Source organism: Buchananella sp. 14KM1171, assembly GCF_041380365.1.
GTDB classification, from domain to species: domain Bacteria; phylum Actinomycetota; class Actinomycetes; order Actinomycetales; family Actinomycetaceae; genus Buchananella; species Buchananella felis.
This window is the reverse complement of sequence record NZ_CP159981.1, coordinates 2,247,753-2,363,095: the sequence shown is the minus strand read 5'-3', so window position 1 is coordinate 2,363,095 and position 115,343 is coordinate 2,247,753. Positions and strand designations below refer to the sequence as shown.

Annotated in this window: 86 protein-coding genes, 1 tRNA gene, 3 rRNA genes and 1 other RNA gene (1 of these 91 only partly in view); 25 read left to right on the top strand and 66 right to left on the bottom strand. The window is 67.5% G+C overall.

What is annotated here, in order from left to right; genetic code table 11:
* Positions 1 to 138: 138 nt before the first annotated feature.
* From ABYF38_RS09195 to ABYF38_RS09175, 5 genes are all read left to right on the top strand, one after another.
* The gene (locus tag ABYF38_RS09195; RefSeq protein WP_371152082.1) at positions 139 to 1,176 is read left to right on the top strand and encodes a lipoyl synthase; all 1,038 of its coding nucleotides are present in this window, start codon (positions 139 to 141) and stop codon (positions 1,174 to 1,176) included.
* A gap of 9 nt (positions 1,177 to 1,185) precedes the next feature.
* Positions 1,186 to 1,896, top strand: a complete 711-nt coding sequence (locus tag ABYF38_RS09190) for a DUF4191 domain-containing protein (RefSeq protein WP_371152081.1) — start codon at positions 1,186 to 1,188, stop codon at positions 1,894 to 1,896.
* A 258-nt stretch (positions 1,897 to 2,154) separates the two neighbouring features.
* Positions 2,155 to 3,069, top strand: a complete 915-nt coding sequence (locus ABYF38_RS09185) for an ABC transporter substrate-binding protein (RefSeq protein ID WP_371152080.1) — start codon at positions 2,155 to 2,157, stop codon at positions 3,067 to 3,069.
* Entirely contained in the window at positions 3,066 to 4,019 is a 954-nt protein-coding gene (locus ABYF38_RS09180) for an amino acid ABC transporter permease (protein WP_371152079.1), read from the top strand. The genes ABYF38_RS09185 and ABYF38_RS09180 overlap by 4 nt, the downstream gene beginning before the upstream one ends.
* A 77-nt stretch (positions 4,020 to 4,096) precedes the next feature.
* Positions 4,097 to 4,852 (top strand): amino acid ABC transporter ATP-binding protein, encoded by a 756-nt coding sequence (locus ABYF38_RS09175; protein WP_371153030.1) that lies wholly within the window; start codon positions 4,097 to 4,099, stop codon positions 4,850 to 4,852.
* Positions 4,853 to 4,913: 61 nt separating this feature from the next.
* Here the strand turns inward: ABYF38_RS09175 and ABYF38_RS09170 are convergent, their stop codons facing one another.
* Positions 4,914 to 5,063, bottom strand: coding sequence for a hypothetical protein (locus ABYF38_RS09170; protein ID WP_371152078.1), 150 nt, complete (start codon positions 5,061 to 5,063; stop codon positions 4,914 to 4,916).
* Between the two features lie 684 nt (positions 5,064 to 5,747).
* Between ABYF38_RS09170 and ABYF38_RS09165 the strand changes: the two genes are divergently transcribed.
* Together ABYF38_RS09165 and ABYF38_RS09160 are read left to right on the top strand one after the other, a co-directional pair.
* Complete coding sequence (locus tag ABYF38_RS09165) at positions 5,748 to 6,503, top strand: TIR domain-containing protein (RefSeq protein ID WP_371152077.1); 756 nt, start codon at positions 5,748 to 5,750, stop codon at positions 6,501 to 6,503.
* A gap of 17 nt (positions 6,504 to 6,520) precedes the next feature.
* Positions 6,521 to 10,060: a hypothetical protein gene (locus tag ABYF38_RS09160; protein WP_371152076.1), complete on the top strand. Its 3,540-nt coding sequence runs from the start codon at positions 6,521 to 6,523 to the stop codon at positions 10,058 to 10,060.
* A 98-nt stretch (positions 10,061 to 10,158) separates the two neighbouring features.
* On the opposite strand, the gene ABYF38_RS09155 is transcribed toward ABYF38_RS09160, so the two are convergent.
* From ABYF38_RS09155 to glgA, 9 genes are all read right to left on the bottom strand, one after another.
* Positions 10,159 to 11,052, bottom strand: a complete 894-nt coding sequence (locus ABYF38_RS09155; protein WP_371153029.1) for an NgoMIV family type II restriction endonuclease — start codon at positions 11,050 to 11,052, stop codon at positions 10,159 to 10,161.
* Between the two features lie 42 nt (positions 11,053 to 11,094).
* Positions 11,095 to 12,069, bottom strand: a complete 975-nt coding sequence (locus tag ABYF38_RS09150) for a DNA cytosine methyltransferase (RefSeq protein WP_371152075.1) — start codon at positions 12,067 to 12,069, stop codon at positions 11,095 to 11,097.
* Between the two features lie 61 nt (positions 12,070 to 12,130).
* Entirely contained in the window at positions 12,131 to 15,229 is a 3,099-nt protein-coding gene (locus ABYF38_RS09145; protein WP_371152074.1) for a bifunctional [glutamine synthetase] adenylyltransferase/[glutamine synthetase]-adenylyl-L-tyrosine phosphorylase, read from the bottom strand.
* Positions 15,229 to 16,563 (bottom strand): glutamine synthetase family protein, encoded by a 1,335-nt coding sequence (locus ABYF38_RS09140; RefSeq protein WP_371152073.1) that lies wholly within the window; start codon positions 16,561 to 16,563, stop codon positions 15,229 to 15,231. The genes ABYF38_RS09145 and ABYF38_RS09140 overlap by 1 nt, the downstream gene beginning before the upstream one ends.
* Before the next feature lie 251 nt (positions 16,564 to 16,814).
* Entirely contained in the window at positions 16,815 to 17,594 is a 780-nt protein-coding gene (locus tag ABYF38_RS09135) for a YdcF family protein (protein ID WP_371152072.1), read from the bottom strand.
* A gap of 161 nt (positions 17,595 to 17,755) precedes the next feature.
* Entirely contained in the window at positions 17,756 to 18,976 is a 1,221-nt protein-coding gene (locus ABYF38_RS09130) for an SPFH domain-containing protein (RefSeq protein WP_371152071.1), read from the bottom strand.
* A 42-nt stretch (positions 18,977 to 19,018) separates the two neighbouring features.
* Positions 19,019 to 19,450, bottom strand: coding sequence for an NfeD family protein (locus tag ABYF38_RS09125; protein ID WP_371152070.1), 432 nt, complete (start codon positions 19,448 to 19,450; stop codon positions 19,019 to 19,021).
* Positions 19,451 to 19,464: 14 nt separating this feature from the next.
* Positions 19,465 to 20,334, bottom strand: coding sequence for an ABC transporter ATP-binding protein (locus ABYF38_RS09120; RefSeq protein ID WP_371152069.1), 870 nt, complete (start codon positions 20,332 to 20,334; stop codon positions 19,465 to 19,467).
* Positions 20,335 to 20,413: 79 nt separating this feature from the next.
* Positions 20,414 to 21,625 (bottom strand): glycogen synthase, encoded by a 1,212-nt coding sequence (glgA, locus tag ABYF38_RS09115; protein WP_371152068.1) that lies wholly within the window; start codon positions 21,623 to 21,625, stop codon positions 20,414 to 20,416.
* A 122-nt stretch (positions 21,626 to 21,747) separates the two neighbouring features.
* Here glgA and glgC point away from each other — a divergent pair, with 122 nt between their 5' ends.
* Complete coding sequence (gene glgC / locus ABYF38_RS09110; RefSeq protein WP_371152067.1) at positions 21,748 to 22,992, top strand: glucose-1-phosphate adenylyltransferase; 1,245 nt, start codon at positions 21,748 to 21,750, stop codon at positions 22,990 to 22,992.
* On the top strand, positions 22,989 to 24,104 hold the full coding sequence (serB, locus tag ABYF38_RS09105; protein ID WP_371152066.1) for a phosphoserine phosphatase SerB: 1,116 nt from the start codon (positions 22,989 to 22,991) through the stop codon (positions 24,102 to 24,104). Before glgC ends, serB begins: the two co-directional genes overlap by 4 nt.
* 43 nt (positions 24,105 to 24,147) lie before the next feature.
* Here the strand turns inward: serB and ABYF38_RS09100 are convergent, their stop codons facing one another.
* The 4 genes from ABYF38_RS09100 to ABYF38_RS09085 form a co-directional block, all read right to left on the bottom strand.
* Positions 24,148 to 24,636, bottom strand: coding sequence for a SixA phosphatase family protein (locus ABYF38_RS09100; protein WP_371152065.1), 489 nt, complete (start codon positions 24,634 to 24,636; stop codon positions 24,148 to 24,150).
* A 133-nt stretch (positions 24,637 to 24,769) separates the two neighbouring features.
* Positions 24,770 to 25,537 carry an enoyl-ACP reductase FabI gene (gene fabI, locus ABYF38_RS09095; protein ID WP_371152064.1) on the bottom strand — a complete coding sequence of 256 codons (768 nt, stop codon included), beginning with the start codon at positions 25,535 to 25,537 and terminating at the stop codon, positions 24,770 to 24,772.
* Between the two features lie 24 nt (positions 25,538 to 25,561).
* Complete coding sequence (gene fabG / locus ABYF38_RS09090) at positions 25,562 to 26,275, bottom strand: 3-oxoacyl-ACP reductase FabG (protein ID WP_371152063.1); 714 nt, start codon at positions 26,273 to 26,275, stop codon at positions 25,562 to 25,564.
* A gap of 198 nt (positions 26,276 to 26,473) precedes the next feature.
* Positions 26,474 to 28,108, bottom strand: coding sequence for an ABC-F family ATP-binding cassette domain-containing protein (locus ABYF38_RS09085; RefSeq protein ID WP_371152062.1), 1,635 nt, complete (start codon positions 28,106 to 28,108; stop codon positions 26,474 to 26,476).
* A gap of 247 nt (positions 28,109 to 28,355) precedes the next feature.
* Between ABYF38_RS09085 and ABYF38_RS09080 the strand changes: the two genes are divergently transcribed.
* Both ABYF38_RS09080 and ABYF38_RS09075 read left to right on the top strand, forming a co-directional pair.
* Positions 28,356 to 28,832, top strand: coding sequence for a DUF2975 domain-containing protein (locus tag ABYF38_RS09080; protein ID WP_371152061.1), 477 nt, complete (start codon positions 28,356 to 28,358; stop codon positions 28,830 to 28,832).
* Positions 28,832 to 29,059 carry a helix-turn-helix domain-containing protein gene (locus ABYF38_RS09075; RefSeq protein ID WP_371152060.1) on the top strand — a complete coding sequence of 76 codons (228 nt, stop codon included), beginning with the start codon at positions 28,832 to 28,834 and terminating at the stop codon, positions 29,057 to 29,059. Before ABYF38_RS09080 ends, ABYF38_RS09075 begins: the two co-directional genes overlap by 1 nt.
* A 733-nt stretch (positions 29,060 to 29,792) precedes the next feature.
* Here ABYF38_RS09075 and ABYF38_RS09070 read toward each other — a convergent pair.
* Genes ABYF38_RS09070 through ABYF38_RS09035 form a run of 8 tightly spaced genes read right to left on the bottom strand, consistent with a single transcriptional unit; the run spans position 29,793 to position 36,409 of the window.
* A complete protein-coding gene (locus ABYF38_RS09070) occupies positions 29,793 to 30,230 on the bottom strand; it encodes a metal-sulfur cluster assembly factor (RefSeq protein ID WP_371152059.1) in 438 nt (145 codons plus the stop codon).
* Positions 30,223 to 30,687: a Fe-S cluster assembly sulfur transfer protein SufU gene (sufU, locus tag ABYF38_RS09065; protein WP_371152058.1), complete on the bottom strand. Its 465-nt coding sequence runs from the start codon at positions 30,685 to 30,687 to the stop codon at positions 30,223 to 30,225. Before sufU ends, ABYF38_RS09070 begins: the two co-directional genes overlap by 8 nt.
* On the bottom strand, positions 30,687 to 31,952 hold the full coding sequence (locus ABYF38_RS09060) for an aminotransferase class V-fold PLP-dependent enzyme (protein ID WP_371152057.1): 1,266 nt from the start codon (positions 31,950 to 31,952) through the stop codon (positions 30,687 to 30,689). The genes sufU and ABYF38_RS09060 overlap by 1 nt, the downstream gene beginning before the upstream one ends.
* Positions 31,952 to 32,701, bottom strand: coding sequence for a Fe-S cluster assembly ATPase SufC (gene sufC / locus ABYF38_RS09055; protein ID WP_371152055.1), 750 nt, complete (start codon positions 32,699 to 32,701; stop codon positions 31,952 to 31,954). Before sufC ends, ABYF38_RS09060 begins: the two co-directional genes overlap by 1 nt.
* A 13-nt stretch (positions 32,702 to 32,714) precedes the next feature.
* A complete protein-coding gene (locus ABYF38_RS09050) occupies positions 32,715 to 33,041 on the bottom strand; it encodes a Rieske (2Fe-2S) protein (RefSeq protein WP_371152054.1) in 327 nt (108 codons plus the stop codon).
* Complete coding sequence (gene sufD / locus ABYF38_RS09045) at positions 33,038 to 34,237, bottom strand: Fe-S cluster assembly protein SufD (RefSeq protein ID WP_371153028.1); 1,200 nt, start codon at positions 34,235 to 34,237, stop codon at positions 33,038 to 33,040. Before sufD ends, ABYF38_RS09050 begins: the two co-directional genes overlap by 4 nt.
* Before the next feature lie 19 nt (positions 34,238 to 34,256).
* The gene (gene sufB, locus ABYF38_RS09040) at positions 34,257 to 35,690 is read right to left on the bottom strand and encodes a Fe-S cluster assembly protein SufB (RefSeq protein ID WP_371152053.1); all 1,434 of its coding nucleotides are present in this window, start codon (positions 35,688 to 35,690) and stop codon (positions 34,257 to 34,259) included.
* A gap of 14 nt (positions 35,691 to 35,704) precedes the next feature.
* Positions 35,705 to 36,409: a helix-turn-helix transcriptional regulator gene (locus ABYF38_RS09035; protein ID WP_371152052.1), complete on the bottom strand. Its 705-nt coding sequence runs from the start codon at positions 36,407 to 36,409 to the stop codon at positions 35,705 to 35,707.
* Positions 36,410 to 36,583: 174 nt separating this feature from the next.
* Between ABYF38_RS09035 and ABYF38_RS09030 the strand changes: the two genes are divergently transcribed.
* On the top strand, positions 36,584 to 38,086 hold the full coding sequence (locus ABYF38_RS09030; RefSeq protein WP_371152051.1) for an Hsp70 family protein: 1,503 nt from the start codon (positions 36,584 to 36,586) through the stop codon (positions 38,084 to 38,086).
* A 57-nt stretch (positions 38,087 to 38,143) separates the two neighbouring features.
* On the opposite strand, the gene ABYF38_RS09025 is transcribed toward ABYF38_RS09030, so the two are convergent.
* The 9 genes from ABYF38_RS09025 to ABYF38_RS08985 form a co-directional block, all read right to left on the bottom strand.
* Entirely contained in the window at positions 38,144 to 38,791 is a 648-nt protein-coding gene (locus tag ABYF38_RS09025) for an NUDIX domain-containing protein (RefSeq protein ID WP_371153027.1), read from the bottom strand.
* A 58-nt stretch (positions 38,792 to 38,849) separates the two neighbouring features.
* Positions 38,850 to 39,932 carry a copper transporter gene (locus tag ABYF38_RS09020; RefSeq protein WP_371152049.1) on the bottom strand — a complete coding sequence of 361 codons (1,083 nt, stop codon included), beginning with the start codon at positions 39,930 to 39,932 and terminating at the stop codon, positions 38,850 to 38,852.
* Positions 39,929 to 41,041 carry a putative cytokinetic ring protein SteA gene (gene steA / locus ABYF38_RS09015; protein WP_371152048.1) on the bottom strand — a complete coding sequence of 371 codons (1,113 nt, stop codon included), beginning with the start codon at positions 41,039 to 41,041 and terminating at the stop codon, positions 39,929 to 39,931. The genes ABYF38_RS09020 and steA overlap by 4 nt, the downstream gene beginning before the upstream one ends.
* 38 nt (positions 41,042 to 41,079) lie before the next feature.
* Positions 41,080 to 42,780: a DNA repair protein RecN gene (recN, locus tag ABYF38_RS09010; protein WP_371152047.1), complete on the bottom strand. Its 1,701-nt coding sequence runs from the start codon at positions 42,778 to 42,780 to the stop codon at positions 41,080 to 41,082.
* 11 nt (positions 42,781 to 42,791) lie between these two features.
* Positions 42,792 to 43,622 carry an NAD kinase gene (locus ABYF38_RS09005; protein WP_371152046.1) on the bottom strand — a complete coding sequence of 277 codons (831 nt, stop codon included), beginning with the start codon at positions 43,620 to 43,622 and terminating at the stop codon, positions 42,792 to 42,794.
* Positions 43,623 to 43,734: 112 nt separating this feature from the next.
* Positions 43,735 to 44,571 (bottom strand): TlyA family RNA methyltransferase, encoded by an 837-nt coding sequence (locus ABYF38_RS09000; RefSeq protein ID WP_371152045.1) that lies wholly within the window; start codon positions 44,569 to 44,571, stop codon positions 43,735 to 43,737.
* Between the two features lie 31 nt (positions 44,572 to 44,602).
* The gene (locus tag ABYF38_RS08995) at positions 44,603 to 45,646 is read right to left on the bottom strand and encodes an HAD-IIA family hydrolase (RefSeq protein WP_371152044.1); all 1,044 of its coding nucleotides are present in this window, start codon (positions 45,644 to 45,646) and stop codon (positions 44,603 to 44,605) included.
* Positions 45,643 to 47,766: a hypothetical protein gene (locus tag ABYF38_RS08990; RefSeq protein ID WP_371152043.1), complete on the bottom strand. Its 2,124-nt coding sequence runs from the start codon at positions 47,764 to 47,766 to the stop codon at positions 45,643 to 45,645. Before ABYF38_RS08990 ends, ABYF38_RS08995 begins: the two co-directional genes overlap by 4 nt.
* Before the next feature lie 97 nt (positions 47,767 to 47,863).
* The gene (locus ABYF38_RS08985; protein ID WP_371152042.1) at positions 47,864 to 51,163 is read right to left on the bottom strand and encodes a cell wall-binding repeat-containing protein; all 3,300 of its coding nucleotides are present in this window, start codon (positions 51,161 to 51,163) and stop codon (positions 47,864 to 47,866) included.
* Between the two features lie 510 nt (positions 51,164 to 51,673).
* On the opposite strand from ABYF38_RS08985, the gene ABYF38_RS08980 reads away from it, so the two are divergent.
* Positions 51,674 to 56,059, top strand: coding sequence for a ZmpA/ZmpB/ZmpC family metallo-endopeptidase (locus tag ABYF38_RS08980; protein WP_371152041.1), 4,386 nt, complete (start codon positions 51,674 to 51,676; stop codon positions 56,057 to 56,059).
* A 1,533-nt stretch (positions 56,060 to 57,592) separates the two neighbouring features.
* Here ABYF38_RS08980 and rrf read toward each other — a convergent pair.
* The 12 genes from rrf to ABYF38_RS08920 form a co-directional block, all read right to left on the bottom strand.
* Positions 57,593 to 57,709 (bottom strand): 5S ribosomal RNA (rrf, locus tag ABYF38_RS08975).
* A gap of 91 nt (positions 57,710 to 57,800) precedes the next feature.
* Positions 57,801 to 60,923 (bottom strand): 23S ribosomal RNA (locus ABYF38_RS08970).
* Between the two features lie 425 nt (positions 60,924 to 61,348).
* Positions 61,349 to 62,890, bottom strand: a 16S ribosomal RNA gene (locus tag ABYF38_RS08965).
* The 16S, 23S and 5S rRNA genes sit together here, the layout of an rRNA operon.
* Positions 62,891 to 63,458: 568 nt before the next feature.
* Entirely contained in the window at positions 63,459 to 64,727 is a 1,269-nt protein-coding gene (gene tyrS / locus ABYF38_RS08960) for a tyrosine--tRNA ligase (RefSeq protein ID WP_371152040.1), read from the bottom strand.
* A gap of 213 nt (positions 64,728 to 64,940) precedes the next feature.
* A complete protein-coding gene (locus ABYF38_RS08955) occupies positions 64,941 to 65,618 on the bottom strand; it encodes an N-acetylmannosamine-6-phosphate 2-epimerase (protein ID WP_371153026.1) in 678 nt (225 codons plus the stop codon).
* 60 nt (positions 65,619 to 65,678) lie between these two features.
* Positions 65,679 to 66,662, bottom strand: a complete 984-nt coding sequence (locus ABYF38_RS08950; protein WP_371152039.1) for an ROK family protein — start codon at positions 66,660 to 66,662, stop codon at positions 65,679 to 65,681.
* 5 nt (positions 66,663 to 66,667) lie between these two features.
* The gene (locus ABYF38_RS08945; protein WP_371152038.1) at positions 66,668 to 67,567 is read right to left on the bottom strand and encodes a DUF4862 family protein; all 900 of its coding nucleotides are present in this window, start codon (positions 67,565 to 67,567) and stop codon (positions 66,668 to 66,670) included.
* Between the two features lie 3 nt (positions 67,568 to 67,570).
* On the bottom strand, positions 67,571 to 68,488 hold the full coding sequence (locus ABYF38_RS08940; protein ID WP_371152037.1) for a dihydrodipicolinate synthase family protein: 918 nt from the start codon (positions 68,486 to 68,488) through the stop codon (positions 67,571 to 67,573).
* An 18-nt stretch (positions 68,489 to 68,506) separates the two neighbouring features.
* Positions 68,507 to 69,313, bottom strand: a complete 807-nt coding sequence (locus ABYF38_RS08935) for an ABC transporter ATP-binding protein (protein ID WP_371152036.1) — start codon at positions 69,311 to 69,313, stop codon at positions 68,507 to 68,509.
* Between the two features lie 2 nt (positions 69,314 to 69,315).
* Positions 69,316 to 71,352 carry a dipeptide/oligopeptide/nickel ABC transporter permease/ATP-binding protein gene (locus ABYF38_RS08930; protein ID WP_371152035.1) on the bottom strand — a complete coding sequence of 679 codons (2,037 nt, stop codon included), beginning with the start codon at positions 71,350 to 71,352 and terminating at the stop codon, positions 69,316 to 69,318.
* Positions 71,353 to 71,354: 2 nt separating this feature from the next.
* Complete coding sequence (locus ABYF38_RS08925) at positions 71,355 to 72,302, bottom strand: ABC transporter permease (protein WP_371152034.1); 948 nt, start codon at positions 72,300 to 72,302, stop codon at positions 71,355 to 71,357.
* A 109-nt stretch (positions 72,303 to 72,411) separates the two neighbouring features.
* Complete coding sequence (locus ABYF38_RS08920; RefSeq protein WP_371152033.1) at positions 72,412 to 73,965, bottom strand: ABC transporter substrate-binding protein; 1,554 nt, start codon at positions 73,963 to 73,965, stop codon at positions 72,412 to 72,414.
* Between the two features lie 176 nt (positions 73,966 to 74,141).
* Between ABYF38_RS08920 and ABYF38_RS08915 the strand changes: the two genes are divergently transcribed.
* Both ABYF38_RS08915 and ABYF38_RS08910 read left to right on the top strand, forming a co-directional pair.
* On the top strand, positions 74,142 to 74,801 hold the full coding sequence (locus ABYF38_RS08915; protein WP_371152032.1) for a FadR/GntR family transcriptional regulator: 660 nt from the start codon (positions 74,142 to 74,144) through the stop codon (positions 74,799 to 74,801).
* A 166-nt stretch (positions 74,802 to 74,967) separates the two neighbouring features.
* Positions 74,968 to 77,691 (top strand): DEAD/DEAH box helicase family protein, encoded by a 2,724-nt coding sequence (locus tag ABYF38_RS08910; RefSeq protein WP_371152031.1) that lies wholly within the window; start codon positions 74,968 to 74,970, stop codon positions 77,689 to 77,691.
* Between the two features lie 72 nt (positions 77,692 to 77,763).
* On the opposite strand, the gene argH is transcribed toward ABYF38_RS08910, so the two are convergent.
* From argH to pheS, 10 genes are all read right to left on the bottom strand, one after another.
* Positions 77,764 to 79,161: an argininosuccinate lyase gene (gene argH, locus ABYF38_RS08905; protein WP_371152030.1), complete on the bottom strand. Its 1,398-nt coding sequence runs from the start codon at positions 79,159 to 79,161 to the stop codon at positions 77,764 to 77,766.
* Entirely contained in the window at positions 79,161 to 80,399 is a 1,239-nt protein-coding gene (locus ABYF38_RS08900) for an argininosuccinate synthase (protein WP_371152029.1), read from the bottom strand. Before ABYF38_RS08900 ends, argH begins: the two co-directional genes overlap by 1 nt.
* 98 nt (positions 80,400 to 80,497) lie before the next feature.
* Entirely contained in the window at positions 80,498 to 81,070 is a 573-nt protein-coding gene (locus ABYF38_RS08895) for an arginine repressor (RefSeq protein WP_371152028.1), read from the bottom strand.
* Positions 81,067 to 82,410 (bottom strand): acetylornithine transaminase, encoded by a 1,344-nt coding sequence (locus ABYF38_RS08890; RefSeq protein ID WP_371152027.1) that lies wholly within the window; start codon positions 82,408 to 82,410, stop codon positions 81,067 to 81,069. Before ABYF38_RS08890 ends, ABYF38_RS08895 begins: the two co-directional genes overlap by 4 nt.
* Positions 82,410 to 83,315: an acetylglutamate kinase gene (gene argB, locus ABYF38_RS08885; RefSeq protein WP_371152026.1), complete on the bottom strand. Its 906-nt coding sequence runs from the start codon at positions 83,313 to 83,315 to the stop codon at positions 82,410 to 82,412. The genes ABYF38_RS08890 and argB overlap by 1 nt, the downstream gene beginning before the upstream one ends.
* Positions 83,312 to 84,475 carry a bifunctional glutamate N-acetyltransferase/amino-acid acetyltransferase ArgJ gene (argJ, locus tag ABYF38_RS08880; protein ID WP_371152025.1) on the bottom strand — a complete coding sequence of 388 codons (1,164 nt, stop codon included), beginning with the start codon at positions 84,473 to 84,475 and terminating at the stop codon, positions 83,312 to 83,314. The genes argB and argJ overlap by 4 nt, the downstream gene beginning before the upstream one ends.
* The gene (gene argC / locus ABYF38_RS08875) at positions 84,472 to 85,521 is read right to left on the bottom strand and encodes an N-acetyl-gamma-glutamyl-phosphate reductase (protein WP_371152024.1); all 1,050 of its coding nucleotides are present in this window, start codon (positions 85,519 to 85,521) and stop codon (positions 84,472 to 84,474) included. Before argC ends, argJ begins: the two co-directional genes overlap by 4 nt.
* A 180-nt stretch (positions 85,522 to 85,701) precedes the next feature.
* A complete protein-coding gene (locus tag ABYF38_RS08870; RefSeq protein ID WP_371152023.1) occupies positions 85,702 to 86,217 on the bottom strand; it encodes a flavodoxin domain-containing protein in 516 nt (171 codons plus the stop codon).
* 196 nt (positions 86,218 to 86,413) lie between these two features.
* Positions 86,414 to 89,026 (bottom strand): phenylalanine--tRNA ligase subunit beta, encoded by a 2,613-nt coding sequence (locus ABYF38_RS08865; protein WP_371152022.1) that lies wholly within the window; start codon positions 89,024 to 89,026, stop codon positions 86,414 to 86,416.
* On the bottom strand, positions 89,027 to 90,226 hold the full coding sequence (gene pheS, locus ABYF38_RS08860; protein WP_371152021.1) for a phenylalanine--tRNA ligase subunit alpha: 1,200 nt from the start codon (positions 90,224 to 90,226) through the stop codon (positions 89,027 to 89,029).
* 147 nt (positions 90,227 to 90,373) lie between these two features.
* On the opposite strand from pheS, the gene nadE reads away from it, so the two are divergent.
* From nadE to ABYF38_RS08835, 5 genes are read left to right on the top strand one after another with little or no spacing between them, the layout of a single operon-like run.
* A complete protein-coding gene (gene nadE, locus ABYF38_RS08855; protein ID WP_371152020.1) occupies positions 90,374 to 91,843 on the top strand; it encodes an NAD(+) synthase in 1,470 nt (489 codons plus the stop codon).
* Between the two features lie 28 nt (positions 91,844 to 91,871).
* Complete coding sequence (gene panB, locus ABYF38_RS08850; RefSeq protein ID WP_371152019.1) at positions 91,872 to 92,711, top strand: 3-methyl-2-oxobutanoate hydroxymethyltransferase; 840 nt, start codon at positions 91,872 to 91,874, stop codon at positions 92,709 to 92,711.
* Positions 92,712 to 92,735: 24 nt separating this feature from the next.
* Positions 92,736 to 93,617 (top strand): type I methionyl aminopeptidase, encoded by an 882-nt coding sequence (gene map / locus ABYF38_RS08845; RefSeq protein ID WP_371152018.1) that lies wholly within the window; start codon positions 92,736 to 92,738, stop codon positions 93,615 to 93,617.
* A gap of 34 nt (positions 93,618 to 93,651) precedes the next feature.
* Entirely contained in the window at positions 93,652 to 94,401 is a 750-nt protein-coding gene (gene ppgK / locus ABYF38_RS08840) for a polyphosphate--glucose phosphotransferase (RefSeq protein WP_371152017.1), read from the top strand.
* A 9-nt stretch (positions 94,402 to 94,410) separates the two neighbouring features.
* Positions 94,411 to 95,436 (top strand): CPBP family intramembrane glutamic endopeptidase, encoded by a 1,026-nt coding sequence (locus tag ABYF38_RS08835; RefSeq protein WP_371152016.1) that lies wholly within the window; start codon positions 94,411 to 94,413, stop codon positions 95,434 to 95,436.
* Positions 95,437 to 95,554: 118 nt separating this feature from the next.
* Here the strand turns inward: ABYF38_RS08835 and rnpB are convergent.
* Positions 95,555 to 95,922, bottom strand: an RNA gene (rnpB, locus tag ABYF38_RS08830) — RNase P RNA component class A.
* Positions 95,923 to 95,961: 39 nt separating this feature from the next.
* Here rnpB and ABYF38_RS08825 point away from each other — a divergent pair.
* Positions 95,962 to 96,732, top strand: a complete 771-nt coding sequence (locus ABYF38_RS08825; protein ID WP_371152015.1) for a YaaA family protein — start codon at positions 95,962 to 95,964, stop codon at positions 96,730 to 96,732.
* 40 nt (positions 96,733 to 96,772) lie between these two features.
* On the opposite strand, the gene ABYF38_RS08820 is transcribed toward ABYF38_RS08825, so the two are convergent.
* From ABYF38_RS08820 to ABYF38_RS08800, 5 genes are all read right to left on the bottom strand, one after another.
* Positions 96,773 to 97,153 carry a DUF6508 domain-containing protein gene (locus ABYF38_RS08820; protein WP_371152014.1) on the bottom strand — a complete coding sequence of 127 codons (381 nt, stop codon included), beginning with the start codon at positions 97,151 to 97,153 and terminating at the stop codon, positions 96,773 to 96,775.
* A 123-nt stretch (positions 97,154 to 97,276) separates the two neighbouring features.
* The gene (locus ABYF38_RS08815) at positions 97,277 to 98,164 is read right to left on the bottom strand and encodes a DUF3800 domain-containing protein (protein WP_371153025.1); all 888 of its coding nucleotides are present in this window, start codon (positions 98,162 to 98,164) and stop codon (positions 97,277 to 97,279) included.
* 169 nt (positions 98,165 to 98,333) lie between these two features.
* Positions 98,334 to 99,701, bottom strand: a complete 1,368-nt coding sequence (locus tag ABYF38_RS08810; RefSeq protein WP_371152013.1) for a bifunctional RNase H/acid phosphatase — start codon at positions 99,699 to 99,701, stop codon at positions 98,334 to 98,336.
* On the bottom strand, positions 99,698 to 100,432 hold the full coding sequence (locus ABYF38_RS08805) for a zinc ribbon domain-containing protein (protein ID WP_371152012.1): 735 nt from the start codon (positions 100,430 to 100,432) through the stop codon (positions 99,698 to 99,700). Before ABYF38_RS08805 ends, ABYF38_RS08810 begins: the two co-directional genes overlap by 4 nt.
* A gap of 242 nt (positions 100,433 to 100,674) precedes the next feature.
* Entirely contained in the window at positions 100,675 to 101,502 is an 828-nt protein-coding gene (locus ABYF38_RS08800) for a Nif3-like dinuclear metal center hexameric protein (protein ID WP_371152011.1), read from the bottom strand.
* A gap of 104 nt (positions 101,503 to 101,606) precedes the next feature.
* Here ABYF38_RS08800 and ABYF38_RS08795 point away from each other — a divergent pair, with 104 nt between their 5' ends.
* Positions 101,607 to 102,161: a methylated-DNA--[protein]-cysteine S-methyltransferase gene (locus tag ABYF38_RS08795; RefSeq protein ID WP_371152010.1), complete on the top strand. Its 555-nt coding sequence runs from the start codon at positions 101,607 to 101,609 to the stop codon at positions 102,159 to 102,161.
* A gap of 95 nt (positions 102,162 to 102,256) precedes the next feature.
* Here the strand turns inward: ABYF38_RS08795 and ABYF38_RS08790 are convergent, their stop codons facing one another.
* The 4 genes from ABYF38_RS08790 to ABYF38_RS08775 form a co-directional block, all read right to left on the bottom strand.
* Complete coding sequence (locus tag ABYF38_RS08790; RefSeq protein ID WP_371152009.1) at positions 102,257 to 102,976, bottom strand: YggS family pyridoxal phosphate-dependent enzyme; 720 nt, start codon at positions 102,974 to 102,976, stop codon at positions 102,257 to 102,259.
* Between the two features lie 1,367 nt (positions 102,977 to 104,343).
* Positions 104,344 to 104,420: transfer RNA gene (locus ABYF38_RS08785), tRNA-Val, on the bottom strand.
* 140 nt (positions 104,421 to 104,560) lie between these two features.
* On the bottom strand, positions 104,561 to 105,568 hold the full coding sequence (locus ABYF38_RS08780) for a LacI family DNA-binding transcriptional regulator (RefSeq protein ID WP_371152008.1): 1,008 nt from the start codon (positions 105,566 to 105,568) through the stop codon (positions 104,561 to 104,563).
* Positions 105,569 to 105,748: 180 nt separating this feature from the next.
* A complete protein-coding gene (locus ABYF38_RS08775; RefSeq protein ID WP_371152007.1) occupies positions 105,749 to 106,162 on the bottom strand; it encodes a DUF3052 domain-containing protein in 414 nt (137 codons plus the stop codon).
* A 179-nt stretch (positions 106,163 to 106,341) separates the two neighbouring features.
* Here ABYF38_RS08775 and aceE point away from each other — a divergent pair, with 179 nt between their 5' ends.
* Positions 106,342 to 109,083, top strand: a complete 2,742-nt coding sequence (gene aceE / locus ABYF38_RS08770) for a pyruvate dehydrogenase (acetyl-transferring), homodimeric type (RefSeq protein WP_371152006.1) — start codon at positions 106,342 to 106,344, stop codon at positions 109,081 to 109,083.
* Positions 109,084 to 109,340: 257 nt separating this feature from the next.
* Here the strand turns inward: aceE and ABYF38_RS08765 are convergent, their stop codons facing one another.
* The 3 genes from ABYF38_RS08765 to aspA all read right to left on the bottom strand — a co-directional run bounded on the left by ABYF38_RS08765 (position 109,341) and on the right by aspA (position 113,226).
* Positions 109,341 to 110,264 (bottom strand): LCP family protein, encoded by a 924-nt coding sequence (locus tag ABYF38_RS08765; protein WP_371152005.1) that lies wholly within the window; start codon positions 110,262 to 110,264, stop codon positions 109,341 to 109,343.
* Positions 110,265 to 110,436: 172 nt separating this feature from the next.
* Complete coding sequence (locus ABYF38_RS08760) at positions 110,437 to 111,402, bottom strand: LPXTG cell wall anchor domain-containing protein (RefSeq protein ID WP_371152004.1); 966 nt, start codon at positions 111,400 to 111,402, stop codon at positions 110,437 to 110,439.
* A 171-nt stretch (positions 111,403 to 111,573) separates the two neighbouring features.
* Positions 111,574 to 113,226 carry an aspartate ammonia-lyase gene (gene aspA, locus ABYF38_RS08755; protein ID WP_371152003.1) on the bottom strand — a complete coding sequence of 551 codons (1,653 nt, stop codon included), beginning with the start codon at positions 113,224 to 113,226 and terminating at the stop codon, positions 111,574 to 111,576.
* A gap of 184 nt (positions 113,227 to 113,410) precedes the next feature.
* On the opposite strand from aspA, the gene ABYF38_RS08750 reads away from it, so the two are divergent.
* Together ABYF38_RS08750 and ABYF38_RS08745 are read left to right on the top strand one after the other, a co-directional pair.
* Positions 113,411 to 114,559, top strand: coding sequence for a PucR family transcriptional regulator (locus ABYF38_RS08750; RefSeq protein ID WP_371152002.1), 1,149 nt, complete (start codon positions 113,411 to 113,413; stop codon positions 114,557 to 114,559).
* Positions 114,560 to 114,655: 96 nt separating this feature from the next.
* Positions 114,656 to 115,343, top strand: the 5' portion of a protein-coding gene (locus tag ABYF38_RS08745) for an ACP S-malonyltransferase (RefSeq protein ID WP_371152001.1). The gene runs 236 nt beyond the window's last position; 688 of the gene's 924 nt are visible here — the first part of the coding sequence; its start codon is at positions 114,656 to 114,658; the stop codon falls past the right edge of the window.

Here is a 115,343-nt window from a genome sequence, read left to right as displayed (position 1 = left end):
ACCCGCCCCGGCCCCGCGCGTTTACCCACCAATCGCGCTCCTTTGTGGCGCACCTCCCGGGCCGGCGGGGGCTTTCGGCGCGGCGCCGCTAGGACCACGGGCCTAGACTTGCGCCTAGCGCTGTAAGGAGAAAACGACATGGCACTGGCTCCAGAGGGCCGCAAACTGCTTCGGGTTGAGGCCCGCAACGCCGAGACCCCGATCGAGAAGAAACCCGCCTGGATCCGCACCCGGGCGGTCACCGGCCCTGGCTACGCCAACACCCGCGACCTGGCGCGCGGCGCCAAGCTCCACACCGTGTGTGAGGAGGCCGGCTGCCCCAACATCTACGAGTGCTGGGAGGACCGCGAGGCCACCTTCCTGATCGGCGGCAACGAGTGCACCCGGCGCTGCGACTTCTGCCAGATCGCCACCGGCAAGCCGCAGGGCTACGACACCGACGAGCCGCGCCGCGTGGCCGAGTCCGTGGCGGAGATGGGGCTGCGGTACGCCACCGTCACCGGCGTGGCGCGCGACGACGTGCCCGACGGGGCCGCGTGGCTGTATGCGGAGACGGCCCGCCAGATTCACGCTCTGTCCCCCGGCACCGGCGTCGAGCTGCTGGTGCCCGACTTCCGGGGTAAGCCGGAATCCCTGGCTGAGGTCTTCAGCTCCCGCCCCGAGGTGTTCGGGCACAACCTGGAGACCGTGCCGCGCATCTTCAAGCGGATCCGCCCCGCTTTCTCCTACCAGCGCTCCCTGGACGTGCTCACCGCCGCCAGCGAGGCCGGTCTGGTCACCAAGTCCAACCTGATCCTGGGCATGGGCGAGACCAAGGAGGAGGTGCTGGAGGCGATGGCCGCCCTGCACGCCGCCAAGTGCGACCTGCTCACGATCACGCAGTACCTGCGGCCCTCCGCGCTGCACCACCCGATCGACCGGTGGGTCAAGCCGCAGGAGTTCATCGAGTTGCGCGACCTGGCCCTGGAGATGGGCTTTGCCGGCGTCATGGCCGGGCCGCTGGTGCGCTCCTCCTACCGCGCCGGCCACCTGTGGGGTCAGGCCATGAAGAACAAGGGCTGGGAGGTGCCCGCCCACCTGGAGCACCTCACCGCCCCGGTCACGATGCGCCAGGAGGCGGCCGCTTTGGTGGACGCCGGCCTGGGCAGCACCGAAGCTCCCGCTCTGCCCCGTTAGGATTAGCGCATGTCCAACTCTCAGCCTGCACCGGGTGCTAAGCGCCGCTGGTATCACAACCTCAAGGACGCGTTCACCATCACGCGTCGATCCTACCCGTTCATCACGTGGCTGCTGCCGCTCCTGTTCGTCGGCATCGCGGTGCTGATGGGCTTCCTGGGTTGGTTCTTCACACACCGCACCTCCTACACGATCTACTGGAGCATCCTCGGTGTGCTCACCGGCGGTGTGGCCGCACTCGGCGTGCTCTCCTGGCTCACCCGCAAGGCTTCCTACTCCCAGATCGAGGGGATGCCCGGCGCGGCCGGTGCCGTGCTGCAGCAGATCTCGCGCGGCTGGACCATCGAGGAGCGCCCGGCGATGATCACTCGCCAGCAGGACATCGTCTGGCGTCTGGTGGGCCGCCCCGGCGTGGTGCTGGTCAGCGAGGGCCCCGCCCAACGGGTGGAGAAGCTGCTGGAGGACGAGCGCAAGAAGGTCAACCGTGTTGCCCCGAACGTGCCCGTCTACCTGTTCCAGTGCGGCCCCGAGACCGGCCAGGTGCCGCTCGGCAAGCTGCAGTGGCAGGTCTCGCGGCTGAAGAACCAGCTCACCGCCGCTGAGGTCCCGGCGGTGGCCAAGCGCCTGACCGCGTTGCAGGCCAAGACCGGCATGCCGATCCCGCGCGGTATCGACCCGTCCAAGGCCCGCCCGGACCGCAAGGGCATGCGCGGCCGCTGAGGCCTTCGCGCACCTAGCCGGGCCGCCTCCCTTCACATTGGGAGGCGGCCTCCTTTTTGTTGCGAGCCACCCGGGCCCCTGGCAGTGCGGCTCTGCTCGCGGCGGGGTTCGTACCGCTCTGGCGCCAACAAGTATGCACCGCAGCCGAAATAGTGACGCATAGAACACCTTAGAAATATGGCCAATTCGCTGCATATTTATAGCTGCGCACGCATATGCACGTATATGATGGCGGCATCTGATCTCCAGGAGGAATCCATGAACCGCAAGTTCGCGCTGCCCGCCGCAGCTGCCGCAATTGCCCTGTTGGTCTCTGGCTGCGCCAGCTCTGAGACCCCCGCCGCTGATTCGGGTGCCTCCGGCACCAGCGCCACCGGGGACGTTCGATTCGATGTCTCTACCGTCAAGGCCGTGCCCGAGCTAGCCGAACTGGTGCCACCTGCGGTCAAGGAGGCCGGAGTGCTTCGCGTTGGCGCCTCTACCGACTACGCCCCTGCAGAGTTCCGCGCAGAGGACGGGCAGACCCCGGTTGGATACGACGTCGAGCTCGCGGGCGCGCTCGCCGCTGTGCTCGGATTGAAGGTGGAAGTCACCCACGCCCAGTTCGACTCCATCATCCCGGCCATCGGCACCAAGTTCGACGCCGGAATTTCCTCTTTCACCATTACTGATGAGCGCACCGACGTCACCAACATGATCGCTTACATCAACGTTGGGTCCTCCTACGCGGTGCAGACAGGCAACCCCAAGTCCTTTGACCCGACTAACGTGTGCGGCTCGCGCATCGGCGTGCTCACCGGCTCTTACCAGCAGGAATACCTGGAGAAGTTGAACCAGAACGAGTGCAAGGCCAAGGTCATTGACGTGGCTGCCTTCGACCAGCAGACGGAGGCCACCACCAACCTGGCATCTGGTCTGGTCGACGCGTTCCTGGCAGACTCCACCGTTTCCGGTTATGCAGTTACCCTGACGGACGGTGCGCTTGAGGTTGTTGGGGACGTGATTGAGGCGGAGCCGCAGGGCATCATCGTCGCTCAGGACGACGCAGCCCTTACTGAGGCGCTTGCTAAGGCGATGCAGCACCTGATGGACGATGGCACCTGGACCAAGATTCTCACCGCTTGGGGATCTGGCGATGCTGCCCTATCCACTGCTGAGGTCTTCTCCAAGTGAGAAAGCCTGAGGTTCGGGACGGCGTCGAGCTTATCGACGCCGTCCCTGTGCCGCGTCCGTCGCGTTGGGTGAGCGCCGCCGTCGTGGCGGTGCTGGCCGCGATGGTGATTAACTCGCTCTTCACCAACCCGCAGTTTCGTTGGGACGAGGTGTGGAAGTACCTGTTCTCCGCGCAGATCATCTCCGGGGTGCAGTGGACCTTGATATTGACGGTGGCGGCAATGGTGATCGGCATTGTCCTGGCGATCACCGCCGCGATCATGCGCGAGTCCACCAATCCGGTGCTGCGCTCGGTGAGCTGGGTGTATATCTGGTTCTTCCGCGGCACGCCTATCTACACGCAGTTGATCTTCTGGGGTTTGCTGGGGGCGCTTTACCCGAAGCTGTCGCTCGGCATTCCATTTGGGCCGGAGTTCTTCACGTTCAAGACGACCGAGGTAGTCACGGCGGTGTGGGCCGCGATCCTGGGGCTGGGCCTGAATGAGGGGGCGTATCTGGCAGAGATTGTTCGCGCCGGGTTGAACAGCGTGGACAAGGGGCAGGCAGAGGCTGCGCGCGCTTTGGGCATGAGCCGGGGACTTATCCTGCGGCGGGTGATCTTGCCGCAGGCGATGCGCGTGATCGTGCCGCCCACGGGCAACGAGACAATCTCCATGCTCAAGACCACGTCATTGGTGGTGGCGGTGCCGTTCACGCTGGAGTTGCAGTACGCCGCACGCACGATCGGTAACCGGACCTTCCTGCCGATCCCGGCGCTGATTGTGGCGGCCTTGTGGTACTTGGCTATTACTTCGATCCTGATGGTGGGCCAGCACTACCTGGAGCGCCACTTCGGCAAGGGATTTGAGGGGCGGGACCTAACCAAGGTCAAGGGCAAGCCTGGCACGCAGGCTGCCATTGCCGCCTCGCAGACCACCCACGCCAGCCCCTTCTTGGATGTGACGCCATGACGAACGTAGTTTCTTCTCCTTCCCCGGCTTCTCCCCCGGTGGACGACGCTGCCGCGCAACCTGCGCAGGGTGCACCGATGGTGCGCCTACAGGGCGTGCACAAGTTCTTTGGGGACCTGCACGTGCTGCGGGGCGTGGACTTAGAGGTGCGCCAGGGGGAGGTGTGCGTGTTGCTGGGCCCGTCGGGATCGGGCAAGTCGACCCTGCTGCGTTGTATCAACCAGTTGGAGACTATTGAGGCCGGCCGCATCGAGATTGAGGGCGAGCTGCAGGGCTACATTGAGCGGCCGGGCAAGCGCCTGCAGGTGCGAAAGGACAAGGACATCGCTAGGCAGCGCTCGCGCCTAGGCATGGTGTTTCAGCGTTTCAACCTTTTTCCGCACCTAACTGCGCTGGAAAACGTGATCGAAGCACCGGTTCGGGTGCGCGGGATCAAGAAGGCGGAGGCTATTGAGCGGGCCCGGCAGTTGTTGGACCAGGTGGGCTTGGCCGACCGCGCAGACCACTACCCCGCAGAACTCTCCGGTGGGCAGCAGCAGCGTGTGGCCATTGCCCGGGCGTTGGCGATGGATCCGGAGATCATGCTGTTCGATGAGCCCACTTCCGCTTTGGACCCGGAGCTGGTGGGTGAGGTGCTCACTGTCATGAAGGACTTGGCACAGGCGGGCATGACGATGATGGTTGTGACGCACGAGATCGGCTTTGCCCGGGAGGTCGGGGACACGGTGGTGTTCATGGACGAGGGCGTGATCGTGGAGGCGGGCAACCCGCGCCAGGTGCTTTCCAGCCCCTCCAGCCCGAGGTTCAGGGACTTCTTGCAGCATGTCCTGTAACCGGGGGTGCACGGGGCCGGCGGTTCAATGAACCGCCGGCCCTCTTGCGTATGCGCCGCGCCTAGGGCTCCGCGCGGGTCCGGGTGAGGAACTGCGCCTCGTACACCACCCGCGCGCGTCGGGCGTCGCGCAGGTAGTCCTCCACGGCCGCTTGGCCGGCCCCGGGCTCGTAGCCGACCAGCCGGGCCAGCACGGCCAACTCGTGGACCACCTATTCTATCACTTGAGCGTGAAACCTACACTCCACACCCAGAACAAGACACAAATCACCGACTTCAAAGAACAAACTCACCTCGCGACCGCATCAATCGCGGTGCACAATATCAGGTGCACATACATGAACACTTCCACAACCGACAAAACAGGTTTAGCGCCAGGCACTTTCGCGAAGAATAGTACCATCAACTACCCCGCCCCACCGCTTCTTTTAATCGATACGAATCCAGACTCAGCCATTTGCCGCAATTCAGCGGGGCGCAATGAAGCACTTCCGACCCTTATCATGTTCGCCCAAGTGCGATTGTATTGAGCGCCCTTATCTCTATTATCTGTAAAACTTAAAGACCGGGAACCTCTGAACTCAGCGAATGAACTGCTTCCTCCGACGCAGGAGTTCTCGGGATGCCTGCCGTCTTCGCAGCTTCAGCCAGTTCAAACACAGACACCGGCTCCCCCCTACCCCACATCGCTCATAGCTTTAGACGAATACATTCGTGGATTACGCCACGTGGCGATAGGGGAAGTAAAACGAGCCACACATTCCAGCCAGTCCCCGACTAGAGAATCTACAGCCGAATCTCCCACGACACCCACCCCGAGACCACCAACAGTGATAGAATCTGGCTGGTAGCTCGCCAACACCCCAAGCATCACGCAGAGGCAGCAGGAGAACTCATTGACTCAGCTTTTCAGAATCTTCATCAGCTGGAGCGGCGACGAGACTATTGCACTCGCAAAGGTAGTACACGACCTCTTTGAAAAGGTCTCGGATTCGTTTCAACCGTGGTACTCCGAGGAGGGCCTTCGCATCGGCTCATTCGACCAGCACAAACAGATTCTCGACAAGATCAGTGCATCTGATGCTGTCATTCTCGTCGTTACGAGGGATAATCACAGAGCCCCTTGGCTAAACTACGAAGCCGGAGCAGGGTCTGTTAACTGCAAAGCTCAAACGAAGCCCGTTATTCCACTCTTAGCCAATCTTTCAGTGTCCGAAGTGTCTAAACCCATAGGCCAGTACCAATCAAAACTTGCGCCGACAAAGGATGACTTCTGGACACTCATAAAGAACTTCGCATCACTTGCAAACCTTGAAATCTCCCGAGTGCAATCCCGCTTTGAAGATGCGTGGCCAAAGACGCAAGATCAGCTAAAAGCCGCACTCGAAAAGATTGGATTGGCGCACAAGACCACAATAGCACATCAGAAAAAATTGAACCACGAACGCACGCCAGACCGCATGGTCACCAGGGAGCTTCGGACAAGACAGAACCGAATCGCAAAAGGAATAAACAAGCTAAGAGATAGATTAGCGCCGGAGGACTGCGAACAACTCTCGCAGGTCCTGAGTGATATTTCATACATAATTAAACACCATCGCCAGGCCGATGATGACATCGCATCATTTCTCGTACCCGAATTCGACTGCTAGGATAGGAAGTTCCTAAGATGGAGAATGAAAGCCAAACGAGACTTGTGGCCCCTTCTACGCACGAACCTCTGGCTCACCCAGCAATAAACGGCGCCGAGGTCGAGACTAAATCAATTCTCGCAGTAGCCAAAGGTGCACAGATTATAACCGGCATGGACAGCCAAGTCGGCGAACATTCCATGTGGCTCCTACTTAGCGAGGAATACGCTCCTGAAACACTACGCTTTGATCAGGATAGCCTGATTCAGGCATACATTAACTCTGCTAAGCAGATTACGAGCTTGAGTCCAACAGTCAGCCCGGTCGCGTTACAAACCATCACCGCACAGGACTTGACGCCACTCCCCTTCGTCTGTTACAAGCTTGATCCCAACTTCGTGCCGATTTCAGAAGTAATCCTACGCGCAGACAACAATCTGCGTCCGAAACACCTAGCAAGCATGCTGAGCTCATTTCTCAGAATTATCGATGCAAGCAGTGCCCGCATGCTTGACCCGGAGTGTCTCAACTCCTCAAATATTTTCATTAGCAAGACCTTCGCCGATGCACACGGCTACAATTGTCCATCTAAGCTCGGCGTCATCAAATTCATTGACCGGCGGGATAGCGATTCATCATTGCTTGTCCGGTCGGTCCTGCAGGCGTTTGAACCTGTGATTAACCACATCCGTCGCTTACGTACTACTGTTCTGACGGACCATGAGTGCAGCATCCTGACTCGGATAGAGTCACTTGTAAATGCCCTCCTCCAAATCGGACCGTCCATGCGATACCCCTCGATATCCGAAATACGTAGACGTTTGGAACGAACCACACATTATGATCGCGAAGACCGATTGCCGTTCGCGTCATCCTCCGACATTCGTGACAATACAAATGCAATTACACTCAACCCACAAGATCAATGCAGATACTTCCAGGATACAAATCCTTCAACACGTTTAGAAACCCTTTCCCGAATCCCTCAGTTCATATATGGAAAGCGAGGCTGCGGCAAAACAACGCTCATCCAAACACTGACCTGGCAATATGAAGCCGGCCTTGTTTACGTAAATCAGTCGGAACTCTCTTCCACAGCGCATCAGAATCACGACCGTCTCGGACTGTTTGCGAGCGTAGTGCGACTGACTAGAAACACCGACCCAACCGCAAACGAACTTCTGCACTTGGTATTTCTACAGTATGTCACCCAGCTAGTCCAAGCAGCAGATTATTACACAGAATTAGAAACCGAGGCTGATGCCGACTTCTGCGTTGACATTACACCAATTGTAAGGTCCCTGACTGAATCATACGGAGAGAATGTTGGGTTCGCCCAATGTGTGACATCTGAGTCTCTCCAGAATGTTCTGCAGTACCTAATTGCAAGGATCAATGCGCGAACTTTCATCGTCGAGCATCTTCCACAACCGAGTTTCGAGAGACTCGTCGCGCTCGGAAGACAAATCTACAAACCTTGGAGAAATACCTATTTCTTTTTCCTGTTGGACGATATATCAACACGCAATACACGGTTCGACACCATCCGAGATGCAGTGTCGTACTTGCTCACAGGTTCTCCAAACTACGCCTTCAAGTTTTGCGCCGAAGCCAATATCGGGCTTCGAGAGCTGTTTGCATCACTTCCAGTTAACCAAGGGCGCGACTATACAGTTATAGATTTAGACAGCGCCTTCACAAACAACCGTCAGTTTTCTAAACATCTTTGCCAGATAATCAACACTAGGTACGGATATCCTCAAGGCTATGGTATCGAACGCAGGCTCGGAGACGTCAGATATACTCGAATTGCAGAGTGTATTGCCCGAGATGCCAGTCTTGACACAGCGCCCTCTACCCGGTCACCGTGTTACTACGGAACTAGCACGCTCGCAGCAGTAGCTAATGGAAACGTTGGTGACGCCCTTTACATATACCAGGAAATGTTGCGCCAGGCTAAGAACTCGATCTCCATCGAGCCCAAGATCCAGCATCAGTCATTTATGAACGTTTCTCAGCGGGCATTGAACGAGTTTACCAGACAGGAACAGACATTGTTACTGTCGCACATTCGGGCCTTCTCGATTGCTTCACATCTGGAACTCGTGTCGAGTTATAGGAATTCGCCCAACAAGCGAGGTACCTTGCGATCGCATCTTCGCGTTGATATTCCCATGGAGTCCTACCTTGAGAATCAAGCAAAAGGTGCTGACACTCTAATTACTAAGCACGTATTTGACTTGGGGCAGCCAGTCGAACGGACGAAGGACGTCACGCAACCGCAGAAGTTGATGATCTCACTTGAGTTCCGTCCTCTGCTGGGACTGTCATATCGTATTCCGCTGGCTAAACGGCACCGATTTGAACTTAAGCACAGTGAAGTGGCCGAATGGCTCGCAAGGCCCACTTATGCTCAGCTGACCAAGGTGAAAAAGACTGTCTCCAATGTAAGCGAAGACCTTCCGTCAAGTCGCTATCGGATCCTGGATCCACATGCCACTAGCGTCGAATCTGCTTGGGCTGAGGACACCAATGACTCGCACTACACACCATCGATCACGCTCCGCGACGTCGACGACCCTGCTGATACTATTACCCAATTGGACTTGACGTCGTCCGTGCTCGTCACAGGTGACGGCTTCGAGGATAGGTCTCCAGCCTTTGTTAATTTTGTAAGGAAGCACGGGTCAAGCAAGTTCAAGCGCATTCACGTTATTGCCTATAAAGTACCTGGAAAGGGTTTTGGCGAGATTGATGCCGTCGGTGCTAGTATCTGCCGCCATCCCGACTCACCTAGAGTACAGCCTAGGACTGCACACGAAATTGTTTCCTCTCTGTCTAGCGAAACTCTCTATATTGACGTTTCCGCACTATCAAAGCCCTGGATTTATTCGCTTATGAGAGAAGCTTGCTCGTCGCGAAAGTCAATCTATATTGTCCACACTTCTGCCCAATTCTATCACCCGACCGACCAGGACCTCGCACCACTGGCAAAGCTGATTGAACAAGGCGACAGGCAAGCACTAGTCACCCTCAACCGTCTTACAGAAGGCGAGGGAAAGGAGTTCAAGGTCGTTCAGCTGCAGCATAGTGGGGAAACGCCTGGGTTAGGAAATGTCATTCTACCAATTTCACTGAACTATGCGAGACTTGACTCCATTTTATCCCTTCAGTTTACCGGATATCATTTCATTCTTCCGGTTCACGATGGTGAAAACTGGTCTCAGAAAAACCGAATACTTAACTTTATCGCCCAACAGGTGTTCACACAACAGAATGATCGCGTACTCACCGCCACAGCCTTCAAGTTCGAGGAAGCATACAAGACACTGCAAATGCTTGATTCAGAATTGGGAAATGACCCGTTGGACGGTATTCATTTTGCGTTGACCGGAACGAAAATGCATACGCTCGCGATGGGAGCTTTTGCTGCCGATCACCGGGTGGCTGCCGTCTGGTATCCTCGTCCTACAAAACGCAAAATCGATAGGTTTACTTCAGGAGTAGGCCAAATTCGGCTATTTAGAGTGTCATACAATGACATTCTCTCCTCGTATCGGGATTCAGAACTCTTTTAAGCAACACGCCCCTGATGAATATCCGCCTAGATCCGACCCGTACGCACACCTATTCAAAAGTTAAACCTATTGCCTCTAGTGCGAGAATCTGCGATATTTCAAACACAAAGATCTAGGGGCAAGTCTGCAATATCGCGAAGCCGTTGTCCACTGACAAGATGCGCGAGCCGTTCCTTTGCGTCATCATCTCCGAGCAACTCCACTGCATCAATTAGCTCGGGCAGCGCAAAGTGGTACACCATGTCAATGTCACCAGTTCCCAGAGCCAAAGAGGAGATTCTTCGCAAGTCCGGCTCTCCTGTCACCACAACGATGTGCGGTGCACGTCCCTTGCGATTGCGCAATGCAGAAAGTGCTTCTGCGCGCGCGTTCTGTGCTCGGTCTGACCTAAGGGTCCACTTGCATGAAACGATAGCATGCAAAATAGGTGATACCTGGTTACAACGTCTAATTATGGAACGTCGCCCAACGCTTGGATCCACCAACCTCAAGCGGTCATTGATCTCTACATCAAGTAGCGGTTCACGGTAAACGACCACGTCCGGACTAATGGAATATGAGTTGCCCAAGACCGCGAGGATACGAGGATCTGTCTCAACCGCATTCTTAAGCGCGGCGAGGTGTCGGTATGGCTCGAACATGGAGATATGGTCGGTGTTTCGCACGCTCCCAACGTTTGACACTTCCCATTTGCCTGGGTGAAGAAGGTTGTACAGCGGGAGGCAGTCCGTGAGGAATTGCCTGACCGCATGTTCAAAGCTCGCGCCAGACCGCTGCCCAGACACCCGCTGGCCAGGTTCCGCTCCCAAGAGTGCTGCCACCTCGTTACCGATGGAAACCGACATGCGGTTGCTCTTATCACAGTTCGTCGCCATTCCTGCAGCGTCAAAGAAGAGCACATCTCTCAGTAGAGCTGCGTGAAAAACGGACCGTGCGTGAGACAGCAGGGATTTCGATAGCTCATACTCTCCGCCAGCTGTGGCACAGTCCATCACGTACTCCTCACCCATATTTGCAAACCAAGACAGTCGCTATCACGATGCCTTGCGGCTTACTCCAACTTCAATGCGATCCGCGTTAGCCAACGTGGCGAAAATCTTCCTTCCAACCGCAGCAGCGACAGGTGGTGGAAACGCATTGCCGATCTGACGATATTGCGCTGTCTTGCCACCAGAGAACACCCAGTCGTCGTCAAACCCTTGAATCCGAGCGGCCATCCGGTTTGTCAGCCGCGGTAGTCCCTCAAAGCCTACCGGCGGTGCGCTGTCTGCAATTCCCTTGCCGTCTACACCTAGGGCCTCCCATGCTCGCTTAGCGCGGGTGGGGCCAAGGTCAGCGCCTCCATGCTTCTTAGAGCCGCCAACAAGAGTAGGGGCAACGCTGTCAGCCTTCGCCGCCCAGTCGCCAGCCCCCTCCCAGCCGTTTTCTGCCATTAAGTCTCTCAAGGTCTGCCCGACCGTAGGAGGTGCGCAGTCTGCGGGATGGGGAAACTCGAAACCGGTTCCCAGGTCCTCCCTGACACCTATGAATACCACACGCGGGCGCAGTTGCGGTACTCCAAAGTCTGAGGCGTTAAGCAGACGCCACCCAACGTTGTACCCCAATGCACGTAGCCGTCGTTCAACGGACGCACGGTAGTCATCAAATGCTGTATCGAGCAGTCCGCGCACGTTTTCGAGCATGACGGCACGCGGTTGGATCTCACCGACCAAGCGGATCGCGTGGGGAAAGAGGTCACGCTCGTCGTCGGCCCCGAGTTGTCGCCCGGCCTTAGAAAAGGGCGGGCATGGCACGCCTCCCGCCAACAGGTCCACCTTCCCAGAGAATTCGTGCCCCTCCCATGTGGTGAGGTCTGCCTCGATCGGGTTCCACTCTGGCCGGTTAAGACGCAGAGTTTGGCAGGCGTGTTTGTCTATCTCCACTGCAGCAAGGTGTTTAAAACCAGCCAGTTCCAGACCTCGTGCTTGCCCGCCTGCACCAGCACAGATCTCTACCGATGTATAGGTCACGGCTCCTCACTTCCTGCCCGCTCTCATGTCTGGCCTCACTCTAGCGAGCCTGACCAACATTTCATGTTTGCAGCACGCGGGTGAGGAACTGCGCCTCGTACACCACCCGCGCGCGTCGGGCGTCGCGCAGGTAGTCCTCCACGGCCGCTTGGCCGGCCCCGGGCTCGTAGCCGAGCAGCCGGGCCAGCACGGCCAACTCATGGGCGGTTTCGGGCAGCACGTCCAGTTTGATCCCGGAGGTGCGCCCGGTACCAAGTACCCGGGCGGCCCGCACCCGCGTAGCGTGTTGCCAGGCGGTGACCAACACTTCGGCGTCTGCCTGACTAAGTAGGCCCGCCGATTGCGCTGCTCGCAGGGCGGGCAGGGTGGAGGTGGTGCGCAGGCCCGGCACCCGGGCGGCGTAATCGAGCTGCAGCAGCTGGGCGGTCCACTCCACGTCGCTGAGGCCTCCCGGCCCCAGCTTGACGTGCCGGGGCGGGCGCACGGCTCGCGGCAGGCGTTCGGAGTCCATCCGTGCCTTGAGGCGCTTGATGGAGACGCGGGCGGGCTCCGGTGGCCCGCCCGGTGGGTAACGCAACGGCTCCACTAGCTCCACGAATTGTTGACCTAGCTGCTGTTCCCCTGCCACCGGCCGGGCCCGCAGCAGGGCCTGAAACTCCCAGGGCTCTGCCCATGCCTCGTAGTATTCGCGATAGCTGCCCAAGGAGCGCGCAAGTGGCCCGTTCTTCCCCTCTGGTCGTAACGCAGCGTCCAACACCACAACAGGCTCGCCCACCGGCAAGGCCAAGAGTTCGCGCATCCTGGTGGCCAAGGCGATCGCCTCGCGGCCCGCCTCCTCCTCGCTAGCGCCGGGCAGGGCGTCGTACACGTGGCAGACGTCAGCGTCGCTGGCGTAACCGGACTCGTTGCCGCCAAAGCGGCCCAGCGCTATCACCGCGTGGCGGGCCACAGGTTCTTCGATCTCCCGCAGCGCGATCGCGTATGCGCCCCGCACCACTGCATCCAGCGCAGGCGTGATGATCGTGGCCGCGCGCTCGGGTTCTATGCCCTGCAGGACGTCTATCAGGGCGGCGCGGGTCAGCTCACGGCGGCGGATCCCCCGCACAGTCGTGATGGCCTTGTCGGGGTCGTCGTGGTGGCGCACTGCAGCGGCCACCTCCTCGTCCAACTGCGCCGGGCTGCGCACGGACAAATGCTCCTCGTCCAACCATTGCACGGCCTCGGGCAGGCGAGGCAGGGCGTCTGCGACGTAGGGAGAGGTGCCCAGCACCTTACATAGCCGCTCAGCCGCCACGGAGGAATCTCGCAACAGGCGCAGGTACCAGGGTTGCGCGCCAGCGGCCTCGCTCAGGCGGCGAAATGCTAACAGCCCCTGGTCGGGGTCCACGCAGGAGCCGAACCAGCCGAGCATCACGGGGATCAGCTGGCGTTGGATTACGGCCCGGCGGGAATAGCCTTCGGTAAGGGCGCGTATGTGCCCCATCGCCCCGCGTGGGTCGCGATAGCCGATGGCGGCCAGGCGCGCCTGAGCGGCACTTGCCTCCAGGGAGAGGTCGGCGGCACTGAGCTGGGCGGTTGCCGGCAGGAGTGGACGATAGAAGATCTCCTGGTGGAGCTTGCGCACCCGCGCCCGGGTGGCGGCCCACAGCTCCTCCACGGAGCTAGCGCCCCATTTCAGGTCGATTCCGCGCGCTACCCGGCGCAGCTCGGCCTCTTTTTCTGGCAGCAGGTGGGTGCGGCGCAACCGCATAAGTTGGGTGCGGTGCTCCAGTAGGCGCAGCATGCGGTAGTGGGCACCCATTTCCGCGGCTGGGGCGCGGCCAATGTACCCGTGCTCAGCCAGTGCAGTCAGGGCCCCCAGCGTGTCGGGCTGCCGGACGCGTTCGTCGCTGCGCCCATGCACCAACTGCAGCAGTTGCACGGTGAACTCGACATCCCGCAAACCGCCCGGTGCAAGCTTCAACTCCCGTTGGGCCTGCTTGGCGGGCAGCAGTGATTCGACGCGTGTCCGCATTGCCCGCGCCGACTCCACGAATCCCTCCCGCCCGGCGGCCTCCCACACCAGTGGTTGGGTCAGGGCCAGGAACTCCTCCCCCAGTTGCGTGTCTCCGGCCACCGGCCTGGCCTTTAGGAGGGCTTGGAATTCCCAGGATTGCGCCCATTTGCGGTAGTAGCGCGCGTAGGAGTCGATGGTGCGCACCAGTACCCCGTCTTTGCCCTCCGGCCGCAGATTGGCGTCCACGGTCCACAGTTCGGGTTCTGGCCCTGCTGCCCCGCAGATTCGCGCCACCAAAGCCGCGATCTGGGAACCGAGTTCTGTGTGCTCCTGGGTCATCGCCCCATCGCGTGGGGCTACTACGTACATGACGTCCACGTCTGAGACGTAGTTGAGTTCCTGCGCGCCTGCCTTGCCGAAGGCGAGGATGGCAATGCGCAGGGAGCCGGTGGGGTCTAGGTGCCTTCGAGCTATGTTGAGGGCGCCCACCAGCGCGGCGTCCGCTAAGTGGGTGAGCATGTCGGCGATTTTGGGCAGGGCGGCATCCGGCTGGGGGCAGGTGAGGTCTTCTGCCACCACGGCTAGGAGCGCGCGGCGGTATGACCGTCTCAACGCGCCGGTCTGTGCCGCCACCCATTCCTCGCCGGTCGCCCCCTGCGGTGCCTGTAGGGACGACGCCGCACTCGAACCGCCCTCCGTCCCGCTCTGCTCCCCTTGCGGCCCCTGTAGGGACGACGCCGCACTCGAACCGCCCTCCGTCCCGCTCTGCTCCCCTTGCGGCCCCTGTAGGGACGACGCCGCACCAGCCGCCGCGATTGACGCGGCCAGCGTGGTGAAGTCGGGGGCCCCGTCGCGAAGCAGGGCGGTATCGCCCGGGTGGCGCAGGAGCTGGTCAGTGAGGGCGCTGGAGGCGCCTAGGACGCGCAGGAGCAGCCCGGCCTGGCTCAGTGGCGGCAGGTGGCAGCGGGCGTCTGCGTCGGCGGCCAGCCGCACAAGAGCGAGCAGGGCTTGGTCGGGATCCGGGCTTAGCGCCAAGAGATCGATCAGCTGGTCCTGGTCCCACGCCAGTTCGGTCAGGGCCGCATCCTGTAGCAGCATGGCAGCCCGGGTGGTGTTGGTGAATCCGGCGGCCAGCAGTGCGCCGGTTCGGCTCGGAGCGCGCATCAGAGTGGGAGGAACTGGCGACGCTCGTAGTCGGTGATCTCGTGCCTGTACTCGCTCCATTCTTTTTCTTTGTTGCGAAGCACGAACTCGAATACTTCCTCGCCCAGTACTTCGGCGGCCAGCTCGGAGTGGCGCATCCGGTCCAGCGCTGCGTGGAGGGAGGTGGGCAGAGCCTCGATTCCCATTGCCTTTCGTTCGGCGTCGGAGAGCGACCACACGTCGTCCTCGGTTTCCGGCGGGAGGCTAAGGCCTTCTTCGATCCCTGCCAGACCGGCGCGCAGCAGCATGGCCAGGCATAGGTATGGGTTGGTGGCGGTGTCGGGGGCGCGGTATTCCACTCGGGTGGAGGATTCCTTGCCGGGCTTGTAGACGGGTACTCGCAGTAGCGCTGAACGGTTGTGGCGTCCCCAGCAGACGTAGGAGGGGGCCTCACCGCCTCCCCACAGGCGTTTGTATGAGTTGACGTGTTGGTTGACGACCAGGGAGATATCTGAGGCGTACTTGAGCAGGCCGGCCATGAACTGGCGACCGGTGCGGGAGAGCCCGTAGGGGTCGGACTGATCGGTAAATGCGTTGCGATCGCCCTCGAAGAGGGACAGGTGCAGGTGCATACCGTTGCCGGGTTGGTCTGCGAAGGGTTTGGGCATGAATGTGGCTAGTGAGCCCTCGCGCAGCGCTAGTTCGGAGACTACGGCTTGGAAGGACATGATGTTGTCTGCCGTGGTCAGGGCGTCGGCGTGGCGCAGGTCGATTTCGTTTTGCCCCGGGCCGCCTTCGTGGTGGGAGAACTCTACGGGGATGCCGAACTGCTCCAGGTGGAGGATCGCTTTGCGCCGGAAGTCTGAGTGCTGGGCGCGCGGAACGTGGTCAAAGTAGCCCCCGTTGTCGATGGGCGCTAGAGGGGCGGTGGGGTGGTCGGGCGCGTTGAGGAGGTAGAACTCGATTTCGGGGTGGACGTGGAGGGTAAAGCCGGCGCTGGCGGCGTAGTCGACGGCACGTTTTAGCACGCTGCGGGGATCTGATGGTGCGACGGCGCCGTCGGGGGTGTGGATGGTGCAAAACATTCGCCCGACGCCCTCGCCAGCTTCCCGCCACGGCACCAGCGCCCAGGTGGAGGCGTCGGGGCGCAGCAGCAGGTCGGATTCGTAGATGCGGCTCATGCCTTGGATGGCCGAGCCGTCGAAGCCGATTCCTTCTACCAGCGCGGTCTCCAGCTCGCTGCCGGCGATGGCGATGGACTTGAGCTTGCCGGTGACGTCCGTGAACCAGAGCCGCACGAACTCGATGCCGCGTTCGTGCGCGATGCGCAGTACGTGCTCCTGTTGCTGATCCATGGGGCCTCCTTTGGCGCGCCGGGCGTTGCCGCCCAGTTTAGTGGTGGCCAGCGGCCTGCCGGCTGTCCTGTTTGTTGGGCCGCTGTGCCACCGGCCGCTCTGCTGCCTCCGCACCCTGTTTGGTTTGGCCGACGTCCCGCCGGCCGCCTTGTTTCGTTTGGCCGACGTCCCGCCGGCCGCCTTGTTTGGTTTGGCCGACGTCCCGCCGGCCGCCTTGTTTCGTTTGGCCGACGTCCCGCCGGTCGAATCTACTACTTGGTCGGCGCGTTTTGGTACCGACGCCGACCCCAGGCTGCACCTGCGGCCAGGGTTGCCCCCAGGCCAGTAGCGGCTAGGGCGATTGCGCGCGAGCGCGGGTCTTGGGTGACCAGGGCGGCGGCCTCGCGGGCGGTGGCGTAGGGCAGGTACCACCAGGTGGTGCGCGCTCCTTGCACGCGAGCACCGGGCCAGATCCGCTCCGCTAAGCGGGAGGTTCGCAGGGTGTGGAAGTTGTTGGTGACCACTGCCGGGCGGCTGCGGCCTTGCGGCTGAAGCAGAGCGCGGGAGAGGTGAAGGTTTTCGATTGTGGTGGTGGCTTGGTCTTCCTGGATGATGAACTGGGCGGGCACTCCCTTTGCGCGCAGGTAACGCTCCATCGCTTCTGCCTCAGGAATCACCTCGTCCGGGCCCTGCCCACCGGAGACGACGATCGGGATGTCCGGGCGCTGGCGCCACAGCTCGGTGGCCCTGTCCAGGCGGTAGGCCAGGGCGCGGCTGGGGCGCTCGCCCACCAGGCCGGCGCCCAGCACCACGATGGAGTCCGCCTGCGGCGCCAGGGGCTGGCCGGTGGTGGGCACGGTGACTGCCAGGAGGGCCAGGTAGCAGCTGAACGCGCCCAGGCCGGCGCCGAAGAAGGCGGCCTGGGCGGGCTTGCCCTGCCTGATCGCCCTCGGGAGCGCCACCGCTCCCCACGCGCTGGCCGCGATCGTCCCGGCGGCCACGCCCATCGATACGGCGAACTGGATCATCACGTTGCTGCTGGCGCGGCTCATTACCTCACCTCTCCGGTCAGTGCGGGTTGCTCATAGTGGGGGTGGGCGGGAAGGGGCTGCGCCCCTTCCCGCCCACCCCGGACCAGGTTTGGCAAAACCTGTGGCGTCTGCTGCGGTGCCTGCCTTGGCTCGGACCTGTTGCGGCTCAGCGCCGGTGCGGCTCAGCCCTGGGGCGGCACGTAGCCCTGGGGCGGCGCGAAGCCCGGCGGAGGCAGCTGGGTGGGCAGCTGGTTGATGCCCTGCGGCGGGACCTGGCCTGCGGGGCCGCCCTGACCCTGCGGCGAGTCAGCCGGCGCGGCGGGCCGGGCCTGCTCTGCGGGGTTCTCCCCGCCCACCTCGTCCACGGCCTGCGTAACCTGCTGGACTGCGGCGGCGGCCTCGGCGACGGCCTTGGCCGGGTCCTCCAGCTCCACCGCCAGGCCACCGGAGAGCTCCTCGGGACGGAACTCAACGCGCGGGGCCTCGGCGTCGCCGGAGACCACCGGGGCGTTTTGCGGCTGCCCGCCCAGAGCGGCCGTGACGGAGGAAAGGGCCGCCGTGAACTCGGTGGGGACCACCCACATCTTCGAGGCGGTGCCGTTGGCGATCTGGGTGAGGGTCTGCAGGTACTGGTAGGCCAGCAGCTTGGGGTCCGCGTTGCCGCGGTGAATCGCGTCGAACACGGACAGGATGGCGCGGGAGTCACCCTGGGCGCGCAGCACGGCGGCCTGGGCCTGACCCTCCGCCCGCAGGATCGCGGACTGCTTCTCACCCTCGGCGGTGAGGATCTGGGACTGCTTGACGCCCTCTGCCGTCAGGATGGTGGCGCGGCGGTCGCGCTCTGCGCGCATCTGCGCCTCCATGGCGCCCTGCAGGGTGGGCGGCGGGTCGATCGCCTTCAGCTCGACGCGGTTGACGCGGATACCCCAGCGGGAGGTGGCCTCGTCCAGCACGCCGCGCAGCTGGGCGTTGATCTGGTCGCGGCTGGTCAGTGTCTGCTCCAGGTCCATCGTGCCGATCACGTTACGCAGGGTGGTGACGGTGAGCTGCTCGATGGCGGAGATGAAGTTGGCGATCTCGTAGGTGGCCGCCCGGGGGTCGTTGACCTGGTAGTAGATCACTGAGTCGATGGAGACCATCAGGTTCTCCGCCGTGATCACCTGCTGCGGCGGGAAGGAGACCACCTGCTCTCGCAGGTCGACCGCGGTGCGCACGCGGTCGATGAACGGAATGAGCACGTGGAAGCCTGCGTGCATCTCCGCCTGGAACTTACCCAGGCGCTCCACGATCAGGGCAACGCCCTGCGGCACGATCTGGACGGCGCGCAAGATCGCCGTCAACACGAACACAACAACCAGACCCAGCGCGATCAGCGCGATCCAGTTACCTGGCGAGTCGAACATCTATCTCCTTTGTAATGATTTCGGGGAAGTCCTGGCCCGCCCCTAGTTGGCTGGGTTGACCACCGCGTAGGCGCCGTCGATCGCCTCTACTACCAGCTTGGTGCCCGCCGGGACGGGGCCCGCAGCACGGGTGGAGAGCTTGGCGCTCCACTCCTCGCCCTCGAGCTTCACGCGACCGTTCTCATACGTGATGGTGGACAGCGCCACCGCTGGCTTGCCGAGCAGCCCGGCGGCGTTGGTGCGGATGTTCGGCACTGAGCTGAGGATCAGGTTGCGTGCCCAGGGACGCACCAGGAACAAGAGCAGCGTCGAGACGACGGCGAACACGCCCACCTGGATGGACAGGCTGTCCGTAAAGAAGGACACGCCCATGGCGGCCAGGGCGCCGCCGGCGAACATCAAGAACGTCAGGTCCACCACCAGGATCTCGATCAACCCGAGCAGCAAAGCCGCGATCACCCAAATCAACCACATGGCTTTTCCCTCCCTTACTCGCTTCGCGCGGGCTGCCCCGCCCCACCTTGGTCCCTTGCCTCCCCTGTCTTGCCGGCGGCGTGCCGTCCGCCCGGGCGCGCCTGCGCGGCCACGGCGAGGAAGCGGCCTCGGCGTTCCTCCACCAGCAGCGGGATCCCGAATGCGGTGGAAAGGTGCTCGGAGGTCAGCACCTGCGCCACCGGACCGGAGGCGGCCACGCGCCCCTCGCGCAGCAGGAGCGCGTGGGTGGTGCCCGGCGGGATCTCTTCCACGTGGTGGGTGACGATCACCATCGCCGGGGCGCCGGCGAAGGAGGCCAGCTCGTTCAGGGCGCTCAGCAGCTGCTCGCGCCCGCCCAGGTCCAGGCCGGTGGCCGGCTCGTCGAGCACCAGCAGCTCCGGGTCGGGCATGAGAGCCCGGGCGATGCACACCCGCTGCTTCTCCCCCGTGGAGAGCGTGAAGAAGGCGCGCTCGGCCAGCGCGGAGATGCCCAGTACCTCCAGCAGGTCGCGGGCCCGGTTGACGTCCAGCTCCTCGGCCTCGGAGTGCGTCCGGCCGGTGGAACCGAATGCCCCGTTGATGACCACGTTGAGCACCCGGTCGCCCGGCACGATCGCGTTGATCATGGCGGAGGAGACGAAGCCGATGCGGCTGCGCAGCTCCCACACGTCCACCGCGCCCAACCGCTGCCCCAGCACCTCGACGGTGCCAGCAGAGGGGTGCTCGCGCGCGGCGAGCATGCGCATGATGGTGGTCTTGCCGGCCCCGTTGGGGCCGAGCACCACCCAGCGTTCGCCCTCACGGACCTCCCAGTTCACCCCGCGCAGGATCGGATTGCGTGCGCGGGTGAAATCGACATTGACGAGCCGCAGGACGTTTGCCATGCCGCAATTGTATCGGCGGACACGTTTTTGCTCTCGTCCCACTCTCATCCCCGTGGACGATATTTCCCCGCAGCGGTTGCTACTTGCCGGCGAGCACCCGCTCGTAGAGGTCCACGGTGCGCTTGGCGATCGAGGTCCAGGCGAAGTGGTCCTCGGCCCGGCGCCTGCCCGCCTCACCCATCGCGGCGGCGAGCGGAGCGTCGTCCAGTACCCGCACCAGTGCGTCGGCCAGGTCGGCCTCGAAAGCAGCGGGGTCCACGGGCGTGCCGGTGCCGTCCTGCACCTGCTCGATCGGCACCAGCAGGCCGGTCTCGCCGTCGGCGATCACCTCGGGGATGCCACCGGTCGCGGTACCCACCACGGGCAGGTGCACCGCCATGGCCTCCAGGTTCACGATCCCCAGGGGCTCGTAGACCGACGGCGTGACGAACACGTTCGCTGCGGTCATCACCGCGATCAGCTCCCGGCGCGGCAGCTTCTCCGCGATCCAGATGACGCCGGAGCGGTGCTGACGCAGGCCCTCCACCAGGCCCTCCACCTCGGCCTTGATCTCCGGGGTGTCGGGGGCGCCGGCGCAGAGGATCAGCTGCACGTCGTCGGGCAGCTTCTCCGCCGCGCGCAACAGGTGCGGCAGGCCCTTCTGGCGGGTGATACGCCCAACGAACACCACCGCGCGCCTGCTCGGGTCGATGCCCCACTTTTCGCGGGCCTGCGCCACGAACTCGGCGTCCTCGTCAGCCGGCAGGTTCCAGTCGGTCAGGTCGATGCCGTTGTGGATGACCTCCACCTTTGCCGGGTCAAGCTGCGGGTAGGCGCGCAGGATGTCCTGCCGCATGCCACCGGAGACCGCGATGATCCGGGCCGCGCCCTCGTAGGCGGTGCGCTCGGCCCAGGAGGAGACGCGGTAACCGCCACCCAGCTGCTCGGCCTTCCACGGGCGCAGCGGCTCGAGCGAGTGGGCGGAGATCACGTGCGGCACGTCGTTGAGCAGGTGCGCCCAGTGGCCGGCCATGTTGGCGTACCAGGTGTGCGAGTGCACCAGGTCGGTGCCCTCCACGTTCCCCGCCATGGCCAGGTCCACGCCGAGCGTCTTCAGGGCGGCGTTGGCGCTCGCCAGCTCGGCCGGGTCGCTGTAACCGGTCACCCCGGGCTCGCCATCGCGAGGGCCGTCGAAGGCGTGCACGCGCACGTCCACCAGCGGACGCAGTACCTTGGCCAGTTCCTCCACGTGCACCCCCGCGCCCCCGTAGACGAAGGGCGGGTATTCGCGAGTGAGTAGGTCAACCCTCATGGCTTCTCCTAGCGCCGTAGCAACCGAATGGCCTGACCATACCGGAAGCGCACAGGCAAAATCTGGGAAATGAATACCCCAAACTGACATATTTGCGGCTCAAGTTGCCTAGCATTTACCTCATGCCAGCACACAAAGTTCTCGCAATCGTCCTAGCAGGTGGAGAGGGTAAGCGGCTCATGCCGCTGACCGACGACCGCGCCAAGCCGGCCGTGCCATTCGGCGGCACCTACAGGCTCATCGACTTCGCGCTGTCCAACATCGTCAACTCCGGCTACCTCAAGGTGGTCGTGCTGACGCAGTACAAGTCTCACTCGCTGGACCGCCACATCGCCAAGGTGTGGCGCCTGTCCAACCTGTTTGCCAACTACATCGCGCCCGTCCCGGCCCAGCAGCGCAAGGGAAAGCACTGGTTCCTGGGTTCTGCCGACGCGATTTACCAGTCCATGAACATCATGGACGACGAGCGTCCGGACTACGTGCTGATCATCGGTGCGGACAACATCTACCGGATGGACTTCTCCCAGATGGTGGAGCACCACATCGCCTCCGGCCTCGACCTGACCGTGGCGGGTATCCGCCAGCCGATCGAGCTGGCTGACCAGTTCGGCGTGATCGAGACCCGCCCGGAGGCGCCCGGCGTGATCCACCAGTTCGTTGAGAAGCCCACCTCCACCCCGGGGCTGCCGGACGACCCGAGCTCCGTGCTCGCCTCGATGGGTAACTACGTGTTCTCCGCCCAGGCGCTGCGCGAGGCCCTGAACATCGACGCGGCCGACGAGACCTCCAAGCACGACATGGGCGGCTCGATCGTCCCGTGGTTCGTGGAGCGCCAGGGTGCGGGCGTCTACGACTTCACCTTCAACGACGTCCCCGGTGCCACCGATCGCGACCGCAACTACTGGCGCGACGTTGGAACCATCGACGCCTACTACGAGGCGAACATGGACCTGATCAGCATCAACCCCGTGTTCAACCTCTACAACAGCGAGTGGCCGCTCTTTGCGGGCGTGGACCAGACGATCCCGCCGGCGAAGTTCGTTTACGGCTACAACGAGCGTCAGGGTCACGCCATCGACTCGATCGTCTCCCCCGGCGTGATCGTCTCCGGTGGCGAGGTGTTCTCTTCGATCCTCTCCCCGGGCGTGCGCGTGAACTCGTGGTCGTCGGTGCGCCACTCCGTCCTGATGGACGGGGTGAATGTGGGCCGCAACGCCACGGTTAACCGCGCGATCGTGGACAAGCACGTGGAGATCGGCGAGTACGCCACCGTCGGTATCGACCCCGCCCACGACCGCGCCCGCGGCTTCACGGTGACGGAGTCGGGGATCGTGGTGGTGCCTAAGGGCAGTATCGTTACGGCGTGACCGACCTGTTCTCGGCGGGGGCGGTGCGGTGCATCGCCCCCGCTTCGCTTGCCGCCCGTATCGAAGACCTGGCCGCCCTGCTCGCTGGGGCCGACTGGCCCGTGACCGCCACCCCGGTGCGGGTGGTGGGCGGCGCGCCGAGCGCCGCTATGGGGGCCGACGTTGCCGCCCGGCCCGTCCCTGCTGGTGCCGCCCGGCACGTGCCGGGCGTGGAGTGCGGGGCCGACGCTGCCGCACCCGCCTGTGGTGTTGGCGGCGCCGACCGCGTGCCTGCGCTCGCGCTGCCGCCGGAGCTGGCGGTGGTGGACCTGGCGCCGCAGCGGCGCCTGGAGGCGGCCGGCAATCGGACCGCGGGCGCCGCACCGTTCGCCGCCCCGAGCCTGCTCGCGGACCTGCCCTGGCCCCGCCGTGCCATGGAGGTGCTGGCGGCCTTCCCGCTGGCCGAGGCCGGGGGCTGCGACGTGGTGCCGGTGCCGCCCGCGCAGCGCCCACCCTTGTTGGTGGTCTCCGATGTTGACTCCACCCTGATCGCCGAGGAGGTGATCGAGGAACTGGCCGAGGCCGCCGGGACGCGCGCCGAGGTGGCCCGCATAACGGAGGCCGCCATGCGCGGCGAGCTGGACTTCGCCCAGTCGCTGGCCCAGCGCGTGGGGACCCTGGCCGGGGTGCCGGGCACGATCTTCGCCGAGGTCTCAGCGCGCATCACCCCGCGCCCATTCGCCCCCGAGCTGGTCGGGGCTTTGCACGCGCGCGGCGGCCGCTTCGGTGCCGTCTCCGGCGGCTTCATGGAGGTGCTCACGCCCCTGGGCGAGCAGCTGGGCCTGGACTACTGGGCCGCCAACACCCTGGAGGTGGCGGGCGGCGCCCTCACCGGGCGCACGGTGGGCGCGGTGGTGGACCGCGCGGCCAAGGCCACCATCCTGGCCGACTGGCTGGCGCGGGCCGGGCTCGGCTACTCCGTGGCGATGGGAGACGGCGCCAACGACCTGGACATGTTCGCCAGCTCCGACCTGTCCATCGCGCTGTGCGCCAAGCCGGCGGCGCGGGCCGGGGCGAACGTCGTCCTGACCATCCCCCACCTGGGGGCGGTCGCGGCCACGCTCTGGCGCTAGCGCCACGCGGTCGAGGCGGCCGAAGAACGAAGCCGGGGGTGGCTCAGGCGCCGTGCTCTATGACCGTGAGCTGCGCGCCGGCGAAATCGGCCCAGGTGCCCTCGGCGGACAGCAGCAACGCGGTGCCGGTGGGCACGCCGAAGGCGATGGCAGCCGCCGCCGGGCAGGGCTCGGCCAGGGCGCGGCCAGCCCCGGAGATGGTGGGCTCGTGCCCTACCAGGATCACGCACTGCGCCTCCTCGGGCAGCTCGCGCACGATGTCCAGGATGTCTCCCACCCCCGCGAAGTAGATGGCCTCATCCACGCGGGCCTGGGCGACCGTGAGCCGCTCGCTCATCAGGGCGTAGGTCTGCTGGGTGCGCTGGGCGCTGGAGACCAGCGCCAGGTCCACGCGCTCCACGTATGCGGAGACCCGCTTGCCCAGCTTCTTCGCGGCGTGCTCGCCCTTGCCGGTCAGGCACCGCTCGTGGTCCCCGTAGGGGCTGTCAAACTCGGCCTTGGCGTGGCGCACCAACAGAAGGGTCTTGCTCATGGCAGGCAGGCTACGCCGATTCACCCGCGCGGGGTAGAAGACACGGGGCCGCGCGCGCCGAGCAGGGGTGGTCCGGAAACGGGCGGTGGGGCGTCAGGATCGCGATCCTGGCGCCCCACCTGGCGGGAAAGTCCTACTGCCCCAGGCAGTGCACGCCGCCGTCGACGTGAACGATCTCACCCGTGGTGGCCGGGAACCAGCCAGAGGCCAGGGCCACGACGGCCTTCGCGGCCGGCTCCGGGTCGGCCACGTCCCAGCCCAGCGGGGCGCGCTCGTTCCAGCGGGACTCCATCTCCTCGAAGCCCGGGATGGAGGTAGCGGCCGTGGTGCGGATCGGGCCGGCCGAGACCAGGTTGACGCGAACGCCCTCCGGCCCCAGGTCGCGGGCCAGGTAGCGCGCCACGGACTCGAAGGCGGCCTTGGCCACGCCCATCCAGTCGTAGACAGGCCAGGCCACCGAGGCGTCGAAGGTCAGGCCAACGATGCCGGCCCCCGGCGCGAGCAGCTCGCGGCAGGCCACCGCCAGGCTCTTCAGGGAGAACGCGGAGGTCTCCACCGCCACGGCGACGTCGGCCCACTCGCCGGCCAGGAAGTTGCCGCCCATCACGGACTGCGGCGCGAAGCCGATGGAGTGAACCACGGCGTCCAGGTGGGGCACGTGCTCGCGCAGGCGGCCGGCCAGCGCCTCCAGGTCCTCCTGGTTGGTGACGTCCAGGGGCACGATGGCGGGCTTGGTCGGCAGGCGCCGCGCCGCCAGCTCGGTCAGCTTCGCCGCCCGCCCGAAGGCGGTCAGTACCACGGTCGCGCCCTGCTCCTGGGCCAGGCGGGCCACGTGGAAGGCGATCGAGTTCTCACGCAGAACGCCGGTGACCAGCACGTTCTTGCCAGCAAGGATTCCCATTTCTGTCTTCTCCTTTTGCGTCTCTCAGTGGCCCATGCCGATGCCGCCGTCCACCGGGAGAACCGCGCCGGTGATGTAGGCGGCCTGCGGGGAGGCCAGGAAGGTCACGGCGGACACGACGTCCTCCACCTGGCCAAAGCGGCCGGCGGGGATGCGCTTCTTGTAGTCCGCCACCAGCGCCTCGGGCAGCACCTGGGTCATGGCCGTGTCGATAAAGCCGGGGGCCACCACGTTCGCCGTGATGCCACGCCCGCCCACCTCGCGGGTGATCGAGCGCACCAGGCCGATCATGCCGCTCTTCGCGGCGGCGTAGGCGACCTGGCCTGGAGAGCCCATGGTGCCCACCACGGAGGAGATGCCGATGATGCGGCCGGTGCGGGCGCGCACCATGCCGGTGATGGCGCGGCGGGCGGCTCGCTGCACGCCGGTCAGGTTGGTGGCCAGGACGTCGTCCCAGTCCTCCTCGCTCATGCGCATCAGCAGGGTGTCACGCGTGATGCCGGCGTTGGCCACCAGCACCGTCACCGGGCCGTGGGCCTCCTCGGCAGCGGTGAAGGCGGCGTCCACGTCAGCTGCACAGGCCACCGAACCGGCCAGGTTCAGCGCGCCCTCCGGCCCCTTGCCGGAGCGGGAGAGGGTGGCCACGCGGTCGCCCGCGTCCAGGAACGCCTGCGCCACGGCAAAGCCGATCCCGGAGGAGGCACCGGTGATGAATACAGATCGCGGTTCATACGTCATGTCTCCATCGTTCCAGCCACGGGCCGGGGGCGGACGTGCGCGAAACACCCAAAGCCCTCAACCTCGCTTGGAGCATTCCTCCAAAACTAGGCGCACTTCCCGCGCTGCCCCGGTGCCACATTGTGGATTCCCACACCGCAGACGGGGCCGCTCCCTCCGCAGGCCGGCGCAGCGTCGTCCCCCACTCGCCACCGGGACTCAGGCCAGGTCAACCAGCTCCATGTAGTCATCGCTCCACAGGTCCTCGTCCCCGTCGGGCAGCAGCAGCACCCGGTCGGGCTGGAGGGCCTGCACGGCGCCCGGGTCGTGGGTCACCAGCACCACGGCGCCCTCGTAGGTGGCAAGCGCCCGCAGGATCTCCGCGCGAGAAGCGGGGTCCAGGTTGTTCGTGGGCTCGTCCAGCAGCAGCACGTTGGCCTGGCTCACCACCAAGGTGGCCAGCGCCAGGCGAGTCTTCTCGCCGCCGCTGAGCACCCCCGCGGGCTTGTCCGCGTCCGCGCCGCTGAACAGGAAGGAGCCCAGGATGGAGCGCACGCCCGTGTCGTCCAGCTCGGGCGCGGCGCGGCGCAGGTTGTCCACCACGGATTCATCCGTGCGCAGGTTCTCGTGCTCCTGGGCGTAGTAGCCCAGCTTCAGGCCGTGGCCCGGCTCCACCTGTCCGGCGCTGGGCGCCTCCACCCCGGCCAGCAGCCGCAGCAGCGTGGTCTTGCCGGCACCGTTCAGACCCAGCACCACCACGCGCGAGCCCCGGTCGATCGCCAGGTCCACCCCGGAGAACACCTCCAGGGAGCCGTAGGACTTCGACAGGTGGCTGGCCGTGAGCGGCACCCGTCCGCACGGGGCCGGGGAGGGGAAGCGCAGGGCGGCCACCTTCTCCGCGCGGCGCTCCTCCCCCACGCTAGCCAGCAGCTCCTCGGCGCGGCGCAGCATCTGCTGGGCGGCCACGGCCTTGGTGGCCTTGGCCCGCATCTTCTCCCCCTGCGCCTTGAGCGCGGCGGCCTTCTTCTGGGCCACCGCGCGTTCGCGGGCGCGCCTGGCGTCGTCGTCCGCCTTCTGCTTCAGGTAGGCGTCCCAGCCCAGGTTGTAGACGTCGATGACGCCGCGCTGGGCGTCCAGCGCGAAGACGTGGTTGACGGTCTCTCGCAGCAGCTCCACGTCGTGGCTGATGACCACCCACGCGCCCGGGAAGGTCTTGAGGTAGTCGCGCAGCCACACGATCGAGTCGTGATCCAGGTGGTTCGTGGGCTCGTCCAGCAGCAGCGTGTCAGCGCCGCTGAACAGGATGCGCGCCAGCTCCACGCGGCGGCGCTGGCCACCACTCAGGGTGTGCAGGGGCTGATCCAGCACGCGCGTGTCCAGCTTGAGAGCTGCGGTAATCCTGGCCGCCTCCGAGGCCGCCGCGTACCCGCCGGCCATCGTGAACTCGTGGTCCAGGCGGGTGTATCGCTCGATGGCCTTGGCCTGCTTGTCGCCCTCCTCGCTGGCCATGGCCAGCTCGGCCTTGCGGATGCGCTGCAGCAGCTCATCGATGCCGCGCGCGGAGAGCACTCGGTCGCGCGCCAGCTGGTTCAGGTCACCGGTGCGCGGGTCCTGCGGCAGGTAACCGATCGTGCCGCGCCTGGTGATCTTGCCGCCGTAGGCGATGGCGCCGGTGTCCTCCTCGGTGGTGCCGGCGATCCCGGCCCCCTCGGCGAGCAGCTTGGTCAGCGTGGTCTTGCCCGCACCGTTTCGCCCCACCAGGCCAATGCGCATCCCGGTGTCGATGCGGAAGTTGGCGCCGCTAAGGAGCTGGCGGTCGCCGATGGAGATGGAGACGTCCTGGGCAGTGATCACGGGCAGCAATGCTATCGGGTGGGCGCTGTGCCCCCGCACAGTGGCCCACCCTGCGCAGCGCCCCGCAGTACGTAGTGGCCCACCCTGCGCAGCGCCCCGCGGTACGTAGTGGCCCACCCTGCGCAGCGCCCCGCAGTACGTAGTGGCCCACCCTGCGCAGCGCCCGCTTGGTGCCGCCCACCCGTTCTACACCTCCACCCACCCTCCACCTATTGACTTTCGATATACGCCTATCGATAATCGATATATGAACAAGCGACTGGCACTGCGCGCCCAGCTGGCGCTGATCCCCCTGTTCGTCGGAAGCATCGGGGCGGAGGCGCTCGCCTACCTGCTCTGCCTGGAGCTGGGCCGCCTCTACCCGGAGACCGCCGCCTTCGCGCCCGCCTACGCCGTGGGCGCCCTGCTCGCCGCCACCTTCCTGCAGGCAGCCCTGGTGGCGCTGTGGCTGATCCTGCGCCGGGCCGCGCGCGGCCAGTTCTTCTCCCCCGCCACCGCCCGCCTCTTCACCGTTATCCGCCGGCTGGTCCTGGCCGCAGCCGCCGTGCTCGTGGCGGGCGGCGCGTACCTGCTCTTCGTGGCGCGCACGGGCGGCCCCGGCGTCCTCCTGGCCACTGCGGCCACCGTCGCGGTCGCCGCAGCCTTCGACCAGCTGGCCGCCGTCGCCCGCGCCGCCCTGGTGGAGGCCGCCGAATACCGCGCCGAGCTGGAGGCGGTGATCTGATGATCGTGGTCAACATCGACGCCCTGCTAGCCGCACGCGGCATGAGCGTGGCCGAGTTTTCCCAGCGCATCGGCATCACCCCGGCCAACGTGGCGGTGCTGAAGAACGGCCGGGCCAAGGCCATTCGCTTCTCCACCCTCGCGGCGATCTGCCGCGTGCTGGACTGCCAACCGGGCGACGTCCTGGCCTACCAGGCGGACCCTTCAGCAAGTTCCGCAGATCGCTGAGTTCTAGGGCCCGCATGTAGCCGGCATTCCGCCCCCGAGCGTACGAACGTACGGTCGGGGTACATGTGACCGACCGGTGCCATGGCACCAAGCGGTCGCATGTACCCCGATGCAGCATTTGCGCAGGTCTGGGACCGCCCTCGGCGTAGCTCCTTGTCCCCTCGGCGTGCACACGGGGCCTGCCCCGGCCGCGCCCGCCAAAACGGCACTCGGCGCAGGGCACCGGGGGCTGAGTTCGCGCTCCCGTGCGCAAGCGATTGAGGGCTTAGTGAACCTCTCGTAGGGTTGGTGAACCAGTCGTAGGCTTACCCGGTCGGGTAACCCCTCAATCGGTGCACCAACCGCTCAACAGCTGCACCAACCGCTCAAGAGGTCGACAAACCCCACAACCGTTTGCGCAGCAGTGCCCCGGGGCCAGCTCCCACCATGAGGCCCTGGGCGGCCGGTCCAGCGAGAACCCTCCGGTCCCCGCCGGCCTGCGCCCGTGGCTCGGTTCGCCCGCTCCGCACGCCTCGTACAGCGAAGAAATCGTTGCAAACAGAAAACCCGGAGACGGCTACGGCCTGACTCGCCCGTAAGAGCACATCCTCTTCCCGAGGCGCGGCCGGCCGGAGTGTCGTCCACGAATCCTGCGGCCGGCGGCAACGTCGTCCATCCCGAGAAAAAGCGGCGGGCCGCCCCACCAATCGGAGCGGCCCGCCGCGAAGGCGCCCAGACGCCAAGAATCAGGCGCTTAGACGTTCAACCCCAGCGCGCGCAGCTGCTCGCGCCCGTCGGGGGTGATCTTGTCCGGGCCCCACGGCGGCATCCACACCCAGTTGATGGTCGTGGTGTTCACCAGGGAGGCCAGCGCCTGCTGGGCCTGGTCCTCGATCACGTCCGTGAGCGGGCAGGCGGCGCTGGTCAGGGTCATGTCCAGGGTCGCGTTGCCCTCACCGTCCAGGTGCACGCCGTAGAGCAGGCCCAGGTCCACCACGTTGATCCCCAACTCGGGGTCGATCACGTCGCGCATGGCCTCCTCGACATCGGCCGCCGTCACCGGGGCGGGGGCCTGAGCCTCGCCACCGCCGCAGCCGCAACCGCCACCGCCGCAGCCACCGCCGCGCTCGGCCAGCTTCTCCGGGCCAGCCGTGCTCTCGTCCGGAGCCGGGGCCGCCATCGGGTTAGTCATTTCCGCGTCCTTCCGCGCCGCCGCTGGCGGCAATCGCATCCTTCGCTGCCATCCACCCCAGCAGGGCACACTTCACCCGCGCCGGGAACTTCGCCACGCCGCTGAAGGCAACAGCGTCCTCCAGCGGGTCCAAATCCATGTCCGCCGTGTTGCCGCGCGAGTGCATCAGGGCGGTGAACTGGTCGATCAGCTCCCCCGCCTCCGCCTCGCTCTTGCCGGCCAGCAGCTCGCTCACCACGGACAGCGAGGCCTGGGAGATGGAGCAGCCGTGCCCCTCCCAGCCGATCCGCTCGATCGCACCACCGCTCACGACAACGTCCAGGTCAACCTCGTCGCCGCAGGAGATGTTCACCTGGCGGGAGGTGCCAGAGGGGTGCTCCAGGCGACCGTTGCCGCGCTTGATACGGGCGTGGTCCAAAATGACCTGCTGGTACAGGCTCTCCAGGTCGCTACTCATTACTCCACTCCAAAGAAGGGTCGCACGCGCGAGAGGGCAGCGCGGAAGACCTCCACGTCGTCCATTCCGGTCACCGGGCCGCCGGACGCGCGCCCGGAGGAGCGTACCTTGAAGTGGGCGTGGATCGGCTGGGCGCAGTGGTGCCCCACCCGGATCGCCACGCCCTGGGCGTCCAGGAACTGGCCGACGTCGTGCGGGTGCACCCCAGCCACGTCGAAGGCGACCACGGGCAGGCGATCGGCGGTGTCCGCAGGGCCCAGCAGGCGCACCCCGGGCACGGCGGAGACGGCCTCCACCAGCGCGGCGGTCACGCCGCGCTCGTGAGCGCGCAGGCGGTCCCACCCCAGCCCGGCCAGGTAGTCCAGGGCGGCGGCCCAGCCCACGGCCTGGGAGACGGGTTGCGTGCCCGCTTCCCACCCGGTCGGGGCCTCGTGATAGTCGGAGCGGTCCATCGTCACCGTGGTCACCATGGAGCCGCCGAAGACCGGCGGGGGCAGCAGGTCGCGCCGCTCGGCGCGGCCGTAGAGCGCGCCCACGCCGGTGGGCCCGCAGATCTTGTGCGCGCTGGCCACCGCGAAGTCCACGCCCAAGGCGTCCAGCTCCAGCGGGCCGTGCGCGGCCGACTGGCAGGCGTCCAGCACCGTCCAGGCACCCACCCGCCGGGCGGCGGCCACGATGGCCTCCACCGGGCTCACCGCGCCGGTCACGTTCGAGGCGTGGGTGAAGGCCACCATCTTGGTGCGCGGGTTGATGACGTCCAGGGTGTCCAGGTCGATCCGGCCCTGCGGGGTCAGCCCCAACCAGGTCAGCTTGGCGCCGGTGAGCGCACACAGCTCCTGCCAGGGCACCAGGTTGGCGTGGTGCTCCGCCGGGGTCACGCAGACCTCGTCACCGGGGCCCAGCGCGAAGACCGTGCCGCCCCGCCAGGACAGGGCGGCGCGCGTGAGGGACTGGGCCAGGAAGTTCAGGCCCCCGGTGGCCCCGGAGGTCCAGGAGACCTCGAGGCCGCTGCGCGCGCCCAGGTGGGCCGCCACCCGGGCGCGCGCGTCCTCCAGGGCCGTGGTGGCCCGGTCGGCCAGCAGGTGGGTGCCCCGGTTGACGGCCCCGTAGGCCGTGCGCAGGAAGCGCTCCTCGGCCTCCATCACCGCAGCCGGGCGCTGCGCGGTAGCCGCCCAGTCCAGGTAGACCAGGCGCTCACCCCCGCGCGGCGCCTCGCTCAGCGCCGGGAAGTCTGCGCGCTTCTCCGCCAGGCCCGCGTCGATCATCAGACTAGGAAGCGGTCGTAGCCCTCGTCCTCCAGGCGCTGGGCCAGCTCCGGCCCGCCCTGCTCGGCGATCTTGCCGTCCACGAAGACGTGCACGAAGTCGGGCTTGATGTAGTTGAGGATGCGCGTGTAGTGGGTGATCAGCAGCACGCCCATGCCGCTGGCCTCGTGGGCGCGGTTCACGCCGGCGGAGACGACGCGCAGGGCGTCGACATCCAGGCCGGAGTCCGTCTCATCGAGCACCGCGAAGCGGGGCTTGAGCAGCTCCATCTGCAGGATCTCGTGGCGCTTCTTCTCACCGCCGGAGAAGCCGGCGTTGACGTCGCGCTGCGCGAAGGACGGGTCCATGCGCAGCGCCTCCATGGAGGCGTTCATCTCCGTGATCCAGTTGCGCAGGGAGGGGGCCTCGCCGTCGATCGCGGTCTTGGCGGTGCGCAGGAAGTTGGACACGCTCACGCCCGGCACCTCCACCGGGTACTGCATGGCCAGGAAGATGCCGGCGCGGGCACGCTCGTCCACGCTCATCTCCAGCACCTCCTGCCCGTCCAGCAGCACGGAGCCGCCGGTGACGTGGTAGGAGGGGTGGCCGGCGATGGAGTAGGCCAGGGTGGACTTGCCAGAGCCGTTGGGCCCCATGATGGCGTGGATCTCACCGGAGTTGATGGTCAGCGAGGCGCCCTTGAGGATCGGCTTGTTGCCGTCCTTGGTCTCCACCTCGACGTGCAGGTCGCGAATCTCCAGCACAGACATTTTGTTTCCTTTCTCAGGCGTCGACGTCGACGAGAACGTCGTCGCCGTCCAGGGTTACCGGGTAAACGTTTACGGGGCCGGGGGCGGGCATGGTGCCCTCCCCGGTCTTGAGGTTGAAGCGGGCACCGTGGGCCCAGCACTCCACCTCGCAGTCCTCCACCTCGCCCTCGGCGAGGCTGACTTCGGCGTGCGTGCAGAACTCGGAGATGGCGTGAACGCCGCCCTCCAGGTCCCGCACGATGGCCAGCGCCACGTCCTCGCCCGCGGCGTTGGCCACGCTCACTGAGAGCGCGCCGCCGGGGGCGAGTTGCGCCAGGCTGGCCACCTTCTGGTTGCTCACACCTGGGCTCCGCTCTGGGCTGCGGCCTCCAGCTCTGCCTCGATGGCGGCCATCACCACTTCCTCCACCTCGGCCACGCCGATCTCGGCAACGACCTCGGCGAAGAAGCCGCGCACCACCAGGCGGCGGGCGGTGGCCTCGTCGATACCGCGAGACTGCAGGTAGAACAGGTGGTCGTCCGCGAAGCGGCCGGTGGCGCTGGCGTGGCCCGCGCCCTCGATCTGGCCGGTCTCGATCTCCAGGTTCGGGATGGAGTCGGCGCGAGCGCCCTCGGTCAGGACCAGGTTGCGGTTGGACTCGTAGGAGTCCGTACCGTGCGCTTCGGCGCCGATCAGCACGTCGCCCACCCACACGGTGCGCGCGCTCTCGCCCTGCAGCGCGCCCTTGTAGGTGACGCGCGAGACGCAGTTGGGGGTGGAGTGGTCCACGAAGGAGCGGTGCTCCAGGTGCTGGCCGGAGTCCGCGAAGTAGACGCCCAGCAGGTTGGCCTCCGCCCCCTCGCCGGCGTAGCCGACGTTGGCGTTCAGGCGCACCAGGGAGCCGCCCAGGCTGACCACGACGTGCTTGACCTTGGCGTCCTTGGCCACCACGGCCTTCTGCTCGCCGGTGTGGACCGCGCCCTCGTCCCAGCGCTGCAGGGAGACCACGGTGACCTCGGCGGCCTCACCCACCGCGATCTCCACGTTGGCGTTGTAGTGGGCTGCGCCGGTGTGGTCGAAGATGACGATCGCCTTGGCGCCGGGCCCCACCTCCAGCACGGTGTGGCCGTGGGCCACCTTGGCCGCGTCCAGGCCGCGCACCCGCACGTGCAGGGGCTGGCCCAGCTCCACCCCGGCGGGGATGCGAATGTGGGTGGCCCGCTCGGTGCGGGCCGAGGCGATGGCGGCGGGGCGGTCGGCGGGCACCAGCACGGTGCCACGGGCGCCCTCACCGGGGGCAAGGCTGCCGATCTCGACGCCCGCCACGGTCTCCACGTCAACCTCTACAGCGTCGTCCACCCCGGCGGCGTCGGCGAACATCGGCGCCAGCGGCTTCAGGGGGGTAAAGCGCCACTCCTCCTCGCGGCCGGTCGGCACGGCGAAGTGCTCCACCTCGAAGGAGGTGGCGCGGTCGGCGCGCGAGCCCTCGGGCTTGGTCACGCCGCGCCCGTCGGTGTGCGCCCCGGCCAGGACGGCGCGGGAGTGATCGGTGCTCATGTTGTTCGGAGCGCTCAACTCAGCCCACCGATCCTTCCATCTGCAGTTCAATCAGTCGGTTCAGCTCCAGGGCGTACTCCATCGGCAGCTCGCGCGCGATCGGCTCCACGAAGCCACGCACGATCATCGCCATCGCCTCGGTCTCCTCCATGCCGCGGCTCATCAGGTAGAAGAGCTGGTCTGCGCTCACCTTGGAGACGGTGGCCTCGTGGCCCATCTCCACGTCGTCGGTGCGCACGTCCACGTACGGGTAGGTGTCCGACCGCGAGATGTCGTCCACCAGCAGCGCGTCGCACAGCACGTTGGACTTGGAGTGGCGTGCCTCCGGCATCACCTGCACCAGACCGCGGTAGGCCGCGCGGCCACCGCCGCGCGCCACCGACTTCGAGACGATGGACGAGGAGGTGTTCGGGGCCATGTGGACCATCTTGGAGCCGGTGTCCTGGTGCTGGCCCTCGCCCGCGAAGGCGATGGACAGGGTCTCGCCCCGGGCGTGCTCGCCCATCAGGTAGACCGCCGGGTACTTCATCGTCACCTTGGAGCCGATGTTGCCGTCCACCCACTCCATCACGCCGCCGGCCTCCACGCGGGTGCGCTTGGTGACCAGGTTGTAGACGTTGTTGGACCAGTTCTGGATGGTCGTGTAGCGGACCCGGGCGTCCTTCTTCACGATGATCTCCACGACCGCGGAGTGCAGGGAGTCGGACTTGTAGATCGGCGCGGTGCAGCCCTCGACGTAGTGAACGTAGGAGCCCTCGTCGGCGATGATCAGGGTGCGCTCGAACTGGCCCATGTTCTCCGTGTTGATGCGGAAGTAGGCCTGCAGCGGGATCTCCACGTGCACACCCGGCGGCACGTAAACGAAGGAGCCACCGGACCACACGGCGGTGTTCAGGGAGGCGAACTTGTTGTCCCCCACCGGCACCACGGTGCCGAAGTACTCCTTGAAGATGTCCTCGTGCTCGCGCAGCGCGGTGTCCGTGTCCACGAAGATGACGCCCTGGGCCTCCAGGTCCTCCCGGATCTGGTGGTAGACGACCTCGGACTCGTACTGCGCCGCCACACCGGCCACCAGGCGCTGCTTCTCAGCCTCCGGGATGCCCAGGCGGTCGTAGGTGTTCTTGATGTCCTCGGGCAGCTCGTCCCAGCTGGTGGCCTGACGCTCGGTGGAGCGCACAAAGTACTTGATGTTGTCGAAGTCGATCTCAGACAGGTCGCCGCCCCAGCGCGGCATCGGCTTCTTCTCAAAGAGACGCAGGGCCTTCAGTCGCAGGGCCAGCATCCACTCCGGCTCGTTCTTCAGGCCGGAGATGTTGCGAACCACGTCCTCGTTCAGACCGCGCCGCGCCTTCTCACCCGCCTCGTCGGAGTCGTGCCAGCCGTAGCCGTATGCACCGATGGAGGCAATGATCTCTTCATCGGTGCTGGGGGCTGACTGAGTGGTCTCACTCATAGGTGTCCTTCCGGTCACTGATTGGGACGCTTGTTGGCCCTGGAGCCGTTTTCGCGCAGACTCCGTAGCTTAGGCACGCCCAACGGGATGTGAGTAGTGCACGCGTGGGCGCCGCCGGCAAGCGTCGATAGGCGTTGAATATGAACATCTAGGAGGCGGCCAAAGGCTGCCGTCTCCGCGTCGCACAATTGCGGGAATTCGTCGGCCACGTCCCGCACCGGGCAGTGGCCTTGGCACAACTGGACCGCGAACCCGCCGTTACCAACATCACGCACCGTGGCGGCGTAGCCGTCCTCGGTCAGGGCGTTGGCCAGGGCGTGGGCGCGGGCCTCGTAGTCGTCCCCGGCCGCGTCGATGATCGGGCGGTAGCGCCGCTCCAGTTCCCGGGAGCGGGAGGCAGCAAAGCTCTCCACCGCCTCCACCCCGGCCACCTGGGCCAGGTATTGGATGGCACGGTTGGCCAGGGCGGAGTACTCGTCGGGCAGCTTCTCGTGGGCCAGCTCGGTGGCCACGTAGGCGCGGGCGGGGCGGCCACGGCCGCGCTTGCCCTGCTTGACCTCCGGGCGCACCTGGATCTGCCCCAGCGACTCGAGCGCCGTGACGTGCCGCCGCACCGCCGCCGCCGTCAGCCCCAGGATCCGGGCCATGGTGGAGGTGGTGACAGGGCCCTTTTCCACGATGAGGTCGAGTACCGCTTCTCTGGTTCCTGCCTCGTCCATTGCGGCTCCCCCTCTCCCCTGGCGACGCTTCCCGTCTAGTACCGAGGTCCCACTTTACCCCGTTTACGTAACGCCACAGTTCTTAATTAGTAGCACAGGTAAGGCTCACCTTCCGCCTGGCGCGGGCGGGTGTCCCAACTAAACTAGAGCGCGAGCTACCCCAAAGGAGCCCCCATGAGCCGTCTTGGCATTGATTTCGGCACTACCCGCACGATCGTGGCCCTCGCCGATCACGGCAACTACCCACTGGCGATGTTCCAGGACGAGGCCGGCGACGCACTGCCGTTCTTCCCGTCCGTACTAGCCCTGGTAGACGGAGAGCTGGTGGCCGGACACCGCGCCGTGGCCGCCATGGCCCAGGGCGCCCCCGCCCTGCCCGGCTTCAAGCGCCTGCTCGCCGCGCCCCGCCAGCACCTATCCGGCGACGTCGAACTAGGCGGGCAGCACTTCTCCCTGCTGGACCTCCTGACCGCCTTCCTGCGCCAACTGCACCAGGCCCTCTTGGACTCCAGCCTGGGCCCGCGCCTTTCTGCCGACCCGCTCGAGGTAGTGGTGGCCGTCCCCGCCCAGGCCTACAGCGCCCAGCGTTTCTTCACCATCCAGGCCTTCGAGCAGGCCGGCTTTACGGTCGTCGGGATGCTGAACGAGCCCAGCGCCGCCGCGTTTGAATTCGCCCACTCTCGCCAGCACCAGGCCGGCACGAGGGTGTTGGTCTACGACTTCGGTGGCGGGACGTTTGACGCTTCTCTGATCGAGATCGAGGGCCACCGCCACCGCGTCCTGGCCACGGCCGGGGACAACGTGCTTGGCGGCGACGACATGGACGTGGTGTTGGCCGACCTGGCCCTGGCTGCGGCCGGCGTGGAGCGCGCCCAGCTCAGCCGCTCCGACTACCTGAACCTGCTCACCGAGGCCCGCCTGGCCAAGGAGTCGCTGGCCCCGCAGTCGCGCCGCATCCTGCTGGAGGTGGCGGGACGCGACGTGACGGTGCCTGTGGCCGACTTCTACGCCGCGATCACGCCGCTGGTGGAGCGCACGGTGGACGCGCTGGCCCCCCTGCTGAGCGGCGTGCACGTCTCGGCGCTGCGGGAGGACGCGATCGCCGGCCTGTACGTGGTGGGCGGCGCCTCCGCGCTGCCGCTGGTGCCGCGCGCCCTGCGTGAGCGCTTCGGGCGGCGCGTGCTGCGCTCCCCCCTGCCGGCCGGTTCGGTGGCCGTTGGTCTGGCGATCGCGGGCGACGAGATCGGCTACGAGGTGCGCGACCTGCTCTCGCGGGGCTTCGGCGTGTTCCGGGAGGCCGACGGCGGCGCCACCTTGTCTTTCGACCCGATCCTCAGCCCGGAGCAGGAGCTGCCGACCACGGGCACGCTGACCGTGACCCGCACCTACCAGGCGGTGCACAACGTGGGCCACCTCCAGTTCGTCGAGTACCGGCAGCTGGGGGCTGACGGCCTGCCGAGCGGCGACATCTCCCCGTTCGCGCGCGTCGTGCACCCCTTTGACCCTGCCTTGTACGACGTTGCCGACCTGGCCGCCCTGCCGGTGCACCACTGCGAGGGGCACCTGGTGGAGGAGCGCTACGAGATCGGCGCGGACGGGGTGGTGCGCGTGACGCTGGCCGGGGAGGGCGGTTTTGCCCGCACCTACGAGCTGCAGGTGGGGACGGGCGGCCGCTAGCCGCCGCTAGTGCCTGCTAGCTGCCGCCCAGGAGCCGCTAGCCGCCGCAGGTTACGGCTAGTCCCAGCGCAGCCAGGGCGCGTCCACGCCGCGCAGGCGCCCGGGCTCGCTCAGCGCGGAGGCGCAGGCCAGGACCCCCACCACCGTCGAGGGGTTGTGCAGCTGCCCGGCGTGCACCAGCTCCACGGCCGCCTGGAGCGGCACCCACACGGCCTCCATCTCCGCCTCCTCGGCCTCCTGGACGAACCCGTCCGGGAGCGGGGCCGGGTAGAGGTCGCGGGCCAGGAAGACGCGGATGCCCTCCGAGTTGCCGCCCGGCGTGGTGAAGTAGTCCACCAGGACGTCCCAGCTGTGGGCGCCCAGCTGCGCCTCCTCGGCCAGCTCGCGGCGCGCGGCCTCCACGGCCCGCTCCCCCGGCACGTCCAGCAGCCCGGCCGGGATCTCCCACAGCCGGGCGCGCACCGGGTGGCGGTACTGGGAGAGCAGCAGCACGTGCTCCACGCCGTCGATCTGGCGCAGGGCCACCACGCCCACCGCGCCGGGGTGGGAAACGAAGTCGCGCTGCACCGGCGCGGCGCCGGGTTGCAGCACCACGTCCTCGCTGACGAAGTCGAAGGCGAAGCCGCTGAAAATCTCGCGGCGCTCTACTACCTGGCGGCTGTGGTCCTTGCTGTCCTCCACGCGCCGAAGGACGCGGCCGGGCAGCGCCTGCTCGCGGCTGGGTGTCACTGCGTTCTCTTTCGCCTCGGTTTGGGGTGGACGGCTAGTTGGAGGTGGACGGGCTGGGCTGGGCGTCCTGACCGGTGGGCTGCGCGCTAGGCGCCGGCGCGGGCGCAGAGGCGCCCGGCTGGACCCCGGTGCTCGGGCTGAGCACGGAGGCGCCCAGCTCCGGCAGGGCCGGCAGCGCTCCGGCCAGGGGCAGTCCCTCGGTGGCGGAGGCCTCCACGCCGTAGGCGCCGTGCTTGCTCGACAGGGATGCGGCGAGCACGCGCGGGGTGAAGACGGTGGAGAAGTCGGTTCCCACCGCGTCCAGGGTGGAGACTGCGTCGCCAGAGTTGCGCAGACGCGTGACCAGGGAGGCGTCGGTGGAGGCGTCGCCCAGCACCATCCCGCCCAGGCCGGCCTGGCCCAGCCCGCTGGCCAGGGCCACCAGGTAGTTGGAGTGCAGCTTGAGCGACTCTGCGTCCGGGTTGCCCAGGGCGGCAGCCAGGTCCTCCTGCGAGCGCGGTCCCACCACCACGATGGAGTGGGCGGCGCCGGTGGCCGCCTGGGGCAGGGAGACGAAGGGGGTCTCGGTGGCCTCGAGGAAGGCCGCCACGGTCACCGCGTTCTCGGTGGAGGATGTCAGCACCTGGGCCAGGGCCAGGGCGAAGATCTGCTCGGTGGTGGCCTCAGCGCCCACCTTGGGCTCGAGGTAGGCGCGCAGCTGTCCGGCGAAGGTGGTGCGGTAGGTGTTGGTGGCCGGGTCGGTGAAGGAGGGGTTGACGTTGACCTGGGCCACCACCTCCGCGCCGGCCTCGCCCAGGATCGCCGTGGCCGCACTGACGTCGGCGCCGTCGGCGCCCGGCAGGGCCACCACGGCCACGCGCAGGCCGGTCAGCGCCCCGGTCACCACGTCCGCCTTCAGGGCGCTGGCCGCCTTGCCGTAGCCGGCAATCTTGGCCTCCAGCTGACCGACCTGGGCCTTGTAGGAGTCGCGCGAGTTGCGTGCCTCGCTGAGCTGCCCGGTCAGGGTGTCCCCGATCGGGCGCTGCAGGGGGCCGGCCCCCAGCACCACTCCGATGGCCAGGGCCAGGAACACGGCGACAAGCGAAACCACGTGGTAGCGGAAGTTCAACACGGTCATGCCTCCAGGGGGAAGGTACCGGGGACAAGGCTGCTGGCCCCGAAGAAGTCGAATGTGGCCAGCCAGGCGCGGCCGGCCTCGGTGGTCAGCCACGCCGCGCCGAGCGCGGCGCCGGCCGCGAGAAGCAGCGCCAACAGCCACAGCACGGGGATCTCCCGCTTGGACAGGCTGCCGACCGCGCGGGCGCTGACCACCCGGTCCTGGCTGCGCAGCCGCGTGAGCATATTGGCCGCCATGGTGGCCTGGCCGCGATCCAGCACGTCCTCCAGCTCCATGCCGATGCCGGCGGTGACGATGACGGGGGCGCCCGCCTCCACCGCTATCAAGATGGCCTGGTCTGCGGTGTCCAGGGAGGTGTCGAAGGTGGCGAAGTCCAGCCCCAGCTCGCCGTGGATGTTGGCGGCGTGGGTGTAGCCGGGCGCGTGGCTGGACAGGACGCGCTGCTTGGCCGCGCGCAGCACGGACTCATCGGTTCCCTGCAGGTCTCCCACCAGCACGTCGGGGCTCAGGCCGGCCTTTCGCACCGTCGGTGCGGCGTCGTCCACCGCGATAACCACCGGGGAGCGGTCGCGGCAGTATCCGCGCACGGCCTTCAGTTCCAGTTCGAGGTCGGCGCTGGGCACCGCGATCAGCACGGGGCGGCCGCGCAGCTTGTCGCGCAGCGTGGGCACGCCGTAGCCCTCCAGCAGCACCTCGCGTTCCCTGTCCAGGTGCTCGGCCAGGGAGGCGGCAAACGCGTCCAGCTGCAGGCTCAGGCCGTCCTGGGCGCGCGAGAGCGCCTCTTGCACGCTCTGCTCGGTCTGCACCACGCCCTCGGCGATGATGCGGCCGCGCCGGCGCACCTGGGCTCCCTCCAGTTCGATGTGCTGCCCATCGCGCACCGCCACCAGGTCTGGTCCGAGCTGGTCGATCAGCGGGATGCCGGCCGCTACGAGGACGCTGGCTCCCTTGGTGGGGTAGCGCCCGGAGATCGTGGTGGAGGCGTTCAGCACGGCGCTCGGCTTGCGGCGCACCAGCGCCTCGGCCGTGGCCCGGTCCATGTCCAGGATGTCCACCGCCACCAGGTCGCCCTTCTCCACGCGGGAGAGCTGGGCGGCCTTCGGCTCCACCCGGACGGGGGCGGAGATTACGCTTCGCTCTTTTGGACTCACGTCTCCGATAGTCTCACGCGGGCGGCCTGGAGCAGCTCTTCGCCATGCCGTAGGGCCGTAGGAGCGTCGTCATGCCCGGAGAGCATGCGGGCGATCTCTGCGGCACGCTCGGACGGGGCCAGCTGGCGCACCCGCGTGGTGGCGCCGTTCTTCACCACCGTCAGGTGGGTGTCCGCGAACGCGGCGACCTGCGCCAGGTGCGTGACCACGATGACCTGTTGGGTGCGGGCCAGCAGGGCCAGGCGCGCCCCGATCTCCGTGGCGGCGCGCCCGCCCACGCCTGCGTCCACCTCGTCGAACACGAGCGTGCGGCGCTCCTGGTCGGCGCGGGCAAGGACCAGCTCGATGGCCAGCATGATGCGGGAGAGCTCTCCGCCGCTGGCGCCGCTGCCCAGCGGCACCGGGGCCAGGCCCGCGTCCGCCTGCCACCACATCGTCACCTCGTCGCGCCCGTGCGCGCGCACCTCGGCCGGGCCCACCTCCACGCGCAGGGCCGCGCCGGCCAGCGCCAGTTGCGCCAGTTCCGCGCCCACGGCGTGGCTGAGTTCGGCCGCGAGTTTCCGCCGCGCGGCAGTGACGTCCGCCCCGATCTGCGCCAGTTTGTCCGACGCCGCCGCCAGCGCCGTCTCCAGACTGGCCGTGCGGTCGTCCGGCCCGTCCAGGAGGTCCAGCCGCTCGCGGGCCTGGTCCGCCCACTCCAGCAGTTCCCCGGTGGAGGCGGCGCGCCCCCGCAGCAGGGCGTTCAGGGCGGCCCGGCGTTCGTGGACCGCCTCCAGCCTGGCCGGGTCGGCCTCCAGGGCGTCCAGGTAGGCGGACAGTTCGGCGGCGACGTCGGCCACCACCGCCTGGGCGCCGGCCAGTTCCTCCGCCCACGGACGCGGCGTGGGGTCGAAGCGTTCCAGCTCGCCAAGGGCGCGAGCGGCGTCGGCCAGCAGGCTGCTGGCACCGGCCGCCCCCGGTTCGTAGGACTCGGCGCTGAGCAGGCCCAGGCAGCGGGCGGTCACGACGCGCAGGTCCTCCACGTTCGTCAGCCGCTCGGCCTCGGCCCGCAGCTCGTCCTCCTCGCCCGCGCTCGGTTCGACGGCGTCGATCTGCTCCAGGGTGGAGCGCAGATAGGCCACCTCGGCCTCCCGCTGCGCGGCGGTGGCCCGCCACTCCTCCAGCTCGTCGCGGGCAGCGCGCCACTGGTCAAACGCGGCGGCGTGGCTCTCCAACAGCGCGGCGTGCTTGGCCCCGCCCAGCGCGTCCAGCAGCGCCCGCTGCCGGGCCGGGCGCCGCAGGGAGATCTGGTCGCTCTGGCCGTGCACCGCCACCAGCGGGGTGACCGCCTCCGTGAGGGAGGCGCGCGGCACCGTGCGTCCGCCCAGGTGGCAGCGCGAGCGGCCCTCCACGGGCTGGGTGCGGCTCACCAACAGCGCGCCCTCATCCAGCGCGCCGCCGGCCTCCTCGACCGCCTCAGCCACGGCGCGCCCCAGGGCGCCACCGGGCAGCGTGAAGGTGGCCTCCACGCGGGCCTGGCTCTGCCCGCGACGCACCAGGCCCGGATCCGCCGGCGCGCCCGTGGCCAGCGCCAGCGATCCCAGCAGCATGGACTTTCCGGCGCCCGTCTCGCCAGTGATCACACTCAGGCCGGCGCCGGGGCGCACCTCGGCCTCCTCGATCACGCCCACGCCGAATATGCGCAGTTCTTCCAGCAAATCTGGCTCCTTTACTTGGCGCTGCGCCAGCCGTGCACCGGCAGGTGGAACTTCGCCACCAGTCGGCCAGAGAACGGCGTGTCGTTCAGGCGGGCCAGGCGCGCCGGCCGCTCCCCGCGCCGCACCGTGATGTGTGCGCCCTGCGGGGCCGGCACCCGGCGCCGCCCGTCGAACCAGAGCTCCGCGCCCGAAGCGGAGGACTGCGTCACCTCGATCTCCAGCACGGACGAGGGCCCCACCACCAGGGGACGCGTAAAGAGGGCGTGGGCCGCGATCGGCACCAGCAGCATCGCCTCCACGTCCGGCCACACCACCGGCCCGCCGCCGCTGAAGGCGTAGGCGGTCGATCCGGTCGGGGTGGCCAGGACCAGCGAATCGCAGCCAAACGAGCTCATGGCGCGCCCGTCCACGCCGATCGTGACGTCCACCATCGAGCCCTTGAGCGTCTTTTCCAGCGCGGCCTCGTTGAGCGCCCAGCCCTCGTAGCGCTTGCCACCCGGGCAGGTGACGTCCGCGCTGAGAGTCATGCGCTCCTCCACGAAGTAGTCGCGCGCCACGATGCGCGCCACCACCTCCTCCACGCCCTCTGGTTCGGCCTCCGCCAGGAAGCCCACGTGGCCAGTGTTGATCCCGATCACGGGCACGTCCAGGTTGTGGCCCCGCTCCACGGCGGACAGGATCGTGCCATCGCCGCCCAGCACCACGATGATCTCCACGTCCGTGGTGGTGGCCTGATCCACCACCTCCACCGCGTGCTTGGCGAACTCCGCCCGCACCCGGTTGGCCGCCTCCCGCGAGGACGTGCGGGTCAGGTGGGACACCACCATCACCTTCCGGCTCATGCCTGCCTCCCGACCAGTCGAGGTTTCCCGGCTCCGCGCTGCCGCCCCGTGGGGTGGGCGCCGCCGTCCCCGCAACGGTGCGGGCAGGTCGGCGCGCGAAAAGCCATCCCGTTCATGCTGCCCCGCCGGCGGGGCCGTTCGCAACCGCTGCCTCGATGGCGGCGCGCAGTTCTTGCCCCTCCAGGCCCTCGCCGCGCCGGTCGCTCTTGGTCATGGAGAGGAAGTACTCCACGTTGCCCGCCGGGCCCGGCAGCGGGCTGGCCTGCACGTCCAGCACGCGCAGCCCCTGCGTCAGTGCGCAGCGCGCCACGCTCTCCACCGTCTCCACGTGCAGCGCCGGTTCGCGCACCACGCCACCGGCCCCCAGGCGCTCTCGCCCCACCTCGAACTGGGGCTTGACCATGAGCAGGAAGTCGGCGTGCGCGCCGGCGCACTTGACCAGCGGCTCCAGCAGCAGCGTCAGCGAAATGAAGGACAAGTCCCCCACCACCAGGTCCGGGGCAGGGGCCACCTGCTCGGGCTGGAGCGTGCGCACGTTGGTGCGATCCATCGCGGTGACCCGTTCGTCGCTGCGCAGCGACCACGCCAGCTGGCCGTAGCCCACGTCCACGGCCACCACGTGCGCGGCGCCCCGCCGCAGCAGCACCTCGGTGAACCCGCCGGTGGAGGCACCGGCGTCCAGGCAGCGTCGTCCCTCGATAAGTGGGGCGCGCTCCCCCAGCGCATCCAGGGCGCCGGCCAACTTCAGGGCGCCACGAGAGACGTAGCCGTGGGACTCATCCTGAGCCACCACGATCGCCTGGGCGGGATTGACCTGCCGCGCGGCCTTGGTCACCACCGCGCCGTCGAGCTTCACCAGCCCGGCGTCGATCAGCTCCGCCGCGTGGGTGCGCGAACGCGCCAACCCCCGCCGCACCAGCTCCGAGTCCAGTCGAATCAGCCGTGCCATCGCTCAAGTTCCTTGCCGTTGCCGGGCCGACTCAGGCCACGGTGAAGGCCGGCACGCTCACCATTACGCCCTGGTCGGCCGCAACCCAGGCCGCCGCCACGACGGCCCGGTAGTGGTCGATGCCCACCACGGCGCCCTCAGCGAGCGGGACCTCGCCCACGTAGAGCGTGCCGTCGGCGTCGAACCGCGCCGTGGACTGGCGGCAGGTGGCGCTCGTGCCATCCACCGCTACCTCCGGGTGCGGCTCGCTCAGGCCGCGCAGGTCCTTGGCCAGGAACGAGGGGCGCTCGGCGGGCGCGGCCAGGGCCACCGCCCGGGCGTCCGAAACGCCGGTGAGCACGTGCAGGGAGGGGACCTGGGCCGCCACCGCGCAGGCCACGTCCGTGTTGAGCCGGTCGCCCACGCCCAGCGCGCTGCCGCCCCCCGCGCGCGCAAGGGCGCGATGGAAGATGCCCGCCAGGGGCTTGCCGGCCGGGGTTGCCTTCACACCGGCGGCGTGCTCCACGCAGGCCACCAGGGAGCCGTTACCGATCGCCATGCCGCGCTCGGTGGGCAGCGTGGAGTCCAGGTTGGAGGCGTAGAAACGCGCCCCCCGCGAGATGCACAGCACCGCCTCGCTCATCGCGGCCCACGTGATGTTGCGGTCCAGGCCCTGCACCACCGCGGTCGGGGCGTCGTCGGCCGAGGAAACCACGGTAAAGCCCGCGTCCTCCACCGCCTGCACCAGCGCCTGCGTGCCCAGCACAAAGACGGTGGCGCCGGCCTCCAGCTCTGCGCGCATGACCTCCGCGACGTCCTGCGCGGCCGTCATCACCTGCTGCGCGGTGGTCTGGATGCCCAGCTCGGTGAGGTGGGCCGCCACGTCTGCGGGCAGGCGGGAGGCGTTGTTCGTGACGAACATGGAGGCCATGCCGGCCGCCCGCGCGGCGTTGATGCCCTCTGCGGCGAAGTCGATCGGCAGCTTGCCGGCGTAGCAGACCCCGTCCAGGTCCAGCAGCGCCACCTGGTAGGCCTCGCTCAGCGGCACCTGGCAGCCCAGCAGCACGCCGGGGCGGTACTCCGGCGCGCCGCTCACTTCTCCTCCTCGGACTCCAGGGCCCCGACGTCGAACAGGTCCTCCTGCTCGCTCGCCTCGGTGCCCGCAGGTGCCTTGCCGGCCCGGGCTTCCTTCGTTGCCTCCTCGGCGAGCTGGTCCGCCTCGGCGGCGGCCTCGGCCTCGACCTCGGCCAGCAGCTCGTCCACCTCGGCCTCCACGTCGTAGTTCTGTGCCTGGGCCAGCAGCGCGGCATCGTCGGCGTCGGCCGGCTCGCCGCCCGCCTCTGCCGCCAACTCGCTCACGAGCTCCTGCGCCGCTGCGGCCAGCTCCGCGTCCCCACCATCCAGCTCATCGGCACCATCCAGCTCATCGGCACCATCCAGCTCATCGGCACCATCCAGCTCATCGGCACCGTCCAGCTCGGCACCGTCGAGCTCCGCGCCGGTCTCCTCGCCGTCGGCGGCGGCGGCGTCGGCGGCCTCGTCTGCCTCATCCTGCGCCGCAGCGGACTCGTCGAAGTCCTCCTCGGCGTCGTAGACCTCGACGTCCTCTTCCTCGAGCTCGTGCAGGTTGTACTGCTCCACCAGCGCGTCGGCCTCGTCGTCCCTGCCCAGGTCGCGCAGCCGGTCGGCGCGCACGGACTGCAGGCGCAGCATGGTCTCCTCGTCCAGCTGCAGACCCTCCAGGGCCTGCTCCACCACCAGCAGGGCGGCGTCGAACTGGCCCAGGTCGGCGCGCACGCCGGAGGCCACCATGGCCAGCTCGGCGCGTTCGATGACGTCCATCGAGTAGCGCTCGGCGCCCGCGATGATCTCCAGTGCCTTCTCGGGGCGGCCCAGGGCGCGCTCGGAGTCGGCCTCGATGGCGATGTGGACGTGGCGGCCCGACAGGCGGCGCAGCGCGCGCACCTCCCGCAGCGTGTCGCTGAAGCGGCCCGAGGCGTAGGCGGCCAGCGCGGCGGCCTCCCGCACCACGTCCACCCGGCCCGCGTTGCGCACGGCGGCCTCCGCGTGGGCCCAGGCCAGCTCCGGGTCGGTGGCCAGGTGGCGCTGCACCATCACCAGGTGCTTGGCGACCACCTCGGCGCTGCGCTCGGACAGCGTGCGCAAGCGCATGCGGGTGGGGCGGTCCAGCAGCTTGTCGGTGACGTCGGCCGGGAACTCCGGGCCGGAGTAGAGGCCCTGGGCCGGCGCCTGGCGCTGGGAGTCCTGGCCCCGCTGGTCGGCGTCCAGGCCGCCCTCGCGCTGGGAGCGCTCCACCTGGCGGGCGGCGAACTTGTCGCGCTCGGTGCGCACCTCACGCGCGTCACCGTCGAAGTCGCGGCCCCAACCCTGGCGCGGCCCGCGCCCACCATCGCGACGCTCAAAACCGCCTCGCTCGCCGTCACGGCGCTCAAAGCCACGCCCACCCCGGTCGAAGTCACGGCGCTCACCATCGCGGCCCCAGCCGCGCTCGGAGCGGTCAAAGGAGCGGCGCTCGCCGTCGCGGCCCCAACCCTGGCGCGGCCCGCGCCCACCATCGCGGTCAAAGGAACGACGCTCACCGTCGCGGCGGTCAAAGCCGCGCCCACCCCGGTCGAAGTCACGGCGCTCACCATCGCGGCCCCAGCCACGCTCGGAGCGATCGAAGGAACGTCGGCCACCATCGCGGTCAAAGGAACGACGCTCACCGTCGCGGCGCTCAAAGCCACGCCCACCCCGGTCGAAGTCACGGCGCTCACCATCGCGGCCCCAGCCCTGGCGCGGGCCACGCCCACCCTCGGAACGGTCAAAGGAGCGGCGCTCGCCGCCACGGTCGAAGTCACGGCGCTCACCATCGCGGCCCCAGCCACGCTCGGAGCGGTCGAAGGAACGTCGGCCACCATCGCGGTCAAAGGAACGACGCTCACCGTCGCGGCGCTCAAAGCCACGCCCACCCCGGTCGAAGTCACGGCGCTCACCATCGCGGCCCCAGCCGCGCTCGGAGCGATCGAAGGAACGTCGGCCACCATCGCGGTCAAAGGAACGACGCTCACCGTCGCGGCGGTCGAAGTCGCGCCGCTCACCGCGCGGCGCGCCGCTCTCCGAGCGCTGCGGCCCGGAGGCCCGGTTGAAACGGCTGGAACCAGCCTGCCAGGAGCGATCGCGCCCGCCGTTGTTCTTGTCTTGTCCGTGGCTCATCGCCGCTCCTTACCTGGTCCCATCCTCTTCAGTTCTACCGCGCTCTACTCTATGCGAACCGGCCTGGGCGCGCCGACCTATTGGGAAGTGACGCGTGTCAGTTGGACACCGCGTGGAAAGCGCCCTCTTGCGCGTAGCTCGTCACGGAGTTGGCGCCCCCGGCGATCTCGACGCGCCAGACGTCCGAATCCCGCAGGTAGCTCGCCGTGGCGGGCGGCAGGGTGTCGGCGGTGGCGAGCACGATGGGCGCACCCTCCAGGGCGCAGATGCCGGAGGCGGCCAGCGCGTCCGGGAACGTCACGCCGCTCACCAGCATCGCGGTGCCCGCGTCGGGGAAGAACTGCTCGCCCACGCTCGCGGCGGTGGCGAACCGGTCCGGGCCGGCAAAGACGGCGGTGGGCTCTGCCGGTACGGTGCCCAGCTGGGAGGCGGCGAGCCCGCCCACCACGTAGCGCCGGGCGGCGTGCGTGTACCACGGGGTCTGCCCGCCCGGCAGGCCGCGCTGCGCCAGCAACACCACGCCGCCGGTCTTGCTGGCGGCGGCACCTGCGGACAGGGCATCGGCGAAGGTGGAGCCGGAGACCACGAAGGCCGGGCAGTTCTGCGCCGGGCAGACCCGCGCGGCGATCAGCGCGGCGGTGTGGAAGCGGGACTGCCCGCCCAGGCGCTCCACCGTCACTCCCATTGCCGCCAGCTGCGCCTCCACTGCCGGCCCGATGGAGCTGTGCCCGCCCACCAGCACCACCCGGGTAAACCCGCCGCGCTGCAGGGCCTTGCGGGTGGCGACCGGTAGGTACGACTGCGCGGAGAGCAGCACCGGGGCCTGCAGCTTCGCCGCCAGGGGCGCGGCGGCCAGCGCGTCCGGGTAGTCAGAGCCGGAGGCGATCACCGCCGTCTGCTCCCACGTGGACTCGCTCGAGACGAATGCCGCCGCAGTGGCGTAGCGGTCTTGCCCCGCCGTGCGCCAGACGCGCGAGGGGGTCACCTCCAACCGCAGCAGGCTGCCACGCCTTTCGATGCCGTACAGCGTGTTCTGGTCCGGGCCCGGCTGCCCGGAACCCGACTGGCCCGAACCCGGCTGCCCGCCCTGGCCGTTCTGCCCACCCTGCCCGGCCTCCCCGGCCTGCACGATCTCCACGATCTCCTGGGCGGTCTGGGGCAGGCGGTGGCGCGTGGCCAGCAGCCGCCCGCCGGGGCGCACCTCCATGCGCACCAGCCAGGGGTGCTCCAGGAAGACCACCGCGTCCTGCCCCACCTCCACCAGGCGCCCGGTCTGCGGCCCGATGCCCTGGGCCAGGAGCCGGCCCGTGTCCGGGTCCAGTAGGAGCGTCTTGTGGCCGATCGCGGCCAGCAGGATGCCGTGGGGCGTGACGGCGGCGCCCATGAACGCCTTGGTGTCGAACTCGGCGCGCCACCGCACCTCTCCCGTGACCTTGTTGATCCGGGCCACCTCGGCGCGTTCCTCCTGGGCGCTTGCCGCCTCGGCCTGCACCGAGCTGGCGATGAGCGCGTCGGTGCGGCTGAGGTGCTTGACGACGTTGATGGAGCCCTTGCCCAGCGGGTCCACGTGCACCATCGGTTTGGGCGCGCCGCTCCGGCTGGTGGCGATGTAGTTCACGGCCCCGCCCGCGAAGCCGTAGTTCGCGCGGGTGCCGATCAGGATGCCGGAGGCATCGACATCGATCGACAAGGGACGGGACTGGTACCTGCGGTCCAGCTTGGCGAGCAGTTCGGCCCGGCCGTCCTTGCCGACGCGCCACACCCACGCGTTGGGGTAGGTGGCGCCGTAGTAGGCGCCCTGGTGGCCCTGCACTGTCTTCAACTCGCCGCTGATGTAGTGGTCGCTGCGCACCCCGTTTTGGAAAATGCCGAGCTTCCACGATCCCGCCACCAGGGCAGTGTCGTCGACCGCCGCCACCGCGCCCTGCACCGGCAGCTCGCCCGTTCCTGCCACGTCCTGGAAGCTGGCGGAGACCATGCTGCTGGCCGCCCAGGGCCGCAGCGCCTCCCAGCCGGCCACATCGGTTGCTGCGGGCGCGGGTACCTGCCAGACGATGCCCGATCCGCTCACGCCCCGCAGGTAGCTGGCCCCGTCCTGTTCCCAGGTGAAGAGACCGCGCGTCTCGTCGCCGTGCACCGGCGTGCCGAGCGCCTTGAACTGGCCGGTTTCGACGTCGCCGAGGTAGATGGTGCCCTCGCTGCGCGCCGAGAAGACGAAGTGCTTCTGGTTCACCGGTGCCACCAGGTCGATGTGGGTGGTGCCGGGGACCTCGATTACGCGCCCGCCGTTTTCTGGATCGTTGCGGTCCACGATGACCAGGCGACCACGGTTCTCCCCCGCTCCCCCGACCACGTGGTCGCCAACCACCGCCAGGTCGTAGACCGACGAGGCCCCCATCTCGGCCAGTCCCAGCGGGATTTCCGTGAACGACGTTCCGCCCGGCCGCAGGAAGAAAAGGCGGGCGCGAGCCGAGCCGGAGGACGTGCCCGCGAAGAGTGTGCCGTCCGGAGCGGTGGCCACGGAGCGCACCATGAGGGCGCCCGGGTGGGGAGTGCCCACCAGGGAGACGCGGTCCGTGGCGGGGTTGTAGCGCAGCACGGCGCCGGGCAACGGGATGCCACCCAGTGGGTCCAGGCGGCCGTAGGAGCCCAGGTAGACCGATCCGTCCGGGGCGGTGGCGGCGTCGAAGGCGCCGATCTTGCCCGGGCCCAGGTAGGGCAGGGCGTTTGGTAGCACCTGGGTGAGCTGGCGCAGCCGACCGGTGGACAGGTCCTGCTCCCACAGGCTGCTGGGGGAATTGGCGGCGAAGTAGGCCTTGGTGCCGTCGGCGGAGAGCGCGGCGGCCCAGGCGTTGCCGCACTGCGCGCACACCCCGGTTGCGCTGGTGGTCCAGGAGCCGGCGTCGAAGCTGGCGGCGAAGATGTTGAGCGCGCTTTCCCTGCCCCCGGCCAGGATGGTGCCGTCCGGGGTCTGGAGCGCGCTGTTCACGCTCCCGCCGGCCACGCCCACGCCCAGGGAGGTGGCCTCCACGGCGTCTCCGATGCCGATGATCGGCCCCTCCCCGTGGTCTGGCTTGCCGCTGGGCGAGGGCGAGGGCGAGGGCAGGGGCGGGGCCGTCGGTTCCGGCAGGGGCTCGGGCAACACACCGGGTGCCTTGGGCGGCAGGCCCGGCAAAACGTCGTCCGGGCCCACGTCATTCGTCACCGCGTCCCCGCCGCTCCACGGGTCGTGCGGATCGGCGGGATCGGCGGTGGCGGCCGGGGTGGGGTGCACCGGCGCGGCGGCCGCCACGGCAGCGTCGTGCATCCCCGCAGCGGTGCTGGGTGGATTGAGCGTTGTGGCCTCCAGCGACACCGCAGGCGGCACGATAACCGCCAGGCTCGCAACTGCCGCCATTAACGCCAACTTGGCGCCCCGTACCCCGCGTTTAGCCATACCGGTCAGCATAAGGCGTTTTGCCGCGCCTCAAACGGGTCATTTGGCAGGCAAGGCTTTTGCTTTTGCCGGTCGAGCGCTGCGGGTGCCTTTGCGCGGTGGGCGAGCATTTTGCACGACGCTGCCCACGTCGCCCGTCTCTTCATTACGCCGGCACCGCGCCGGGCGCGTTTGGGGGCGGCCGATCGTCGCGCGTTTTCCCGCCGCTCTTTGGCGCTCGGCTATCACGGCGCGCGGTGGCGATACTGCCGACCTCGTGGCGGGCGTGCCCGCGCGGAGTGTGAGACGCGTCGGAGCGGCCTCTCAGGTGGGGATTGGCGGGTGAACCGATCGTAAAATTCTCCCCAAAAGTGTCTATCGCCTTGTGCGAAAACCAAGAATAGGAATGACAGTGGTTTGTCACCCAAACACAACAGAACCTGTGAACCCCGCAGGGCGCCCCTCCGCGCCGCGCTTGCCGCCGCCGCAACCGTGCTGGCACTCATCCTGGCCGGGACCGGCCTATCCGCCACGGCGATCGCGGCCCCCGCAAACAGCGCCTCTGCCGCGTCGACGTGGGACCAGGTCAAGAGCGAATTTCACGCACTGACGTACGTGGACGTGGTGAGGGCCAGCAAGCCCCGAATTCGCGCGCTGGACCCGATCAACGCCCGCATCGCGTTGCGAAAGGAACTGGGCAAAGAACCCACGGAGGCGCAGGTAGAGGCCCGCGTCTACGAAAAGTACATGGCGCAGCTAAACCTGGCCGACTCCTTTTCCCGCCTAAAGGCCGGGCTCGATACCCAGATGCCCCGACTGATCGGCATCGCCCAGCCGCGCGGAATCGACGCCACCTTCCTGCGGAACAACAAGTCCACGGTCCTGTTGGGACTGACCTACCTGAACCACTACTACGGCTTCAACCTGGCCGGCAAGAGCGCGCTGGAGCGCATGCTGGACGGCCCCCACGCCGCCAGCATCATCAACGTCGCCAACAGCATCGGCACCGCAGGCTACGAATGGCTGCGCGGCTACCAATCCGCCGCGGCCTACAAGCGGTTCCTCGCGGCCATGACCGGGGCGGCCTCCATCAGCGCCTTCGTCGAGGGGCAGCTCACCCAGCACGCCCCCGGTCTCTCCCCCAACGACTGGCTGAAGCAGACCTCAAAGGCCGTCATCGTAGACAAGGCCCCCACCCCGCTGTGGGCGAAGTACGCCGGCGACCCGAACCTCGACGACCACCTGCTGGTGCTGCTGGCCCTGTCCGGCCCCAGCGTCTACGTCGGCAACATTACCGAGACGCTCTCCTACGGCCTGACCTCCACCTACGGCGGCCCCTCCGCCCAGTTCGACGCCACCCTGGAGCGAGCCCTGACCGAGCAGAGTGCGTTCTGGGCCTTTTGGGAGCGGATGAGCACCACCAAGAACGACTACCGCAACACCGCCCACGTGGTCTCCTACGACACCCTGAAGCGGGCCCCCTCCACCGGCAACACGGCGTCCAAGCGCTGGTCGCCCGAGTACGGGGAGGCCACCGACCCCGGGGTGCGGGAGTTCATCGTCCCCCTCAACAAGTACAAGCCCTTCACCTCCGCCTCCGGCGTGGCAGAGGGCACCGACATCCGCTACTGGCTCTCAGAGGCCCTCACCCGCGAGGGCGTCAACACCTACACCCACGAGCTCACCCACATCTACGACCAGATCGTGTGGTTCAACGGCCTGAAGCGGCGGGCCGACGTGGGCCACGAGACCTACGCGCGCGGCCTGTACGAGACCGAGGACAACACCCCTGGGACCTCCCAGTACGCGCCGTTCTTCAACCTGAACACCGCCTACGAGCTGGGCGCCAACCGACTGCAAAACGCCAGCCCGCGCCGGTTCTCGAGTCCCGCCGACGTCAAGGACTACATGCGGGGCGCGATGGATGTTCTCTACTCGCTCGACGCGATGGAGGCACTGGCCGCGCTCAAGCTAGACGCCGCCGGCAAGGCCGCAGCGTTCAACAAGATCGTCCAGGTGGCCGATCCCGGGCACACCACCACGGTGGACTCCTTCCAGCGCCTGCCCCAGGCGGAGGCCGCTGCGATCACCACGCTGGACCAGGTGGTGGATGCCGGGCTGGTTTCCGGGCGCATGATGCCAAAGGGGCTGGAGGTTTTCACCACCGTCCCCCACAACGAGTACGTGGTGGCGCCGTTGTTCGAGCCCATCTACGCCGGGCAACAGACCGACGCCGGAGCGGTTGGCGGCATCTCCTTCCGGCGCTACGCCCACGAGCTCCTGGCGGAGTACGGCTGGCAGGACGGTCTGATCGGCTACGTGTCAAACAAGTACCCGAACGACGCTGCCGCCCTGGCCGCCATCATGCCCGAGCACGGCGGCAACATGGCCACCTTCAAGAAGGCGATGTTCCAGCGCCGCGTGAACAAGTTCGCTGACATGAAGCCCGCCGCCGGCTTCAACACGGCCGCCGAGATGCAGGCGGCCATGGACGCTGCGGTGCGCGCCGACGTGGCCAGGATCCAGGCGGGCAACTCCCCGGACCTGAACAAGGGGCTGGCCGGTGGCGGCACCGAAGTGCACGCGCTCAAGGAGCGCATCTTCCGCGCCTACCTGCTCTCCACCGACGACTTCCGCACCTCTATCTACGCCCAGCGCGCCGGTTCCTTCACCGCCAGCGCCGACCTCACCTTGCTCGACGAGGCCAGCGGTAACCCCACTCCCCTCGGCGAGCGCGCCTTCCAGGTAAAGGTGGTGCCCTCCCCCGCCAACGACGCGGCGGGCTACGCGGGCGTGCCCACCCAGCCGGTCGCGTTCGCCAACGGCAGGGCCGGGCTGGGCACCTGGAGCTTCACCAAGGCCGGGACCTACACCTTCACCTACACCCAGGTGCGCGGGACCAACCCTAAGGTCCGGTACGACGAGACCGCGTTCACCCAAACGATCACGGTAGCGCCCGACCCCGCCAACGCCGATCTCTTCACCGTCACCTCCGTGCTGAAGACCGGCGAGCGGGTGGTGGACTCGGTGAGGTTTACCAACCTGCTCAAGCGCCCGGTGATCATCGAGGAGCGTTCCACCCGCACCGAGAAGATCCCGATTGAGGACGAGATCGTGGAGGACCCCACCGTCCTGTCCACCGAGCCCGACGAGGTCATCCGCCCGGGCCGCGAAGGCGAGCGCACCATCGTCACCCTGCAGCGCTTCCGGGACGGCGAGCCCCTTGGGGAGCCCGAGGTAATCTCGACCACCATCACCATCCAGATGGAAACCCGCCAGATCAGGCGCGGCACCAAGCCGCCGGTGACGGTCACGCCGACGCCGACGCCTACCCCGACCCCGAAGAATCAGGCGCCGGCGGTGACGGTCAGCCCGGAACGCCTCGAGGTGTTCCAGGGGGCTCCCTTCGAGGCCGCCGTGACGGCGGTGGACGCCGACGGGAGCGTGGCTGCCGGGCCGCGCCTCGCTGCCGACGCCCCCGGCTGGGCGCGCGTGGTCGGCACCAAGATCAGCGGCGTGGTGCCGCTGCAACAGGGCGTCGGCGCGGTCACGGTGAGCGTGGAGGCCGTGGACAATGACGGCGCGACCGGCACTGCGGCCCTCACCTTGGTGGTGAAGAAGAACCACGCTCCACTGATCGAGGTGGCCGACGCTGCCGTTGCGGCCGGAGCGAGCATCCAGCTACCCGTCCGCGTGAGCGACCCCGATGGCCACAGCGCCCAGGTTCGCCTGACCGGTGCCACCCACGGCCTCAGCCTGGACGCCCAGAACCGCATCGTCGGGACGGCGCCTGCAGGTGGGAAGGTAATCAGCCTCACCCTGCTGGCCGTCGACGAGTTCGGCATGAGCGCCACTAAGACGGTCACCATCACCGTGAAGGCGGCCGCCCCCAGCTCCTCCCCGATGCCGACAGTGCAGCCGAGCGCGACGGCGGCTCCCGGTGCCTCCGCGACGCCGACGCACCTGCCGCAGCCCGGCCCCAAGGTTGTTCAGCGCTTCGCCGGCACCAACCGCGTCGACACCGCGCTTAAGGCGTGGGTTGGCGGGGACTTCACCGGCAGGTCGGTGGTCATGGCCAATGCCTTGAGCTTTGCCGATGCCGTTGCTGCGGGGCCGCTGGCCGGAGCGTTGGAAGCCCCCGTGGTCCTGACGAACGGTAAGACGCTGGAACCCGCCATCTTGACGGCAATGAAGGAGAAGGGCATCGACCACGTGGTCCTGGCGGGTGGCACCGCAGTGATCTCGGCGCAGATCGAAGCGAGCCTGCGCGCCAATGGGATCAGCGTGCAGCGGCTTGGTGGTACGAACCGATACGCCACGGCAGTGTCCCTGGCCACCGAAACCGCCAAGCTGGTGCAGGTGGAGAAGGTGATGGTTGCCGACGGCACCAACTTCGCCGACGGCCTCACCTCGGGCGCCGTGGCCAAGCCCGCCAAGGCGGTGGTGATCTACTCCCAGAGCAGGATCCTGCCGGTCCAGTCCCGCACCTACCTGAACGCAAACGTCGGTAAGAAGCTCTTCGGGATCGGCGGTAGCGCGGTGGCCGCGTTGGACTCCGCAGGATGGACCGCTGGCTCCAAGTCCACTGCCGTCGTCGGTGCCGATCGCTACGCCACGGCCGTAGCCATCGCGAATACCTTCGCACCTACCGCCACGGAATTCGTGTTCGCCACGGGCAAGGACTTCGCCGACGCCCTTTCCGGAGCCGCCCTCGCATCGCGGCGCGGCGGCGTGCTGATGCTCACCACGACCTCGGGATTGCCGACCTCGGTGAACTCCTACGTGCGGGCACGTTCTCCGCAGCGAATCGCGATCATGGGCGGCACCAACTCGGTGTCCATGACCGTTGAGCGCACGCTCCGCGCGATGATCCGCTAGCCGGATAGCAGAAAGGGGCGGTGGTCAATCCGTTTCATTGGATTGACCACCGCCCCTTCTCCATTCCTACTCGGCCCCGCCCGCCTTCCGGGAATCGAGTGCACGGCTCCAAAGCCACAAGCCCACGTCCGGACCACCCGCTCTTCACACGTAAAGGTGGGGGCGCTGGTGGGTGCTGGCAGCCTGCCCCCGCTGCGTACAAGCGTGCGGTCGGGGTACATGCGACCGGCCGGCGCGATCGCTCCGTGCCTTAGCATCGCCGGGTTGCGCGCAGCCACCAACCGGGGCCTTGCGCAAACGATTGCGCCTTTGTCGTAGTCATTAAGCCGTTGTTGCAGCTCTTACAGCGTTGGGCGACCTATTGCACCTTTAGACGGCCCCGTAGCGCCACAAGAGGTGCAAGAAAGCTAAGAGCGCTACAGCAGGGACTGAAGCGGAACCACAAGGGCTCAACCGTTTGCGCAATGCCCGCCCGGCCGCTGCGCCGGTCCCCCAAGTCAACTCGACGTTTGGACCTTCACCTCGACGTTTGGACCTTCACCTCGACGTTTGGACCTTCACCTCGACGTTTGGGCTGGTCTTTCGTCGAGTTGAGGCATCGAACGTCGAGTTGGGGTTTCGAACGTCGAGTTTCACGCTCCGGGTGCGGTGGCTCTGGCTGGCTTAGTTAATGACGAGCCCCCGTCAACTAGACGTTTGCCACTTCGTCTCGACGTTGGGTTCGTCAACTAGACGTTTGGACCTTCACCTCGACGTTTGGGCTGGTCTTTCGTCGAGTTGAGGCATCGAACGTCGAGTTGGGGTTTCGAACGTCGAGTTTCACGCTCCGGGTGCGGTGGCTCTGGCTGGCTTAGTTAATGACGAGCCCCCGTCAACTAGACGTTTGCCACTTCGTCTCGACGTTGGGTTCGTCAACTAGACGGTTGGCCCTTCGCCTCGACGTTTGCCCCTTCGTCTCGACGTTTGGGCCGGGTTTTCGTCGAGTTGAAGCTTCGAACGTCTAGTTCGGGTTTCGAACGTCGAGTTTCACGCTCCGGGTGGAGTGGCCCTGTCTGGGTCATTTAAAGACGCGCTCCCGGCTTGGTGGGCCAGTCCCCCAGTCAACCAGACGTTGGGCACTTCAACTCGACATTCAGCCCTTCAACTCGACGTTTGGCCCTGGTTTTCGTCGAGTTGAAGCTTCGAACGTCTAGTTGGGGTGTCGAACGTCGAGTTTCACGTTCCGAGTCGGGTGGTCTTGGCTGGCTTGGTTGATGACGCGCTCCCGGCTTGGTGCGCGGGTCCCCCAGTCAACTAGACGTTTGCCCCTTCGTCTCGACGTTTGGGTCTTCGGCTCGACGTTTGGCCCTGGTTTTCGTCGTGTTGGGGTTTCGAGCGTCGAGTTTCACGTTCCGGGTGTGGTGGGTGTGGCTGGTTTTGTCACTTGAGTCGTGCGTCTTTAGTGACGCAGGGGGTTGGGTGTTTGTGGGTGTGGGGACGGCCCCCGTTGCTGCGGTTTGGTTCGCGCTACGGGGGCCGTTGTGTTGTGGTTGGTGGCGGCGGTGTCCTACTCTCCCACACCCTGGCGGGTGCAGTACCATTGGCGCTGGCAGGCTTAGCTTCCGGGTTCGGTATGGGGCCGGGCGTTTCCCTGCTGCTGTGACCGCCGCACGTGTTTTAACCCTTGGTGGGTTTGTAACCGTATAGGGGGTGTGAGCGTGTGGTGTTGTGTTCGGGTTTGTTGTTTCGTGTGTTGTTTGTGTGTTTGTAGTTGTTTGGTCGATTAGTACCAGTCAGCTTCACGTGTTACCACGCTTCCACGTCTGGCCTATCTACCCCGTGGTCTGCGGGGGACCTTCAACACTTGTGTGTTTGGAGACCTGGTCTTGAAGCAGGCTTCCCGCTTAGATGCTTTCAGCGGTTATCCTTTCCGAACGTGGCTAACCAGCGGTGCACCTGGCGGTACAACTGGCACACTAGAGGTTCGTCCGTCCCGGTCCTCTCGTACTAGGGACAGGTCTTCTCAAGTTTCCTACGCGCGCAGCGGATAGGGACCGAACTGTCTCACGACGTTCTGAACCCAGCTCGCGTACCGCTTTAATGGGCGAACAGCCCAACCCTTGGGACCTACTCCAGCCCCAGGATGCGACGAGCCGACATCGAGGTGCCAAACCATGCCGTCGATATGAACTCTTGGGCAAGATCAGCCTGTTATCCCCGGGGTACCTTTTATCCGTTGAGCGACACCCCTTCCACAAGGTGGTGCCGGATCACTAGTTCCTACTTTCGTACCTGTTTGACTTGTCAGTCTCACAGTCAAGCTCCCTTGTGCACTTACACTCGACATCTGGTTGCCGACCAGATTGAGGGAACCTTTGAGCGCCTCCGTTACTTTTTGGGAGGCAACCGCCCCAGTTAAACTACCCACCAGGCACTGTCCCTGGTCCGGATTACGGACCGAGGTTAGATGACCGCTTCAACCAGAGTGGTATTTCAACAATGACTCCGCCAACACTGGCGTGTTGGTTTCATAGTCTCCCACCTATCCTACACAAGCTGAAGCGGGCACCAATACCAAGCTATAGTAAAGGTCCCGGGGTCTTTCCGTCCTGCTGCGCGTAACGAGCATCTTTACTCGTAGTGCAATTTCGCCGAGTTCATGGTTGAGACAGTAGAGAAGTCGTTACGCCATTCGTGCAGGTCGGAACTTACCCGACAAGGAATTTCGCTACCTTAGGATGGTTATAGTTACCACCGCCGTTTACTGGGGCTTGGATTCAAAGCTTCACCCGAGGGTTGACCTTTCCTCTTAACCTTCCAGCACCGGGCAGGCGTCAGTCCGTATACATCGTTTTGCAACTTCGCACGGACCTGTGTTTTTGGTAAACAGTCGCTTCTCCCTATTCTCTGCGACCTTTCGCGCTAGCCCGCGAGGGGCTTCACGTTCCAGGTCCCCCTTCTCCCGAAGTTACGGGGGCATTTTGCCGAGTTCCTTAACCATGATTATCTCGTCGCCTTAGTATTTTCTACTTGACCACCTGTGTCGGTTTGGGGTACGGGCGGCTAGTCCCTCGCGTCGAGGCTTTTCTTGGCAGTATAGGATCACCCTGCTTCCCCACGAGTGTGGGTCACCATCACACCTCACCCTGGTGTTACCCGGATTTGCCTGGGTAACGGGCTGCGTGTTTAGACGGGCCATGCCATAAGACCCGCGGTGGCTACCTTTCTGCGTCACCCCTGTTAATACGCTTGGCTACTACTGGTATCGGTCCCACGAGCCCGCCCCAACCACACCCGAAGGTGTGGATGGCTTGGGTTGGTGGTTAGTACTACCAGGCTCACCATGGACGGTCCTTCGCCGGTACCAGAATATCAACTGGTTGTCCATCGACTACGCCTGTCGGCCTCGCCTTAGGTCCCGACTTACCCAGGGCGGATGATCCTGGCCCTGGAACCCTTGGTCAATCGGCGCTAGGGATTCTCACCCTAGTTTCGCTACTCATGCCTGCATTCTCACTCCCACGCAGTCCACCCATCCTTCCAGATGAGCTTCACCCCACGTGGGACGCTCCCCTACCCAACAACACCCCTGCACACCCAACCAGCTCGAAAGCTTTAGGTGTGTGGGTTTTGTGTTGTTGCCACGGCTTCGGCGGTGTGCTTGAGCCCCGCTACATTGTCGGCGCGGAATCACTTGACCAGTGAGCTATTACGCACTCTTTCAAGGGTGGCTGCTTCTAAGCCAACCTCCTGGTTGTCACTGCAACTCCACATCCTTTCCCACTGAGCACACGCTTAGGGGCCTTAGCCGGTGATCTGGGCTGTTTCCCTCTCGACTACGAAGCTTATCCCCCGCAGTCTCACTGCCGCGCTAACATTACTGGCATTCGGAGTTTGGTTGACCTCAGTAACCTTGTAGGGCCCATCAGCCATCCAGTAGCTCTACCTCCAGCAAGCAACACGCGACGCTGCACCTAAATGCATTTCGGGGAGAACCAGCTATCACGGAGTTTGATTGGCCTTTCACCCCTACCCACAGTTCATCCCCTCCATTTTCAACTGAAGTGGGTTCGGTCCTCCACACGCTCTTACACGTGCTTCAACCTGACCATGGGTAGATCACTCCGCTTCGGGTCTACGGCATGCGACTCAAGCGCCCTATTCAGACTCGCTTTCGCTACGGCTTCCCCACCCGGGTTAACCTCGCCACATACCAGTAACTCGCAGGCTCATTCTTCAAAAGGCACGCAGTCACCCCAACAAAAGAGGGCTCCTACGGTTTGTAAGCATCCGGTTTCAGGTACTATTTCACTCCCCTCACGGGGTACTTTTCACCATTCCCTCACGGTACTGATCCGCTATCGGTCACTAGGTAGTATTCAGGCTTAGCAAGTGGTCTTGCCAGATTCACACGGGATTTCACGGGCCCCGTCCTACTCGGGAACACGCACCGAACACAAGCAATGATCGTTTCAGTTACCGGGCTCTCACCGTCTACGGCTGGCTTTCCCAAACCATTCACCTACAACCACGCTTGGAACCACTGGCCGGCAGACCAGACACGCACGCGTCCCACAACCCCACATCCGCAACCCCTGCCGGGTATCACACGAACATGGTTTAGCCATCATCCGCTTTCGCTCGCCACTACTCACGGAATATCTTTTCCTGCGGGTACTGAGATGTTTCACTTCCCCGCGTTCCCCCCACACGCCCTATATATTCAAGCGCGGGTAACCAGACATGACTCTGGCCAGGTTTCCCCATTCGGACACCCTCGGATCAAAGCTCGTTTGTCAACTCCCCGAGGCCTATCGCGGACTACCACGTCCTTCATCGGCTCCTAGTGCCAAGGCATCCACCGAATGCTCTTAGAAACTACAAACAAAACACTAATACAGAAAACAATAAACCATGAACACAACACTACGTATCATGCTCACACCCACTATACAGTTACAAACCAACCAACCAACAAACCACCAAACCAAACCAAAAAAACCCAAGGCCTGCTCAGCAGCAAGTAGTCAAAACACCCAAACCACAAGTGTGGCCTGGAAACCCAATAGCATGCGGCCTGTTCTCCACTACACCAACCCCGAACCCAGCCCCGGGAACCCAAAAGCCCCAAGGACCAAGCAGACACGAGGAAAGTGTGTCTAGTGTCTTTTCCACTAAAAGCAACCCACCAAGCCCCCCAGAAGCCAGACACAACACGCGCCTGAAACAAACAACCAGGAAACCCACAAACACCAAACCAACACACAAAAACGCGTCCCAGCCCGGCAGGTGGAAAAAGTTGCTCCTTAGAAAGGAGGTGATCCAGCCGCACCTTCCGGTACGGCTACCTTGTTACGACTTCGTCCCAATCGCCAGTCCCACCTTCGACCACTCCCCCCAAACGGTTAGGCCATGGGCTTCGGGTGTTACCAACTTTCGTGACGTGACGGGCGGTGTGTACAAGGCCCGAGAACGTATTCACCGCAGCGTTGCTGATCTGCGATTACTAGCGACTCCGACTTCATGGGGTCGAGTTGCAGACCCCAATCCGAACTGAGACCAGCTTTAAGGGATTCGCTCAACCTTACGATATCGCAACCCTCTGTACTGGCCATTGTAGCATGCGTGAAGCCCAAGACATAAGGGGCATGATGATTTGACGTCATCCCCACCTTCCTCCGAGTTAACCCCGGCAGTCTCTCACGAGTCCCCACCATAACGTGCTGGCAACATGAGACAAGGGTTGCGCTCGTTGCGGGACTTAACCCAACATCTCACGACACGAGCTGACGACAACCATGCACCACCTGTACACCCCCAACTAAATGCGCCCACATCTCTGCAGACTCTGGATGTATGTCAAGCCTTGGTAAGGTTCTTCGCGTTGCATCGAATTAATCCGCATGCTCCGCCGCTTGTGCGGGCCCCCGTCAATTCCTTTGAGTTTTAGCCTTGCGACCGTACTCCCCAGGCGGGGCACTTAATGCGTTAGCTACGGCGCAGGAACCATGGAAACAGCCCCCACACCTAGTGCCCAACGTTTACGGCATGGACTACCAGGGTATCTAATCCTGTTCGCTCCCCATGCTTTCGCTCCTCAGCGTCAGTAACGGCCCAGAGACCCGCCTTCGCCACCGGTGTTCCTCCTGATATCTGCGCATTCCACCGCTACACCAGGAATTCCAGTCTCCCCTACCGCACTCAAGCCTGCCCGTACCCACCGCAAGCCCACAGTTAAGCTGTGGGTTTTCACGACAGACGCGACAAACCGCCTACGAGCTCTTTACGCCCAATAATTCCGGACAACGCTTGCGCCCTACGTATTACCGCGGCTGCTGGCACGTAGTTAGCCGGCGCTTCTTCTGTAAGTAAAGTCAACCCAAACAAAAGCCTAGGCCTGCGTCCTTACTGAAAGAGGTTTACAACCCGAAGGCCGTCATCCCTCACGCGGCGTCGCTGCATCAGGCTTTCGCCCATTGTGCAATATTCCCCACTGCTGCCTCCCGTAGGAGTCTGGGCCGTATCTCAGTCCCAGTGTGACCGGTCACCCTCTCAGGCCGGCTACCCGTCAAAGCCTTGGTAGGCCATCACCCCACCAACAAGCTGATAGGCCGCGAGCCCATCCCCCACCAGAAAAACCTTTCCACACACAACCATGCGATCATGCGTGAATATTCAGTATTAGCAACCATTTCTGGTCGTTATCCCAAAGAAGGGGGCAGGTTACTCACGTGTTACTCACCCGTTCGCCACTCTCACCAAACAAGCAAGCTCGCTTGGATCCCGTTCGACTTGCATGTGTTAAGCACGCCGCCAGCGTTCGTCCTGAGCCAGGATCAAACTCTCCAACAAAAACCAAAACCAACCAACCCACAAACAGGCCAGCCAGCCAAAGCCCCTGCCAGAAACCCTGACAAAAACAACACCCAACCAAAAAGGCCAGGCAAACAAAACAGACCAACCAAAACAGTCAGCCCAAAAAACAAACACTAAACAAAAAACAAACCACACACTATTGAGTTCCCAAACAACACCCACACCCACCAGAACACCAGCCCCAAACAGAACCAGCACCCCAACGGAATGGCCTTCCTGTTCCGGGCAAAGCTGTCCACAGCCTTGCTAGAACTTGGAAGAGGTGGCCGCCTTGGCGCTTTCCGCGCTCTCGGCAACGGGGAATAACTTACACGCACCCAACCCCCCTTCGTCAAATCGTTTCGAGGTGAGCTGAGGCACACGCACCCGTTTCGCCCGGGATTCCAACGAAAACTCGCCGGAAACGACCGGTGGGGGCGGCGGGAATCTTCCCGCCGCCCCCACCGCAGTGCTCTGGCTGCACCCCCGGTCACCGGTCCTCCCCCGCCCTCGAGGGGCCGGGTGGTTCCACCCGCCGGGAGGCCCGCGCCGTCGCGGAGACCGACTAGGCGCCCACTACCTTGACCACGGCCAGGTTGCGCCGGCCCTTGCGGACCAGGATGAGCCCACCGGGCAGCACGTCGTCCGTGGTCAGCACGCGCTCGTCGTCGGCCACCTTCTCGTTGTTGATGTAGGCCCCGCCCTGGGCGATGGTCTTGCGTGCGGCGTTGCGGCCCTTTTCCTGACCGGTGGCCACCAGCGCGTCGACGATGGTGGCCTCGCCCAGCTCCAGCTCGCCCACCTCCAGGCCGGCGATCGCCTCCAGCAGCGTGGCCGGGGAAACCGCGCGCAGGTCGCCGCCGCCCCACAGCGCCGCCGTGGCTGCCTCGGCATCGGCCAGCGCCTGGGCGCCGTGCACCAGTTCGGTGACCGCGCGCGCCAGGGCCCGCTGCGCCTCGCGCGCCTTGGGGCGCTGCGCAGTCGCCTCCGCCAGTTCCTCGATCTCCTCGCGGGACAGGAAGGTAAAGACCTTCAAGAAGCGCACCACGTCGGCGTCGTCCGCGCCCAGCCAGAACTGGTAGAAGGCATACGGGCTGAGCAGCTCGGGGTCCAGCCAGACGGCCCCGCCCTCGGACTTGCCGAACTTGGTGCCGTCGGCCTTGGTGATCAGCGGGGTGGTCAGGCAGTGCACGCTAGCGCCCTCGGCCTTGCGCACCAGCTCGACGCCGCCCAGCAGGTTGCCCCACTGGTCGTTGCCGCCGGTCTGGAGGGTGACGCCGTGGCGGCGGTAGAGCTCCAGGAAGTCGTTGGCCTGCAGCAGCTGGTAGGAGAACTCGGTGAAGGAGATGCCCTCGTCGCTGGCCAGGCGCCGCGCCACCGTGTCCTTGGCGATCATGGTGCCCAGGCGGAAGTACTTGCCGAGGTCGCGCAGCAGGGAGATGGCGCTCATCGGCGCGGTCCAGTCGTAGTTGTTGACCATGACTGCGGCGTTGTCTCCCTCGAAGGAGAGGAAGCGGGCGATCTGCTCGCGCAGCGCCTGCGCCCACTGGGCCACCACGTCGGCCTCGTTCAGGGTGCGCTCGCCGCTCATGCGCGGGTCGCCGATGAGGCCGGTGGCTCCGCCCACCAGGGCGATCGGCTTGTGGCCGGCGTTTTGCAGGTGGCGCATGACGATGAGCTGGACCAGGTGCCCGTGGTGGAGCGACTTTGCGGTGGGGTCATAGCCGGTATAGAACGTGATCGGCCCTGCGGACAGCGCCTCGCGCAGCGCGTCCAAGTCGGTGTGCTGCTGCAGCAGTCCACGCCACTGGAGTTCATCCAGGATGTCGCTCACGTCTATTCCTTTACGTTGTGTTTGCGCGCGCCTTTTGGCGCACCGCCCCGATTCTACGCGGCCCGGGCTGGACGACGTTCCTCCCGCCCAGTCGCGGCCGGCACCGCACCGCGCCCGGCCACTGCGCCGCCGCAGCAGCAGTCGCAGCCGCAAAGGGCTTGGCGCGCCGGGCAGGGCCCGACGCGCCAAGACACCGATGTTCGCTGCCCTGAGCTACTGCCCTTCGACGGCGGTGCGGAACCAGCCGGTGATGGAGGTGGGGTGCGTGATGGCCGTGCCGACCACGACGGCCCAGGCTCCGGCTGCCATCACCTCGGCCGCCTGGGCGGGGGTGTGGACGCGGCCCTCGCAGATGACCGGGTGGTCGGGGAACTCGGCCACCGCCTGGCGCAGCAGCTCCAGGTCGGGTCCGGCGGTCTTGGGCCGCTCGCCGGTGTAGCCGGCCAGGGTGGTGGAGAGGATGTCCGCCCCGGCCTGCGCGGCCATTCGGATGTCCTCGATGGAACCGCAGTCGGCCATCACCAGCACGGAGTCGGCGTGTAGCGCCTCCACCACCTGCGCGAAGGTCAGCCCGTCGGGGCGGGGGCGGCGCGTGGCGTCGATGGCCACGATGTCGCTGCCGGCCCAGGAGCACGAGCGGGCGTGGCGCAGCGTCGGGGTGATGTAGACGCCCTCGTCGCCCTCCTTCCACAGGCCGATCACGGGCACCTTGACCTGGCCCTTGATAGCGGAGATGTCTGCCAGGCCCTGGCAGCGGATGGCCGCCGCTCCCCCGCGCTCGGCGGCCAGGGCCATCTGCGCCATGGTCTCCGGGTGGCGCAGCGGCTCACCGGGGTATGCCTGGCAGGAGACGATCAGCTTGCCCCGCAGGGCCTGGATCATCGGGTGCATGGTTTCCTCCATTGCGTCTGTTTAGCCAAAGTCTTGCCGCTATCGGGTGGGTCCGAGCGGTCAGTCGAGCAGGCCGGTGGCAACCGCCGCCCCGAGCAGCGGGGCCTTGCCGCCCAGCTCGCCGCGCACCAGCGGGGTGCCCGCCACGGGGTCCATTGCTTGGTCCTTCCACCCGGCCTCGACGGCGTTCCACCACGTGCGCCCGGAGTTGACCACCGAGCCGGACAGGACGATCACGCCGGGATCCAGGATGTTTGCCAGGCTGCCCAGGCTCTCCCCGGTGGCGCGCCCGGCGGTCCGCACCACCTGGAGCGCCACAGCGTCGCCGGCCTCGGCCAGGTCGTCCACCTCCCGCCCGGTCGCCTCGCGCCCGCTCAGGCGGGCGTACTCTGCGGCGATGCCGCTGCCGGAGGCGATGGGTTCCAGGTGTCCCTGGCGGCCGCAGGAGCAGTCTCGCCCGGCGGCCAGCGCGTGGTGCACGTGCCCGATGTGGCCGGCAACGTTGTGGGCGCCCACCTGCACCGTGCTTCCCTCTACCAGGGCGCCGCCGATACCGGTGCCGAGACCCATGACCAGGGTGGAGGGGTAACCGCGCCCGGCCCCGAAGACGTGCTCGCCCAGGGCGTGGGCGCCCACGTCGCCGATCACGGTCACGGGCAGGCCGGTGGCCTCGCGCAGGGCGCGCCCCAGTTCGGTGCCGCCCCAGCCGGGCATGGTGCCGGTGGCGGAGGTGATGGTGCCGGTGGCGGTGTCCACCACGCCGGCGCTGCCGACGCCGATGGCCACTACCTCGCCGCCCCCGGGCAGGCCCAGTGCCGCCTCCAGTTGGGAGAGCGCCAACGCCACCACCCGGGCCAGCACTGCGGCGCCGCCCTCCATGGCCTGCGTGGCGACCTCCGCCTTGGCCAGCACCTGCGGCGCTCCGCTACCGGTGGACGACGTTCCGCCGGCCGCCCCGCCGGCCGCGCCGCCATCCCCCTCGAGCGGGATGAGGGCGGAGGCGATCTTGGTGCCCCCGATGTCCATCGCCAGTACGTATCGCATCTTCCTCACGCCTCCCGGGCCGCTAACACGTCGTATGCGCGGCGGGCCGCGCTCAGGCGGCGCTCCACGTCCCACTCGGCGCGGGCTTGAATCTTGGCCCCCACGTAGGCGGGGGCCTGCTCGCCCCAGGCCGCCGCGCAGCGCAGCACCTCGGCGTCGTCAAGCAGGCTGGTGGGCTCGTCGGCCGCCAGCGGCAGGTGCAGGTCCTCCCAGGACTTGCCGTAGTAGTTCTCCGCCTCGCCTGCACCGGAGAACATCACGCCGCGCAGCAGGCCCCGCCTTGCGGCTGCGGCGATGTGCTCAGCCACCACCGCGCCGCTGCGCGCCTCGATGGCCGAGCGGCCCCAGTTCATGGACACTCCCGTGCCGGCCGCAGCCGCCGCGTCCAGCTCCGCAGAGATCGGCAGGAATCCCTTCTGGGGCGGCTGCCCGGCCACGAAGCGGTCGCAGTGCTCGATCACCGGGCTCGCCCCGCACCAGTCCCAGCCGCTCAGCTCCTCCAGGGAGGCGGCCAGGGCGGCAGCGTCGGCCACCTGGCGCGGCGCGGAGTGCAGGTGCACCCACCGGGCGGCCGCGAAACCGGTCGCGTCGCACAGGCGGGCAAGCCCGTCACGCAGCTCGGCGACGTCGGCAAGGGCGCGCTTGCGCCCCTCTTGGTCAGGGGATGCCAGCCCCCGCACGGGATCGGCGCCCATGCGCACCATCGTCCCCGGGATCGCGGTGATCACCGTGGAGTCAAAGCGCGCGGGCAGGTACTTCGCCAGCCAGCCGGTGTTCTCAGCGAGGTCGCCCGGCCAGGGAATCTCCAGCCCGCAGACCCAGTCCTGGGCGGCCAGGGCCTCGTACCACGGCTCGCGGGGCGCAGGCTCGGCGGCGTAGGCGCCAACCACGTACGGGGGCAGCATCTTCTAGTCCTCCAGCAGGCCGGCGCGGCGCAGCACGCCCGCCACGGCCTCCACGTTCGCGCCCTCCATGGTGGTGGCGGGCTCCGGCATGCGGTTGGTCTCAAAGACTCCCAGCAGCTGCAGCGCGGTCTTGAACGCACCCACGCCGGCGGAGAAACCGGCCAGGCCGCTCGTGACGAACACGATGTCCATCAGCTCGGTCAGGCGGTCCTGCTCTGCGGCCACCGTGGCCCAGTCTCCGGCCTGGTAGGCCTCCCACTGGCGCACGTAACCGGCCGGGTCCACGTTGGCCAGGCCCGGCACCGCGCCGTGGGCGCCACCCAGGTAGGCGCCGTCCACGACCATCTCGTGGCCGGTCAGCAGCGCCAACGGCTCGCCAGCCTCGCGGTTGGCCAGCAGCAGGCGACGGAAGGAAACGTCGTCACCGGAGGAGTCCTTCACACCCTGGATCGTGCCGTCCTTGGCCAGCTGCATCTGCAGGTCCACGCTCAGCTTGGTGTGCACGCACACCGGGATGTCGTAGGCGTAAACCGGCACGTCCACCGCCTGAGCCAGCAGCTCGAAGTGGCGACGCACCTGGGCCTCGCCGCCCAGCGCGTAGAACGGGGCCGTGGCCACCACACCGTCGGCGCCGTGAGCCACCGCGCGGCGGGCGTGCTCGATCACGCGCTCGGTCTGCATGTCGATCACGCCGACGATCACCGGCACGCGCTTGGCCGTGGTCTCCACGGCCGCGTCCACGATCTCGTCACGGCGCGCGTCCGAGGAGAAGACGACCTCACCGGAGGAGCCCAGCACGAACAGGCCGTGCACGCCGGCGGCCAGCATGCGCTCGATGTTGCGGTCGAAGGAGGGACGGTCGAAATTGCCGGCGGCGTCCAGTGCGGTAACTACCGGGGGGACAACACCCTTAATGGTCATGGTTTGCCCTTTCTTTGCTTAGTTCTTAGCGGGGTGGAGCAGGGAGGGGGCCGCACCGAGCAGCGTGCGGGTGTAGGCGTTGGTGGGGTTCTCCAGCACCTGCTGGGCGGGTCCCTCCTCCACGATCCGTCCCTTGTTCATGACGACGATCCGGTCCGAGACGTAGCGGACGGTCTGGATGTCGTGACTGATGAAAACCATCGCCAAACCGAGCTGGGACTTCAGGTCCGTCAGCAGGTTGAGGATCTGGGCGCGCACGGACACGTCCAGCGCCGAGGTCGGCTCGTCAGCGATGATCACGTCCGGGTTCAGGGACAGCGCGCGGGCGATAGCCACGCGCTGGCGCTGACCACCGGAGAGCTGGCCCGGCAGGGCGCTCAGCGAGGAGTCCGGCAGACCGACCATGGCGATCAGCTCGCGGACGCGGGCGTGCCGCTCGGCGGGGGTGCCGATCTTGTGCACCAGCAGCGGGTCCATCAGCTGGTCCTTGACCGTCATGCGGGCGTTCAGCGCCGTCGCCGGCGACTGGAACACCACGGAGACCACGCGGCCCATGCGGCGGCGGTCCTCCGGCGTGCGCTTGGTGACCTCCTCGCCCTTGAAGAACACCTGCCCGGAGGTGGGGGCCTGCAGGCCGCACATCACGTTCGCGGTGGTCGACTTGCCGCAGCCGGACTCGCCCACGATGCCGATGGTCTCCCCCGGCATCAGCGACAGGGAGATCCCGTCAACGGCGTGAACCATGTTCGGCAGGAAGATCGAACCGGTACGAGAGCGGAAGGAAACGTGGACCTTACGCAGCTCGATGATCGGAGTAGTAGCCATTTTCAGCGCCCTTCCATCTCGATGTCCTGGCCGTGGGCGGCCTCGGGCAGCAGCGTGCTTCCGGACTTGTCGGTGGCAACCGCGAAGTAGTGCTCCTTGCCAGCCACCTTGGCGCGCAGCGGCGGGACGTCCAAACCGAAGTCCGGGTGGGACGAGCGCGGGGCGAATCGGTCACCGACGGGGAAGTCCTTGGGGGACGGGACCGTGCCGGGCACCTGGTGCAGGCGGCCCGAGCCCGACTCGATGGAGAGCACCGAGCCCAGCAGGCCACGCGTGTACTCGTGAATCGGGTTGGACAGCAGCTCAGAGGTCGGGGCCTGCTCCACCACCTGACCGGCGTACATAACGGTCACCGAGTGAGCCACCTCTGCCACCAGGGCCAGGTCGTGGCTGACGAAGATCATCGCGAAGCCCAGCTGGTCGCGCAGCTTGTTCAGCAGGTCGATCACCTGCTTCTGCACGGTCACGTCCAGGGCCGTGGTGGGCTCGTCAGCGATCACCAGCTTCGGGTCACGCGTCAGGGCCATGGCGATCAGCACGCGCTGGCGCTGACCACCGGAGAGCTCGTGCGGGTAGGACTCGAGCGTGCGCTTCGGGTCCAGGCCCACCAGCTCCAGCAGCTCCTCCGCAGAGCGGGTGCCGCCACGGCTGGTCAGCTGCTTCATCTGGGTGCGGATCAGCATGGAGGGGTTCAGGGAGGACAGGGCGTCCTGGTAGACCATCGCCATCTCGTGGCCCAGCAGGGACTGGCGCTCCTTGACGGACATCTTCAGCAGGTCGCGGCCCTCGTAGAGCACCTCGCCGGTGATCTGCGCGCGCGGGTCGATCAATCCCATGATGGTCAGGGAGGTGATGGACTTACCGCAGCCGGACTCACCCACCAGACCCATGGTCTCGCCCGGGCGGACCGCGAAGTTGACGTGGTCAACCACGTTCACGTCGCCGTGGCGCGGGAACTTGATGCACAGGTCTCGCACCTCCAGCAGCGGCGCGGCCGTGCTGGTGGGAACGAAGCGGTCGTTGCGCTGCGTCTCCACGCTCTTGAGCGCGTCCAGGCGGGCCTGCAGGGTCTCGCGCTGGGCGGCGTAGGAGGCAACGGGGTCGATCAGCAGGCGGTCGGCCTCGCGCTCGGCGTCCGAGCGCGGGGTGTCGGCCACCGCGCCCTGCGGGGCGGCCACCATCGCGTCGGTGATGCCCTCGGACAGGATGTTCAGGCACAGCACCGTCAGCATGATGGCAATGCCGGGGAACAGGGCCTGCCACCACTCGCCGCGCAGCACGCCGGCCTGCGCACCGGAGAGGATGTTGCCCCAGGTGGCGATCGGCTCTTGCAGGCCGGCGCCGATGAAGGTCAGCGAGGCCTCCAGGATGATCGCGTCCGCGACCAGCACGGTGGCGAACACCAGGACCGGGGCGGCCGTGTTGCGGGCCACGTGCTTGACCAGGATCCACGGGGCGCGGGCGCCCGAGACGATGACGGCGTTGACGTAGTCCTCGCCGTAGGCGGCCATGACGTTGGCGCGCACGATGCGGCTGAGCTGCGGCACGTAAACGGCCGCGATCGCCACGATGATGATGAAGACCGAGCCGGTCGGGTTCTCCGGGTCGCGCAGCACCAGCACCAGCACGGCGGCCAGGGCGATGCCGGGGATGGACATGACGATGTCCAGCACGCGCATGATCGTCTCGGAGATGGACTTGCGGGCCACGGCGGCCACGGAGCCGATCACGGCGCCCAGAGCCAGGGCGATGCCGGTGGCCAGCAGACCAACGGCCAGGGAGTAGCGGCCACCGTAGAGCAGCCGGGAGAAGACGTCGCGACCCAGGTGGTCGGTGCCGAAGTAGAACTCCGAGTTCGGGGCGATGCCCTTAACGGCGATGTACTCGGGGTTGTGGGTGGCCAACACCGGGGCAAAGATTGCCGTCAGCGCGATGAAGACCAAGAAGATCAGGGAGGCACGTGCCCCCAGGGTCATGGCCGAGAAACGCGAGACGCGTACTCCGGGGCGCTCTAGCGCAGCGGTGAGCTTCTTTCGCATGATCACACCGACCTAATCCGCGGGTTGATGAGGACGTAGAGCAAGTCCACGATGATGTTGATGACAATGAAGGAGATGGCAACCACCAGCGTTGCTCCCTGCACCACGGTCACCCAGTTCTGCTGAATGCCGTCGATCAGAACGCGGCCCATTCCCTTCAGGTTGAAGATGATCTCGATGACCACCGCGCCACCCATCAGGTAGCCGACGCGCAGGCCGAGCACGGTGACCGGGGTGATGAGCGCGTTGCGTAGCACGTTGCGGCCGATCACGATGTGCTTGGGGATGCCCGCGCCGAGCGCGGTGCGAACGTAGTCGCGGTCCAGCTCCTCCACCATCGAGGTGCGCACCACGCGGGTGAGCTGACCGATCACGGGCACCGCCAGCGCGAGTGCGGGCAGCAGCATGCGCAGGAACCAGCCGCTCGGGTCCGTAGAGAACTCGGGGGTGACGCCGGAGACGGGCAGCGTGCCCAGGAAGACCAGGACCAGGAGGATGGCCAGCCAGAAGGACGGGGTGGCGATGCAGGCCACGGAGATGAGGCGAATGATCTGGTCGGCGGCCTTGCCCCGGTAGATGGCGGCGATGATGCCGAGCGGGAAGGCGACGACCACGGCCAGGATCAGGCCCAGGAAGGTCAGCTGCATGGTGACGGGCAGGGCGGAGAAGACCTTGTCGGAGACCGACAGGTTGGCCTGCCCGTACACGCCCAGGTCGCCGTGCAGCATGTTCCAGATGTAGTTACCGAACTGGATGAACCACGGGTCGTTGAGGCCGTGCTGCTCGCGGTAGGCGTTGATCTGCTCAGTGGAGGCGGTCTCTCCCAGGGCCGCGTAGGCGGGGTCGATCGGGGAGAGAGACATGATTACGAAGACCAGGAAGGAAACGCCCAGCACCATCACGGGTAGTACGGCCAGGCGCCTGCCGATCAGGCGGAGAAGGATGTTCACGGTGACTTTGCTCCTTTAGCGATACGTTCGAAGGAACGCGAAAGGAGGGGCGGAACGGTGTCCCGCCCCTCCTTTCGGATGAGTTAGGCGTTAGGCCAACTCAGTGTCACTACTTGACCGTGGCGCCCAGGAGGCTAAGGCCGGTGGTGCCGATCGGGGTGAAGCCGTCGATCTTGGCACTGTTGTAGGCGGTGATGATGTTGCGGTGGAACAGCGGGTAGAGCGGCACCTCGCGGGAGATGTAGTCCTGCGCCTCGTCCCACTTCTTCTGCTGCTCGGCGCCCTCGAGGGTGACGGCCTCGTCGATGATGGCCTTCAGGCCCTCGAACTTGGCCTTGTCGCCCTTGGCCCAGAAGGTGCGGTAGTCGGTCCACTTGCCGGGGCCGTACCACCAGTTCATCAGCAGGGCCGGGTCCTTACCGAACACGGACGGGTCACCGGGGGCAACCGCGATGTCGAAGGTGGCGTTGTCGATGTCCAGGTTGTCCTTGTACAGGGCGGAGGAAGCCATGGACTGCAGGTTGACCTTGACGCCGACGGCCTCCAGGTCGTTCTTGATCTGCGGGGCCAGGTTGGCGATCCAGGTGTGGTCGGTGGTGAGCATGGTGATGCTCAGGTCCTTCACGCCGGCCTCGGCCAGGAGGGTCTTGGCCTTCTCCGGGTCGTAGTTGTACTGGACCTCGGCCTTCTTGTAGTTCGGGTGGTCCTCGGGCAGGAAGGAGGTGGCGGCCTTGGCCTCACCGCTCATGTTGTTGGAGATGAGCTTGTCGACGTCGATGGCGTACAGGAAGGCCTGGCGCACGCGGGCGTCGGTGAAGGGGGCCTTGGCGTTGTTGAACAGCACGAAGGGCAGGTTGAAGCCGGCGACCTTCTCGACCTTCCAGCCGGCGGCCTCGAGCAGGGCGATGTTCTCGGCCGGCACGGACTCCATCACGTCGATGGAACCGTCCTGGGCGGCGGTGGTGCGGGCGGTGTCGTCCTTCAGGACGCTCCACTTCAGGCGGTCGGTGGTGGCCGGACGCGGGCCGTTGTAGTGCTCGTTCTTGACGGCGGTCAGCTCGGACTCGGTGATGGCCTCGTACTTGTAGGGGCCGGAGCCAATCGGCATCTTGGTCATGTCGTCCTCGGTGGAGGCGGCGGGCACGACCTTGACCACGGCCAGGCGCTCCTTGACCAGGGTGAAGGGGTTCTTCAGCTTGATGGAGACGGTCTTTTCGTCCTTGGCGTCAACGGTGTCGACGAAGTCTAGGAAGCCCGCGTAGAGGTTGCCCTCGGCGGTGGAGCGCTTGAAGGACTCCACCACGTCGGCGGAGGTGACATCGGAGCCGTCGGAGAACTTGGCGCCGTCACGCAGGGTGACCTCGTACTCGGTGTCGGAGACCTTGGTGGGGTCGCCGGCGGCCAGGGCGGCGTAGATCTCGCCGGTGGCCATGTTGGTCTCGTACAGGCCCTCGACAACGTGCCAGTTGGAGCCCATTGCGAGAGCAGAGGTGGTGTTGGAGGGGTTGTAGTTGGTGGTCTCGTAAGCGACACCAGCGGTGATCACGCTCTCCGCACCCGCCGGCTTGGCTTCGTCGGTCTTGCCGCCACAGGCGGACAGGAGCATGGCCGCGGCGGCGCTCATGGCTGCGAAAGCGACCCACTTCTTGGGACGGTTCTGCATAGCTTCTCCTCATCGTTGAGTAGGCTCGTGGCATCAGGTGATGCCGAAGTAGAATGAATCATATGTTGTCTGACAAGCTGGAATCACGCGATCCGGGTACCGTTGCCAAACTGTTATCGCAACTGGCGATTCGAGACTCAAAGCCCGTTGAAACGCTCAACAGATCACAAGCGACGATGGATGCCATCAAGGCCTACATCCTGCGCGAGCAGCTCAAGTCGGGCGATCCCCTGCCCACCGAGGCCGCGTTGGGCGCCATGCTCGGCGTCTCGCGTTCCTCCGTCCGCGAGGCCCTGCGCAAGCTGGAGGCGCTGGACATAGTGAGCGTCAAGCAGGGCTCCGGCTCATTCGTCGGCAACATGTCGCTGGGCCCGATGGTGGAGACGCAGGTGCTGCGCGCCGCGCTGTCTTCCACGGACAGCCACGACTTCCTGCAGGAGGTGGTGCGCGCCCGCCGCGCCCTGGATCGCGGCCTGGCCCCCGAGGTGGTGCGCGCCCACCACGACCGCCCCGACCCGCTCCTGGCGGACCTGGTGCGGCACATGGGCGACCTCTCCCGGGCCGGCCAGCGCTTCATGGAGGATGACATCGCCTTCCACCGCCGCCTGCTCGCCCCGCTCAACAGCCCCCTGATCGAGCAGACCTACTCCGCGTTCTGGCTGGTGCACATGTCCATCGTGCCCAGCCTGGGCCCGGGCATCGAGGACGGCCTGCGCCGCACCGCCAACGCCCACGGGCGCATGCTCAGCGCCGCGCTGGTGGGGGACGTGGACGAGTACCTCGAGGCCGTGGACAACCACTACCAGCCGCTGCTGGAGATCCTGGAGCAGCAGTAGCTCCGGCCCGGTTTGTCCGACGTCCCGCCCGCCGCCCCCATCCCCAGGCCGCCGCGCGCAGCGACCAGAACGCGAAAGCGGCGCGGGTGGAGCGTCGTCCATCGCGTCCCGGCAGCAAAGCGGGCGCGTAGGGTGGGGCCAGGCGCACAGGTTAGGAGCAGCATCGATGGGACAGGCCGCGTGGGAGTTCACGGGCGTCTTTCGCTCCTACCAGCACCGCATCCTTGACCGCGCCCAGGCCCTCTTGGCCGACCACAAGCTGCACGTGGTGGCCGCCCCCGGTTCCGGCAAGACCATCCTGGGCCTGGAGCTGGCCGGGCGGCTGGGCGCGCCCACGCTAGTGCTCTCCCCCTCCCTTGCGATCAGGGACCAGTGGGTGCAGCGCCTGCGGGATAACTTCCGTTCCCCCGTTGGCGCCCCCGGGCACGACGCGCCGCTGCCCGCCGCCTCGGTGAGCCTGCGCTCCCCTGCGTTCCTGACCTCGACCACCTACCAGAGCCTGTTTGCGGCCTACAGTCGCGGCCTGGATGGTGAGACCGGGGAATCGTTCCAAGACGCGGACCTGGCGGCGCTCCTGGCGGGCGTTACCACGGTGGTGCTGGACGAGGCCCACCACCTGCGTACCGCCTGGCACCGCGCCCTGGTGGCGTTCCTGGCGCAGCTGCGTGCCCTCAACCCCGGCCTGGCGGTCATCGCCCTGACCGCCACCCCGCCCTACGACTCCACCCCGGCCGAGTGGCAGCGCTACGAGGACTTGTGCGGGCCCATCGACGCGGAGATATCCGTGCCGGAGCTGATCCACAGCGGCGACCTGGCGCCGCATCAGGACTACGTGCTGGTAAACGAGCCCACGGCAGCCGAGGTGGCTCAGCTCTCCGCCCTGCGCGGGCGCACCGCCGCGGTCCTGGCCGATTTAGCCCGACCACGGCCGGAGGGGCCGGCGCCGCTGGCCCTGCTGGAGCGCTCCCCGCTGTTCGTTGCCCCCGCGGAGCACGTGGACGAGTGCCTGGACGACGAGGTGGGTGCGGTGGGGTGGCTCCACCTCTGCCGGCGCTACGGGATCACTCCCCCGCCCGTGCTCACCCACCTGCTGGACGTGGGCGGGCTGGAGGCGAGCGCGGAGGACGGCCTGCAGTTCGTGCTCACCCACCCGCGTCTCTTTGGGGAGGAGTTCGTGGGGGCCGTGCGCGCCCTGCTCGCCGCCCACCACCTGCTGGATGCCAAGGGCGTGATAAACCGCTCCGATCTGGCGGCAAACCGGCTGCTGCTGAACTCCGTGGGCAAGCTGGATTCGATCGCCCAGATCGCGCTGGCGGAGGCCCGGCACCTGGGCGCAGACCTGCGGCTGCTGGTGCTGGCCGACCACATCCGCTCCGACTCCCTGCCCCTGGTGGGCGGCACGGAGCCGCTGGTGCGCCTGGGCGTGGTGCCCGCCTTCGAGGCCATCCGCCGTTGCCTGACTGCGGCCGGATTGCTCCCGTCCGGGTTGCCCGACGTCCCGCCGGCGCCTGCACAGAGCCTTGCCCTGCTGAGCGGCAGCTGCGTGGTGGTGCCCACCGGGCTCGGCCCGGCCCTGCGCGAGCTGGCCGGGCCCGAGTCCGTCGGTCTCACCCTCACCCCGCTGCCCGCCTGCCCGAACTACGCCACGGCCACCTTCGCCGGCGGCTCGAAGGCCGCAGTGCGGGTGCTCACCGAGGCCTTCGCGCGCGGGCTGGTGACGGTGCTGGTGGGCACCGCCGCCCTGCTGGGCGAGGGCTGGGACTGCCCCCAGCTCAACACCCTGGTGCTGGCCAGCACCGTCAAGGCCACGATGATGACCAACCAGATGCGCGGCCGCGCTATCCGCATCGACCCCAGCGCGCCGGGCAAGGTGGCAAACATCTGGCACCTGGCCACTGCGGACGCCGACGATCTGCTCAGCTCGGGAGGCCAGCGCGTCGAGTTCGCCCAGTCGCACGACGTGCGTAAGCTGGCGCGCCGCTTCGACACCTTCGTGGGCCCGCACGCCACGCAGCCGCGCGTAGAGAGCGGCGTGCTGCGCTGCGCCGGCAGCCCGGAGCTGTGGCACAAGCACCGGGCCACCGCCTTGAACGCGGACAACCTGGCCCGCGCGGCGCACCGGGCAGTCACGCGCGAGCTCTGGCGCGGGGCGATCGATCGCCACGACGTCAACTCCCCCACCGGACTGGATCTCTCCCTAGAGGTGGAGGCTGCGGTTCGGCCCACCCGGGTGGTATCCGCCCTGGACCTCCTTTTCGCGGCCGTGGAGGCAGTGGCGCTCGGCATGGCCTATCAGCTCTCCCACTCCGTGCGGGCCGGGGTCGTGCATTCCGTTGTGCTCGTCGCTGCCCTGGCCGTGCTCCTGGTGCTGGCCGTGGTGTGGTCGGTGCGCCTGGTGGTGCGCAGGCGTTTCCTGGACCCCCGGCGCCGCACGCTGGCTCAGGCGGACGCGCTACTGCAGGCCCTGCGCCACGCCGGCGCGGTGACCTCGGATGCGGCCAGGGTGCGCGTCAGCCCGGTCGGCGCCGACTACGAGCTGACGGTCCACCTCAGCGGCGCATCCCTGCGCGAGCAGGAGGTCTTTGCCGGGGCCGTGGCGGAGCTGTTCGCGCCCGTGCGCACCGCCCGCTACCTGCTGGTTCCGGCCCACTCCACCCTGCTGCTCGGCCCGGTGCTGGTGCAAAACGTTCCCTCGGTGCTGGCCGCGCGGCGCGAGAACGTGGATCTCTTCCTCACCGAGCTGGCCCGGCGCGGGTTGAGGATGCGCGCCCACTACACGCGAAACGAGCAGGGTCGCGTCCTGCTCACCCGGGCGCGCAGGGCGGCCGCCGTCAACCTGGCCGCCAGCCTCACCCGCACCAAGCGGGTGCTCACCGCCGACCGGCTCTAGGCGGCTCCCGCGCCGGACAGCAATGCGGGCCGCGAGGGTTGCCCCTCGCGGCCCGCTCGGCCTCGCAAAGCCCTAGCTGTCCGCGAAGTCCCGGGCCCGCTGCAGCGCTCCGGCCAGCTCCGCCAGCTGCTCGGCCACCCGGACCGGTGCGGTGCCGCCGCGCCCGGCGCGGGCGGAGACGGAACCGGCCACAGTGAGAACCTCGCGCACCTGCGGGGTGAGCCCACCGCCTATCTGGGCCAGCTCGGCGTCGGTGAGATCGATCAGCTCCTTGCCCTGCTCCTCGCACAGGCGCACGCACGCACCGGAGACCTCGTGGGCCACGCGGAAGGGCACCCCGCGCTTGACCAGCCACTCGGCGATGTCCGTGGCCAGGGAGAAGCCCTGCGGGGCCAGCTGCGCCATCCGCTCATAGTTGAGGCGCATGGTGGCCACCATCCCGCTCACCGCCGGCAGCAGCAGCTCCAGGTTGTCTATGGCATCGAAGACCGGCTCCTTGTCCTCCTGCAGGTCGCGGTTGTAGGCCAGCGGCAGCCCCTTCAGGGTGGCCAGCAGGCCGGCCAGGTCACCGATCAGGCGTCCGGCCTTGCCGCGCGCCAGCTCCGCCACGTCCGGGTTCTTCTTCTGCGGCATGATCGAAGACCCGGTGGAGAAGGCGTCGTCCAGCTGAACGTAACCGAACTCGCGCGTGTTCCACACGATGATCTCCTCGCTGAGCCGCGAGAGGTTCACCGCGATCATCGCGGCGATGAAGGAGAACTCGGCCACCACGTCGCGCGAGGCAGTGCCGTCAATCGAGTTAGGCACGCTGTCGGCAAAGCCGAGCTCGGCGGCCACCGCCTGCGGGTCAAGCCCCAGCGTGTTGCCAGCCAGGGCGCCGCTGCCGTACGGCGAGATCGCGGCCCGCTTGTCGAAGTCGGCCAGCCGTGCCACGTCGCGCAGTAGCGGCCAGGCGTGGGCGGCCAGCTGGTGGGCCACCAGTACCGGCTGCGCGTGCTGCAAGTGGGTGCGGCCTGGCATCACGGCCTCCCCGGCGGCACGCGCCTGCTCAAGGAGGGCGGCGGCAACGTCGGCCACCCCCGCCGCAATGAAGCGGGCGCGCTCCCGCAAGTACATGCGGATCAGGGTGGCGATCTGGTCGTTGCGGGACCGGCCGGCCCGCAGCTTGCCGCCCAGCTCGGGGCCCACCCGCTCGATCAAGACGCGCTCTAGCGCAGAGTGCACGTCCTCGTCTTCTGGTGCGGCCACCAAGGTGCCCGCCTCAACGTCCACGATCATCTGACGCAGCGCGTCCACCATCGCGGCGTGCTCACGCGCGTCCAGCAGCCCAACGCTCGCCAGCACGCCGGCGTGCGCAATCGAGCCCCGCAGGTCGTAAACCGCCAGGCGCCAATCAAAGTGCGTGGAAACGCTCAGCGCGGCCAGCGCGTCACTGGGCCCGCCGGCAAACCGCCCTCCCCACAGCGCCATCAGAGGTTGCCCACCCCGAAGTCGATGCCGTCGCCCTCGCGCTCGGCGCGGAAGGCCGCCAGCTTGGTGGTCATGCCGTAGATCTCGATGAAGCCACGCGAGGAGGACTGGTCAAAGGTGTCGCCGGTCTCGTAGGTGGCCAGGTTGAAGTCGTACAGCGACTGGGCGGAGCGGCGGCCCGTGACCACGGCGCGCCCGCCGTGCAGCGTCATGCGGATCTCGCCGGTTACGTAGCGCTGCGTGTCGGCGATGAACTGGTCCAGGGAGTGCTTCAGCGGGCTGAACCACTGCCCGTCGTAGACCAGCTCTGCCCAGCGGGCGTCCACGATCTTCTTGAAGCGGGCCTGCTCGCGCTCGATCGTGCAGTTCTCCAGCTCCTCGTGGGCGGTGATCAGCGCGATCGCGCCCGGCGCCTCGTAGATCTCGCGGGACTTGATGCCCACCAGGCGGTCCTCCACCAGGTCCAGGCGGCCCACGCCCTGCGCGCCGGCGCGGCGGTTGAGCTCCTCGATCGCCTGCAGCGGCGTGACGGGACGGCTGTCGATGGAGACGGGCACGCCCCGCTCGAAACCGATCACCACCTCGTCCGGCAGCGGCGGGTAGGACGGGTCGTCCGTGTAGGAGTAGACGTCCTTGGTGGGCGCGTTCCAGATGTCCTCCAGGAAGCCGGTCTCGATGGCGCGGCCCCACACGTTCTGGTCGATGGAGAACGGGTTGGACTTGGTGGTCTCGATCGGCAGGGAGTGCTTCTCCGCGTAGTCGATCGCCACGTCGCGGGTCAGCGCCAGGTCACGCACCGGCGCGATGCACTTCAGGTCCGGGGCCATGGAGGTGATGGAGACCTCGAACCGTACCTGGTCGTTTCCCTTACCGGTGCAACCGTGGGCAACCGTGGTGGCCCCGAACTGGCGGGCTGCGCGCACCAAGTGCTTAGAGATGACGGGGCGGGACAGGGCTGATACCAGCGGGTAACGCTTCTGGTAGAGCGCGTTAGCGGCCAACGCCGGCATGCAGTATTCCTCAGCGAACTCGTCGCGAGCGTCCGCCACGTAGGCCTCCACCGCGCCGCAGTCCAGCGCGCGCTGGCGGATCACCTCTAGGTCCTCGCCTCCCTGGCCCACGTCCACGGCCACGGCGATGACCTCTGCTCCTGTCTGCTCGCCGATCCACCCGATGGCGACGGAGGTGTCCAGGCCGCCGGAGTAGGCCAGCACCACGCGGTTCTTGTTCTGACTCATTTGCTGTTCTTCCTTGCTTTGTTTTGCGCTGCGCGCGGGGAGGGCGGTGTGGATGTCACCGCGACGAGTTGGGGTGTTGCGAGGTGAGCGCCGGCCGACTAGGCCTCACCCGCCCCGCCCTGCGCTGCCGCAGAGCCCAGTACCTGGGTGGAGAGGTTGGATTCGGCGCGTCCGGCCAGGCGCAGCAGATACTCGCACAGGTCCTTGGCTTCCTGCTCGCCCGTGCAGATGACGAGCACGGTGTCGTCTCCCGCCACGCAGCCCAGCACCTCGGGGATGACGCCACGGTCCAGGGCGGAGGCCAGCAGCTGGGCGGCGCCGGCCGGGGTGTGCAGCACCACCTGGTTGAGCGCCACCTGCGCCTCCGCCAGGAGGTCGGAGCACCAGCGGGCCAGCCGCGCGTCGGCGCTCTCTCCGATGGCGGGCAGCGCCCGACCGGGCTGCCCGGTGACGCCCTCCGAGGGCAGGCGGTAGGCGGAGGTGCCGTCCGCTGTGCGCACCTTCATGGCGCCCAGGTCCACCAGGTCACGCGAGAGCGTGGCCTGCGTGGCGTTGATGCCCTGGGCGGCCAGCAGCTCCCGCAGCTGTTCCTGCGAGGAGATATCCGCCGTCTCAATCAGGCGGGTGATGGCGGCGTGGCGGCCGGTTCGCGATCGTGCCGTGGTGTTCATCTTTTCTCCTCGGTGGACGACGTTCCTCCCGCCGCCCCCACCTCGTTGCCTGCGGCGGGGAGCGCGGAGTTCTTCGCTTGGGTGGTCAGTATGTGGCCGAGCGCGCGGGTGAAGGAATCGGCCTCCGCGTCGCTCAGGGTGTAGGGGGGTGCCAGGCGCAGGGCCGTGGGTGTGACGGCGTTGACGATGAAGCCGGCCTCCATGAGCGCTGCCGCCACGTCCGCCGAGCTTGGGCCGTCCGCGCCCTGCTCCAGTTCGACCGCGATCAGCAGGCCGTAGGCGCGCACCTGCGCCACCCCGCTCAGGGCGGCCAGGTCCCGGCTCCAGCGCCGCGAGAGCTCGCCGATGCGCGCCGCCAGCCCCTCGCGTTGCACGGTGCCGAGCACGGCCAGGGCCGCGGCTGCGGCCAGGGGGTTGCCGCCGAAGGTGGAGCCGTGGCTGCCCGGGCCCAGCAGGGAACAGACCGGCTCCCCCACCGCGATGGTGGCGCCGATCGGCACTCCCCCGCCCAGCGACTTGGCTAGGGTGATCACGTCCGGGGTGATGCCGGCGGCGTGGTGGGCCAGGAAGGCGCCGGTGCGGTAGGAGCCGGTCTGCACCTCGTCCACTACCAGCAGGGCGCCGTGCTCGCTGCACAGGCGGCGGGCCGCGCGCAGGTAGTCGTGGCTCAGGGCCACCACCCCGCGTTCGCCCTGGATGGGCTCGGCGAAGACGGCCGCCACGTCCCTGCGCCCCAGCTCCCGCGCCAGCTCCTCCGCGTCGTCCGGGGCAACAAAGGTTACCTCGCGGGCGAAGGGCGCGAACGGGGCGCGGTAGGCCTCCTTGTGGGTGAGGCTGAGCGCGCCGGTGGAGCGGCCGTGGAAGGCGCCCTGCAGCGCCACCAGGCGCGGGCGGGCCTGGCCGCCGTGGCGCAGCGCCAGCTTCAGGGCCGCCTCGTTGGCCTCCGTGCCGGAGTTGGACAGGAAGACCCGGCTGGTGGCGCACAGCTCGGGCGGCAGGCTCAGCCGCAGCAGCTCCTCCGCCAGCTCCACCTGCGCGGGGGTGGCAAAGAAGTTGGAGGTGTGGATCATGCTGGCCGCCTGCGCGCTGATCGCCTCCACCAGGGCCGGGTGGCCGTGGCCCAGGCAGGAAACCGCGATGCCGCCCAGCAGGTCCAGGTAGCGCTTGCCTGCGGCGTCGAACAGGTAGCTGCCCTCGCCGCCCACCAGGGCGGCCTTGACCTGCCCGAAGGTGTTGAGCAGTGCGTCCGCGTGGCGCCGCGCCACGTCCCGCGCCCCGGGCGCAGCGGCGGGCTGGCAGGGGGCGGCGGGCGGAGCGTCGTCCAGCAAATCCTTGCCCACTAGCGCACCAACTTCGGGGTAACGAGGGTGCCGATGCCGGTGTCGGTGAAGATCTCCAGCAGCAGGCAGTGGGGCACGCGGCCGTCCACCACGTGCGCCTGCGGCACCCCGCCGCGAACCGCCCGCAGGCAGGCCTCCATCTTGGGCACCATGCCGGACTCCAAGGTCGGCAGCAGCGCCTCCAGGGCCACGTCGTTGATCGTGGAGACCAGCGAGGACTTGTCCGGCCACGCCGAGTACAGGCCCTCCACGTCGGTGAGCATCAGCAGCTTGCGTGCCTTCAGCGCCACCGCCAGGGAGGCGGCGGCGGTGTCAGCGTTCACGTTCAGCACCGTGGTCGGGTCCGTGGACAGCGGGGCGATCGAGGAGATCACCGGGATGCGGCCCGCCTCCAGCAGCTCCAGCACGGCGGCCGGGTTGACCTCCACCACGTCGCCCACCAGGCCGACGTCCACGCTCTCGCCGTCCACCTCTGCCATCCGCTGGCGGGCCCGCAGCAGGCCGCCGTCCTCGCCGCTGATGCCCACCGCCACCGGCAGGTGCTCGTTGAGCAAAGAGACCAGGCGGCGCTGCACCTGGCCGGTCAGCACCATGCGCACCACGTCCATCACCTCGGGCGTGGTCACGCGCAGGCCGCCCCGGAACTCAGCCTCCAGGCCCAGCCGCTGCAGCATCGCGTTGATCTGCGGACCGCCGCCGTGCACCACCACCGGGCGCAGGCCCATTTGGCGCAGGAAGACCACGTCGCGGGCGAAGGCCCGCTCCAGGTCCTCGTCCACCATGGCGTTGCCGCCGAACTTGATCACCACCACCGCGCCGGTGAAGCGCTCCAGCCAGGGCATGGCCTCCAGCAGGACGCTCGCCTTCTGGGCGGGGGTTAGGGAGAGATTGTCCAGGTTGTTCATGTCGTGTAGGCGCTGTTGATGTGGACGTAGGCGTGGGTTAGGTCGTTGGTCCACACGGTCGCCTCCTCCTTCCCGGCGTGCAGGTCGATGACGATTTCGCATTGGCGCGGGGACATGTCCACCTCGCTGGGGTCGCAGGCGGGCAGCCCGCCCTCGCAAACGGTCTTGCCGTTGATGATCACCTCGAGGTCGGCCGGGTCGAAGGGGGCCACCTGCGCCGGCACGGTGCCCACCTGCGCCACAATGCGGCCCCAGTTCGGGTCGTTGCCGAAGATGGCGGTCTTGACCAGGTTCGAGCGGGTCACCGCGCGGCCCACCGCCTCGGCCGCCGCCACGCTGCTGGCGCCGCGCACGGTCACGGCCACGTCGTGGTTGGCGCCCTCCGCGTCGGCCAGCAGGCCCAGCGCCAGGCGCCGGCAGGCCTCGGTGAGGACCTCGGTGAGCTCCTCGCGGGAGGCGGTAAGCCCGCAGGCGCCGGAGGCCAGGGCGAAGACGGTGTCGTTAGTGGACATGCAGCCGTCGGAGTCCAGGCGGTTGAACGTGCGCGCTACGGCGCTCTTCAGCGCCGCGTCCAGGTCCGCCGGCTCGCAGGCCGCGTCCGTGGTGATGACGCACAGCATGGTGGCCAGGGCCGGGGCCAGCATGCCGGCCCCCTTGGCCATGCCCCCCACCCTCCAGCCGGCGGGCGCGGTCAGCTCCACCTGCTTGTCCACGGTGTCCGTGGTCAGGATCGCCTGGGCGGCGGCCGGACCGCCCTGCTCCGAGAGCTGGGCTACCGCCACCTCGACGCCCGCGAGCAGCTTGGGCATGTCCACCAGGTGGCCGATCACGCCGGTCTGGCCCACCAGCACCTCGCCGGCGGGCAGGCCCAGGGCGCGGGCCGTGGTGGCGGCGAAGTCGGCGGCGTCCCTGGCGCCCTGCGGGCCGGTGCAGGCGTTGGCGTTGCCGGAGTTGATGACCACCGCGCGGGCGGCGCCGTCGGCCACGTTGGCGCGGGTGAGGTCAACTGCGGCGGCGTGCACCCGGTTGGCGGTGGTCACTGCGGCGGCGGCGGCCAGCGGACCGGTGTTTACCACCAGGGCCAGGTCGGGCTTGCCGGAGGCACGCAGGCCGGCGGTGACGCCGGCGGCCTGGAAGCCGGCGGGGAATGTCACGCTCACGGGGCTACTCCAATCAGGGGGACGCCAGTGCTCTCGCTCTGGCCGGTGGTCAGGTTCATGCACTGGATGGCCGCGCTGGCCGTGCCCTTGCCCAGGTTGTCGATGGCGCAGATCGCCACCGCGCGCCCGGCGCGCTCGTCCAGGCCCACGCCGATCACGGCGCGGCCCGTGCCCACCACCGGCGCCGTGGAGGGCCACTGGCCCGGGGGCAGCACGGTGATGAGCTCCTCGCTGGCGTAGGCGGCGCTGGCCGCAGCGTGCAGTTGTTCGGCGGAGGCAGTGGTGGGGGCCGTGCAGGTGGCCAGGATGCCGCGACTGACCGGAGCCAGCACGGGCGTGAAGCTGATGCGGGGGCGCTTGGCCCCGGCCACCGCCAGGTTCTGCTCGATCTCCGGCACGTGCCGGTGCGCGCCGCCCACCGCGTAGGGGGCCAGCTGGCCCAGGGCTTCTGCGGCCGTGAGGTGGGGTTTGAGCGCCTTGCCGGCGCCGGAGTAGCCCACGGCCAGCACTGCGGTGAGGGCGGCGGGGTCGATCAGGTCCAGCAGCGGCTGGAAGGCCAGGGTGATCGCGGTGACGTTGCAGCCGGGCACCGCCACGCGCTTGGTGGCGCGCAGGGCGGCGCGCTGCTCCTTGGCGGTGGCCTCTCCGGCGTGCAGCAGCTCCGGCATCCCGTAGGTCCAGGCGCCCGGGTACGTCCCGCCGTACCACTGCTCCCACGCGGCGGCGCTGGTCAGGCGGTGGTCTGCGCCGCAGTCGATGGCCACGCCGTCAAAGCCGGCGGCCTCGAGCTGGGCGGTGAGCTCGCCGGAGGCGCCGTGGGGCAGGGCGAAGAAGACGACGTCGTGCCCCAGCAGGTTCTCCACGGTGGAGGGGGACACCACCAGGTGGGCCAGCGAGTGCAGGTGCGGGTGGTGCTCACCCAGAGTGCTGCCGGCGGAGGCGCCGGCGGTCACGGTTCGCACCCGCACCCCGGGGTGGGCCGTGAGCAGACGCAACACCTCGCCACCGGCGTACCCGGTGGCCCCTACAACGGCGACCTCAAGCATGCAAATAAGCATACTGATATACGCATAGCCATTCAGTAATATTGGCGCGCGGCTTCGCGTGAGTCTGCTCACCCGCCCCGCACTGGCGGAACGCCCCGCCGCAGGGAACCCCGGGCGCAACCGGCACGGGCCCTGCGCGGGTAGAGACCCTTGGCCCCGACCGGGGCCCGGCGGGCCGGGCTAGCTCTGCTGGCCGGGCTCGATCAGGTGCTCGCGCAGTTCCGCGTCGATCTTGTGCGCCCACTGGCGCACCAGCTCCCAGTCGCGGTAGTCGCCCTCGATGGCGCCACCCAGGCGAGCAATGGAGCGCTCGCGCAGGGACAGGAGGCTGGAGTCGATCCGGCCGGAGAAGGTGATGTTGTCGATGGGCTCCAGGGAAAGCAGCACGGGCCCGACGCGGGAGGGGTCGGCCGCCTGCCCGTTGACCATGCCGCTCATGCCCACGGAGAACGTGAAGACCGGCAGGCGGCGCAGGTCTGCGGAGAAACGCTTGACGAAGTCGCGGGCCGTGTCCATCCAGTGGGTCATGTAGACCGCAGAGCCCAGCACGATGGCGTCAAAACCGTTCAGGCTGTCCACCAGCTCCGGCTGCGTGCGGACGATCTCGTGACCGCACTCCCCCAGCACTCGGGCGATCTCATCCCCAACGCCGCTGGTGGAACCGTGCTTGGACGCAACTGCAATCAGAATCCGCATGGTTCAAGTATGCAATAGGCCCGCTGCCGAAAGGCGGCTAAGGGTCCCGCCGCCGGATCTGTGTGACCAAGTCCGTCTCCTGCCGGGGCGGGCGCGGCCCCGCAGACACGGCGGTGGCCGGGGCGCTCACGCACCCCGGCCACCCTCTGCACACCAGCCCCGCTCCCAAGAAGGAAGGGCAAGGCTCGCACCTGCCCTAGCGCAGGCGGGCACCTAGCCGCTGCTCTGCCGCAGCGATAATGCCCGCGCGGGCCTCGGCCAGTTCCTCGTTAGTGAGCGTCTTGTTGTCCGCGCGCAGGCGCACCGCCACCGCCACCGACTTGTTGCCATCACCCACGGAAGCGCCGGTGTAGACGTCGAACAGCCGCACGTCCTCGGCCAGCTCGCCGGCCGCGGCGCGCACGCACTCCAGTACGCGCGCCACCGGCATGTCTGCCGGCACCACGAAGGCGAAGTCCTCCTTGGCCACCGGGAAGGTGGAGACCGGCACGGTCTTGACCACCTCGCGCGGGCGCTTGTCCAGCAGCAGGCTCAGGTCCAGCTCCAGGGCGCAGGCACGCTCGGGCAGCCCAAAGCCCTCCACCACGCGCGGGTGCAGCTCACCGGCGTGCCCCACCACGGCGCCGTCCACGGACAGCTCGGCGCAGCGCCCGGGGTGCCAGGGAGCCATCTCCACGCCGCGCACCTCCAGCTGGGCGCCGGCCACGCGGGCCACCTCGCGGGCAGTCTGCACCGCGTCCGCCCAGTCGTAGGCGCGCGCCGCGCTCAACGGGCCGGCCTGCACGGCCAGACCGGTGAACACCGCCGCCAGCTTCAGCGGCTGACGCGGGGTGGCCGCCAGCAGGCCCGCCAGGGTCTGCTCGTCCGGCCGCGCCCCACCGGCCACGGGCGCGTTGCCCTTCGCGGTGGCCGCCACCGGCACCAGGCCCAGCTCGAACAGGGCCAGGTCCTGCATTCCGCGCGCCACGTTGCGGCGCACCGCGCCCAGCAGCGTCTCCAGCAGGCTAGAGCGCAGGAACGGAGCGTCGTCCGCCAACGGGTTGGCCAGGCGCAGGCGCAGGCGACGCTCGTCGCCCTCACCCAGTCCCAGCGCAGCGTCGTCCCCCGCCACAAACGGGTCCGTCATCACCTCGGTCAGGCCGGCACCCGCCAGCAGCAAACCGATCTCGCGGCGGATGCGCTGCTCCACGCTCAACCCGGCCCCCGCCGGGGCGGCGGGCACCACGGAGGCGATCGCGTCGTAGCCCTCCAGGCGGGCCACCTCCTCCACGAAGTGCGCCGGGCCGCTCAGGTCGCTGCGCCAGGACGGCGGGGTCACGCTACGCACCCCGCCCTGACCGGTCACGGTGGCACCGATCTCCTCCAGCAGCTCCACGATCCGCTCCTCGCCCAGCTGCAGGCCCGTCAGGCGCTCCACCTCGGCCAGCGGGAAGTCGACCGCGCTCGGCAGGCTCGGCTCGCCCACCTGCAGGTAGGCGCCCTCCGCGGTGCCGCCGCCGTACTCCACCAGCAGGTCAACCACGGCCTGGCTGGCCACCGCCGGCAGCAGCGGGTCCACGCCACGCTCGAAACGCTTGGCCGCCTCTGAGGGCAACTTGTGGCGGCGCGCCGTGCGCGCCACGCTCACCGGGTCGAAGTGCGCGGCCTCCACCAGCACGTCCGTGGTGGTGGCGCTCACCTCGGAGGCCGCCCCGCCCATGACACCGGCCAGGCCCTGAATGCGGCTGCCCAGCGCGCCGTCCGGGCTGTCGGTGATCAGCAGGTCCTGCGCGTCCAGCGTGCGCTCCACCCCGTCTAGCGTCGTGAACCTCTCCCCCGCCTCGGCGCGGCGCACCACCAGCGGGGCGGCCAGCTTGCCCAGGTCGTAGGCGTGCAGCGGCTGGCCCAGGTCCAGCATGACGTAGTTCGTCACGTCCACGGCCAGGGAGATCGGGCGCATGCCCGCCAGGCGCAGGCGGTCGGCCATCCACGCCGGGGTGGGCGCGCTCGGGTCGATCCCGCGCACGATCCGGGTGGTGAACACGTCGCAGCCCGGCTTGCCGTGGATCGGCGCCTCATCCGCCAGCTGCACGCCGAACAGGCCGTCCACCGCCTCGGCACCGGCCGCAGCGGCGCCGGCGGCAACGTCGTCCCCGCCCACCAGCACGCGCTGCGCGCGCACCGGTGCCAGGCCGGGGTCGGTGAAGGCCGCGCCGGTGGAGTGGGCGTACTCGCGGGCCAGGCCGCGCATCGAGAAGCAGTAGCCGCGGTCGGGCGTGACGTTGACCTCCAGCACCTCCTCGCCCAGGCCCAGCAGGGAAATGGCGTCCTGGCCGGGGGTGAACTCGCGACCCGGGAACATATCGGTGAGCACGATGATGCCGTCGTGCTCGTCGCTCAATCCCAGCTCGCGACCGGAGCAGATCATGCCGTCGGAGGTGTGGCCGTAGGTCTTGCGCGCCGCGATCGGGAACGGGCCGGGCAAAACGGTGCCGGGCAGGGAGACCACCACGAAGTCGCCCTCCACGAAGTTGTGCGCACCACACACGATCCCGCGGCTGGGCACCTCGCTGGGCTCCTTGCCGGTGCCCGGGGCGTCGTTGTGCTCGCCCACGTCCACGCGGCAGTAGTTGACGGTCTTGCCGTTCTTGTGGGTCTCCTTCACGAGCGTGAGCACGCGGCCCACCACCAGCGGCCCCGTCACTGCGGGAGGAACGATCGCCTCCTCCTCGATGCCCACCTTCACCAGGGCGGCCGCGAGCGCCTGCGCGTCCGGGGCGGCGGAGAGGTCAACGTGCTGGCCAAGCCAAGACAGGGGAATCAGCGGCATTTACTTGCCCCTTCCAGTGGGTCCGAACTGCTGGGAGAAGCGCTGGTCTCCCTCAACGATGTCGTGCATATCAGCGATGCCGTGGCGCAGCATGAGCGTGCGCTCCAGGCCCATGCCGAATGCGAAGCCGGTGTACTTGTTCGGGTCGATGCCGCAGGAGGCCAACACGTTCGGGTTGACCATGCCGCAGCCGCCCCACTCGATCCAGCCAGGGCCGCCCTTCTTCTGCGGGAACCAGAAGTCCATCTCCGCGCTGGGCTCGGTGAACGGGAAGAAGGAGGGGCGCAGGCGGATCTTGGAGTCCGGGCCGAACATGGAGCGGGCGAAGTGCTCCAGGGTGCCCTTCAGGTGGGCCATGGTCAGCCCCTCAGCCACGGCCAGTCCCTCCACTTGATGGAAGACCGGGGTGTGGGTGGCGTCCAGCGCGTCCGTGCGAAACACCTTGCCCGGGCAGGCGATGAACAGCGGCGGCTGCGCGTCCAGCAGCACGCGCGCCTGCACCGGGGAGGTGTGAGTGCGCAAAACCAGGCCCTCGGCGCCGCTTGCCGCACCCGTCCGCGCGTCCCCGGGGGCGGAGTCCACCTCCCCGGGGGCGGAGTCCACCTCCCCGGGGGCGTCGCTCCCCTGCCCGGCGGCGTCCCCCTGCCCGGGGGCGGAGTCCTGCGCGCTCGCCTGCGCGCCGGCCGGGTCCAGGTAGAAGGTGTCCTGCATCTGGCGGGCCGGGTGATCGGGGCCAAAGTTGAGGGCATCGAAGTTGAACCACTCGTGCTCGATCTCCGGCCCCTCCGCGATGCGCCAGCCCATCGAGACGAACAGGTCAGAGATCTCGTCGATCAGCACGGACAGCGGGTGGCGGGCGCCGGCGGCGGTGCGCCGCGTGGGGACGGTGACGTCCAGGCGCTCGGCGGCGATGGCGGCCTCCTTCTCCGTCACCTCCAGCTCCGCGGTGCGCTCCTCCACGGCCTTCGTGACGCGGGAGCGGGCCATGCCCAGCAGCTTGCCTGCCGCGCCACGCTGGGCGGGCTCCAGGTTGCGGATCTCGCGGTTTGCCAACGTGAGCGGGGCGTTGTCGCCCAGGGCGGCCAGGCGGGCCGTCTTCAGCTCGGCCAGGGTCGCTGCAGCCCCGACCTGCGCCAGGGCGGCTTCCACGGCCGCTGCCACGCCGGCTTCGTCGAGCGGCGAGAGAACTTCCTGTGTCATGCGCTTCCTCCTAAAAGTCCGCCCCTAACCCTACCGCCCGGGCCGGTGCGGGCGTTGCAGCCGCCCGGGACGCCGCCGGGCGCGAATAGCACCGGTTTTGGGCGCGCGTGGTCGGCAACGCCCTCATTTGCGCAATAGGCTTGTGGCATGAGTCTTCGTATTGCACTGGCGCAAGTGGACCCGGTGGTGGGCGACTTTGCCGCGAACTTTTCTGCCCTGAAGGCAAAGGTGGAGCGGGCCGCGCAGGTCGGCGCGAACGTCGTGGTCACCCCGGTGGGTGCGCTCAGCGGCGAGCCGCTGGGTGACCTGGCGGCGCGTTCGGCCTTCCGCCACGCCTGGGATGAGGCGATTGCGCAGGTCCAGGAGCTGGTGGACGCCGCCCAGGTGATGGTGGTGCTCCACGACGGCACCGAGCCGCGCTGGATCCTGCCGCACGGCTGGTACGCGCCTGGTGAGGTGGTGCTGCTGGACGGCCTGGCCGCCCTGGAGCGGTGCGAGCCGCGTGAGGGCGCCGCCTTCTACGTGGTGTGCGGTCGCGAGCAGGCCACGCTGGATTCGCCCTCGCGCCACCGCGCGGTGGTGACGCAGGCGGCGGGCCGGCTGGGTGCCACGGTGGCCTTTGCGAACCTGGCGGGTGCAACGGACGACGTCGTCTTCGCTGGCGGTTCGCTGCTGGTATCGCCCTCCGGTGAGGTGCGGGCCCGCGCCCCCTTCTTCGCGCCCTGGCTGGTGTGCGAGGGCGAGTGCGTGGGCCCCGACCTGGCGGGCGCCAGCCAGGCGGAGATCGGTTACCTGACGATCTGCGCCGGCCTGGACGCCTACACCTCCAAGAACGGCATCAAGCGCGCCATCCTGGGGCTGAGCGGCGGCATCGACTCCGCCCTGGTGGCGGTGATGGCGGCCGACGTGCTGGGCGGGCGCAACGTGGTGGGCGTCTCCATGCCCTCGGAGTACTCCTCGCGCCACTCCAGGGAGGACGCCAAGCTGACGGCGGACGTCAACCGCCTGGACTACCGGGTGGTGCCTATCGGGCTGATGGTGGGGGCCTACGCCGCCGCGCTGCCCCTGACCGGTATCTCCGCGCAGAACATCCAGGCGCGGGTGCGCGGGGCGATCCTGATGGGTATCTCTAACGAGGAGGGTGGCCTGGTGCTGGCCACCGGTAACCGCACCGAGGTCGCGGTGGGCTACTCCACGATGTACGGAGACACCTGCGGCGGGTATGCGCCGCTGGGCGATGCGCCCAAGACGCTGGTGTGGGAGATGTCCCGCTGGCGCAACGAGCAGGCCGAGGCCGCCGGGGAGACCCCGCCCATCCCGGAGTCCTCAATCACCAAGCCGCCCAGCGCCGAGCTGGCCCCGGACCAGCAGGACTCTGACTCCCTGCCGCCGTACTCCCGCCTGGACCCGCTGGTGGCCGACGCGCTGGAAAACCAGCTCACCCGTGAGGAGCTGGCGCAAAAGCACGACCCGGCGGAGGTTGACCAGGTGTTGAGGCTGATCCAGCGCTCGGAGTGGAAGCGCCGCCAATACGCCCCCGCGCCGCGCCTGCATGAGCGAGGATTCCAGGTGGGCCGCGAGGTCCCCATCACCAGCCGCTGGCTAGAGCAGATCTGACCCGCACTGACGCTTAAGGAAGGTTGTTATGCGTTTAGAGGACAGCGCCCCCCTGAAGTCGATCAAGACGCGCCAGCGGGTGCGGATCCCGCACCTGCTCGCCGCCAAGGAGACCGGCGAGAAGATCACCATGCTCACCGCCTACGACTTCGTCACGGCCTCGATCTTTGACCGGGCCGGCGTGGACGTACTGCTGGTGGGCGACTCCCTGGGCAACGTCGTCCACGGCCACGACACCACCCTGCCGGTGGAGCTGGACGAGATGGTGGTGGCGACGCGCGCGGTGGCGCGGGCGGCACGCCGGGCCCTGGTGGTGGCAGACCTGCCCTTTGGCACCTACGAGGCCAGCCCGGAGCAGGCCCACGCCTCCGCCGTGCGCCTGATGAAGGCCGGCGCGGGGGCCGTGAAGTTTGAGGGCGGCCAGCGCGTCACCCCGCAGGTGCGGCTGCTGGCCGCCAGCGGCATCCCCGTGGTCGGGCACCTGGGTTTCACCCCGCAGCTGGAGAACGCCTTTGGCGGCAAGCGCATCCAGGGCCGCACGGAGAGCGCCGCCGACGCGCTGGTGGACGACGCCTACGCCCTCTACGAGGCCGGCGCGAGCGCCGTGGTGATCGAGATGGTGCCGGCCCACGTGGCGGCCCGCGTCACCGAGGTGGTGCCGATCCCGGTCATCGGTATCGGGGCCGGCGTGGACGTGGACGGGCAGGTGCTGGTGTGGACGGACATGGCCGGCATGACGCAGTGGTCCCCGTCCTTCGCCCGCCAGTTCGCCCACCTGGGCTCCGCGCTGCACACCGCCACCCAGGAGTACGTGGAGGCGGTGCGGGCCTCCCAGTTCCCGGGCCCGGAGCACACGTTCACCAACTGAGAGCGGGGTCTTAAGATGGCGGGCATGAATCGCTCCACCTTTGCTCCCCTGGTTCCCGGCCGCATCTCTCCCGAGCGGCAGGTGCCTGCCGGGATCGACCGGCCGGAGTACCTGTTCCACGACGGCCCGGAGGTGGTCAACTCCTCCGACGTGAAGGACGCGGAGACGGTGGAGAGGATCGCCGCCGCCGGTCGCATCGCCGCCGACGCCCTGGAGCACATCCGCCCGCTGTGCGTGCCCGGCACCCGCACCGATGAGATCGACGCGGCCGCCCACGAGTTCGTCATCGCGGCCGGCGCCTACCCATCCTGCCTGAACTACATGGGCTTCCCGAAGTCCGTGTGCACCTCCCTGAACGAGGTGATCTGCCACGGCATCCCGGACGACACGGTGCTGGTCGAGGGCGACATCCTCAACGTGGACATCACGGCCTACATCGACGGCGTGCACGGCGACACGTGCACGATGTTCGAGATCGGGCAGGTGGATGAGGACTCCCACCTGCTGATCGAGCGCACCCGCGAGGCACTGATGAGGGGAATCAAGGCGGTGCGGCCCGGCCGCGAGATCAACGTGATCGGCCGGGTGATCGAGTCCTACGCCAAGCGCTTCGGTTACGGCGTGGTGCGGGACTTCACCGGGCACGGCGTGGGAGAGGCATTCCACTCCGGCCTGATCGTTCCCCACTACGACGCCGCTCCGCTCCACAACGAGGTCATGCAGGAGGGCATGGTCTTCACCATCGAACCAATGCTGACCCTGGGTGGGGTGGACTGGGACCAGTGGGAGGACGGCTGGACCATCACCACGGCGGACAAGCAACGCACGGCGCAGTTCGAGCACACGATCGCGGTGACGGCCGACGGCGCTCGTATTCTCACCCTTCCCTCCACCGAAGCCGCTTAGAATCTTCCCAAGCACTGCGAAAGGTCTAACGAAAATGATTGCTCTTGGCATAGACATTGGCGGCTCCGGCATCAAGGGCGCCCCCGTGGACCTGGAGACCGGCGAGCTGACGCAGGAGCGGGTGCGCATCGAAACGCCGCAGCCCTCCACACCGGAGGCGGTCGCACGCGTGACTCGCGAGGTGGTGGAGTCCTTCGACCTGCCTGCCGACACCCCGGTGGGTATCACCTTCCCGGCTCCCATCAAGCACAACACCGTGGTGTTCATGGCGAACCTGGACCAGTCCTGGGTGGGCAAGAACGTCGATGACGTGTTCGAGCAGGAGCTCGGCCGCAAGGTGATCGCCCTGAACGACGCCGACGCCGCCGGCTACGCCGAGGCGATCTACGGCGCGGCCAAGGGCCACGACGGCCTGGTCATCGTCACCACGCTGGGCACCGGCATCGGCTCTGCGCTGATCTACAACGGCCAGCTGATCCCCGGCAGCGAGCTGGGCCACCTGGAGATCGACGGCGTCAACGCTGAATCCCGCGCTGCGGCCCGCATCCGCGAGGAGGAAAAGCTGAAGTTCCCGGAGTACGCCAAGCGTCTACAGCGCTACTACTCCCACGTGGAGATGCTCTTCTCCCCTGACCTCTTCGTGGTCGGCGGCGGTGTCTCCAAGAAGCACGACAAGTTCTTGCCGCTGCTGGACCTGCGCACCCCGATTATTCCGGCGCAGCTGCGCAACACCGCCGGAATCGTTGGCGCGGCAGCTCTGGCTGCCAAAGGCGAAGTGCTCTAGGCCCACCGGATGTCTTCCTCGCGCGCAGGCTTGAGCTCGCGCTCCTTTGCCCTGCTCCCAGCAGCACCCGAGCCCGTCTTTGGCCTGCCCGCCGATTGCTCGCTGCGCTGGCGGGGACGGCCCTGGCTGACGGTGCTCGGCGCGGTGCTGCGACTGCTGATAGTCCCCACCGCCACGCTGCTAGCCGCCACTTCGACGCTGCTGGTGCTGCGACTTTCGGGCTGGTGGCCCGCCGAACCGGCCTCCGCCTGGGGCGCCTTCTGGACCGCTGCGCTACTGCAGACCCTGGTCATGTCCGCCGTCGCTCTAGCGTTCTACGTCCTGTTCGCCAGGCTGCTGGACAAGCGCGACCGCCTGCCAGAGTTGCGGTGGGGCACCGGCCTGCCGCTGGCCTCCGGGCTGGCCTGGGGTGGTGTGGCGGTGCTGGCCTGCGCCGCCGCGATCGCCGCCCTGGGAGGTTTCTCCTTACAACTGGCCCGAGAGTCCTTAAACACCCCGGGTCTGCTTGGCTATGCCATCACAGTCGGGGCCGGCGCGGGCATCGCCGAGGAGGTTCTCTTCCGTGGCGTGCTGCTGCGCAGCCTGGAGGAACTGCTGGGCACGTGGGCGGCGGTGGCGCTCTCTGCGCTCGCCTTTGGCCTGATCCACGGCGCCAACCCGCACGCCACCTGGTGGTCCAACCTAGCCATCGCCCTAGAGGCCGGAATCCTGCTGGGGCTGCTGTATGCGGCCACGCGCTCGCTGTGGCTGGTGATCGGCTTCCACGCCGCCTGGAACGTGGTGCAGGGCCCGGTCCTGGGCGTGCCCGTCTCCGGTACCCCACTGGGTCCATCGCTGTGGCGGGCGCAGGCGCACGGCCCTGACTGGCTCACGGGCGGGGCGTTCGGGCTGGAGGCCTCCGCCGTGACGGTCGCCCTCCTGCTGGCCGCCAGCGCGGTGCTGGCCGTGGTGGTCCACCGGCGTGGCCAGGTGGTCGCCCCGCTCTGGCGCCCGCGCGCCGCCGCCCGCCCCAGCTTGGCGCCGCCGACACGATAGGGCTCCGCCGTCCCGGCCGCCACGAGATTGGGCCGGGTTGAGTCGCTGCGGCCGGTGGGCGACGTCGGCCCCCTCCCCGCCATCGGGGCGGCGCGCTTGCACCGCGCGCGAGTGAGGGTGGGCAAGGCGGCCTGTACGCCGGGTTCTGTTACCGCGCTGCCCTTGCGAGCCCTGCGCGGCGGCGGCCATCCATCTAGCCCCAGCGTTGCCACTGGGGTCAAGCAACCTACCCGTAGGCTCGGGCGGGACGCCCTCAATCACCTACTGTTTGGTCTTGCTCCGGGTGGGGTTTACCTAGCCGACGCAGTCACCTGTGCCGCTGGTGAGCTCTTACCTCACCGTTTCACCCTTACTCGCCTAGGCGAGCGGTCTGCTTTCTGTTGCACTTTCCCGCGGGTCACCCCGGGTGGCCGTTAGCCACCACCCTTCCCTGTGGAGCCCGGACGTTCCTCGTCGCTTTCGCGCCGCGACCGCCCGGCCACCTTGCCCGCCGATAGTTTACGCCACTGCCGCTAGAGTGGCGGCGTGCTGATCTTGTTGCCGCCCTCGCGCACCATGTTCTCCCCCGCCGCCGGCGCCCCCTACAGCCCGGCCGCGCTCAGTTTTGCTTCGGTGGCCGACGTTGCCGCGCTCCGCTCCGAGGTGGCGGCCGCCTACGTGTCGGTCTGCTCCGCGCCGGACGGCGCCAAGCGGCTGGGGCTTACCGCGCGCCAGGCGGCCGAGCTGCCGGAGCTGGCGTTGTTGGGGTCCCGGCCGGCGCTTCCGGCTGGGCGCGCCTACACCGGGGTGCTGTACGCGGCGGCCGGGATCGAGGCGCTGACCGAGCCCGGGACGCAGCGGGCGGGCCTGGAGGTGCTGATTGCCTCGGCGCTGTACGGCTGGGTGCGGCCCAGCGACGTCATCGCGCCCTACCGGCTCACCATGGGCTCCTCCATCCTGGACCGCCCGCTGGCCGCCGCGTGGCGGGAGGCGGCCAGCGCGGTACTGGCGGCTAAGAGCACTGGGCGCTTGACGCTGGACTGCCGCTCCGGGGAGTACCAGGCGGCGGCTCCCGCCAAGGCGTGCTCCGGCGAGTACCTGGCCCTCAAGGCCGTGACGGTACGCGATGGTGCGGAAAAGACCGTCTCCCACTTCGCCAAGCATTACCGGGGCGTGCTCACCGGCGCGCTGGTGGAGCTGGCGGCAGGCCGCGACCTCTCCGGCTTCGGGGCCGATGATGTGGCCCAGGTGGCCGCCACCCTGCCGGAGGTCAAGGACGTGCGCCTGACCCCAGGCACGCTCACCCTGGTGGTCTAGGCGGCGCCCAGGCGCCCACGTGGCAGACTTCCTACCCCGCCTAGAACCCCACCTCTCGCAGGCGGTGCAGCGCGGCCAGCAGCCTACCGCCCTCGATCTCCCCGGCCAAGAAGCCGTCGCAGAAGCGCTCCCCGCGCGCGAAGTAGGTGAACCAGGTGGCCAGCTCCCGGCGGGTGCAGCCCTCGATCGGGCGTTCGCGCAGCTCGCGGATGGCCACCAGGTAGTCCTGGTCGTCGCCCAGCAGGCGCGCGGCCGCGAGCACGCCGGCGTTCACGCGCGGGTCGTAGGCCGGCCCGTTCATGAGCAGGTGCCCTTGGGGCGAGCGCCCCGGCTCGGGCCAGGTGGGCACGTAGCCGGCCTCCAGCAGGTCGATTAGCGCCTGCACGCGGCCCCACTGCTCCTGCACCTCGCTCGCCTCCATGAATACACCTTTCAATCCAATACAAATCGAGGACCATAACTCACATGTCACGAAATCCACAAAACCCACGTAGATGCACGCAAATTTCGTAAACAAATTTACGTAGACAAAATCACAACCGGTTTACCTGTCAACCTGCGAAGCATCACGAACCTTTTGCATTTTACGTATATCGTCCGGACTCATCCGACCAGCAAGAGGCTGAGCAATCACTGGACGACTTGAAGAAAATATATCTCTTTGCCTCAAGTCGGGAATGCCCCTTTGGAACAAATGTAGTTTGGATTCGTGAGTAAAGACACCCCCCATCGGACGATACAAAGCATCTCCCACCCACGTAAACTTAGAATCTGCAATGAGTTGACAATCAATAGCTCTCGACACTGCGGCAGCAACCCAGTCCGCGAACTGGATCCCGGAACTGAGCTCGCTATCAAGGTGCATCGGAGGCTCGACTGCCGCAAGCATCTCTTGACGCTCTTGGGACCGAGAGAAGATGTGCGCATACATCCTGGCCACGTGTTCGCGCCGCTGCTTCTCGTTTACCTGATCCATCAGGATAATTAGTTTTCTACCCTCTTTGTATGCATGGGTGCAGAGCCTGTTGACCATCTCTTGCATTGCATGCTGTTCCCGCTGTTCGCGAGTAAAGCGCACCTGATTCTCAGTGCCGATCTGCTTTTCGTCGGCGTAGTAGAACAGTTTCCCACCCATTCTTTTAAGTTGGGAAACAAGGCCTCTGAACACACGGATCTGGGCAGGATACCTTTCCCAGGCATCGCGAGAAAATAGATCAGACCCTTTTCGTTCCCAACGCCCTATGGGTTCACCCTCGGGAATCTGGCCAGCAAAAAGTGTTCCTTTTTCCCTCACAAACAGGGCACCAAAGTCGCGTATCCGGCTCTCATCTATCACAAATCCCGCATACCCAAAGGCTGGACTGGTTTTGAAGCGCTTGTGTTCTTTGGACACGAACGCACCCGGTTCCCCGATCTCGTCAATATATGCCACCAACACCGCTGCCCCCAAAGCATGCAATACGGTCCGAAATACGCAGAAGCCCACACGATTCACGTGTGGGCTTCGCGACTTGGCGCTCGAGCGGGTCTTTCACCGTCGCTACCGCTAGTAAACATACCACACGGTCATCACCCTAAGAGCGGATTTCGCGTGGCGCCGATCACAAGTGCGGCGGCACGCCCAGGGCGCTGACCAGCAGCCGCCCGTCGCTGTAGTGCTCGATCACGGACACCGCGGCGGGCACGGTGCGGATGGTGCGCCAGTCGCGCCCGGCCATGCGCAGCGAGGCGCCCAGCGCGGCACGCAGCACCACGTTGTGGGTGGCGATCACCACGGTCTTGCCCGCGTGCTCAGAAACCACGCGCCGAAGCGCCGGGATAACGCGGTCGTAGACGTCCTGCAGGGACTCTCCCCCGCCGGGCGGGCGCACGTGCGGGGTGGTCACCCACTCCTCCAGCCCACCGGGCCAGTGCTCCTCGATGTAGCTGGCGGTCTTGGCCTGCCAGTGGCCCAGGTGGGCCTCGCGGAAGGCATCATCCACCTCCACCTGGCCGCCGAAGGGCTCTGCCAGGATCCGCGCGGTGGTCAGGGTGCGGGTCATCGGGGAGGCCAGGAACACGCTCGGGGCGGGCGAGTCGGGCCACATGTCCTGGCCGATGCGCGCCACGAACCGTGCCGAGGACGCCACCTGCTCCCGCCCCGCCTGGGTCAGGTCCGGGCCGGGCTCGCTGCCGCCGGAGAACTCCCCAGCGATCGTCATCGGGGTCACGCCGTGACGCACCATCACGATCGTGGTGCGCACCCCGGAGCCCGCCCACAGCGCGGCCTCGTTGGGACGCGCCAGCGGCTCGCGTTCGCTGGTTTCCACCGTGGCCGACGTCGCCGCGCCCGCCTCCCGCTCCTCCGCCGCCGGTGCGTGCGCCCGCGCCTCCTGCCCGCCGGCCGGAGTGTGGCCGGTAGATTCGGCGGTGGGGGCGGCAGCGTCGGCCACCTCCGCGTCAGCGACGCCCCGCCGGGTGGCGGCCTCGTCGGCGCGCAGGTCGGTGGGGGCGTCGTCCCTGGCAAAGGCAGGCAGGGCGGCGGCGCAGGCAAGCTCGCGCCACTCGTCGGTGGCGATCTCCCCGCGCGAATCCATCACCTGGTTGGCCAGCGCGTCCGGCGCGGCGTTCTCCGCGCGCGGCACCCACCGGTAGGTGACGCGCTGCGGGTCGAAGGCGGCCTTGGCGCGCATCGCCAGCTCGCGCATGTCCGCGTGCTTGATCTTCCACGCGCCGGTCATCTGGCTCACCACCAGCTTCGAATCGGCGCGCACCTCCACCTCGGCCTCGGGGTCGATCTCCGCTGCGGCGAGCAGGCCGGCCAGGAGGGCCCGGTACTCGGCCACGTTGTTCGTGGTCTGGCCCAGGTAGGCGGCGCGGGTGGCCAGCAGCTCCCCGCTGTCCGCGTCCCGGATAACCGCACCGTAGCCGGCCGGCCCCGGGTTGCCGCGCGCGCCGCCGTCGGTGTTGATGAGCAGCCGGCGCGTCACGATTCCATCCGCACCACGATCAGGGTGCCGTCGTCGGTGAAGACGACCTCGTCCTGCGGGGCCGAGCGGATCCGGTCCAGCTCGGCCGGGTTCAGCTCGGCGGGCGCGCCCTCGGTGCGGCGGCCAAACAGGCCCACCACCGCAAAGCCGCCGTTGGCGCGGCGCGTCTGCTCGTAGAGCGCCACCAGGGCCGCGTCCAGGTTCGCGGCGAACGCGTTGCGCTCGGCCAGCAGCGCCTGCCCCTGCTTCTTGATGTCCGCCTGCCGGCCGGCCAGGTCCGCGCCCGCCTTGTCCAGCTGCTCCTGCAGCGTCGCGGCGGCGGCCTCCGCCTCCTTCAGCACCTGGTTGGCGGCCTCCTGGCGCTCCATCAGCTCCAGCTCGGCGGCCTCCAGGGTGGAGATGCGGGCGCGCACCGACTCCAGCTCGCGGGCGATCGCCGCCAGCTCCTTGGGCGGGGTGGAGGCGTCCTTCAGGCGCTCCTCGTGTCGCTGCGCGCGCGAGCGCACCGCGTCCAGCTCCGTCTCCGAGCGCGTCAGCTCGCGGCTGCCGTCGCTGACCACGGTGCGGGCGGCCACCACGCGGCGGCCGGTCTCCTCCGTCTGCGCCTTCAGCGCCGCGATCGTGCCCAGGATCGGCAGCGTGCGCAGGGAGTGCGAAAGGCGCGAGAGCACCAGATCCTTGGACTGCAGCTCCAAAAGCTGACGCTGCTGAGCGAGCGGTGCGGTTGCCATAGCGGGCCTTCCCTTTGCTGAAACGGTGGGCATTTAGTTCTTAAGCGCTAGCCTGGCCGGCCCCGGTCGGGGCTGCCGATTTCTAAGCCTAACGGGCAGGGGCGCGCGCCCGCTAACGCATGTGTGGATTGCCCCGGCCCGCTCGAAATATTGGGCGCGCGAGCGGGGTGGGGCGGGCGAACGAAGGGCAAAGGTGCCTGCGAGCGTCGGGCTAGAAGCGTGCCGTCCACGGGGTCGGTGGGTTAGAAGCGCGCCGTCCACGGGTCGGTGGGCAGAACGGAGACGGTGCAGGTGAGCTCCTCGCCGCGCTCGGCGGCGCGCGCCTGAAGCAGGGCGGCGGCCTTGGGTAGCCAGACCCACTCGGTGGCCCAGTGGGTGGCGTTGATCAGCCAGGGCTTGCCGTCGGCCAGGTGGTCCTGGGCGGGGTGGTGGCGCAGGTCTGCGGTGAGGAAGGCGTCGGCGCCGCTGGCCCGGGCCGCCCCGAACAGGGAGTCGCCCGAGCCGCCGGAGACCGCCAGCGTCCTGATCTGGGCGTCCACCGGACCGCCTACCAGCACGCCGAACTCGGTGTGCGGCAGGGCCCCCGCGATGCGGGCGGCCAACTCGCCCAGAGAAACGGGCTGCGCAAGCGCGCCGACTCGCCCGATACCCAGCCCCGCCGCGCCGGCTTCGCCGGCGGCCGGCTCCAGCGGCACGGCGTCCGGGCCGAGCCCGGCGAGCTCGGCCAGGGCCTGGGCCACGCCGTCGCGGGCCGAATCGGCGTTGGTGTGCGCGTTGTAGAGGGCGCAGCCGCCGCGAATCAGGTCGTGGACCATGCGGCCCTTGGCGGTGAGCCGGGAGACGGCGTTCGTGCCGCGCAGGAAGATCGGGTGGTGCGTGACCAGCATCTGCGCGCCGGTCTCCAGGGCCTCGGCCACCACCGCCGGGGTGATGTCCACGGACAGGTGGATCCGGGTCACCTCCGCGCCGGGGTCGCCGACGCTCAGGCCGTTGACGTCCCAGCCCTGCGCCAACGCAGGCGGGTAGGCGGCCTCCAGGATGTCGATTACGTCTGCCACGCGCAAAGTCATGCCGTCACCCTAGCCCAGTCGGCGTTAGGGTTGGTTTTCTCCGCCACGCTCGGTGGGCCGGCTCCGCGCACGCCGTTTGGTGGCCGCTCCCCGAAAGGACTCTCATGCCATCTCCGCTTGGCCGGGACAACGCCACTGCCACCGTCCTCGCCGGTTGCCTGGATACCCCGCTGGGCGAGGTGATGCTCGGCGCCACCGAGCACGGCTTGTGGGAGGTGGTGTTGCCTGGGTTGCGGCCCACCCCGGTGCTGGTGGAGGCTGCGCGCGCCCAGGCGGGCCTCCCGCCCGCTGCGCCTGCCTCCGCCCGCGCCGCAGCGCACCTGGAGACCGCCGTAGAGCAGCTGGACGCATTCTTTGCCGGCAAGTTGCGGCGCTTCACCGTGCCGTTGGATCTGCGCACGGCCGGGTTTTACCGGCAGGCGCAGCTGGCGCTGGCCCAGATCCCCTACGGCGGCACCGAGACCTACGGCCAGCTGGCCGCCCGCCTGGGCAGGCCGGGGGCGGCGCGGGCGGTGGGCACCGCGTGCGCTACGAATCCCCTCCCCTTGGTGCTGCCCTGCCACCGCGTGGTGGCGGCCGGCGGTGTCATGGGCGGATACGCCGGTGGACTGGGGCAGAAGGAGTGGCTGTTGCGTCTGGAGCTCGGGACGTTGCCCTAGCGCGGCTCCCCTTCGCGGCGGCGGGCGCCCTCCGACGCCTCGATTAGCGCCAACGGTGCAAGGTCACTCACCCTCGCGGCGGCGTGTGCTCGTGCCTACGCGACCGCAGTGCGAGCCCCGAACAGCGCCTGGCCTACCCGCACGGTGGTGGCGCCCTCCGCGATCGCCCACTCCAGGTCCCCGCTCATGCCCATGGAGAGTTCGCGCACCCGCTGGTGCCCGGCCGCCACGGCAGCGTCGCGCAGGGAGCGCAGCAGGGCAAAGTTGCCGCGCACGACGGCCTCGTCGGGCGAGTTGGCGGCCAGCGTCATGAGTCCACGCACGCGCAGGTTGGGCAGCGTGGCGAAGTGGTCCAGATGGTGGGCTAGCTCGCCGGGCGCGAGGCCGGACTTCGTCTCCTCGCCCGACGTGTTCACCTGCACGAACACCTCCAGCACCCGACCTTCGGCCTCCAGGCGCCGCTGGAGGGCGTCGGCCAGCCGCGTGGAGTCCAGGGCGTGGAACTCTGTGGCGTACCTGGCGACCTCGCGCACCTTGTTGGTCTGCAGGTGCCCGATCGCGCACCAGCGCACGCCCAGCTCCGCCATCTGGCTGGCCTTGAGCGCGAGCTCCTGGGCCTTGTTCTCCGCCAGCTGCGTCATTCCAGCGGCCACCGCCATTCGCAGCCGATCGACCGGTACCGTCTTGGAGACCGGCAGCAGCCGCACCTCTTCCGGTTGGCGTCCGACGCTCCGGGCGGCCGCCTCGATGCGCGCGCTCACCGCGCTCAGGTTGGCGGCGAACTCCTCCACGCTGTTGGCTAACACACCAGTCATTACACAGTGCTTTGCCGGCCCGGTCAAAAGAGCCTTGCCGGCCCGCCGCCCGCCGCCCGCCGTTGCCGTCGGCCCCGTCTTCGCCTACCACCCGCATGCACGACGTTCCTCCCGCCGCCCGCACAAACCCCGCGCCCCAACGCCCTAGTCAGCGAGGGCCCAAAGCTGCTCTTCCAGGTCAGGGCCGTGGGCCACTGGTCGGCGCGTGTCGGGCCGGGTCGGTGGGAGCGTGCCGTGCGCCCCTGGCCGGCGCGTGTCGGGCCGGTGGTTGCGTGCCGTGCCGGTGGTCGTTGCGCAAACGGTTGCGCCTTTATGGTTCCTGTTTGGCCCTTGTTGTAGCGCTCGTGGCTTTCTTGCACCTCTTGTAGCGCTACGAGGCCGATTAACGCCTCAATAGGTTGCACAAAGGCGCAAGAGGAACAACAACGGCCCAAGAACTGCAACAAAGGCCCAACCGCTTGCGCAAGCCCCCGGGCCGCAAGCCACCCGCCACCTGGCGACGGATAAGACCAAAGCGATCAGGCGCGGCGCGCGCGAACGCGACCGGCACACCCCTGCCTCGCAAATGCTGCACCGGGGTACATGCGACCGCTTGGTGCCATGGCACCGCTCGGTCGCATGTACCCCGAACGCACGTTTGTGCGCTCGGGGGCACCGCGCCACCACCCACCACCCACCACAGCCCCACCTTCAGCTGAGAGGAGCTGCTTTTGCTGCACCTTTTGAGGTTTTGGTGTGTCGGCTGATGGTCTGCCCGCTCGGGTACGCCCTCGGGAGGTCCACTAAGCCCACGACAGGTGCACCAACCCCACGGGAGGTCCATCAAGCCCACGGCTGTTGCGCTATCCCCTCAATCGCTTGCGCACGCGTGCGCCTGCGCTCCCCGCTCGGTCGCTTCGGCCGGCTAGCCCTCGCGCCGTTCAACTCGACGTTGCGCCGTTCAACTCGACGATAACCCCCGAGTAAACGTCGAGCTGAACCCCTCTTCGTCGAGCTGAAAGACCGCGTTACCCGCCCCGCTGCCCTGCGCAGGCACAAACAGCGCGAGGGAGTTCCCTACTGACGGCGTCGGCCCAGCCCGGCAACCCCGCTAAGCGCCGGGCGCACCAGAAATCTCTCCGGCAAACTCCAGCACCACCCCAAAAATATGCGGCTATTCACGTAGACCAGCGCGGAGGGAAAAGCGTAACCGCGCCCGCCAAATTGCGGAATTAAACGGCATCGCCCGGCGCAAATGGGCTACTCGCCTTTCCCGTCGCTTACCCGCTAACCCGGCTTCACCCTGGGCGCCGCGTTGCCGCGCAAATGCAAGAGGGGCGGGCCCACGTCATGGACCCGCCCCTGTTTGCTCGTCAGCACGAGCGTCGTGGTGGGCCCGGCCGGGTTCGAACCGACGACCTCCTGGGTGTAAACCAGGCGCTCTGACCAGCTGAGCTACAGGCCCCAAACAGCGAGTGGAAAGCCTAGCACGAACCCGCTCGGGCGCATGAATCGGGCTCCACCCCCGCCAGTTCACGCAGGGGCACCCGTCACGCGGACATGAACCGCCCCGCCACCGCGCCCGCGGCGCGATGCCTCGCGGCCCTACTTGCGCATGGAGGAGGCGCGCACCTGCAGGTGCCCCACCCGGATCGAGTGGACCTCGGCCTCGTCCTCGCGCAGCAGCTTGATCATGGTCTTGGCGGCTTCCTCACCCAGCACCTCGGGAGAGCGGGCGACGGCGGACATCGGCGGGTCGGTCACCCGGCACACCGAGGATTCCTCCCAGCTGATGATTCCCATGTCCCCGGGCACGGTGAGCCCTTCCTCGGCGGCCGCCAGGCGTCCGCCGATCGCCAGGGAGACGTTCTCATAGACAACGCCTACCGGCATCGGCATTGAGCGCAGCAGCCGGCGCGTGATCACCTTGCCGGAGTCCTCGGAGTAGTCGGAAGTGAAGGAAAAGACCTTCTCGATGCCGTGCTTGCGGGCGCAGTCCTCGAAGGACTCGGCGCGGGAGAGGGACTGCTGGTCGTTCTCGTCGCCGCACACAAAGGCCAGCGAGCGGTAGCCGCGCTCGGCCAGGTGGCGCACCACCTGTTGCATCAGCAGGCCCTCGTCGATGCTGATGGCGGAGCAGCGGGGCGCCTCGCGGTCGGCGCCTACAACAACACTGGGCAGCCCCATCTGCTGCAGGGCCTCTAGGCGGATGTCGTTCTCGCGCGGGTGCAGCACAAAGACGCCGTCCACGCCACGGCTGCCCCACCACTCGCGGTACACGTCCACTTCTTCCTTCAGGGTGGAGACAATTCGCAGCTGCAGCGAGTGGCCGGACTCCTTTAGACCCCGGTTGATGCCTGAGATCAGGCGCAGGTACATGGCCTCGCCAACGATGCCCTCTCCCTGCCTGACGATGGTGATACCGACGGTGCGGGTGGTGGACTCAGACAGAGCCCTGGCCACGGCGTTGGGACGCCAGTTCATTTCCTCCGCAACGCGGACGATTCGGGCCCGGGTTTCCTCTGACACCCCGGGCCGACCATTCAGAGCAAAGGAAACAGCGCTGGGAGAGACCCCAGCTACTTTCGCAATGTCTCGAATTGTTGGACGCACGGCGTTCGACCCTACTTAACCCCACCGGATAGTTGCTTCATTACACGGCAGACTAGCTTGTCACTAATCGCGCTTAGTTGACGCTATCTATTAACGGACAAGCTTGCGTCTGCCCGCCCTGCTGGATCTTTCAAACAGGGCTTACAGCAATGTATATCACCACGCGCCCGGTGGCGCTCGTTAACTTCGGGCCGGACGTGAACGGGAGGTCAGGCGCATACCCGACCAGTCGGCGCTAACGGCAGCCGCCGACGTCGCATTCATGCCGGCCAATCGCGCGGCCTCAGTGATGTCGCTGGGCCGCACGTGCCCAACGGAACGGGCGTTCGGGGTTAGCACCCAGATCAGCCCACCGTTGTCAAGGTTGGCCTGCACGTCCATCAGGACGTCGACCAGATCGTCCTCGGCGGCGTCGTCGGCACGCCACCACACGATGGCGCCGTCCGTCACGTCGTCGAAGTCGGGTCCAACCAGCGCCTCGCCAGTGGCGGCCTCCACAGCGTCGCGCACGGAGGCGGCAACGTCGTCATCGAAATAGAACTCCTGGACCACTTGGCCCGTGGTGAAACCGAGTCCTGCGCCACTGCCTGCCACGCCGGTTCTCTCTCCTCGTCGAGTTGGGGATACTGCCTCTACATTGTTGCAGATCACAGCCTTCTCCGGGAAAAACGGGGCTAAGCGGAGCGTGAACCGGTAGCGCACCACCCCCGATCCGGGGGACAATGGTCCCGCTGCGCCAACGGTGGGCAGCCATAGAAGCGAAATGAGGATTCGTGAGCCTTACTAACGGGACGCCCCCGCTCATTGATGGCCTGCTCAGCCAGGTTCCGGATATCGACCCGGAGGAGACCCAGGAATGGATCGACTCGCTCGATGGCCTCATTGACGAGCGTGGCGGTCCGCGAGCTCGGTACATCCTGCTGTCCATGCTGCGCGAGGCGCGCCTGCGCAACGTGTCGGTGCCGTCCTCTGTCACCACGCCCTACGTCAACACCATCGGCGTGCACGAGGAGCCCTACTTCCCTGGCGACGAGGAGACCGAGGAGCGCTACCGCGGCTGGATCCGCTGGAACGCCGCCGTGATGGTCACCCGCGCCCAGCGCCCGGGCCTGAGCGTGGGTGGACACATCTCCTCCTACGCCTCCGTGGCCACGCTGTATGAGGTCGGCCTGAACCACTTCTTCCGCGGCAAGGACCACCCCGGCGGTGGCGACCACGTGTTCTTCCAGGGCCACGCCTCCCCCGGTAACTACGCGCGCGCCTTCCTGGAGGGCCGCCTGACCGCCGAGCAGCTGGACGGCTTCCGCCAGGAGGTCTCCTCCGAGCACGGCATGCCCTCCTACCCGCACCCGCGCCAGATGCCGGACTTCTGGGAGTTCCCCACGGTGTCCATGGGTCTGGGCCCGGCGGAGGCGATCTACCAGGCGTGGGTGGACAAGTACCTGCACCTGCGTGGCCTGAAGGACACCTCCCAGCAGCGCACGTGGGCGTTCCTGGGCGACGGCGAGATGGACGAGCCCGAGAGCCGCGGCATGCTGCAGCTGGCCGCCCAGCAGGGCCTGGACAACCTGACCTTCGTGGTGAACTGCAACCTGCAGCGCCTGGACGGCCCGGTGCGCGGTAACGGCAAGATCATCCAGGAGCTGGAGGCCTTCTTCCGCGGCGCCGGCTGGAACGTCATCAAGGTGATCTGGGGTCGCGGCTGGGACAAGCTGCTCAACGCGGACAAGGACCGCGCCCTGGTCAACCTGATGAACGAGACGCTGGACGGCGACTACCAGACGTTCAAGGCCAACGACGGCGCCTACGTGCGTGAGCACTTCTTTGGTCGCGACCCGCGCACCAAGGCGCTGGTGGAGAACATGACGGACGACGAGATCTGGGCGCTCAAGCGCGGCGGTCACGACTACCGCAAGATCTTTGCCGCCTACAAGGCCGCCACCGAGCACACCGGCCAGCCCACCGTGATCCTGGCGCACACCGTCAAGGGCTACGGCCTAGGCTCCCACTTCGCCGGTCGCATGGCGGCGCACCAGATGAAGAAGCTCAAGAGCTCCGACCTGCTGGAGATGCGCGACCGCTTCAACATTCCGATCAGCGACGAGGAGCTGCTGGCGGACCCGTACCTGCCGCCGTACTACTGCCCGCCGGCTGACGACCCGACGCTGCGCTACATGCGCGAGCGCCGCGCCGCCCTGGGCGGTTTCGTGCCGGAGCGCCGCACGGCTCACTCCCCGCTGCCCCTGCCGGACGCCAAGCTCTACGAGGGCCTGGCCAAGGGAAGCGGTAAGCAGGAGATCGCCACCACGATGGCGTTCGTGCGTCTGCTGAAGGACCTGATGCGTGACAAGGAGTTCGGCAAGCACCTGGTGCCGATCATCCCGGACGAGGCGCGCACCTTCGGCCTGGACTCGATCTTCCCGTCGGCCAAGATCTTCCACACGCGCGGCATGAACTACGTGTCCGCCGACGCGGACATGATGCTGTCCTACAAGGAGAGCGAGCAGGGCCAGATCCTGCACACGGGCATCAACGAGGCCGGTGCGGCCGCGGCCCTGCAGGTGGTGGGCACGTCCTACGCCACGCACGGCGTGCCGATGATCCCGGTCTACATCTTCTACTCGATGTTCGGCTTCCAGCGCACCGGCGACCAGTTCTGGGCCGCCGGCGACCAGCTGGCGCGCGGTTTCATCATCGGTGCTACCGCCGGCCGTACCACGCTGGCCGGTGAGGGCACGCAGCACATGGACGGCCACTCCCCGCTCATCGCGGGCACGAACGCCGCCATCGTGCAGTACGACCCGGCCTACGCCTACGAGATCCGCCACATCGTGCGCGACGCGATCGAGCGCTGGTACGGCGAGGGCGAGACCCGCAACCGCGACGTCATGTACTACCTGACGGTCTACAACGAGCCCTACCGTCACCCGGCCGAGCCGGAGAACGTGGACGTGGAGGGCATCCTGCGCGGCATCTACCAGCTGGCCCCCGCTGACGGGGACGGCCCGTGGGTGCAGCTGCTGGCCTCGGGCGTGGGCGTGCGCTGGATCGAGGAGGCCAAGGAGATCCTGGCCAACGAGTGGGGCGTGCGCGCCGGCCTGTGGTCCGTCACCTCCTGGAACGAGCTGCGCCGCGACGGTCTGGAGGCTGACGAGCACAACTTCCTGCACCCGGACCAGCCGCGCCGCGAGGCCTTCGTGACGCAGAAGCTGAATGGTGCGGGCGGCCCGTTCATCGCGACCAGCGACTTCGACCACCTGGTGCCGGACCAGATCCGCAAGTGGGTGCCGGGCGACTTCCACACCCTGGGCGCCGACGGCTTCGGCTTCAGCGACACCCGCGCCGCCGCCCGTCGCCACTTCAAGATCGACGCGCACTCGGTGGTGGTCAAGGCGCTGCAGGCCTTGGTGGAGCAGGGCAAGCTGCCGGCCTCTGTGGTTGGTGAGGCGATCGCCCGCTACGACCTCTTCAACGTCAACGCCGGTACTTCCGGTTCCGCTGGCGGGGAGGCCTGATCCCGCACGGGGTTTGTCTGGTGGGCGGTTCGCTTTTGCGGGCCGCCCACCGGCGTATCTAGCCGCTCTACCGATCGTCTCATTGCCGTTGCTGTCTTGCCTTGTGGCGCGATCGGTGGGTGGCCGACGTCGCCGCTCTGGCCGCCCCGTAGTGGGACTGGTAGGTGGCCGACGTCGCCGCTCTGGCCGCTCTTTGATCCACTGGTCCGCGAATTTTCATGCACGACCCATGCTTCAAGTTCTCATTGGGAAGACTGCTAGGGGCCCGTGTTCTCTGTATGGGTGGCCGGTTTGCAACGTTGTATGTATCCCAGCTCTTCCAGATAGAAGCTGCCTTCGGAGCTGATCCGCTCTGTTTCCAGGTTCTGGTCGACTCTTGTAGGCAATTGATGGGCGTCCATCACAGTACGTAGTGTCAACAGTTCCCAGATGCTGGTGGAGGTGTCCGCGCCTAGGTGAGCGCTGGCGGCGTACAACGCGCCGGGTACTTTCCAGGGCACCAGCCTGGCGCGGGCGGCAAGTGCAGCGATGAGATCTCCTTGGCGGCCCCTACGAAGCGCTTCACCTTCGTCCTCCGTCGTCGACTCAGGTCGCCAGTTTCCTTCATCCAGTACCTCGCCGCGGCGAGTGCGGGCGTAACCCAGCGCGGTTAAACCGTCCATGGTCTGCTTCCCAGGAGCCAGTTCTAACTGGGTGTGCGGATCCCGCAGCCCTTGAGGCACGTCTATGCTCACCCCACCTAGACCATCCACTAGGTCCACGAATGCCTGCAGGTCTACAGTGACCAGGTGGTCCACAGGAACGTTCAGGTGTTCGCAAAAGAGGTCGACCACGAGCTGTGGCCCGGACAGCCAGGCCAAGCCGATGCGCTCATCGACGGACGGGAGCTCTGGTACCACCCCCGGTACCAGGAGCTTACGTGGGACCGAAGTTAAGGTGATGCCGTCTTCACGTTCTGTAGCGAGCAGCAGCACGTCGGCTCGCACCCCAGGCTGGGTACTGGCCTCACCTGTTTGAGTTCGTATCGACGTTCCTGCCTGCGCGCGGTCGTCCAGCGCAAGGATTAACCAGGTCTGCGGCCCTGGCGTGGCAGGGAAGACGACGTCGTAATCCTGGAACCGCGCGCGGACACTCGCGAGGAATACGCTCACTGTGGCTACCGCAAGCACGGCAAGAAGCACGACACCGATCTGGAGGCGGTGCCGACGCCGACGTGCAGCGGACTTTTCCTGTGCCCGTAGCGCTCGGCGTGAGCGTGTTTCTGGTTTGGCCGGCTCGGTCAACTTCTCTCGTCTCAAACGCGGGTGGCGTCGCCCTGTTTCCAGGGCGACGCCACCATTATTGTCTCTCCTACTAGGCGTTGCGCTTGCGGTTAGCCAGGTAGAGGCCCGCAGCGCCCAGCGCCAAAGCACCAGCCAACGCCGGCAGTAGGCCGTTTGCACCGGTCTTGGCGAGCTTTCCCCCAACCTTGCCGTCTGCCTTGTCGGTCTTACCGGTCTTGTTGGTCTTGACGTCGTCGTCCAACACCTCAACGGCGACCTTTGCCTCACGCAGAGAAGTCTTGCCCTTCACCACGATGTGGTGCTTGCCAGCGGTGGTGGTGTCAGGGATACGGACCATCTTCTTGAGCTTGCCGCGCTCACCAGCCTTGTATACACCCAGCTTGACGGGGTTGGAGTGGAGCTCGAACTCCAGGTCCTCACCGGCCAGGAAGCCAGCAACAGTTACTTCGACGTTCTGCCCCTTGCGCACCTTAGCTGCAGAGGCAGTCACCGTTGCGGCATCCACAGTCTTGGCAACCTGGACATCAAAGGTGGACACACGGTTGGTGTCGATACCAGAGTAGTAATAGTAGTGAGAGCCACCACAGGTGACGGTTAACTTCACGTCTGTGGTGTCAGCCAAGGTCAGGCCTTCCACGTTCAGCGCGCCGGAAACGGTGCCGTCGAACTTCGTCGTCTTGCTGGAGACCTCCACAGCATCGGTGAATGCCGTCGAGTAGAACGAGCCAACCTGGTAGGTGCCGTCGGGCAGAATCGCGAAGTCAGCCCAGGCACGCTGGTCCTTGTCAGCCCCCTGCAGCACCACTTGTCCACGCATCTTGGAAGCCGGTGCCTCAGCGCCGTCGGTACAACCAGTCACCTCGAAGGGGACGCTGGTGGTGGTAACGGTGAAGCCACTAGCTGTGGGTTCCTGACCGTTCAGGGTGACATTCAAGCCGTTGCCGTCTGCCAGCGCCGGAGTGGATGCGACCGCGCCGAGGCCGACAAACAAAAGTGCGGAGGCGGTCAGGGTGGCTACTCTCTGTCCCAAAGCCATAGGTTGCTCCTTACCAAAGATCAAGGGATGTGCTCAGCGTTCTGAGCCGTGGAAAATCATCACCAAATCGAATGCACAATTCAAGGAAGCAGCTTGTACAACATGTTGTACCTCTACCCGGTGTCCGCTCAGAAAACTAGCCACATCTCTTTTCAGCGCGTCTGTCGGTTGCTACTCGCCGGCGTATTCGGCTTCGATGATCGCCTCGGGGTCGGCGGCGGCGTGGCGGCCCTGCGGGTCGGCGCTGTACATCGCGCCACGGTACTGCGGGTCGAGCATGTTTCGCGGCGAAAGGATCTCGTCCAGCTCGGCCTCGCCCAGCAGGCCCATCTCCAGCACCACCTCGCGCACCGAACGCCCGCTGCGCGCGCACTCCTTGCCCACCAGGTCGCCGTTGTGGTGGCCGATCACGGGGTTGAGGAACGTGACGATGCCGATGGAGTTCATGACGTAGTTGCGGCAGACGTTCTCGTTGGCGGTGATGCCCACGATGCAGTGGTGCTCCAGGGAGCGGCAGGCGTTGCCCAGCAGGTCGATCGACTCGAACATGGACTGCGCGATCACCGGCTCCATGACGTTGAGCTGTAGCTGGCCGGCGTCGGCCGCCAGGGTCACGGTGACGTCGTTGCCGATCACCTTGAAGCACACCTGGTTGACCACCTCGGGGATCACCGGGTTGACCTTGGCCGGCATGATGGAGGAGCCCGCCTGCATCTCCGGCAGGTTGATCTCGTTCAGGCCGGCGCGCGGCCCGGAGGACAGCAGGCGCAGGTCGTTGCAGACCTTGCCGAGCTTGACGGCGAGGCGCTTGAGGGCGGCGTGCATGGAGACGTAGGCGCCGGTGTCGCTGGTGGCCTCGATCAGGTTGGGGGCGGAGGTGATCTCCAGGGCGGTGACGTCGCGCAGGTGCTTGATGACTGCGGCCCGGTAGTCGGAGTGCGTGTTCAGGCCGGTGCCGATGGCGGTGGCGCCCAGGTTGACCTCCAGCAGCAGGCGGGCGTTGGCGCGCAGGCGCGCGATCTCCTCCTGCAGCAGCTCGGCGAAAGCCTCGAACGCATCGCCCAGGCGCATGGGCACGGCGTCCTGCAGCTGGGTGCGGCCCATGGTGAGGATGTCGTGGAACTCCTGGCCCTTTTGCCGCAGCGCGGCCACCAGGGAGATCACGTCCTCCTCCAGCTGCAGCACCCGCCGGTAGACGGCGATGCGGAAGCCGGTGGGGTAGGCGTCGTTGGTGGACTGGGCGCGGTTGACGTGGTCGTTGGGGTTGACCACGTCGTAGCGGCCCTTGTCGAAGCCCAGGTACTCCAGGGCCAGGTTGGCCAGCACCTCGTTGGTGTTCATGTTGACGCTCGTGCCTGCCCCGCCCTGGAACAGGTCCACGGGGAACTGGTCCAGGCAGCGGTCCTCGTGCAGCATGGCCAGGCAGGCCTGTTCGATCGCGTCGGCCACGTCCACCGGCACGGTGCCGATCTCGCGGTTGGCGCGGATGGCGGCCAGCTTGACCATCACCATGGCGCGCACGAACTCCGGCACGTCGCTGATCGTGTGCCCCGAGATGGCGAAGTTTTCCTTGGCGCGCAGCGTGTGCACGCCGTAGTAGGCCTCCGCCGGCACCTCGCGTTCGCCCAGCAGGTCTTCTTCGATGCGCACCGCCGCGCCCTGGCCCTGGGTGGACGACGCTCCACCGGCCGCACTGCCCGCGCTCACCTGCCCGTGGTCGGCGCCGGCCTCTGGGGGCAGCGGCGCGCTGGTGGGGGCTGCGGGCGGGACGTCGGCCACCGGGGTGGAAGAAACGGGCTGACGGAGGTTTTCTGCGGTGTTCATCGGCTTCCTTGCTTCGACGCTGACGCCAACGATAACCACATTGCCGCGCTGTCGATTGCCGACAGGGGGCGCCTGACGCAAGGCAGGCCGTCTTGTGACGTTTCCTTTAATCTCAGTTGCCCAAAACGGGGGCTTCTTGTGTGTTTGTTACCAACCGCGCGGCCCCTGCCTCTATGCTCGCTGTATGACTGAGCCGGATGCCTCCACCCGCACTCAAGCCCTTCACCGTTTGCGTTCCTCTGCGGATGCCCTTGCGGGCGTAGCCCTGAAGAAGATCGAGACGGAACTGCCCTGGTACAACGAGCTGGACGCGCAGGATAGGTCCTGGATCGCGGTGGTGGCCCGCACCGGCATCAACTCATTCACCAAGTGGTTCGAGGAGCAGAGCACCACCAGCGACGCCACCGAGATCTTCAACGCCGCCCCGCGCGAACTGACCCGCTCCATCCCGTTGCAGCACACCCTGGCGCTGATCCGGATCGTGGTGGACGTGGCCGCCACGGAGTCGGTGAAGCTGGTGCCTGACAACGCGCGTTCGATGGTGCACGACGCGGTGCTGATCTACGCCCGAGACGTGGCCTTCAGCGCGGCCGAGGCCTACGCGCGCGCCGCCGAGCAGCGCGGAGCCTGGGATGCCCGCCTGGAGACGCTGGTGGTGGACTCGCTAGTGCGCGGCGAGCACGACTCCTCCCTGCACTCGCGCGTGGCCGCGCTGGGGTGGAGGGCCGAGCTACCGGTGTGCGCCATCGTGGGCGAGGGTGCCGTGGCGGAGCGCGCGCTGGTGGACATCCGGCGGGCCGCCGCCAAGCTGGCCCCCAACACCCTGGTCGGCCTGTACGGCTCCCACATCCTGGTGCTGCTGGGCGCCCCCGACCCGTTGGAGGCGGCGCGCAGCCTGTGCGAGCAGATGCCGGGCCGGTGCGCGATCGGCCCCCGCGTGGAGGACGTCGCCAACGCGGGCCGCTCCGTGCGTTCTGCGGAGGCCGCGCTGCGCTCCCTGACCGCGTGGAGCAGCGCCCCCACCGTGGTCACCTCCTCCGAGGTGCTACCCGAGCGGGTGCTGTCCGGGGACCTGCAGGCGCGCGCCGAGCTGGTCGAGACCATCTACAACCCACTGCTGGAGGCCGGGCAGCCGCTGGTGGAGACCGTGCAGGAGTTCCTCAGCCAGGGCCGCAGCCTGGAGGGGGCCGCCCGCTCGTTGTACGTTCACCCCAACACGGTTCGCTACCGCCTGCGCCGTGTCGCGCAGCTGATTGGGTGGGATCCCACTGACCCGCGCGACGGTTTTGTGCTGCAGATTGCATTGGCGGTGGGACGTCTAGACACCCACTGACACCGGGGGTTTTGTAGCTTTCCCCCAAGAACCGCCGCGAGGCTTGGTGCGTGCCAGGGAGGGACTTGCCCCGCGCCCCCAAGGGAGACTGACCGGGTGATTGTTGTGCAGTGCCCCGGACAGGGAGCGCAGAGCCCCGGAATGCTCAGCGCGTGGTTGGACGAACCCGGGCGGGAATTCCTGACCGAGCTCAGCGAGGCCGCCGGCCTCGACCTGGTAGAGCTCGGCACCACCGCCACCGCCGAGCAGATCAAGAACACCGCCTTCGCCCAGCCGCTCATCGTGGCCGCCGGCCTGTTGGCGTGGCGGGCGCTGGGCGGCCTTGGCGAGCAGCGCAGTGGCCTGGTGGCCGACGTCGCCCTGGTGGCCGGTCACTCCGTTGGCGAGATCACCGCCGCCGCCGTGGCAGGCAGCCTCTCCCCCGCCGACGCCGTGCGCCTGGCCGCCGCCCGCGGAGCGGCGATGGCCGCCGCCGCTGAGGCCGGTCAGACCGGAATGAGCGCCGTGGTGGGCGGAGACCCCGCAGAGGTCATCGCCGCCATCGAGACCGCCGGCGCGCACCCGGCCAACCTGAACGGTCCGGGCCAGATCGTCGCCGCCGGTGAGCGCGCGGCCTTGGAGGCCCTGGCGGCGAACCCGCCGGCTAAGGCCCGCGTGATCGCCCTAGAGGTGCACGGCGCGTTCCATTCCCCCGCCATGGTCCCCGCCGTGGCGCCGGTCAAGGAGGCCCTGGCCGCCCTGGAGCTGCGCGACCCGACCATCCGGCTCCTGTCCAACCGGGGCG

What these genes read in the sequence shown, in the direction of transcription:
- ABYF38_RS09195 (WP_371152082.1), top strand. Translation starts at nt 139, where the DNA reads ATGGCACTGGCTCCAGAGGGCCGCAAACTGCTTCGGGTTGAGGCCCGC.
- ABYF38_RS09190 (WP_371152081.1), top strand. Translation starts at nt 1,186, where the DNA reads ATGTCCAACTCTCAGCCTGCACCGGGTGCTAAGCGCCGCTGGTATCAC.
- ABYF38_RS09185 (WP_371152080.1), top strand. Translation starts at nt 2,155, where the DNA reads ATGAACCGCAAGTTCGCGCTGCCCGCCGCAGCTGCCGCAATTGCCCTG.
- ABYF38_RS09175 (WP_371153030.1), top strand. Translation starts at nt 4,097, where the DNA reads ATGGTGCGCCTACAGGGCGTGCACAAGTTCTTTGGGGACCTGCACGTG.
- ABYF38_RS09160 (WP_371152076.1), top strand. Translation starts at nt 6,521, where the DNA reads ATGGAGAATGAAAGCCAAACGAGACTTGTGGCCCCTTCTACGCACGAA.
- ABYF38_RS09155 (WP_371153029.1), bottom strand. Translation starts at nt 11,052, where the DNA reads ATGGACTGTGCCACAGCTGGCGGAGAGTATGAGCTATCGAAATCCCTG.
- ABYF38_RS09145 (WP_371152074.1), bottom strand. Translation starts at nt 15,229, where the DNA reads ATGCGCGCTCCGAGCCGAACCGGCGCACTGCTGGCCGCCGGATTCACC.
- ABYF38_RS09140 (WP_371152073.1), bottom strand. Translation starts at nt 16,563, where the DNA reads ATGGATCAGCAACAGGAGCACGTACTGCGCATCGCGCACGAACGCGGC.
- ABYF38_RS09135 (WP_371152072.1), bottom strand. Translation starts at nt 17,594, where the DNA reads ATGAGCCGCGCCAGCAGCAACGTGATGATCCAGTTCGCCGTATCGATG.
- ABYF38_RS09130 (WP_371152071.1), bottom strand. Translation starts at nt 18,976, where the DNA reads ATGTTCGACTCGCCAGGTAACTGGATCGCGCTGATCGCGCTGGGTCTG.
- ABYF38_RS09125 (WP_371152070.1), bottom strand. Translation starts at nt 19,450, where the DNA reads ATGTGGTTGATTTGGGTGATCGCGGCTTTGCTGCTCGGGTTGATCGAG.
- ABYF38_RS09120 (WP_371152069.1), bottom strand. Translation starts at nt 20,334, where the DNA reads ATGGCAAACGTCCTGCGGCTCGTCAATGTCGATTTCACCCGCGCACGC.
- glgA (WP_371152068.1), bottom strand. Translation starts at nt 21,625, where the DNA reads ATGAGGGTTGACCTACTCACTCGCGAATACCCGCCCTTCGTCTACGGG.
- glgC (WP_371152067.1), top strand. Translation starts at nt 21,748, where the DNA reads ATGCCAGCACACAAAGTTCTCGCAATCGTCCTAGCAGGTGGAGAGGGT.
- ABYF38_RS09100 (WP_371152065.1), bottom strand. Translation starts at nt 24,636, where the DNA reads ATGAGCAAGACCCTTCTGTTGGTGCGCCACGCCAAGGCCGAGTTTGAC.
- fabI (WP_371152064.1), bottom strand. Translation starts at nt 25,537, where the DNA reads ATGGGAATCCTTGCTGGCAAGAACGTGCTGGTCACCGGCGTTCTGCGT.
- fabG (WP_371152063.1), bottom strand. Translation starts at nt 26,275, where the DNA reads ATGACGTATGAACCGCGATCTGTATTCATCACCGGTGCCTCCTCCGGG.
- ABYF38_RS09080 (WP_371152061.1), top strand. Translation starts at nt 28,356, where the DNA reads ATGAACAAGCGACTGGCACTGCGCGCCCAGCTGGCGCTGATCCCCCTG.
- ABYF38_RS09075 (WP_371152060.1), top strand. Translation starts at nt 28,832, where the DNA reads ATGATCGTGGTCAACATCGACGCCCTGCTAGCCGCACGCGGCATGAGC.
- ABYF38_RS09070 (WP_371152059.1), bottom strand. Translation starts at nt 30,230, where the DNA reads ATGACTAACCCGATGGCGGCCCCGGCTCCGGACGAGAGCACGGCTGGC.
- sufU (WP_371152058.1), bottom strand. Translation starts at nt 30,687, where the DNA reads ATGAGTAGCGACCTGGAGAGCCTGTACCAGCAGGTCATTTTGGACCAC.
- ABYF38_RS09060 (WP_371152057.1), bottom strand. Translation starts at nt 31,952, where the DNA reads ATGATCGACGCGGGCCTGGCGGAGAAGCGCGCAGACTTCCCGGCGCTG.
- sufC (WP_371152055.1), bottom strand. Translation starts at nt 32,701, where the DNA reads ATGTCTGTGCTGGAGATTCGCGACCTGCACGTCGAGGTGGAGACCAAG.
- sufD (WP_371153028.1), bottom strand. Translation starts at nt 34,237, where the DNA reads ATGAGCACCGATCACTCCCGCGCCGTCCTGGCCGGGGCGCACACCGAC.
- sufB (WP_371152053.1), bottom strand. Translation starts at nt 35,690, where the DNA reads ATGAGTGAGACCACTCAGTCAGCCCCCAGCACCGATGAAGAGATCATT.
- ABYF38_RS09035 (WP_371152052.1), bottom strand. Translation starts at nt 36,409, where the DNA reads ATGGACGAGGCAGGAACCAGAGAAGCGGTACTCGACCTCATCGTGGAA.
- ABYF38_RS09030 (WP_371152051.1), top strand. Translation starts at nt 36,584, where the DNA reads ATGAGCCGTCTTGGCATTGATTTCGGCACTACCCGCACGATCGTGGCC.
- ABYF38_RS09020 (WP_371152049.1), bottom strand. Translation starts at nt 39,932, where the DNA reads ATGACCGTGTTGAACTTCCGCTACCACGTGGTTTCGCTTGTCGCCGTG.
- ABYF38_RS09005 (WP_371152046.1), bottom strand. Translation starts at nt 43,622, where the DNA reads ATGAGCCGGAAGGTGATGGTGGTGTCCCACCTGACCCGCACGTCCTCG.
- ABYF38_RS09000 (WP_371152045.1), bottom strand. Translation starts at nt 44,571, where the DNA reads ATGGCACGGCTGATTCGACTGGACTCGGAGCTGGTGCGGCGGGGGTTG.
- ABYF38_RS08990 (WP_371152043.1), bottom strand. Translation starts at nt 47,766, where the DNA reads ATGAGCCACGGACAAGACAAGAACAACGGCGGGCGCGATCGCTCCTGG.
- ABYF38_RS08985 (WP_371152042.1), bottom strand. Translation starts at nt 51,163, where the DNA reads ATGGCGGCAGTTGCGAGCCTGGCGGTTATCGTGCCGCCTGCGGTGTCG.
- ABYF38_RS08955 (WP_371153026.1), bottom strand. Translation starts at nt 65,618, where the DNA reads ATGCACCCGATGATCCAGGCCCTGCGGGGCAAGCTGATCGTCTCCTGC.
- ABYF38_RS08950 (WP_371152039.1), bottom strand. Translation starts at nt 66,662, where the DNA reads ATGCGATACGTACTGGCGATGGACATCGGGGGCACCAAGATCGCCTCC.
- ABYF38_RS08945 (WP_371152038.1), bottom strand. Translation starts at nt 67,567, where the DNA reads ATGCTGCCCCCGTACGTGGTTGGCGCCTACGCCGCCGAGCCTGCGCCC.
- ABYF38_RS08940 (WP_371152037.1), bottom strand. Translation starts at nt 68,488, where the DNA reads ATGACCATTAAGGGTGTTGTCCCCCCGGTAGTTACCGCACTGGACGCC.
- ABYF38_RS08935 (WP_371152036.1), bottom strand. Translation starts at nt 69,313, where the DNA reads ATGGCTACTACTCCGATCATCGAGCTGCGTAAGGTCCACGTTTCCTTC.
- ABYF38_RS08930 (WP_371152035.1), bottom strand. Translation starts at nt 71,352, where the DNA reads ATGCGAAAGAAGCTCACCGCTGCGCTAGAGCGCCCCGGAGTACGCGTC.
- ABYF38_RS08920 (WP_371152033.1), bottom strand. Translation starts at nt 73,965, where the DNA reads ATGCAGAACCGTCCCAAGAAGTGGGTCGCTTTCGCAGCCATGAGCGCC.
- ABYF38_RS08915 (WP_371152032.1), top strand. Translation starts at nt 74,142, where the DNA reads ATGGATGCCATCAAGGCCTACATCCTGCGCGAGCAGCTCAAGTCGGGC.
- ABYF38_RS08910 (WP_371152031.1), top strand. Translation starts at nt 74,968, where the DNA reads ATGGGACAGGCCGCGTGGGAGTTCACGGGCGTCTTTCGCTCCTACCAG.
- argH (WP_371152030.1), bottom strand. Translation starts at nt 79,161, where the DNA reads ATGGCGCTGTGGGGAGGGCGGTTTGCCGGCGGGCCCAGTGACGCGCTG.
- ABYF38_RS08900 (WP_371152029.1), bottom strand. Translation starts at nt 80,399, where the DNA reads ATGAGTCAGAACAAGAACCGCGTGGTGCTGGCCTACTCCGGCGGCCTG.
- ABYF38_RS08895 (WP_371152028.1), bottom strand. Translation starts at nt 81,070, where the DNA reads ATGAACACCACGGCACGATCGCGAACCGGCCGCCACGCCGCCATCACC.
- argB (WP_371152026.1), bottom strand. Translation starts at nt 83,315, where the DNA reads ATGAACAACCTGGACAATCTCTCCCTAACCCCCGCCCAGAAGGCGAGC.
- argC (WP_371152024.1), bottom strand. Translation starts at nt 85,521, where the DNA reads ATGCTTGAGGTCGCCGTTGTAGGGGCCACCGGGTACGCCGGTGGCGAG.
- ABYF38_RS08870 (WP_371152023.1), bottom strand. Translation starts at nt 86,217, where the DNA reads ATGCGGATTCTGATTGCAGTTGCGTCCAAGCACGGTTCCACCAGCGGC.
- ABYF38_RS08865 (WP_371152022.1), bottom strand. Translation starts at nt 89,026, where the DNA reads ATGCCGCTGATTCCCCTGTCTTGGCTTGGCCAGCACGTTGACCTCTCC.
- pheS (WP_371152021.1), bottom strand. Translation starts at nt 90,226, where the DNA reads ATGACACAGGAAGTTCTCTCGCCGCTCGACGAAGCCGGCGTGGCAGCG.
- nadE (WP_371152020.1), top strand. Translation starts at nt 90,374, where the DNA reads ATGAGTCTTCGTATTGCACTGGCGCAAGTGGACCCGGTGGTGGGCGAC.
- panB (WP_371152019.1), top strand. Translation starts at nt 91,872, where the DNA reads ATGCGTTTAGAGGACAGCGCCCCCCTGAAGTCGATCAAGACGCGCCAG.
- map (WP_371152018.1), top strand. Translation starts at nt 92,736, where the DNA reads ATGAATCGCTCCACCTTTGCTCCCCTGGTTCCCGGCCGCATCTCTCCC.
- ppgK (WP_371152017.1), top strand. Translation starts at nt 93,652, where the DNA reads ATGATTGCTCTTGGCATAGACATTGGCGGCTCCGGCATCAAGGGCGCC.
- ABYF38_RS08835 (WP_371152016.1), top strand. Translation starts at nt 94,411, where the DNA reads ATGTCTTCCTCGCGCGCAGGCTTGAGCTCGCGCTCCTTTGCCCTGCTC.
- ABYF38_RS08820 (WP_371152014.1), bottom strand. Translation starts at nt 97,153, where the DNA reads ATGGAGGCGAGCGAGGTGCAGGAGCAGTGGGGCCGCGTGCAGGCGCTA.
- ABYF38_RS08805 (WP_371152012.1), bottom strand. Translation starts at nt 100,432, where the DNA reads ATGGCAACCGCACCGCTCGCTCAGCAGCGTCAGCTTTTGGAGCTGCAG.
- ABYF38_RS08800 (WP_371152011.1), bottom strand. Translation starts at nt 101,502, where the DNA reads ATGACTTTGCGCGTGGCAGACGTAATCGACATCCTGGAGGCCGCCTAC.
- ABYF38_RS08795 (WP_371152010.1), top strand. Translation starts at nt 101,607, where the DNA reads ATGCCATCTCCGCTTGGCCGGGACAACGCCACTGCCACCGTCCTCGCC.
- ABYF38_RS08790 (WP_371152009.1), bottom strand. Translation starts at nt 102,976, where the DNA reads ATGACTGGTGTGTTAGCCAACAGCGTGGAGGAGTTCGCCGCCAACCTG.
- ABYF38_RS08760 (WP_371152004.1), bottom strand. Translation starts at nt 111,402, where the DNA reads ATGGCTTTGGGACAGAGAGTAGCCACCCTGACCGCCTCCGCACTTTTG.
- aspA (WP_371152003.1), bottom strand. Translation starts at nt 113,226, where the DNA reads ATGAACACCGCAGAAAACCTCCGTCAGCCCGTTTCTTCCACCCCGGTG.
- ABYF38_RS08750 (WP_371152002.1), top strand. Translation starts at nt 113,411, where the DNA reads ATGACTGAGCCGGATGCCTCCACCCGCACTCAAGCCCTTCACCGTTTG.